Source organism: Agrobacterium sp. 5Ca50, from assembly GCF_055381905.1.
Map to the genome: position 1 here is coordinate 168,340 of NZ_AP026438.1, position 115,343 is coordinate 283,682.

The window sequence follows — 115,343 nt, forward strand, 5'->3', positions numbered from 1 at the left end:
AGAGCTCGTAGATCATACGGGCGTTGACAGTTGCCTGTTCCATCTGCACCTGCAGGCGAGCCAGACGGCGGGCTGGGTCGTACGCCATCAGCAGCGCGGTGACGAAGGAGAAAAATGCACCGGGTGCAACGCCGCCGTAAATCGACCGGAAGGCGGCATAGGCCAACACGCTCGAAATCGCGAGACCGGCAAATGTTTCGGTCAGAGGTGCAGTCCGTTCGGTCAACCGGGCAATGCGGTTTGCGCGCCCTTCGGCCGATTTGATGACCTCGTTGACCTTCTCTTCTAGCTGCTTTTCCATCGTGAAGGCTTTGACGATGGCCATGCCCTGAATGGTTTCCTGCGTGGCACCCAGAACGCGGCTGTTGAGCACGATGGCGTCACGCGTGGCACTGCGCAGGCGTTTGGAAATGTAACGAAGACCAATCAGCAGCGGTGGTGCAACCACCAGAATGACCAGCGAAAGCAGGGCATCCTTGGACACCATGACGCCGATCAGCGCGATTAGCGTCAGCAGGTCACGGGCAATCGAGGTGACCGTCAGGTTGAGAACATCACGCACGCCGCTGACATTCTGGGTGATCTGTGCGGCAAGATGCGCCGAACGGGCTTCGTTGAAAAAACCGACCGAAAGCGTCATCAGATGCGAATAGATACGCTTCTGATACCCGGCGACAATGTTGTTGCCGATCTTTGACAGCAGCACTGACTGGCCATAGGTCGCAAAACCGCGCAGCACGAAAGCGGCGAAAATGCTGGAGCATATGATGATGACGAGGTCGGCACGCTTGTTGGCGAAGGCTTCGTTGATCACCGATTCCATGATCCAGGCCGTAAAAGCCGTCGTTGCTGCCACCACTAGCAGGCAGGAAATGGCAAGAATGTAATTGCGCAAATGCGCACGGCCATTTTCAGCAATAATACGTTTCAGGATTCCCGAAACCTTTTCGGAATCCATCGGCTTTTTTGTGCGTACGGTAGAGTTCAAACGCTGATCTGCCCTGTTAGTGTGCGGCCTCCCGCTTTTGAGGCGGTTCTATAACCAGTCGAGGCGCTTTTGGCCATAGACAAGTTAATGCGCAGTCACACCACCCAGCGCCGTCCTTCAAGCGTAAGGCCATAGTTTTCAGGCGAACGAGCAAAGGTTGCAAGCCCTGCGAGTGCCGCCTGCGAATGCGTCACCACATAGGTAGGGATGGTCGAGAGCAGGGCGTTGTGTGGAGCCTTGTCTTCAAAGGCTGCGCGGAACTCTCCCTGTTTAAGGGCCGGGATGATTTTCTGGGAAATACCACCAGCCAGATAAACGCCACCGCGCGCCATGAAGATCAGCGCAAGGTCACCTGCCAGGCGGCCGAGATAGGTGCTGAACAGGGTCAATGTTTCGGCAGCCTGTGTGTCGTCACCAGCCAGGCCATGCGAGGTGATGTCAGCCGGGTCCTTGAAGGCGGGCTTGACGCCATCAGCAGCGCAAACCGCGTTATAGAGGTAAACCAGCCCGCGGCCGCACAGGATCTGCTCGCCAGAAATGCGTCCCTCGATGGGCTCGAGATGTGGGAAAACCTGGAAATCGCGCTCGCTTCTTGGGCCAATGTCGACATGGCCGCCTTCACCGGGAACCGGGAACCACATGTTGCGGGCATGGACGAGGCCGGCAACGCCGAGCCCGGTGCCAGGGCCAAGCACAACACGCGAGGCGATCATGTCCTTGTTGTCAGGGCCGATAAGGTCGCGGTTTTCATTATCGAGCGCCGAAATCGCCAGCGCCTGCGCTTCAAAGTCATTGATGACAATGATGTCTTCAAGGCCAAGCTTTTCCAGCATCTGCTGAGGGCGCACCACCCAGTCGCAATTGGTCAGTGGAATTTCATCGCTTTCGATAGGACCAGCGACAGCCAGAATGGCCGAACGCGGCTGCACTGAGGTCTTGTCGAGGATCGATGTCTGGATTGCGTCATCAATGGTGGCGAAGTCGGCGGTCTTGACGCTGACGAACTGCCGAGGTTCTGCAAAGGCATCCAGGAGGATGGAAAAACGGGCATTGGTGCCGCCAATATCACCGATCAGAATAGGAAACGGGAGATGATCTTTTTCGATATTTTTTGACATGGATGCTCTCACCGTGGAATTTGAAACAGGGCGTGACCGGAAACGAATTTAATTAAAGCTGGAAATCGACCAGTTTTTCCGCAGTCGCCCGATTGAGCGCCATGGGAATGTCGTAGACGGTTGCAAGTCGCGTCAACGCTTTTACATCGACATCATGAGGCATTGATGTCAGTGGATCGACAAAGAAAATCAGCATATGCACTTCACCTTGCGCAATCATCGCGCCGATCTGTTGGTCGCCGCCAAGGGGACCGCTCTTCAGACGCGTGACGTTGAGGTCAGGGCAGGCATCCTGCACGCGGCCGCCGGTGGTACCGGTGGCGACAATGCGCCATTTGGCCAGAGACGCGCTGTGCTGGCGGGCAAAATCCGCCATGTCGTCCTTTTTCTGATCGTGGGCAATCAGGGCGATGCACTGTTCGGATGCCATGCCATCAACTTTCATGTCATGAATTCAATCGATTTGATTTCTTCTATAACAGCTTGTTGCCATTTGAAAAGCCGGGTTTGCCCGATCCGTTGAATTCAATTCACCGGACGGGCAAGTGGTATCGGGACACCGGCAGGCGCACTGCCGCCGACGGCATCTTGCGAAATAATCGCCTCGATCTGCGAAGAAGGCTGTGATGGCGCAGAATAGGCGCTTGGCAGTGCAGAGTTAAACGACGCAATGGATGGAGCCGCCAAGACCGAAGAACAGGCCTTTGGCAAATCCGACAGCATCATTGGACGCGGTTTGACCGGTTTTGCATTCGGGTCTTTTTTCGGCGGAGCCCATGGTTCTTTGGTGAACCACCAGGCGAGTGACTTGTCGCAACCGTCTCCGGCTGGAACAGCCGCCTGCGGTTTGCAACCGACAGCACCGGCCGGGCACTTGATACGAATATGGAAATGTTCGTCATGACCGTAAATCGGTCTGATCTTGCCCATGTCGGAGCGGTCACCCGACCATGTTTCACAAAGCTTCTTTTTGATGGCCGGGTTCACGAAAACCCGGTCCACCTGCGGATAGCTGGCAGCCTGCATCACAAGACGTGCGTGGGTAGAGGTCCAGCGATGCGGATTGACGGTCAGGAACTTGTTCTTGTCCAGCATCGAGGTGAACGGCAGGTTGTCACGCTCCTGCGGTGTCATCACGCGGTTTGGCATCGGTGTAAACCAGATGTCGGCATCAAGGCCGATCTGGTGCGATGCGTGACCAGACAACATCGGGCCACCCCGTGGCTGCGAAATATCGCCAACCAGCAATCCCGGCCAGCCGATTTTCTGCGCATCCTGTGAAAACTGCTCCAGCAGTGCAATCAACTGCGGCTGACCCCAGTTGCGATTGCGCGACGGACGCATGGCCTGCCAGCCCGGCCCATCCTTGGGCAGGGCAACGGCACCCGACTGGCAACCCTTGGCATAAGATCCATAAGGCGACGAGGCGTTGGCATTGGGCAGGAGCGCTGCACCAAACAATTCCTTGGCAGGTTTGTCATCTAAAGCGTAGGCAGTGCCGCCCATGCCAATGTTGGATGAGAGGACCGCCAGCGCGACAACGCCGGTACGCCAGATGCCATCAAGTGTCGTTTTCATTCTCGTCTGCCGCATGTGAAAGTGATTTGCCCACAAGTCTAACTGAAAAGCGCATCAAGCTGAAACATCATTTTGGTGAAACAATGGTTCTGACGCCTCTGGAGACCGATCCGGATAATAAGGTTGTGAGCCACCCGCCTCTATATTTTGCCGCACTTTCGCTTATGCTTCTGGCACGCGATGACAAAACGGAGATGGACTGCATGCTATTTAACAGGCTGAAACCCTGCCTCATCACCTTGAGCGCATTATCGGTGTTGTCGACACCTTTTTCAGCCTCGGCGCAGGACGCCGACAAGTGGCGCAGCGGTATTTCCGCGATCGGCGAACTCAAATATCCCGAGGGGTTCGAACGTTTTGCTTATGTCAATCCCGAGGCGCCCAAAGGTGGCGCGTTGCGTTTGTCGGCTAATGGCACGTTCGATACGCTTAATCTGTTGCTTGACAAAGGTGAGGCTGCCAACGGTTTGGGCCTCGTTTACGATACGCTGATGGTAAGCTCCGAAGAGGAGTTGTCAGCCTCTTACGGGCTGCTGGCGGAGGCTGTGAGCTTCCCCGATGATATCTCGAAAGCAGTTTTTCGTCTGCGAAAAGAAGCAAAATGGGCGGATGGCCAGCCTGTAACGCCAGAAGATGTCGTTTTCAGTTTTGAGAAAACCAAGGAACTCAGCACCAGTAAGGCGAACTATTACACCCACGTCAGCAAGGCGGAAGTCACAGGCGAACGCGAAGTAACCTTCACCTTCGATGAGGCAAACAACAAGGAATTACCGCAGATTGTCGGGCAATTGGCAATCGTGCCCAAACATTGGTGGGAGGGCACCGGCCCGGATGGCAAGCCACGCGACATTTCTCGCGTTACGCTGGAGCCGGTTATGGGGTCCGGTCCATACAAGGTCGCATCCGTTTCGTCAGGGTCTACGTTGACCTATGAATTGCGCGACGATTATTGGGGCAAGGACCTCAACGTCAATGTCGGGCAAAACAACTTCAAGACCATCAGCTACAGTTTCTTTACCGACCAGGATGTGGAATTTCAGGCCTTCAAATCCGGCACGATTGATTTCCGCCAGGAGCAGTCCTCCAGCCGTTGGGTCAAGCAGTATGATTTTCCCGCCGTCAAGGATGGGCGGATAACAAAGGAAGAATTGCCGAATGTCTATCGCGCTGCCGGCATCATGCAGGCTTTTGTACCGAACCAGCGACGGGAAAAATTCCAAGATCCAAATATGCGAAAGGCACTCAATTACGCCTTCGATTTCGAGGATTTGAACAAGACACTGGCCTTCGGTCAGTTCCAGCGCATCAACAGTTTCTTCATGGGAAGCGAACTGGCGTCCTCTGGCTTGCCGACAGGCAGGGAGTTGGAAATTCTGACGGAGTTGAAAGATCAGCTTCCTCCTGAGGTTTTCACCACGGAATATCAAAACCCTGTTGCTGGTGATCCCGGCAAACAGCGAACCAATCTTCTTGAGGCGAAGAAGCTGATGGAACTGGCCGGTTATGAATTGCGCGGCAACAAGATGGTCAATGCGCAAACCGGCAAACAGCTTGATATCGAACTGCTGATCGATTCAGTTGGCATGGAGCGTACGGTCACGCCGTTCATCCAAAATCTGAAAAGGATCGGCGTCAACGCAACGCTGCGTACGGTAGATGCATCGCAATACGCCAACCGCGTGCGCAGCTTCGATTTTGACATGATTGTTAAACTCTGGGGAACCTCGGCCAGCCCAGGCAATGAGCAGGCTGATTACTGGGGATCGGCAGCAGCAGAACGCCCGGGGTCGGGGAACGTGGGCGGCATTAAGAACCCTGCCGTGGATGCCTTGGTACGAAAGGTCATTTTTGCTCCAAACCGTGATGAACAGGTGGCCGCTGCCCGTGCGCTGGACCGTGTTCTGCTGTCAAACGCCTATGTGGTGCCGCAGTTTTATCGCGGCTTCAGTTCCATTGCCTATTGGAACACGCTGGTTCACCCGAAAGAGTTGCCTGAATATGGGCTTGGTTTCCCCAATGCCTGGTGGTCCGCCAGCGCCGGAAAATGATGCGGGTCTTGCTTTATAAGCCAAGCCTTGATTCACATAGCAAATTACGAATCATACAGTGTGCGGGATCTGCCGCACTCCGGAAAGGAAACGGTTTGACGCAGCCGATGACAGCCGAACCCAACTCCCTGAAGCGGAGCACCTGATGGGAGCTTATATTCTGCGGCGTCTGGCCCTGATGATACCGACGATTGTCGGCATCATGGGCATTTCCTTCCTCGTCATCCAGTTTGCCCCGGGCGGGCCGGTGGAGCAGGTTATTGCCCAGCTTTCCGGTTCGGGTGACAGTGCTGCGGACAGGCTTTCCGGTGGTGGCAACATGCTCGGGCAGGCTGGCGCGTTTGATGAGGGTGGCGCCACCTATCGAGGTGCTCAGGGTCTCGACCCAGAGCTGATCGCCAAGCTGGAAAAGCAGTTCGGTTTCGACAAGCCGCCTTTGACCCGCTTTCTTGATATGATGTGGAATTATATCCGCTTCGATTTCGGCGAAAGTTTCTTCAAGGGCCGTTCGGTGGTGGATCTCATCATCGAAAAAATGCCCGTCTCCATCTCGCTCGGCATCTGGATAATGATCATTTCCTATATGATCTCCATTCCGCTCGGCATCAAAAAGGCGGTATCGGATGGTTCGACCTTTGACGTCTGGACGTCGGGCATCATCATCATCGGTTACGCTGTTCCAAGCTTTCTGTTTGGTATTCTGCTGATTGTGTTGTTTGCCGGTGGCTCGTTCTTTGACTGGTTTCCGCTGCGCGGCTTGGTCTCGGATAATTTTGATTCCCTTCCATGGTGGGAAAAGATCATCGACTATTTCTGGCACCTGGCGCTGCCATTGATCGCGCTGTCGCTGTCGGCCTTTGCGACAACGACCTTGTTGACGAAGAATTCCTTCATTGACGAGATCAAGAAGCAATATGTCGTCACGGCAAGGGCCAAGGGATTGTCCGAACGCAAGGTCCTGTACGGCCATGTGTTCCGGAACGCCATGCTGATCGTGATTGCCGGTTTTCCTGGCGCATTCATTTCAGCCTTCTTCACCGGATCTCTATTGATCGAGAATATCTTCTCGCTGGATGGTCTTGGCCGTCTCGGTTATCTCGCGGTCATCGAGCGCGATTATCCGATCGTCTTTGGAACGCTGTTCATCTTTTCGCTGATGGGGCTTGTTGTCGGGCTGGTGTCCGACGTCCTCTATACATGGATTGATCCGCGGATCGATTTCGAACGGAGGGACGTGTAATGACCGACCTCACCTCGGGCATCGAAACTACAGCTGCAAAGCCGGACAAACCTTGGTTCTCTCCCACCACCAAACGCCGTTGGCAGAATTTTAAAGCCAACAGACGCGGATACTGGTCGTTCTGGTTGTTCCTGTTTCTGTTTATCGGCAGCCTCTTTGCCGAATTCATCGCCAACGATAAACCGATCCTCGCCTCCTACAAAGGCGAACTGCTGGTACCTGTTCTGGTGGATTATCCTGAAGAGAAGTTCGGCGGTTTTCTTGCACAGACGGATTACAAGTCATCCTTCATCCGTGAGGAAATTGAGAACAATGGCTGGATCATCTGGCCACCGATCCGCTATTCCTATCAGACCGTGAATTCCAACATTCCAAGTTCCGCACCCACGGCGCCTTTCTGGATGCTGGACAGTGCGGAGCGTTGCAGCGCCTATCCTCTGGGCGACAAGGATCCGGACTGCACGCTTGGCAACATGAACTGGCTGGGCACCGATAATCAGGCACGCGACGTGACCTCACGTATGATTTACGGCTTCCGTATCTCGGTGTTGTTTGGTCTTGCTCTGACCATTGCCTCGGCTATCGTCGGTGTGACGGCTGGTGCCGTGCAGGGTTATTTTGGTGGCTGGACTGACCTTTTGATGCAACGTTTCATCGAAATCTGGTCGTCCATGCCGGTGCTTTATATCCTGCTGATCATCGCATCGATCTTGCCGCCCGGCTTCTTTATTCTGCTCGGTATCCTGCTGTTGTTTTCATGGGTTGGGTTTGTCGGCATTGTGCGTGCCGAATTCCTGCGCGCTAGAAACTTTGAGTATGTCAATGCCGCGCGCGCACTGGGTGTCGGCAACTGGACAATCATGTTCCGCCACCTGTTGCCCAATGCCATGGTGGCCACACTGACCTTCCTGCCGTTCATCCTGTCGGGATCCATTACCACGCTGACATCGCTGGATTTCCTTGGTTTCGGCATGCCGCCGGGCTCGCCTTCACTGGGGGAAATGATCTCTCAGGGTAAAAACAATCTGCAGGCACCGTGGCTTGGACTGACGGCATTCTTCACCATGTCCATCATGCTTTCACTGCTGATCTTTGTCGGCGAGGCCGTGCGCGATGCCTATGATCCGCGCAAGACATTCCGGTGAGCGCGATGTCGAACAAAGTGGCCGATACAATGACCAAACCCATTCTTTCCGTCCGTAACCTGTCGGTAGCCTTTCATCAGGGCGGCAGCCAAAGCATTGCTGTCGACGGCGTGTCCTTCGATATCATGCCGGGCGAAGTGGTGGCGCTCGTCGGGGAATCCGGGTCCGGAAAATCAGTGACAGCAAACTCGATTTTGAAATTGCTGCCTTATCCGGCCGCCAGCCATCCCTCCGGTGAAATCCTGTTTGAAGACAAGGATATGCTGAAGCTGCCGGAGCGCGAATTGCGTGCCGTGCGCGGCAACGACATCACCATGATTTTCCAGGAGCCGATGACCTCGCTTAATCCACTGCACACGATTGAGCGGCAGATTGGCGAAATTCTGGAACTGCATCAGGCCATGACAGGCACGCAGGCGCGTGCACGCATCCTGGAACTGTTGTTGCAGGTGGGTATTCGTGATCCCGAGAAACGCCTGAAAGCCTACCCGCACGAATTGTCCGGCGGCCAACGTCAGCGTGTAATGATCGCCATGGCGCTAGCCAACCGGCCAAAGTTGCTGATTGCCGACGAACCGACGACAGCGCTCGATGTGACGGTGCAGGCACAAATTCTGGAACTGTTGCGTAATCTGAAAGAACAGCACAGCATGTCCATGCTGTTCATTACACACGACCTTGGCATTGTTCGCAAATTCGCCGACCGTGTCTGCGTGATGACAAAGGGCAAGATCGTTGAAACAGGTCCTGTCGAGCAAGTGTTCAACACACCGCAACATGCCTATACCCGCCATCTCCTGGCCGCCGAACCGAAGGGTGAGCCGCCCCATTCGGATGACAGCAAACCGGTGGTGATGCAGGGCGATGACATCAAGGTCTGGTTCCCGATCAAGGCTGGCCTGATGCGAAGGGTCGTTGATCACGTCAAGGCCGTCGATGGTATCGATCTGACGCTACGGGCAGGGCAGACACTCGGTGTTGTCGGTGAATCCGGCTCTGGCAAGACCACGCTCGGCCTGGCGCTGGCGCGCTTGATAAGGTCACAAGGGCGGATCAGTTTTCTCGGAAACCAGATCGACGGTTATTCCTTCGAAGATATGAAACCGCTCAGAAACCGCTTGCAGGTGGTGTTTCAGGATCCCTATGGATCGCTGAGCCCGCGCATGTCGGTGGGTGAGATCGTCGCTGAAGGCCTGAAAGTGCATGAAAAGGCACTGTCGTCGGAAGAGCGTGACCGGCGCGTGGCATCGGTGCTGGAAGAGGTGGGTCTTGATCCGGCAACCCGCTGGCGTTACCCGCACGAATTTTCCGGCGGGCAGCGGCAGCGTATCGCCATTGCACGCGCTATGGTGTTAAAGCCTCGGTTTGTCATGCTGGATGAACCGACGTCAGCGCTTGATATGAGCGTGCAGGCGCAGGTGGTGGACTTGCTGCGTGATCTGCAGGCCAAACATGATCTTGCTTATCTGTTCATCAGCCATGACCTGAAAGTGGTCAAGGCACTGGCCAATGAGGTCATCGTCATGCGGCAGGGCAAGGTGGTGGAAAAAGGTCCATCCACCCAGATATTCAACGCCCCGCAGCAGGATTATACCAAGGCGCTGATGGCAGCGGCCTTTAATATCGAGGCCGTGGAAACACCAGCCGTCAATCAATAATTGGAAAGTCCCGGCACGGTGCGGGCTTTGTCCCGTGCCGGTTGTTATTCCCGCGTTAGGGCGTGATTTTGCCATTGCTTTCAGTTCGTGGCCGCCGCATCTTCCTCTCATCAGGGGAAGATGATGCGGGTAATGGGACTGGTGGAATGACAGCAGATGTAATCGTATTGGGTGCCGGTATCGTCGGCGTTTCCACGGCGCTGCAACTGGCACGCAAGGGCAAGAGTGTCGTCCTTGTTGACCGGCGTGAACCGGGTGAAGAAACCTCATTTGGCAATGCCGGGCTTATCCAGCGTGAAGGTGTTGTGCCATACGGTTTTCCGCAGGACCCGGGAAAAATCCTTCGTTACGCATTAAACAATAGTATCGACGCGCATTACCACTTGTCCGCCTTGCCATCGGTGGTCTCGTTCTTGGCCAAATACTGGTGGAACTCCAATGCATCGCGTCACCAGGCGATCGCGCGTGCCTATGCGCCGCTGATCGAACATTCGATTTCCGAACATCAGATATTGATTGAAGCGGCTGACGCAGGGCACCTGATCGCCAAGAATGGCTGGATGGAGGCGTATCGAACACCTGAAAAGCGCGATGCCGAATATGCAGAGGCTGATCGCATTTCCGTGCAATATGGCGTGCGTTATACCCGGTTGAGCAAGGGGGAACTGGAACAGGCGGAACCGCATCTCAGCCACGATTTTGTCGGCGCGTTGAAATGGGAAGACCCGTGGTCGGTTCTCGATCCACGCGGCCTGACCATGGCTTATCTGGCTCTGTTCCAAAGCCTTGGCGGCAAGTTCATAAAAGGAGATGCAACAACCCTTGCGCAAACCGCAACCGGCTGGAAAGTGCGCACGCTGGATGGAGCGGTGGAGGCTGCCGAAGTGGTTTTGGCACTTGGACCATGGGCTGATGAGGTCACACGTAAGTTAGGTTATCGCTTCACGCTTGGCGTAAAACGCGGTTATCACATGCATTATAATTTGCGTAACGGCGCCAAGCTCAACAACTGGCTTCTGGACGGTGAACGCGGATATTTCCTCGGTCCTATGAGTAAGGGCATTCGCATGACAACAGGCGCAGAGTTTGCCCGTCGCGATGCGCCGAAAACGCCTGTTCAGCTTGACCGCGCCGAAAAGGTTGCCCGGACGATCCTGCCGCTTGGTGACAGGCTGGATGCCGAACCCTGGATGGGTGCGCGACCCTGCACCACAGACATGATGCCGATTATCGGTCAAGCGCCGCGCCATAAAAGCCTGTGGTTTGCGTTTGGACATGCTCACCACGGATTGACGCTTGGGCCAATTTCCGGTCGTATTCTGGCCGAGATGATGAATGGCGAAACGACAGTCATTCCCGCCGGTGCCTACCGCCCGGAACGTTTCAACCCGTGAAGATCGGGCGGATCAATATCTGACCAATCAATTGATTTTTCAATCAAATGATTGGTCGATTTCGTTAAGCTTGTACTTGATTACCTGAAAAAAGATCGTTTAGAAAATGCTCTTGCATTCAGCAAGAAAACAAGACAGAAGCACTCAAGTAATGCAACCGTCTTGGGTTTTACTAACCTTAAGCGTGTGGTGGTGGGGACCGGCCCGATAAATGTCAGGCAACCACATGACAGCGTCGTTCAGCCTTATGGCTGTTATCCAGCGACACTCAGAGTGATTGATCTTTGCATCGCGCTCGCCGGGAAGCATTTTGTTCTCCGGCCCGATGCATGAGTAGACAAGGATGAGAGGACAAATTTATGAATGAAGCTTTTGTTCCTGTCGGAAGGCAGGCAGCTTTTGAACGCGGCAGCTTCACTGGCAGCGCCAAGGAATATTTCGGCATCTGGATCGTCAACATTCTCCTGACGATCGTGACAATTGGCATTTATTCCGCCTGGGCAAAGGTGCGCCGCAAACGTTACTTCAATGGTAACACCGTTCTTCACGGCCGCGCTTTTGGCTACCACGCCACCGGCGGACAGATTTTCAAAGGCCGTCTGATTGCCTTTGGTTTCATCATTGTCATGAACGTTCTGGCGTATCTTATCCCGCCTGCCGCTCTGATTTCACCGATCGTTATCTTTATTTTCCTGCCGTGGCTGATCATGCGCAGCATTCGTTTTAACGCACGCGTCACCAGCTATCGTAATGTTCGTTTTGACTTTGTGGGCACCGCAGGTGGCGCATTTGTATCGATCCTGCTTGGCAGCATGGTTGCGTTCCTGTCTTTTGGCATTCTGGCACCGTTCAGCAGCCGTTGGGCCACCAATTATATTTTCGGCAACCTGCGTTATGGCGACCGTCCGTTCACAGCTGATCCGAAGATCGGCAAGCTTTACAAGGCATGGATCATTCCTGCGGTCATGGTCGTCGTCGGTGGTAGTGTATTTGGCGTGCTCGTAACAATGTTATTTATGGCCGTTTACTCTGGTACCGATGCGCCTCCCGCCGCCGGAATTCTGGGTGCGATTTATTTCGCAATGTTCGGTGCTTTCATCATCTATGGCTTCGCGGGTATCATATACCGCGTTGGCGTGCGCAATGTTGTCGTGTCGTCCATGTTGCTGGACGGAAAACACCAGCTGCAAAGTGACCTTGGCCGCGGCCGTTATTTGTGGATCGTTATTTCAAACCTCGTCGTCAGTGTGTTGAGCCTTGGTCTGATGCGCCCTTGGGCGGCGGTGCGCGAAGCACGTTACAGTGTCGAACACACGGCAATTCGTTTTGACGGCGATGTAGGCGAAGTTCTATCGTCCATTGAAGCAACGGGCGCTGCGGTCAGCGCCGAATATATGGACATGGAAGGCTTTGAGTTTGGTTTCTGATATCAGGAACATGGTTTCGGGCGAGTGGCATGCCGCTCGCTCGAACATTTCAAACCCCGCACAACTCAAACTCAGTGGCCACATGCTGCTGGTTTATGGTGCCAACGACAACAGGGTGTATGTGCAGGCTGATATCGAACTGGTCGAGGTCAGCCAGCGTGTTGGCTCAATTCCCAGGGAAATCACCTTTCCCGACGGCTCGCTGTTTGAAACGCCTGATAATGACGCCGTCGACACATTACTGCGCCATCACCGTAAAAAGGGTGTCGGCGTTGTCCATTGGCTGGAACAGTTCCGCCCGCGCCTGATCGGTATTACGGCCGCTGCGATTTTCCTTGCCTATGCCACCTATCGGCTGGCACTGCCCGCGATGGTGGAGCTTGCCGTTGCCGTCACGCCACCAATTGTTCCAAGCCTGATGTCCGCCAGCACCATGCAGACGCTTGACCGGACGGCTTTTTCGCCGAGCGAACTGACCGACGAAAAACAAAATGAGATCCGGCAGGATTTTGCCAAGATCGCAGCGCATGCCGAGGGGTCGCCTGAGGATTACAAGCTGAACTTCCGCAAGGGCGGGGTCATTGGCCCCAATGCCTTTGCGCTGCCCGATGGTACACTTGTCGTTACCGATGAGCTGGTTTCATTGGCTGGCGACGATCTACAGATGATCACCGGTGTGCTGGCCCACGAAATTGGCCATGTCGAATATGAGCACAGTCTGCGCCAGCTTTACCGCGCAGCCGGTTTGGCCGGTCTGGTCATGCTGGTGGCGGGTGACGTTGGTTCTGCCATGGAAGATATTCTGACGCAGGGCGGTGGTCTTCTGGCCCTGTCGCATTCACGTGATGCAGAAGCCGAAGCCGACAGGCGCTCGGTGGAATTGATGCGGGCTGCTGGCCTCGATGCCACGGCGATTGAACGGTTCTTTGCGCTGATGGAAAAAGAGTTCGGTGATCACGACAAGACGAGCATGCTCTCAACCCATCCCGGTACACCGGAACGGCGTGAGGCAATCATCAATTACGATAAGGAATTACAGAACCGCTGAATGCCTTGAGGCGCGGTGCGTCAAGGCTTCCTGTCAGTTCGACGGGCCTTCGTTGAAGCCGACTTCGTCCACCAGTTCCGAAGCTTCTTTTCTGTGCGCGGCAATCTCGGTCAGGGACAGTGGGTCCGGCTTTATCGGGCCAAAACCTTTGACGACGTCGGAAGGCTGCGCACCCGGCAGAACCGGATATTCAAACACTTCCTTTGCGTAGATTTCCTGCGCCTCACCAGAGGCCAGGAACTCCATCAGCTTCAGCGCATTGTCGCGGTTCGGAGCATATTTGGTCATGGCCACGCCCGAGATATTGACGTGTGTGCCGCGATCGGCAGCATTCGGGAAGATGACCCGTACAGCACCGGCCCATTCTTTTTCTTCCGGCTCCTTGTCATTGGTCAGCATCAGGCCAACGTAATAGGTATTGCCAAGCGCGATATCGCACTCGCCGGAAAAGATCGATTTCGCCTGGGTGCGATCAGTACCGTCAGGCTTGCGGGCCAGATTGTTTTTCAGACCGGTCAGCCATTCGCGGGTATAGTCAACACCGTGATGGGCAATCATCGAGGCAAACAGCGCAATATTATACGAGTGCTGACCATCACGAATGCAGATGCGGCCTTTCCACTTGGGGTCTGACAGTTCCTCGTAGGTGATGTCCTTTTGTGTCACGCGGTCCCTGGAAGCGTAAACGACACGGCCACGTGTCGTCAGGCCGAACCACTCGCCCTCCGGGTCGCGCAGATTGGCAGGAATGTCCTTTTCAATGACGGGATCATTCAGCACAGGCTGCGTAACGCCGCCCTCCTTGGCCTCGACCAAACGTGCAATATCAACCGTCAGCAGAATATCGGCAGGCGAATTGACGCCCTCGGCCTGAATGCGTTCGACAAGCCCTTTGTCTAGAAACAGCACATTGGTTTCGATGCCGGTCTCTTTGGTAAAGGCGTCCAGCAGCGGCTGAATGAGTTCCGGTTGGCGGTAGGAGTAAACATTGACTTCACCGTCGGCGAAAGCTGTGGAAACACCGGAGCAAAATAAGCATCCTGTTAACGCAGCCCAAAAAACGCGAGGTTTCACGCTTGCCATTGGCCTAGCCTCCATTACATTGCCATTGTTGAGTTGTTTGTTCATGATTCAAGGGAATGGTCAACACGGCTATTTCAGCAATTCTGAAATTTAATGGAATTTTTTCCAATCTTGGAATTGTTCTAAACTGAAATACAGACTATATAACTCCACAAAGAGAGTTAGGAGACCAGCATGCGCTTGACTAAACAGACCAATTACGCCGTTCGCATGTTGATGTATTGCGCAGCGAATGACGGCAATCTCAGCCGTATCCCGGAAATCGCCAAGGCTTATGGCGTATCCGAATTGTTCCTGTTCAAAATCCTCCAGCCGCTGAACAAGGCAGGTCTGGTCGAGACTGTTCGTGGTCGTAACGGTGGTGTGCGCCTTGGCAAACCAGCTGACAAGATCAGCCTTTTTGACGTTGTCCGCGTCACCGAAGACAGCTTTGCCATGGCAGAGTGCTTTGAAGATGGTGCCGTCGAGTGTCCACTTGTTGACAGCTGCGGGCTCAACTCGGCGCTGCGGAAGGCTCTGAATGCCTTCTTTGACGTGCTGGCAGAATATTCGATTGATGATCTGGTCAAGGCCCGTCCACAGATTGGCTTCCTGCTCGGTCTTGATGACATGCCAGCCAGGCGCCCTGCGGCAAAGACAACGGCCTCTGCGCCTGTCGCGCCTGCAGCCTGATAATTCGTAGACAGTGATTTTCAGAAACCCGCACTTTGTGCGGGTTTTTTATTGGCGAAAAGCAAAACCTGCTTCGCATCTTCCGGCATAGTCGTTAGGTTGATATCAGAATATCCGCCTGTCTTGCATCGCAACATACCGATTGTATTCCTGCCGTGATTACCAAACCAGAGATCCTCACCCTGCTGCTGACGGTTGTCGTTGGTACTGCCGGGGCCGCACTTGCAGCAATTGCAGGTATTCCTGCACCATTTCTTTCCGGCCCCGCACTTGCCGTTACGATGTGCGGACTTTTCGGCCTCAAACTTGATATTCCCAAACGCGTCCGTGATGCCTGCTTCGTGCTTGTTGGCATTTCCATGGGCACCAGCGTAACGCCTGAAATATTCCACGCCGCAAAATCCTGGCCTTTGAGTTTCGTCGCGGTCGTCGTTACCGTTGTCCTGCTACTGTATTGCGGATACTGGCTGCTGCATTACGTGTTCCGTTATGACCGTACCACCGCCATGCTTGCCGCATCGCCCGGCCATCTCAGCTACATTATCAGCCTGAGTGCTGAAACGCGCAGCGACCTTGCCAGCATCAGCATCATTCAAAGTGTACGCGTCCTTGCTTTGACGCTGTCCGTTCCACTGATCGTTGAATATTTCGATCTCGTCAGCACCGATATTTCCGCACCGGCCGCCGCCATGAACCCGGTTGTGCTTGTCGTGACATTTGCCTGCGCACTGCTGCTCGGCATGCTGTTTATCCGCTGGCGTTTTCCTGCTGCTCTGCTTTTGGGTGGCATGGTCGTTTCCGTTGCTACCCATATTACGGGCTTTACCACGGGTGCTGTGCCCCCATGGGCCATCCAGCCGACCTATATTCTGATCGGCTGTCTGATCGGTCTACGATTTTACAATGTTTCGATTGGCGAACTGAAACGGGCCTTTATCGCCGGTGGCGTTTTGACCATCGTAGTGGTGGGCATTGCCGGCGCCATCGCACTCACCATTTCAAACCTCACTGGCGTGCCCCTGAATGCCGTGATGATTGCCTTTGCGCCGGGTGGACTGGAGACCATGGCCGCCATGGCCATCATGATGCATGCCGATGCCACCTATGTTGGCTCGCACCATATTTTGCGTCTGCTGTTTTTGTCATTCCTGATGCCGGCTGTTCTCAAAAGAACAAGCAGACCGGAAGGCAGGGATGCTGGCAAATAACTGGCCGCGACGTCGCATCCGGTTGGCCGGTTGGTCGCAAACGAAAATCCCCGGCGCTGGACCGGGGATCAAACTGTCAGACTATCGGCGTTAGCGAACCAGTCGCACAGAGCCCACTGTGCCGCTGGAACCGGCAGAGCTGTAGGGCTCCAACTGCCAGTTGGCGGAGTTGATGATCATCGAATTGACCACCATGGATATCTTGTTGGACTGATTGGTGGTCGAGTTATAGACCACGTCACGGTTCGGCAGATGGATGATGCCCTCCAGCTGCTCACCCTTGGAGCCGTTGAAGATATATTGCTGCTTGTTGTTGCTGTTGGAGGCATTGCTGGTGTTTTCAAACATCAGAATACCCTTGTAGGTGCCGCTTGTTGGTGCGGTTGCCGTAAAGGTCAGGCCACCATTGGCGCGAATTTCGCTGTTAACGTCAGGGAAGTAGAAGGTCACGCCTTCTGCTACAACGGTCGCGCCGCTGTTGATGATCATACGCCCCTTGATGATATGCAGGCCCGGCTCGAATGTAATTTTCGGGCTGCCGTTAAATGTCGTTGCACAGTGAACGCCTGGCTTCATCACCTGCGTCTGACCGTCGCGCGTGCCGCTTGTTGTGCAAATGGAGGAAACGGTTGGCTCGCTCAACTTGCCGGCATAGGGATTGTCAGCTGCGGCGCAACCCACTTCAAGATTGGTCAGCGTGCCGCCATTCTTGATGTAATTTGTGCCCTTCACGCAGAAGCGCATCGTGTTGATGATGGAGCCGCTATTCATGATGAAGGCGGGATTGCTGGTGGAGTGGACATCGACACCACATTTGGTGGCTTTGACATTGGCTCCGGAATTGATGAGTACAGCCTGGCTCTGCTTACCCATGACGTAAATGCACGGGCCGCCCGTGTCTGCCTTGTCGGCAATCGCGGTGGACGAGACTGAAATGTTCAGTTCATTCAGTCCAGCAAGACCCAGGAAGGATGGTTTGAATTTATCTGCGAATGTGCCGGTTACGCTGCCATCGGGATTGTTGCTGACCGTCAGCACCGCTGCGGAACTCATTTCAACGGGTTGGCCGTCTTTCGTTTCTTCCGGCAGAAACGCGCCCATGAAGTTTTCCACTTCCTGGCGCTGGCTTTTCGCGTCAGATTTCAGAACGGCAGCCAGAACGGCCGCATCCATTTTTTCCTGCAATTCCTGCTTTTTTGCAAAAGCATGCGACATATCAACGGCACCACCTGCTGCAACCAGTAGAACAGGTAACATCACGGCGGCCATAACACCAAAATTTCCGGAGCGGTCTGAAGTCAAGCCACGTAAAATCTGTTTTGTTTTAAATATTTTTGTTTCAAGTCGGGACATCATGTTCAACCGTCGTTTCATATCGAGACAAATCATTCGCTTATAAAATTGTTGTATTTTCAACGCTTTAATATTTTGAAAAGAGTGTAGGCCAACAAACGGTAAACGCGATGCTTGCATTTTTAGCAATTAATGCGTGCCGTAAAATGATTGCTGCAATGACCTTTTTTGGGTTTGCGATCATTTATGAACGTGTTAGGCGAAATTGAAATTTTTTCCTTCCTCCCATTCAGGTGCGTTATGAGAAAAGCAATCGTCGTCATGGGCGTCAGCGGCTGCGGCAAATCCACGGTCGGTGAAGCAATCGCTGCAAAGCTTGGCATTGAGTTTCAGGAAGGCGATCGCCTTCATCCTCAGTCGAATGTTGAGAAAATGGCAGCAGGCATTCCGCTAAACGACGACGATCGTTGGCCGTGGCTGGATTTGATTGGAGAGGAGCTGCGCAAAGGCATTGCCAAAGGCGGCATCGTCATTTCGTGCTCGTCGCTGAAAAAGACCTACCGCGAGCGCCTGCGCAACGCCTGCGACGGTGATCTGGCATTTGTGTTTCTGAATGGATCGCTTGAGCTGCTGACCGAGCGCATGGGCGCGCGCACCGGCCACTTCATGCCACTGTCATTGCTCACCAGCCAGTTGGCAACCTTGGAAGACCCGACCGGTGAACCGGGTGTGGTGACCGTCGATATCAGCCATAGCCCTGAGGTGATTGTTGAAAATGCCCTTGAAGGGCTGAAGCAGGCTTGAAGCCTTGCGACCCGGCCATTGTCCGGTGCGGCTTTCAATTCCCTGACATGAGAAAAGCGCGCCCTTGCAAACAGGACGCGCTTTTTATGGGCTAATTTACAGGCCCAAACGGTCGCGCAGGCCGTACCACCATGCGCCAAGGACCGTCAGTGGCACGCGGAATGTCTTGCCTCCGGGGAATGGCAGGTTTGGCAGGGATGACCACACGTCGAAACGTTCGGCGTGACCGGCCACTGCTTCACCGAGAATCTTGCCGAGAAGATGGGTTGTCGTCACCCCATGGCCACTGTCACCATGCGAGAAGTAGACATTCTCGGCCAGTTTGCCCATATGCGGAATACGCGTCAAAGTCAGCGCAAAATTACCACTCCACGCATACTCGATTTTTGTTTTTTCCAGCTGCGGGAAGGTCTTCAACATATTGGGGCGGATAACGCCGGTCAGATCTGCAGGGTCTGACCCGCCATAGCCGATACCACCGCCATAAAGCAGCCTGTTGTCGGAGGTGCGGCGGTAATAATCGAGAATGTAATTGGCGTCTTCGACACAGTAATTGGCAGGCAAAAGCTGCTCGATCAGATCCGCATCCAGCGGTTCCGTCGCCATGACCTGGCTCGACACCGGCATCATCCTGTCGCCAATTTGCGGCAGTAATTTACCGAGATACGCGTTGCCGCAAACCAGCACATATTTTGCAGTGACCTTGCCGGTTGCCGTCCGCACAATTGGATTTGCACCGAATTCAACCGCAGTAACGCGTGAGTTTTCGTAAATACGTCCGCCGAGACTTTCGACCGCTGCGGCTTCGCCCAGCACCAGGTTAAGCGGATGAATATGTCCACCGAGTTTATCGATCATGCCGCCGGCATAACGATCGGTCTTGACGTATTTCGACACGTCAGCCTTTGAAACCATCTCAAGACCGGTATGCCCGTGTTTTTCCCAATGCGCCTTGTGCGCCTCCATTTCGCGGATTTGTTTATCGGTAAAGGCGGCGAAGAACCCGCCATGAACCAGATCGCAGCCGATTGAATATTTCGCCACACGGCTGCGGATAATCTCTCCGCCTTCCAGCGACATGGCTGCCAGTTTTAGCGCCTTGTCTTTTCCGTAACGCCCCGCAATGGTTTGCAGGTCGCGGCTGTAGCCGTTGACGATCTGGCCACCATTGCGACCGGATGCGCCAAAGCCAATTCGCTCGGCCTCAAGCACGACAACGGAGTAACCGCGTTCACTCAATTCAAGGGCAGCCGACGTTCCGGTAAAGCCGGCACCGATCACGCAGATATCAGCTTCAACATCGCCTTGAAGGGCAGGGCGGACATGTTTGTCATTGGCGGAAGCCGCATACCACGAAGATGTGTGGCCGGGGTTTGTGCTCGCAGAAGAAACCATGCTCATGTCACACCGTCCTGATATATGCGTCATATTCGACGTCGGTTACGCGGAGCGAAAACTCGGAAAGCTCCTGTTGTTTGCAGGCGGAATATAGCGTGCGATATCTTTGTCCAAAGGTCGCGTAGGCAAAGCTGGATCGTGCAAAGCGCTGCAACGCATAGTCCCAGTTCGTCGGCAATGGTTCGTGGTTGATTGCGTGGCTGTCGCCAGCAATAGCGCCGCCGGGCTGGCGCTTTTCCTTCATGCCGGTCAACGCTGCATTGAGGATCATTGCCAGCACCAGATAGGGGTTGGTGTCAGCCCCAGCGACACGGTGCTCGATACGCGTGGCAGGTCGGCTGGCAGTAATTACCCGCACGGCAGCAGAGCGGTTGTCGAATCCCCATGAGGCATAGGTTGGTGCGTGTTCGCTGGGGCGCAGGCGGCGGTAGGAGTTGGCGTGTGGTGCAAACACAGCCATGCTTTCTCCCATGTTTTCCAGCAGTCCGCCAACCGAATGCATCAGTGCATCGGATGGACCATCAGGCCCGATGAAGATGTTGTTGCCGTTTTGATCCAGCACGGAAAAATGCACATGCATGCCGTTGCCAGCCTGTGTGCCATAGGGTTTGGCCATGAAGGTGGCATCAAGGTCATGCTTGCGCGCAACGCCCTTGACGATACGCTTCAGAAACACCGCAAAATCGGCGGCCCGTAGGGCATCCGGGACATGGTTGAGGTTGATCTCATATTGGCCGGGGCCATTTTCACGCAATGTCGTATCGGCCGCCACTTTCTGTTCGCGACATGCCGTTGCCACTTCGTGGAAGACGTTTTCGAAATCCTGTAATTCCGAAATCGAAAGCACCTGGGTCTGGCCGGTATGCCAGCGGCCTTCGCGGCTTTTCGGTGGACGCACAGGGTCAAGGGCAGAGCGCACAGGATCGATCAGGTAAAACTCAAGTTCCGTTGCGACAACAGGTGTTAGACCCAGCTTTTTGTAGCGGTCCAGCACCTGCGCCAGCACGTGGCGTGGATCGGCGAAAAAGCCATTTCCATCGGCATTTTTCATCGCCAGCAGAACCTGCGCGGTCGGACGCCCAAGCCATGTCACGCGCGAAAGCGATTCCGGGACGGCGTAACAAATCCCGTCGGGATCACCCGTTCCTTCAGCAAGCCCGGCGGCGTTTACGTCCCGGCCCCAGATATCAAGGGCATAAACGGAGCGCGGCACGGCCATGCCTTTTTCCAGAATATCCAGCGCGCGTTCGCGCGGAATCCATTTTCCACGCGGAACACCGTTCACGTCGATGACAAAGGCTTCCAGAATTTCAATGTCGGGATTTTCGTTAAAAAAGGTCTTTGCGTATTCAATATTATCCATTCAGGCACCAAAGGTCTGTTTCCGTTCATGCGACATGTTCGCCTGTCGCTAACGAAAAACATCTCTTTGCTGGTAGATCAGAAAACGCGCCACCATAACCCGCAAACACCCCATTATCGGCCGGTCCGGTTAGGACCAACCTTTCTTGATTGAGAGCATGTTACGTGCACTGCGTGCAGAAGGCCAGCCATAAAGCGCATTACGAGAGGGAGAGATCACGCTCTCCGCAATCACAGCTCCAAAAAACAACGCCCGCAGCAATTGATATGCTACGGGCGCGGAAAGTCAGTGATGTCGTTTGGTTTACTTCATTGTCGGCATAACGAACTCGGCGCCAGACTTGATGCCTGATGGCCAGCGTGCGGTGATGGTCTTGGTTTTGGTCCAGAACTTGATGGAGTCTGTACCGTGCTGGTTGAGGTCACCGAAGCTTGAAGCCTTCCAGCCGCCGAAGGAGTGGTAAGCCAGCGGAACCGGGATTGGTACGTTGACGCCAATCATGCCAATGTTGATACGCGATGCAAAGTCGCGAGCCGCATCACCATCGCGGGTGAAGATCGCAACGCCATTGCCATATTCGTGTTTCATCGGCAGATCGATGGCTTCTTCGTAGTTCTTGGCGCGGACAACCGACAGAACTGGTCCGAAAATTTCCTGCTTGTAGATATCCATGTCGGTCGTGACGTTGTCGAACAGGCAGCCGCCGACGAAATAACCGTCTTCATAACCCTGAAGCTTGAAGTTACGGCCGTCAACCAAGAGGTTTGCGCCCTGCTCAACGCCGCTGTCGATGAGACCCTTGACGCGTGCCTGCGCTTCCTTGGTGACCAGCGGGCCCATGTCGGCCTTGTCATCGGTGTAAGGACCGATCTTAAGGGCTTCGATTTGCGGGATCAGCTTTTCGACGAGACGGTTCGCGGTCTCTTCACCAACCGGAACGGCAACGGACACCGCCATGCAACGTTCGCCAGCAGAGCCGTAACCTGCACCCATCAGCGCGTTGACGGCCTGATCGAGATCGGCGTCCGGCATGATGATCATATGGTTCTTCGCACCACCGAAGCACTGGGCACGCTTGCCGTTCATGGCAGCCGTACCATACACGTAACGGGCAATCGGCGTGGAGCCGACGAAGGATACTGCACCAATATCCGGGTCGGTCAGAATGGCATCGACGGCGCCCTTGTCGCCATTGACGACATTGAGGATGCCTGCCGGCAGACCAGCTTCGATCATCAGTTCTGCAAGGCGGATTGGCAGGGATGGATCGCGCTCGGATGGCTTGAGGATGAAGGCGTTACCGCAAGCAATGGCCGGTGCAAACATCCACATCGGGATCATGCCCGGGAAGTTGAACGGTGTGATACCGGCACCAACGCCAACAGGCTGGCGAATGGAATACATGTCAATGGCAGGGCCGGCACCTTCTGTGAACTCACCCTTGGACAGATGCGGAATGCCGCATACGAATTCGCAGACCTCAAGACCGCGGATAATGTCGCCCTTGGAATCATCTACCGTCTTGCCGTGTTCGCTGGAAAGCAGAACGGCAAGTTCGTCCAGGTGGGTGTTGAGAAGCTCAACGAACTTGAAGAATACGCGGGCACGGCGCTGCGGGTTGGTCGCGGCCCACTTTGGTTGTGCCTGCTTGGCGTTCTCAACAGCCGCACGGATTTCAGCTTCGCTGGCCAGTGCCACGGTTGCCTGAACTTCACCGGTTGCCGGGTTGAAAACATCAGATGTGCGCCCACTGGTGCCAGCAACATGTTTGCCGCCAATGAAATGACCGATTTCCTTCATGATGATCCTCCAAATTGAATTGGCGGCAGCATTACGCTTTGAATTGCACAAATCAATGGACTCGAATAATCATCTGTTGTGCAAATTTCGACATAAGGGCTGACAGATGAATTGGGATGATGTGCGCTGTTTCCTGAGTGTGGCCCGTTCCGGGCAGTTTCTGGCCGCTGCAAAACGGCTGGGTGTCAACCACGCAACGCTGAGCCGTAGGGTATCTGCGTTGGAAACTTCGCTCGGTAGCCAGCTGTTCCTGCGCAGCACCAATGGCTGCGAACTGACGGAGCAGGGTGCCCGCTTTCTGGTTTCTGCCGAACGCATGGAAGTGGAAATGATGAACGCCCAGGCAGATCTTGGCCGGGTGGATGCAGCGGTGGCCGGCACGGTGCGTATCGGTGCGCCTGACGGTTTCGGTGTTGCCTTCCTTGCTCCAAGGCTTGGGCCCCTGATCGCCCGTTATCCAGCCCTTCGGGTACAGCTTGTACCGGTTCCACGCTCGTTTTCGCTGTCACAACGTGAGGCGGACATTGCCATCACCATTGAACGACCGGAGCAGGGACGACTGGTGTCCGCCAAGCTGACGGATTATTCACTCGGCCTTTATGCCTCGCGCAGCTATCTGGAGACGAAAGGCACGCCTCCGCAGCTGGAGGCGCTCAAAGACCATACCCGCATTGGTTACGTGGAAGATCTGATCTTCGCGCCATCGCTCAATTATACTGGCGAGATCATGCGCGACTGGGATGCGGCCTTTGAAATCTCCAGTGCCATTGGCCAGACGGAAGCGGTACGCTCGGGTGCCGGCATTGGCATTCTGCACGATTATATAGCGCGGCAATATCCGGAACTTGTCCGACTGTTTCCGCAGCACAGCATTTTGCGATCCTACTGGACAACCTATCATGAATCGGCACGTGAACTCGTGCGTGTGCGCACTGTTGTGCAGTTTTTGCAGGAACTGATTGCCCAGGAGAAAAGAAACTTCACCTGATCCAGACATTTCGCCAGTAAATCAGTGTCCGTTAGCATTCAACGGGCCGGAAAATAAAAAATATTACTTTTGTTGCGAATGGCAATCATCACTGCCTTGACACAACCGACAGGGAAAGAGACTTGTAGGGCAGAAAAACACCATTCCTGCATGAAAAGACCCTGATATGACCGCATTTTTCCAACGTTTGTCTCCATCCAGCCTTGGCGTATGCGTAATGTTGCTGGGAATGCTGATGTTTGCGCTGAATGACGCAATGGGGAAATGGCTGGTTTCCACCTATTCTCTCGGTCAGGTCATCCTTATCCGCAGCGTCGCTGCAATCGTCATACTCTTGCCTATTCTCTGGAAAGTCGGCGTCAGCGGTCTGGTGAACATCGAGCGGCGCGGCCTGCAGTTTGCGCGTGTCTGTTTCTCGACGATCGAAATTTTCTGTTTTTATTACGCCGTCATTTCGCTGCCTCTGGCTGACGTGATGACCTATTGGCTGGCAGCTCCGATCTATGTTGCGGCACTGTCCCCATTCATTCTTGGGGAGAAGGTCGGCTGGCGCCGTTGGACCGCCATCGCAATCGGTTTTGTCGGCGTCATCATTGCCCTCAAGCCAAGCTCGGCAAGCCTGACGCCGGCTGCATTTTTGTCGATTATTGGTAGTGCAGCCTTCGCCTTCATGATGATTTCCGGACGACAGCTGCGAAACACCGCCGATACCACTTTGGCATTTTGGCAGATCGTCGGAGCGTTGCTTGCTGGTGCCGTAGCACTGCTGGTGTCTTCGGATGGGTGGGTGCCGCTTGAATCCACCTTCGATATGTCGTTGTTGTGTCTGCTTGGTATTGTCGCCATGGGCGCGCATGTGCTCGTCAACCGCGCTCTTAAACTGGCCGATGCCGCAGCCGTTGCACCGCTGCAATACACGTTGTTGCTCTGGGCGGTGTTCTTTGGTTGGCTTTTCTTCAACGACATTCCACAAATGTCGATTGTGATTGGTGCAGCACTGATCGTGGTATCGGGCCTCTACATCTTCTTCCGCGAAAATGCGCTGAAGCGCAAAAAGGCAATTGCCGAATTTCCAAACGACCTCGTGTGAGGATACTTGGCAGCCACACCCGTAAAACGGGAAATGCCGGACAAGTTTTGACGGGAAATAGATCGGAAAACGGTTTGTTTCCCGTTTTTGATGATACGCCGCCCGCTCGGGGGACTTGACGAAATCCCAAACTTGGCAGAGTACATAGAGGCTCGTATCACAAATTTATGATCGGGCAAGAGGAACAATGGTGCCGGGCCCCTCTGGCGAGAGTTTTACGGCGCTCTCGCGATGTCGGTACCGCCTGCAAAGCAGCCGGCGGATTTTATCCCATGAAGACAACAACCACGCTTACTGCGCGTGCCATTTGTGGCATGGCGTTTTTTGCTGCGCACGCCAGCATCTCAATTCACGGAGAGATTTGAACATGAGCCTCTCCACCACTCAAAAATCGACCCTTTCCTACTTCAAGTGGGCCTTCATCGTCACTGTTGTTGGCCTTATTCTTGGCGGCTATCTCGGTTGGGAGATGACAGGCACCGTCAGCGGCACTGCAACGATCTTTTTCATCTGCGCAGTTCTGGCTGTTCTTGAAATCTCGCTTTCCTTTGACAACGCCATCGTCAATGCCAACAAGCTCAAGGACATGACGCCGGAATGGCAGCATCGCTTCCTGACCTGGGGGATTCTGATCGCCGTTTTCGGCATGCGTATCGTCTTCCCGCTGCTCATCGTGGTTATCGCTGCCAATGTCGGTCCATGGACTGCCATGGTCATGGCTGCGACTGAACCGGATCGTTATGCGCAGATCATGCAGGACGCACATCTGCCAATCGCGGCATTTGGCGGCACCTTCTTGATGATGGTCGGTCTGAGCTTCTTCTTCGATCACGAAAAAGATGTGCATTGGGTGCGTTGGCTTGAAGAGAAGATTTCCACCTACTCTTCCATCAAGGGTATCGAAATCGCCTTCGTTCTGGTCATCATGCTGGTGTTTTCGCGTATCATTGCAGACAGCAGTGATCCGAAACTCGGTCCTGAAGCAGCAAATGTCTTCTTCAGTTCGGCAATCTGGGGTCTGTTGACCTTCTTGCTGGTGGAAGTTCTCGGCGGCGTGCTCGACCGTAGCCAGCAGATGATGCAGGGTGCGGCAAAGGGCGGTTTCGGCGCGTTCCTTTACCTTGAAGTCCTGGATGCCAGCTTCTCCTTCGACGGCGTCATCGGCGCCTTCGCACTGACCTCGAACCTCTTCATCATTGCCATCGGCCTCGGCATTGGCGCCATGTATGTGCGCTCCATGACGATCATGCTGGTTGAGAAGGGTACGCTGGCGGAATACCGTTACCTTGAGCATGGCGCATTCTATGCCATCCTCATCCTTTCGGTGATCATGTACATGCAGAGCCTGTTCCACATTCCGGAAGTCATCACCGGTCTTGGTGGCGCGGCCCTGATCGGTATCGCGCTGTGGTCTTCAATTCGCTACAATCGAAATGAACGTGCCCATGAGGCAGCGGAAGAAAAACAGGCTGCGGAAGTCTGATTTTTCAAAAGCAACGGACTGATATGAAAATCCCGCCGCACTCCGGCGGGATTTTTTTAGGCAAATGCTTTCGCACTGCACAAATTTTGCCCGATGCCATTTCGGTGTCGGTTTGGCGTAAATCAGCACAATATGCTGAAAATACTGCACTTTTCACTTTGAAACAAAACTGGCACGGTTTCTGCTTTGTAAGAAACAAGTCCAGAGGGGACGGAAAAACGCCCGCTAAAAGGGTGAAATAGACCGCCGTCGATACTTGCTGTCAGCAAGAACATCCGCGGCGGTTTTGCTTTTGCGTGTTGTGTTTATCATCACAATCAAGGAAAACGGATGCGCAGAGCCATGACCCCTGAGAGTTGGAGGGATATTTGCCGGTCGAATTTTCCGCTTCCGAGGCCTTGGGCCTGTGGCACAGGGTAACCCTGAAACAGGTAGAAACCGACGCCCGTGATTTGAGCCTAAGACAGATGGCCGTTCTCCTGCATGTCTATCTTGTTCCTCCGCCACACACCGTCAGAGGTTTGGCGACAGTGCTTGGTGTCACCAAACCGGTGATTACCCGCGCCTTGGATACGATGGGCGACATGGGGCTGATCGACCGCGTGCGCGACGAAAAAGACCGGCGCAACGTCGTCATCAAAAGGACTGTAACCGGTGCTCTTTTCCTTGAAAATTTTGGCGATATGATTATCGAGCAGGCAAGACTGCAAACAACGCCGGAAAAACGCCCATGATACTGGATCGTCGCCTACATGCATTTCGCCCGGACCTCGCCGATACAAGGCTGGAGGGGCAGGTTGAAGCAACCCGTTTTGTGACGGGTGAACCGGCGCGCATCGCGGTGCCAGTCTGTGCCTTGCGCCCATCGCCTGATCTTGCCAAGGGTATAGACACCGAACTTCTGCTCGGTGAAACCGTGCGGGTTTTTGAACGCGCAAATGGCTGGGCATGGGTGCAGGCCGATACGGATGGTTACACCGGTTATCTGCCGGAAACGGCGCTGGGGCAGCTTGAGGCTGCAACGCACCGCATCACTGCACCCAGAACCTTTCTCTATCCTGAGGCAGAACTGCGCAAGCCACCGGTAACAGCTCTGTCCATGGGCAGCACGCTGCGTTTTGTCGGTGAGGCAGAAACCCGCGGGACACGGTATCTTCTGACTGAAAAAGGTGAGGGGGTCATTGCGGCGCACTGTCTGCCGATCGGTGAAATTGTGTCTGATGATTATGTGTCCGTTGCCGTCAGATTTATCGAGACGCCATATCTTTGGGGCGGTCGCTCCGGCTTCGGCATCGATTGTTCTGGCCTTGTCCAATTGTCCCTGTCGATGACCGGCAAGGCCTCGCTGCGCGATACCGACATGCAGGTCAAATCACTGGGCTTTGAGATCGAGCGCGACGAACTCACTCGTGGTGATCTGGTGTTCTGGAAGGGACATGTCGGCATCATGGAAGATGCTGAAACGCTGCTGCACGCCAACGGCCACAGCATGACAGTGGCCCGCGAGAATTTCGATGAAGCCGTCAAGCGCATTGGCTGGCTTTACGAATTTCCGACCTCCTACAAGCGGCTGTAAAAGGCGGCTTATACCGTTCACGAAATCGTTGTTGCAGGCGGCCTGTTTATGGTCGCTGCCTATCCTATATTGCGGATGTAGACGTAGCAGTAAGAGGTGGTGGCCGTGGCTGGGATATCGATGAAAGTTTGGGCGATACTGCCGCTTGTGGCGACCATTGGATTTTCATCGAGCAGCGCCAGCGCGCAGACGATCTATCAGGACGGCTTCGAGTTAAGTGCGCCGGATGCCTACCGCGATCTGCCGGGTGTAAAAGATCCCGCCACCGCAAAACCAAAGGTACGTTATACCTGCCGCAGCGAATTGCAGACCGGCTCATTCGACAAGCGGCGCTATCGCAGCATTTTCGAAGAGGACCTTCCGGTAAGTGGTTATCGCTGCGAGGGCGGCGGGCTGACCTATTGGGGATCGCAAAATCCGACCTCAAAAGACTGGTACCCCGGCATCAATCCGTCCGACGCCTACAATTGATATGATTTATTGATGCCATTTATCTTTACTGGTGGCTTGTTTCCGGCCCATGGACTTTAGTATGTCTGTTTCTGTGTAGTGACTGTGATGGCAGTTTTGCTTTCACGGTGCAGAGGGAAACCGGCCCCCCGGCCGGAAGAGGGAAGCCGCAGACATGACAATGACGGACATCGCCACCCGCGTTCATAACCACGCCTGGAAGCTCGATCCGATCATTCGCAGCCTGATCGATACGGACTTCTATAAACTTCTGATGTTGCAGATGATCTGGAAACTCTATCCGGAAGTCGATGCGACATTCTCCCTGATCAATCGCACCAAGACCGTGCGCCTTGCCGACGAAATCGATGAGGCGGAACTGCGTGATCAGTTGGATCACGCTCGCACGCTTCGTCTGACCAAGAAGGAAACAATCTGGCTGGCCGGTAACTCCTTCTACGGACGCTCGCAGATTTTTGAGCCGGAATTCCTGTCCTGGCTGTCCAGCTACCAATTACCGGAATACGAACTCTCCAAGCGTGACGGCCAGTATGAGCTGAATTTCCATGGCCGCTGGATGGACACCACGTTGTGGGAAATTCCGGCACTGGCCATTATCAACGAACTGCGGTCGCGCAGCGCCATGAAATCGCTCGGCTATTTCACGCTGGACGTTCTTTATGCCCGTGCCAAGGCCAAGATGTGGTCGAAGGTCGAACGTCTGCGCGAATTGCCGGGCCTGCGCATCTCCGACTTCGGCACCCGCCGCCGTCACAGTTTCCTGTGGCAACGCTGGTGCGTGGACGCGTTGAAGGAAGGTATTGGTCCAGCCTTTACCGGCACCAGCAACGTTCTGCTGGCGATGGATTCCGATCTGGAAGCGGTTGGTACCAACGCGCATGAACTGCCGATGGTGGTCGCAGCGCTTGCCAATAATGACGAGGAACTGGCCGCTGCACCCTATCAGGTGATGAAGGACTGGAACCGCCTTTATGGTGGCAACCTGCTGATTGTTCTTCCAGACGCCTTTGGTACCGCGGCATTCCTGAAGAATGCGCCTGAATGGGTTGCTGACTGGACTGGCTTCCGTCCGGACAGCGCACCACCCATTGAGGGTGGCGAACGGATCATTGCTTGGTGGGAAAAGATGAACCGTGATCCGAAAAAGAAGCTGCTGATCTTTTCCGATGGTCTTGATGTCGATGCAATTATCGACACCTACAAACATTTTGAAGGCCGTGCCCGTATGAGCTTTGGTTGGGGTACCAACCTGACCAACGACTTTGCCGGTTGTGCTCCGAAGGAAATTGCCGGGCTGAAGCCGATCTCCATCGTCTGCAAGGTCAGCGATGCTAACGGCAGACCGGCGGTCAAGCTTTCCGACAATCCCCAAAAGGCAACCGGAGAAGCGTCTGAAGTGCAGCGCTACCTGAAGTTTTTCGGTCAGGAAGACCGTAAAAATCAGGAAGTGGTTGTTTAAACCAGCCACCTGCCATCTGCTCCATTGACCCGCAAGACGTGACGCCTGCTCTTGGCAGGCATCTTTGCTGTGCCCATATCCATTCATGTAACAACAAAAGTGACGTTATGCGAATGGAGTGAGGACATGAATGAGAAAGTGGAAACCCCGTTCAAGGGAAAGGCAGTAAGTTCCTATAATGAAGGGCCACCACGGCAGGTCCCCGGCTACAGTGATTTGCACAGGATGATATCGCTGTTACTGGCGGAAGTAACGCCGCAGGATGGCCGTGTGCTGGTTCTGGGGGCAGGCGGTGGACAGGAAATCAAGGCTCTGGCCGATGTCCATGCCGGCTGGTCCTTTGACGGTGTGGATCCATCGGCCGACATGTTGCAGCTGGCAAACACGGTGATCGCAGCTCATGACAACAGGGTCCGCCTGTTCGAAGGCTACATCGAAGATGCGCCACTAGCGCCTTATGATGCAGCCACGGCTATACTGACCTTCCACTTTATCGCCGAGCAGCAACGTCTCGAAACACTCGTGCAAATACGCAAACGCCTGAAAACCGGCGCGCCGTTCATAGCGGTGCATTTGAGCTTTCTGCAAAGCGAACCTGAGCGCTCGAAATGGATCGCGCGTCACGTCGCCTATGGTTTGGCAAACGGCACCGACCCGGCAAAGGTTGAAAGCGCACGACAGGCCATTGGCACCCGGCTTTCAATCCTGTCGCCGGAAGAAGATGTCACCATGATGCAGGAGGCAGGGTTTTCAAACGTATCGCTGTTTTATGCGGGGCTCAGCATCAAGGGTTGGGTGGCCTACGCTGCTTAGCCTACAGTGGTTCAAGCCTGCCAATGGGGTGACTGTGCCGCACACAAAAATCTTCCAATTTAATCAGCCAACTTATGCAGTTCGTCTTCATTTGTCTGGCTGAGATAACAGGAAAATGGCAGTCCGGTGCTCACTCACACTGTTGCGGGTCCGCGGTGTTATGTCAGCCTTCGATGACGGCAATTGCATCCATTTCGAACAGAATGGCCGGGTTGAAGAATGCCGTTACCTGCACAAGTGTGCTAGTTGGTGGTGCCTTCAGCTGAATAAAGCGGTCCCGCACCTCTCTGAGGGTGCCGAGGTTATTCATATCTGTCAGATACATGCCCAGCTTAACGACATTGTCGAAGGTGGTACCAGCGTCAGCAAGGGCAATTTCAATGTTCTCAAACACCTTTTCGGCCTGACGTTTGAAGTCACCTTCACCGATCAGTGCACCAGTCACATCCATGGGAACCTGGCCGGAAATGAAAATTGTCTTGGCGCTGGCCGGGACAATCGCAGTGTGCGAGTAACTCGCGGTCGGCGGTAAGGTTTTTGGAGTACGAAAATCAATGAAAGAGGACATGTAAGGGTTTCCAAGTAATAGCGAAGATCGTCGTACGTGTCGGCCGATGTCCTTATGAAACCTTAGGCTCTTTGTTCAGGACTGTCTTGATGTCGGCAAAGATTGAAGCCCATTCGTCATCGGAAATATCCATCAGGCCAAACCAGCGTAATGCGAAAGCCCCTTCGGTGGCAAGAAATGCCAGCCGTGCGGCGCGCCCTTCAAGCGTCGTCACATCAAGACCTTCCGTGCGGCTCTCATACCATTTTTTGGTCGAGGCCAGATATTCGGGCGACAGCATCAGCGCCGCCATCAATCCGGCGGCCTTGTAGTTTGCCGGCTCGTCAGCCTGCCGTGTCGCCTCCACATGCGCCCAGACCTTGGCCTGCGGGTCGGGAGCCTCGCCGGCAATTTCCTGGAACTTCTGGTCGTAGGTCACGAACCAGCGCGACACCATCGCGTCGATAATCGCATCCTTGCTGGCAAAGCTGTACTGGATACCGCCCTTCGTTACGCCAAGTGACTTTGCCAGCGCATCAATTGTCAGGGCGGCGGCTCCTCGTGAGCGCACAATGTCTTCGGCGGCATTCAGAATGATCTCCCGATCGATGGTTTTCTTTCGTCCCATGCCTTGCCTCTTTTTAATTCCATACGTATGTATTTAAATAATTCACAGCTATCGTTCAACTCGCTCTTAGCGACCATGGAGTTTTTATGCAGGCCAAAGCACGATGGGGTATTCTCGCGATTGTATCGAGTGCCTTGTTCATGATCGTGATCGATATGACGGTGTTGTACACGGCATTGCCGCGTCTTACACATGATCTCATGGCATCGTCCTCGGAAAAATTGTGGATCGTAAATGTCTATGCGCTGACCGTCGCCGGATTATTACCGGCATCCGGCGCGCTTGGTGACAAATTCGGTGCACGTCTGTTGTTCCTGATCGGTTTGATTGTTTTTGGCGCCGCATCACTGTTCGCCGCCTTTTCACCGAACCCTGCGGTGTTGATTGCCGGACGGGCGCTGCTTGCCGTTGGCGCAGCGATGATGATGCCAGCCACGCTGTCGATTATCCGCCAGACATTCACGGAGCCCGGTGAACGGGCCTTCGCGATTGGCGTCTGGGCGGCCGTTGCGTCTGGCGGTGCGGCCTTCGGACCGGTCATCGGCGGCGTGTTGCTGGAGCACTTCTGGTGGGGTTCAGTTTTCCTGATCAACCTGCCCATCGTCGCGGTCGCCTTTGTCGCAACCATCCTGTTTGTTGGCCCCGGCTTGCGAAATCCGCAGCGATCATTCGATATCATTTCGGCCGTACAGATCATGATTGGTCTTGTAGCTTCGACCTATGCCGTCAAGGAATTGGCAAAACAGGACATTTCCCTATTGTCATTTTCGGCCTCAGCACTGCTGGGTCTGGTGTTTCTGGTGTTGTTTGCCCGTCGCCAACGTCACATCGCATCGCCGTTGATTGATTTCAGCCTGTTTGCCAACCGCAATTTCCTGGCTGGCGTGATTGCTGCTGCCGTCGCCTCGGCTGCTCTTTTGGGCTTTCAGTTGGCTGTGACCCAACGTTTCCAGCTTGTGCTCGACATGTCGCCTCTGGTGGCAGGTCTGATGGTGCTGCCCATTCCGCTTGGTGCATTTATCGCCGGCCCGTTGGCGGGCATATTGGTGGCAAAAGTCGGTGAACGGGCCGTCGTGTGGGTGTCAATGGCAATCGCGGCAGCCAGCCTCGCGCTTTATTACAGTGTCATCAGCGATGGCCTCGCCTTGCAGGTTGCTGCCCTGTTTCTGATGGGCATAGGTCTCGGTGCGACAATGACTGCCGCCTCCACCGCAATTATGCTCAACGCACCGGATCATCATGGTGGCATGGCAGCGTCAATCGAGGAAGTCTCGTTTGAACTTGGCGGTGCGATCGGTATCGCCACGCTTGGAAGTGTCCTTGCTGCGGTCTACAGCACCTCGTTTGAAGCACCTGTCGGTATCAACGACGGTGCGGCTTCGGCCCGCGATGGTCTTGATGCAGCATTGCTTCTGGCTGAACGGCTTGGCGGCAATCTTGCCATCGCCGTCCGCAGCGCCGCAGAAACGGCCTTCGGCAATGCATTTGCGGCCGTGTTGATCACTGCCGTGGTGTTGCTTGGCTTGACCAGCATCGTGGTGCGAATGCTGGCACAGCACAAACACGCCGACTGAACGCGACAGTCACACTTGCCACGCTGGCTCAAAAGAAAACAACGGTGTTTGCGCACCGTTGTTTTGCCGTTTGTGCAGGTCTGTTTTGAGCCGTTAGTTTTTGCTGATCAGCCGTAGGTTCTGGCAATGTAGTGATAAAGCGCACGGATGGCCTGCGCTTCGCCACCAACCGACGAGTGCGGACGTTCATTCGGCGACCAGCCGTAAATGTCGAAGTGGGCCCATTTCTTGGTTTTCGACACAAAGCGCTTGAGGAACAAGGCGGCTGTGATCGAGCCTGCCATGCCGCCAGCCGGCGCATTGGTAATGTCGGCAGCGCGGGAGCGGATATCCTTGTCATATCCCATGTAAAGTGGCATGCGCCACATCGGGTCGTCCATGTCCATGCCCGCTTCGGCGATGTCATGAGCGAGATCTTCATCATCGGTGTAATAGGGCGCTATGTCAGGTCCGAGCGCCACGCGGGCAGCACCGGTCAGTGTTGCCATGTCAATCATCAGGTCCGGCTCGTCCTCATCGGCGTAGGCCAATGCGTCGGCCAGAATAAGCCGACCCTCGGCGTCGGTATTGTCGATCTGTACCGTCAGACCCTTGCGGCTCTGGTAGATATCGCCCGGGCGGAAAGCATTGGCGGAAATCGAGTTCTCGACGACAGGAACGATGACGCGCAAGTTCACCTTGAGTTTGGCTTCCATGATCATCAATGCAAGGCCAAGCACATTTGCCGCGCCACCCATGTCTTTTTTCATCAACGCCATCGAAGAGGCAGGTTTAATGTCGAGACCACCGGTATCGAAGCACACGCCTTTGCCAACTAGGGTAATCGCAGGATTGCCTTTTTTGCCCCAGCGCATTTCCAGAAGACGCGGCTCGCCTTCGCTAGCACGACCCACCGCATGAATCAGCGGGAAGTTTTCACTCAACAGCTTGTCGCCGGTCACGGCGGTAACTTCCGCCTTGTAGTGGGCAGCAAGTGCACGGAAAGCCACTTCAAGCTGGTCCGGCCCCATATCGTTTGCTGGCATGTTGATGAGGTCGCGTGCCAGGAAGACGCCAGCCAGTGTCCGCTTGATGCCAGTTGCGTCGGCATCCTGCGGAATGAGCATCTTGGCCGACGAAGATTTGACGGTGCGATAGCGGTCGAACTTGTAGCTGCCAAGACCGAAACCCAGTGCGAAACGGTTCACCGTCAATGGTGCGGTTTCAATGTGCCAGTCACCCTCTGGCAGTTCGCGGGCCAGTTTGCCGGTCAGGAAAGGAAGTTCGGACGGATTGCTGCCAAGTCCGAAAAGCGCCCCACCCAGCGAACCATCGGCCGAAGGGATGAGCAAAATGGCGCCGCTTTCCGCTTTGAAACCGGCCTTGCGCGCCCAATCGAGCGCTATGGGGTCGATGGCACCTTGCTCGATATGAGCTGGCGTTACCGCAAAAACCGGCAGGGTGTTGCCCGCTTTGGCACTGAACGGTGTTGCTCTTTCGATGAACTGATACGGGGCCATGATCTGCTTTCGTAAACTTGGAGAATCAGTAAATTAACACTCTGTTAGGGTTAACAGATTATTGCTGGAGCGAAGATTGCGCCGCTTATAGGTGCAAAAGCCGTTCAACGCACGCAGGGGCAATGCCATGACTGCTGTTCACTCTGTATCTGCAGCGCGAAAAGCCATAATCAACGGCGGTGCCGTGCTGGCTTTGGCGCTAGCATTAACCGCATGCGCCTCTACCAACAAGCATGACAGGCTGACAACAGGCTCTATCCCGACGACGGCGCCCGCGCAATCATACGATAATCTCAACCAGTCTCAACTGCGGCAGGCCGAAGAAGCAGCTGGCAAAGCCTATGAACGCAATCCCAAGGATGCGCGCACGGGCATGAGCTATGCCAATCTTCTTATGATGACTGGCAAAAGCACACAGGCTCTGGCCGTGATGCAGCAGATCGCCATTGCCAACCCGGCAGATCGCAATGTGCTGGCAGCCTATGGCAAGGCGCAGGCCGGTGCTGGTCAGCTGGAGCAGGCTCTATCGACAATCGCCCGCGCGCAGACACCGGATAGACCGGACTGGCGCCTGTATTCCGCTGAAGGTGCCGTACTGGATCAACTCGGCCGCTCGCCAGAAGCGCGCACCAAATACCGCATGGCATTGGACTTGCAGCCCAACGAACCCAGTATTCTGTCCAACCTCGGAATGTCCTACGTCCTGTCGAGTGATCCAAGAACGGCCGAAACCTATCTGCGATCAGCCTCGCAGCAACCGGGTGCTGACAGCCGTATCCGCCAGAACCTGGCGCTGGTCGTCGGGCTCCAAGGACGTTTCGCCGAGGCCGATAACATCGCCCGGCAGGAATTGACCCAGCAGCAGGCAGAAGCAAATCTTGCTTACCTGCGCGGCATGTTGTCTCAACAAAGTTCATGGAAGCAGCTTGCCGACAAGGAAAAAACCGCAACCAATTAAGGTTGTTGTGTGTTCCAGGCCGTGGACGATTTCTCTGGAAAGTGAAATCACAGCAATAACTTGCTGAATTCTGCTCATGATTGTTTTCGGGTAATATTCTCCCGCCTTTAGCGGCATTTATACAGCCAAAAGTCGTAAGGACTTTTTAAGCAATAGGCCGTTGCGTGTTTAAAAATATTCGCTTACGTTCCTCCTGCAACGTTTCAGTGAGGGAGGAGACTCATGCGTACGCGTGCTATTGTGGCTGCATTTGCGGCTAGTGTTTTGTTGCCTGCAGGTATGGCTGGTGCAACGGATCTTGAAGTAACACACTGGTGGACATCGGGCGGGGAGGCTGCCGCGGTTGCCGAACTGGCAAAGGCGTTCGATGCGACCGGTAACAAATGGGTGGATGGTGCGATTGCCGGTTCCGGCAGTACCGCTCGACCGATCATGATCAGCCGGATCACCGGTGGCGACCCGATGGCTGCAACCCAATTCAACCACGGCAGACAGGCAGAAGAGCTTGTTCAGTCCGGATTGATGCGTGACCTGTCCGACGTTGCTGAAAAAGGCAATTGGAAAGAGGTTATCAAACCCGCAAGCCTGCTCGACAGCTGCACTATCGACGGGAAAATTTACTGCGCACCCGTCAATATTCACTCATGGCAATGGCTGTGGCTTTCCAACGCTGCCTTCAAGCAGGCCGGTGTTGAGGTTCCCAAGAACTGGACTGAATTTGTCGCTGCGGCACCTGCATTGAAGACGGCCGGTATTCAGCCGCTTGCGTTGGGTGGCCAGGCCTGGCAGGCCAACGGTCTGTTCGACACACTGGTCCTGTCACTGGGTGGCAAGGAACTGTATGAAAAGGTCTATAAGGACAAGGATGCGGAAGCCGCTGCCGGACCTGATATGGCCAAAATCTTTGCTGCTGCCGTAGAGGCACGCGACATGTCGCGCGGCACAAATGTGCAGGACTGGAACCAGGCAACCAACATGGTCATCACAGGCAAGGCCGGTGGCCAGGTCATGGGTGACTGGGCGCAGGGTGAATTCCAGTTGGCTGGCCAGACGGCCGGAACAGATTATTCCTGCCTGCCGGGTCTTGGCGTCAGCGACTACATCACCACAGGTGGCGACGCTTTCTACTTCCCGCTGTTGAAGGATGAGGCAAAAACCAAGGCACAGGACGTTCTGGCCGAAACGATTGTCGATCCAAAGACACAGGTTGCTTTCAACCTGAAAAAGGGTTCGTTGCCAATCCGTGGTGACGTGGACCTCGGCGTCGCAAATGATTGCATGAAGAAGGGCCTGGAAATTCTGGCCAAGGATCATGCTCTCACCAGCACCGACCAGCTTGTGTCCGCCGATACGCAAAAGCAGAAAGAAGACTTGATGGCGGAGTTTTTCGCCAGCACGTCGATGACTGCCGAAGATGCGCAGAAGCGGTTTGCAAGTATCATCAGCTCGGCTGATTGATCTGACTGGCGGTCTGTTGAACTTCGTATAGAGCTGCAGGCCGCTGCTTTACTCCTACCGGTAATGTGAGTGCTTTTCTGACATTGCCGGTGACCACGCGGGTGCGGGCGGCCATTGGGCCACCCGCCTTGCAATCAACGGCAACGTTTGATGAGGAGTGATCCATGGCGGGTCAAACGCGTTCAAAGCGCCCCAATCAGCTATTCCGCAATCTTAATTCGAAGATTGCGTCCATACCCATGATCCTCACTGCGGTTGTCATCTTCCTCGGCGGTACGATCTGGACGATTGTTTATTCTTTCACCAACTCCAAGCTTTTGCCGCGCGCCACCTTTGTCGGCATCGAGCAATATGAACGGCTGTGGGCTGCACCCCGCTGGATTATCTCGATTCAGAATTTGGCGATTTACGGCATTCTATCGCTGATTTTCAGTCTGGTTATCGGCTTTCTGCTTGCAGCGCTGATGGATCAGAAAATCCGTTTCGAAAATACATTCCGTACGATCTTTCTTTATCCTTTTGCACTTTCATTCATCGTCACTGGTCTTGTTTGGCAGTGGATTCTCAATCCGGAATTTGGTGTGCAATCCGTCGTCCGCTCGTTTGGTTGGACCAGCTTTACTTTCGACCCGCTCTATAATCCTGACATCGTGATCTATGGCATCCTGATTGCCGGTCTATGGCAGGGAACGGGCCTTGTCATGTGCCTGATGCTGGCTGGTCTGCGCGGTATCGATGAAGATATCTGGAAGGCGGCACGCGTCGACGGCATTCCCATGTGGCGCACATATATTTTTGTGGTGATCCCGATGATGCGCGCAGTCTTCATCACCACGCTCGTCATTATCGCCAGCGGCATCGTCAAGGTTTACGACCTGGTGGTTGCGCAAACCAGCGGCGGCCCCGGCATCGCATCCGAAGTCCCGGCGAAATATGTCTACGACTACATGTTCCAAGCGCAAAATCTTGGCCAGGGATTTGCGGCATCGTCGATGATGCTGCTGACCGTCGCCATCATCATCATCCCATGGGCCTATCTTGAATTCGGAGGGCGCAAACGTGGCTAATATCAGCACCTTGAATACAGTCGCTGCTGGCGTTGATCCGGTTGCCCGGCAATTGTCGGGACCGCGTGGCAAGAAGCCGCGAAAAACCCTCTCACGCCGCAATATCGTGTTGTACGGCACGCTGTTTGTCGCAGCACTCTATTACCTGCTGCCGCTTTACGTGATGCTTGTGACATCGCTGAAGGGCATGCCGGAAATCCGTCTGGGCAATATCTTCGCACCACCCATGGAAATTACCTTTGAGCCGTGGGCCAAGGCATGGGCAAGTGCCTGCACCGGTCTCAACTGTGACGGGCTTTCGCGAGGTTTCTGGAACTCCGTGCGCATCATGGTTCCGTCAACACTCGTGTCGATCTTTATTGCATCGGTCAGCGGATACGCCATGGCCAACTGGAAGTTCAAGGGATCGGAACTGTTCTTTTCCATCCTGATCATCGGTGCCTTCATCCCCTATCAGGTGATGATCTATCCCATCGTCATCGTGTTGCGCGAAGTCGGTATCTACGGCACGCTGACTGGCCTGATCGTGGTGCACACCATCTTCGGCATGCCGATCCTGACACTGCTTTTCCGCAATTACTTCTCGTCGCTGCCGGAGGAATTGTTCAAGGCCGCCCGCATCGACGGTGCAGGCTTCTGGCAGATTTATTTCCGCATCATGCTGCCCATGTCGCTGCCCATCTTTGTGGTGGCAATGATCCTTCAGGTGACAGGCATCTGGAACGACTTCCTGTTCGGTGTCGTGTTCACGCGACCTGAATATTACCCGATGACGGTTCAGCTCAACAACATCGTCAACTCGGTGCAGGGCGTGAAGGAATACAACGTCAACATGGCAGCAACCCTGCTCACCGGCGCCGTTCCGCTAATCGTTTATTTCATTTCAGGCAGGCTTTTTGTGCGGGGCATTGCCGCAGGCGCAGTCAAAGGGTGAATTTCATGACCTATAGTGTTTCCATCCAAGAGCTTTCTCTGTCCTTCGGTGCTGTAACCGTGCTGGAAAATCTCAACCTCGATATTCACGAGGGCGAATTTCTGGTGCTGCTTGGTTCCTCCGGTTGCGGCAAGTCGACCCTTTTGAATTGCATTGCGGGTTTGCTGGAACCGACCGACGGGCAGATTTTCATCAAGGAGCGCAATGTCACCTGGGAGGAACCAAAGGATCGTGGCATCGGCATGGTGTTCCAGTCCTATGCGCTTTACCCGCAGATGACGGTTGAAAAGAATCTGTCCTTTGGTCTGCAAGTGGCAAAGGTACCGCAGGCAGAAATCGACCGGCGTGTGGCGCGGGCCGCTGAAATTCTGCAGATACAGCCGCTACTTAAACGCAAGCCATCGGCCCTGTCAGGCGGTCAGCGCCAGCGTGTGGCGATCGGTCGTGCATTGGTGCGCGATGTTGATGTGTTCCTGTTCGACGAACCCCTGTCCAATCTCGATGCCAAGCTGCGCTCAGAATTGCGTGTCGAGATCAAACGCCTGCACCAGTCGCTCAAGAACACCATGATCTACGTGACACACGACCAGATCGAGGCACTGACGCTGGCAGATCGTATCGCCATCATGAAAAGCGGTGTTATCCAGCAGCTTGATGATCCAATTGCCATCTATAACCGACCCAAAAACCTGTTCGTGGCCGGTTTCATCGGTTCGCCGTCCATGAACTTCCTGCGTGGCGAGTTGGTGGAAAAAGATGGAGGCACGGCCTTCGTCACCAACGGCGTGAGCTTTAGTCTTGCCGGTTACCAGACATCGGAACCACTCGCCGCTGGCCGCCCGGTCATTCTGGGTATTCGCCCTGAACATATTCGTGTTGATGAGCAGATATCCGGCGGCGAAGTTCACGAAGCAATTGTCGACATCGAGGAGCCGATGGGTGCCGACAATCTGCTCTGGTTGAAACTTGCCGACCATACGTTGTCGGTGCGGATCGGTGGTCACCGCCGTTATTCACCGGGCAGCAAGGTGCGACTCGGTGTGGATATGTCGATGGCATCGCTGTTCGACGCGGCCACTGAAAACCGCATCTGATCCCTTTCCCGACACCCGAAAATATTGATGACATTGAGGAGACTTGGAAATGACAACACTTGGCTTTCAGCTTTACAGCGCCCGCAATTTTCCGCCGCTTTCCGAAACGCTGAAAAAGCTGTCCAAGGCCGGTTATCGTGAAGTCGAAGGATATGGTGGCATTTACGCCAGCATGGATGACGCAGCACTCACACAATTCCGCGCTGAGTTGGATGCCAACGGGCTGACCATGCCAACCGGCCATTTCGGCATCGACATGCTCGAAAAGGAAACCGACCGGGCGCTCGCCGTTGCCCGCATTCTGGGTATTGAAGCCGTTTATTGCCCCTATCTGCTGCCAGACCAGCGCCCCACTGATGCGGCTGGCTGGTTTGCCTTTGGGCAGCGTTTGCAGGCAGCCGGCAAACCATTCCGTGATGCTGGCCTGACCTTCGGCTGGCACAATCATGATTTCGAGTTTCACACGCTGGCGGATGGTTCGACACCGCAGGAACAGATTCTCGCCGGTGGCCCTGAACTGAGCTGGGAGGCCGATATCGCCTGGATTATCAGGGGTGGGGCTGACCCATTTGCGTGGATTGAAAGCTACGGCAAACGCATCACGGCTGTCCACGTCAAGGATATCGCGCCGTCAGGACAGAACGCTAATGAGGACGGCTGGGCAGACCTCGGCCACGGCACTGTGGAATGGCAAAAGCTCATTGCGGCGCTGAAGAACACCTCGGTCAAACATTTCGTGCTGGAGCACGACAATCCGTCCGATATCGACCGCCTGATGGAACGGTCGATTGCATCTTTCAATGCCTACTGATTTTCATACTGGAGCATCATCATGGCCAAAGAGCTTGGCGTCGGCATCATTGGATGCGGTAATATCTCGACCACCTATTTTTCTCTCGCTCCGCTGTTCAAGGGGCTGAAAATTCTTGCCTGCGCGGATTTGAACCGCAACGCAGCCGAACTGAAAGCCGAAGAATACGGTGTGAAGGCACAGTCCATTCCCGAACTGCTTGCCAACAATGAGATTGACGTCATCGTCAATCTCACCATTCCCGCCGCGCATTTCTCGGTCTCCAAGGCCATTCTTGAAGCGGGCAAACACGTCTATTCCGAAAAGCCGCTGGTTTTGACGCTTGAGGAAGGCGAAGAACTTCGAAAAGTTGCCGCTGAGAAAAAACTGTCTGTTGGCTGCGCGCCGGATACATTCCTGGGCGGTTCACATCAGCTTGCCCGCAAATATATCGATGAAGGTCGTGTCGGGCGCATCACCTCAGGCACATGCCATGTCATGAGCCCCGGCATGGAAATGTGGCACCCCAATCCCGGCTTTTTCTTTGTGGCCGGAGGCGGGCCGATCCTTGATCTTGGCCCTTATTACATCGCCAACCTCATCAACCTGCTTGGTCCGGTAAAACGCGTTGCGGCCCTGACATCGATGGCGAACAAAACCCGCACGATTACCAGCCAGCCGCTGGCCGGACAGACGATACCGGTGGAAACACCCACCAACATTCATGCGCTGTTGGAATTCGTCAGCGGTGCGACCATCACGCTGTCGGCCAGTTGGGATGTCTGGTCACACCGTCACGCCAATATGGAGCTTTATGGCACCGAAGGTTCGCTCTACGTGCCGGACCCCAACTTCTTCGGCGGAGTGGTGGAAGCCAGCGGCCAGAACAAGGATATCGAGCCGCTTGAAGATTGGGAGCATCCATTCGGTAAAGCCAATCAGGAAAGTCCGCAGGGGCCACGTGCCAATTATCGCACCGCAGGTCTTGCCGATTTGGCAATGGCGCTGATCGAGGGGCGGGACGCACGCTGCTCGCTGGAGCGTGCGCTGCACGGCATCGATGTCATGACCTCTATCCTGAAGTCGGGAGAGGAAGGTCGTTTCATTGACATGACAACGACATGCACGCAACCGGCTGCTCTTGGTATCGAGGAAGCGCAAAAGCTGTTGCGTTAAATTCGCGGGGAGGAAGACATGATCCGCAATCCTGTTTTGTCGGGGTTTAACCCCGACCCATCCATATGCCGTGTCGGTGAGGATTATTATATCGCGACATCCACTTTCGAGTGGTATCCGGGCGTGCAAATCCACCACTCACGCGATCTGGTCAACTGGACCCTGGTACGCAGACCGCTGGAACGCGCCAGCCAGCTCGACATGCGCGGTAACCCGGACAGTTGCGGCATCTGGGCGCCGTGCCTATCCTATGCGGATGGCCGCTTCTGGCTGGTCTACACCGATGTCAAACGTTACGACGGCAACTTCAAGGATGCCCATAACTACATCGTCACCTCTGACACCATTGAGGGCGAATGGTCTGACCCGGTTTACGTCAACTCCTCCGGTTTTGACCCGACGCTGTTTCATGACGATGACGGGCGCAAATGGTTCCTCAACATGCAGTGGAACCACCGCACCGAAAGTTACGGTGGCGCACCGAAACATCCGGCCTTTGATGGCATCCTGTTGCAGGAATGGGATGCTGCAAGTGGCAAGTTGATCGGCCCGGTCAAAAACATCTTTCCCGGCAGCCCGCTCGGGCTTGTGGAAGGGCCGCACATCTTTAAGCGCAATGGCTGGCATTACCTGACCACGGCAGAAGGTGGCACAGGCTACGACCATGCTGTCACCATGGCGCGGTCCCGTTCGCTGGATGGTCCCTATGAGATGCACCCGAATGTCCATCTGATCACCTCAAAAGACAATCCGGAGGCGGTGCTGCAAAGGGCAGGGCACGGGCAATATGTCGAAACGCCAGATGGCGAGGCCTATCACACGCATCTCTGCGGCAGACCTGTACCGCCGAAACGGCGCTGTACACTTGGCCGTGAAACGGCAATCCAAAAATGTGTATGGCGCGATGACTGGCTCTTTCTGGCGCAGGGCGGTGTCGTACCCGCTGTCGAGGTGGCGTCTCCCACGTCAGCCACCCGCAAGCGGGAAGAGGCCAATATTCACTACAGCTTTGAAACACCGCAATTGCCACAGGATTTCCAGTGGCTGCGGTCGCCCTATCCTGAGCGGCTCTTCAGCCTGACTGAGCGTGCTGGGCATTTGCGATTGTTCGGGCGCGAAAGCATTGGCTCCTGGTTTGACCAATCGCTGGTGGCTAGGCGCCAGCAACATCACTCCTTCCGGGCTGAAACGGTGGTGGAGTTCTCACCCGATACCTACCAGCAGGTGGCGGGTCTCACCCATTATTATAATCGCCACAAGTTTCACGCGCTTGCTGTCACGCTCCATGAAAAGCTTGGACGGGTCGTCACCATCCTGTCATGCCCGGGCGACTTTCCACACGGTCGCTTGAGTTTTCCGATTGGCGGCGGTGTCACTGTTCCCGAGGGGCCAATTCATCTGGCGATGGAAGTGGAAGGCAACGATCTGCTGTTCTTTTGGCGCAGCCATTCGGCTCCTGCCTGGCAGCCGGTTGGGCCTGTTCTTGATGCCGGTGTCGTCTCGGATGAGGGCGGGCGCGGTGAACACGGCTCGTTCACCGGTGCTTTTGTCGGCATGTTCGCTTTCGATACATCTGGTCGCGGGCAGCCGGCCGATTTTGAAAGCTTTACCTACAGCATCACCGGTAGGGAATGACATGGACGGGTAGTCTGCGAAACAGGCTACCCGTTCGTTACATTGTCAGGCCGGAACGGCGGCTTTCAGTTCTGCCAGCATCGCACGCAGGTCCACCAGCAAAGCGGTCTGCACAGGCAGGCCTTTGTCCTTGTTGCGGTCGCGGGCTTCATAACGACGCTGCGATGGCAGGCGCGCGCCCTGATCGGTAATCGAGCTGAACAGTTTTTCAGCCCGTCCCATGCTTTCCGTCATGCTCGCGCCGAGGAAGGACTGCGGATCAAGCGCAATCAGCAATTCGCCGTGGCACGGGGTTACGCCCGCACCATCGTCAAATTCCATCGATTCCGAACTCATCATGTCGTTGATCAACGGACCGGCCAACAGCTCGACCATCGCCGAAAGTGCAGAGCCCTTGTGACCACCGAAAGTCAACATGGCTCCGTTGAGGGCAGCTTCCGCGTCCGTGGTTGGATTGCCTTCTGCGTCGATGGCCCAGCCAAGCGGGATCGGTTTTCCGGCCCGGCGGTGCAATTCGATTTCACCACGCGCTGACGCGCTGGTCGCGAAGTCGAAAATGAACGGATGTTTGCCAGCCCGTGGCCAACCGAAGGCAAATGGATTGGTGCCGAAGGACGGTTTGGTGCCGCCAGCCGGCGCCACCCAGCAGTGGCTGGGGGTAACGGCAAAGGACACCAGACCCGCGTCAGCCAGCGCTTCAACCTCTGGCCAAAGTGCGGAGAAGTGGAAGCAGTTGTTGATCGCCATGGCGGCAACGCCCTGCTTTTTGGTTTTCTCGATGAAATGCGGCAGGCCGGCATGGAAGCCCATCAATGAATACCCGTAATGGGAATTGACTCGCACGATACCGGGCGTTTCCGTATCCACTGTTGGCTCGGCATTCGGATCAACTTTGCCGATCTGAAGGGTTTTGACACAGCCCATCAGGCGATAGAGGCCATGAGAGTGGCACTCGTCCTGCTGCGCTTTCAGGACAGAAGCAGCAATCGTTTCTGCATGACCTTTCGAAAAGCCTGCAAGGGTGAGCAACTCCAGGCTCAGGGCACGGGCTTCCTCAAAAGAAATATACTCGATCGCTTGGGTCATCTGTCACTCCTGCAGACTAAAATTTGGTAGGTTTTTCGCGCCCGTACACTACCGCTTCGCCACACAAATGGAAGCGAAGCGGCAACACATTCCCTGTTGATTTGCGTTTACGCAAACGGTTCTGTTGGACCCTTGGCCGGCTGTGTAAACCAGTGGGCACCATCCTCCGCCATGTAGATATGATCCTCAAGCCGAATGCCGAACTTGCCGGGGAAAACGATCATCGGTTCATTGGAGAAACACATGCCGGTTGCCAGTTTGGTCTGGTTGCCTCTGACGATGTAGGGCTCTTCATGAATTTCAAGCCCAAGTCCATGACCTGCTCGGTGCGGTAGACCCGGAAGCTGATAATCTGGTCCAAGTCCATGGCGGGCCATCACCGCGCGGGCTGCGTCATCAAGGCTTGCACAGGAAGCGCCAAGCTTCGCCGCATCGAAAACAGCCTGCTGTGCCTCACGCTCGATTGCCCAGCCCGCGGCAAATTCCTTGGTTGGCTCATCGATCATGTATGTGCGTGTCAGATCGGAGTGATAGCCGTCAATGCGCGTGCCGGTATCAACAAGAATGACATCGCCAGCTGCAAGCGTCTGGTCGCCATCGGCACCATGCGGCAGCGAGGTGGCCAAGCCGAAGGAGACAATGCAGAAGGTAGACGACGAGCCGGCCAGTTCGCGGTGCCGCTCATCGATGAACCGAATGACTTCCGAGGCCCGAATGCCCGGTTTCATGATCGCATGGGCCTGCCGGTGAATGTCCAGCGTCAGATCCATCGCATATTTGATGATGGCAATTTCAGCGGCCGATTTGCACAGACGCAGATTGCGGATCAGCCGTCCGCCATCGGCAAGCCGCTCGGCACCAACAGCCTTGGCCAGTGCGTGATAGATGAACAGCGGCAGAGCATCGTCCAGTGCCAGTTTTTCTGATGGCTTCAGCTGTGCAGCAACAAGTTTTGACGGTGATTGGTCTTCTTCCCATGTCAGGATTTCGCCGGGCAGATGAGGCAGTGTCTCAACACGGCTCTTTTCAAAGCCCGGTACGATGTAGAAAAGCCCGTCCCGCGTCACCAATGCGCCGAGCAGTCTTTCACTCTGGTGCCAATGCAAACCGGTGAAATATAGCAGGCTATCGGAAGCGCCGAGCAAAGTAGCGGAAATGCCGTGCGCACCCATGGTTTCACGAAGTTCTTTCAATCTCGACAGGCGTTCGTCATCTTGAATGAAGGCGGGTGGGTTTTTCTGAAACATTACATTCCATTCCGGCAGAATTTTTAGGTGGGTAGTTAGATGCAGCGGAGACTAGACGGTTGTGCGCATTTTGTCGACAGTAAACGGATATCTTTGCTTCAGACGCGGGGGCGGTCAATTTCAATAACAAGCTATGGAACAGGACAGTTTCGGGAAAGCGAATAGGTGTAGCTAACAATGATAACTTTGGGCGTATTGCATCTGGATGCATTGCGTTTGCTGGAACTGTGAGCGACTGCGGAGAAAAAAATGTCCTCGACACAACCTATCATCTTGTCGATTTGTGTCCCCACATATAACCGGCAGTTTCTGCTTGAGCGCAACGTCACATTCCATTTGGATTCGTTTCGCAGACTGGGAATTCCGTTTGAAATCGTCATCGTTGACGACTGCTCGACGGATAATACACCTGCTTATATCGCCTCGATTTCCGACAGTCCTGAAATCAACGCTTTCCGGCGTGTGAAGAATTCTGGCTTTGTCAGCAACTATTCGTTCGCCATGCAGCGCGCCCGCGGCCGTTATGCCGTGTTCCTCGGTGACGACGATCTGTTGATCCCGGAAAAGGTTGTCGAATATGTGCGCCTGATGGAGCAGGATCCGGCGCTCGGTGTCATTCAGGCACCGTGGATGCTGGTTGATGGGCGTAACAACGCCAACACCGACATTGGCCCATTCTACCGCCTGCCTGGCCCGATCCGCCACAGCAAGGGCAACTTTCTGTCGATGCTGGACATGATCCTCAACTATCATGTCTTCCCGGAATTCATGATCATTCGTCGCAGTGTGCTGGCAAAGGCGATTTCCAGCCCGACGCCATTTATCTTCTGGGCATTCCTCTACACCACCCGCGCGCTCGAAGGCGGCGACATCATGTTCGTGCCAGAGCCATTTGCGCGCGTAACGGCTGTCTCCGATGATCCGCGCCAGCAACAGGGCAACAAGGAATGCATGTTCCTGTGGGATACCTATCGCGGTGGCATCGAATATCTGGTGTCACGCGCTGCACAGGTCAATCCGTTCAGCCCGGATGAAAAGGTATCGCTGAATGCCCGTATTCTGAAATTCATGATGATGCGTCAGGCCGTTGCGCTGCGCCTTCATGTCGAGGCAGGAAACTGGCCGGAAGCCTACATCATGTACCACCGCATGGCGGCGCATGAGCAGATGCCTTTGTCGCCAGACGCATTTGGCCAGATCTGCAAACTGGCCGGCGTTGTTACGGCGGCGCGTGAAGCAACAGAGTTTTCGAATGAACCGATCATTCTTGATCCAATGATCGAAACCACGACGCTGAACCTGCTGCCGCAGGATATTCGCGCACGGATGACCTACCCGGTTGAAGGTGCGGCGAAGTCGCAGGAGCCACGCGCCTATCTGCGCTTTAACCCGGCATTCCCGGAAAATCCCGGCCCAAAGGACGGTATTTTCGATATCCGAGAATACATCGCCCAATTCGGCTGATCGTTTCGATCTTTCAGATATTAAAACCTGCGCGGAAAAGCTCCGCGCAGGTTTTTTTATGCCAGCAGTCTGGAGAGTATCCAGAGAAAACGAAAAGACCCGGAAATCGCTATGATTTCCGGGTCGTAGAAAGGTTTAGAGGTGAGGGCGCCGCTGTTTCATGTCCAAAAAGACGTTGTCAGGGCACTTTCAAACGGTTGATAAACCGGGGCTTAACCGCGTTAAGCCAATTGACCGGTTTTGCGCGTCACAAAACGTGCCTCACGCAGGCTGCGTTTCAGGAACTCCGTATTGATATCCGGATTATCCGACGCATTCTGGAACGATATATGGTTGATATCGATCGCCGCAAACTCATCAGCAAGATGCAGTTGCGCGTAAATTGTCACACCGAGCGGTTTAAGCTCAAGATCAAGAACGACTGTAGGAACGCCGTCCCACTCGAGTTTGTATTCCCCGCCCGCGCCGAAATTGACTGTGCCTGGATGGAAATACAGTTCAGCCGCAGAAGCAACCAGATCGGCAAGGCTCCCGTAGCATTCGAAACGCAGCAGAGAGATCAAGTCCGCTGGATCGAGGAGCCGTAGTTCCGAAGCGACCGGGCTAAGGGCTTCAGCAACAATTTGTTCTCGTTGTTCCGTGTAGGGGCATTTTTTCATTCGTATTACTAGACCCGCTTTTTCGCTGACCGTTGTGCAAAGACCCGATGAACGAGTTCTGCAACAGCCTTGTAAAAGGCTGGTGGAATCACACTATCTACCGAGACTTGCGCAAACATGGAGCGAGCGAGTGGTGGGTCTTCAAAAACGGGAATTCCGTTTTTTTCTGCAATTTCACGTATTTTCAACGCGATAAGGTCTTGTCCCTTTGCCACAACAACCGGAGCGTCGTTTTCATCGCGTACATAACGCAGGGCGACGGCATAGTGGGTCGGGTTTGCAATGACGAGGGTGGCGCGCGGCACATTGTTGATCATGCGGCGGCGAGCGCGGTCGCGCGCAATCGACCGCTGGCGTGACTTGACGATCGGGTCACCCTGGGTCTGTTTGTGTTCGTCCTTCACTTCCTGTTTGGTCATACGCAATTGCGAGAACCAGTGATGGCGCGTCCAGAAAAGGTCGACGGCAGCCAAAAGCGCGGTGCAGATCAAAATGACGATCATCATTTTTTTGACGATCGTGACAAGTCGCACAAAAATCGTTTGCGGGTCCGAGAACATCGCATCGATCAATTTATAGTACTCGCCCCGCAACGCGAAGAACATGATGATCGAGACAATCATGATCTTGAAGATCGATTTGCCGAACTCGACGAAACCGGGAACGCTGAATATCCGCTTGAAACCCTTCATTGGTGAAATGCGGGAGGCCTGTGGGCGCACACGCTCAAGCACAAAAGACGGCATATTCTGGAAGACGGACGAGGAAATACCAAAGATGATGAACATCAACATCGCTGGCAGCAGCATATATGCGATGGCCAGGCCCAAATGGGTAAACAGCGAAAACGCATCCGGCCGGTTCAGCAATTGCCATTGCTCCGGCTGGTCGAACAGATCCTTCAGGGTTTCGCTAATATGGGCCGTGCTGGTCGGCATGAAAAAGACGAGATACAGATAAAAAGCGAGAGCAGACGCAAAGAGCGGAATTTCACGCGAGACAGGCAAATTGCCTTTCTCGGCCGCATCACGAAGTTTTTTCTCCGTGGGGCTTTCTGTTTTACTTTCTTTATCCTGATCGTCTGACAAGACGTCGGTCCCCGACATAAAACAAACCCGCCGGAATGGCGGGATAGTCAGGTCAGGCTAGACTGTGGTGCGTTGCGGGGCAATAGCGCAAGCCTGCCCCGCCAGGGTTTTCAACCGCTGCTTTGGCAATTACGCCGCTGCAGCATTCGCATCTGCTTCCTTCAGCAAGATCTGACCGGAGCTTGCCAAACGAATTGCTTCCTGCGCAACAGCACGGCGAGCAATAGCGACTTCGCGTGTGTTGAGCGTTGCAACCGGAACGGCCAGGTCGGATTCGATCATGCGGCGCTGGCGCGGGCTGATCGCCGAAAGGACACATTCCTTGATTTCGTTGGTCGCACCACGTAGAGCCATGGTGAGAACATCGCCAGAGACATCGTTGAGCAGAAGGACGCGGCTGCGCTGTGGCATGACCAGCATGTCTTCGAACAGGAAGATCTTCGGCTTGACCTTGTTTGCGGATTCCTTGTTGAGGGTTTCCAGCGAACTCAGCAGCGTATCGACCTGTGGTTTTTCCAGTTCGTTCATGAGGTCTGCAACCTTCGCAGAACCACTTGCGTTTCTTTCCGCTTCGATCTCGGCAATCAGGGCCATAACGCGCTTCTCGATGATCTGCGCGGCGGCTGGGCTGACGTCCTTCATGTTGACCGTACGGTTCATGATGTCGGCGCGCTGCTCATCCGGGATGGTCAGCAACACCTTGGCACCGAAAGCGGATGGCAGCATGGAAAGAATGTATGCGATGGTCTGTGGGTGTTCCTTGGCAAGGAACTTGCCGATGAACTCGGGGCTGGCGTCCTGAAGCTGATCCCAGATCGATGCTTCATAAGCCTGGAAGGCAGTTCTACGTCCAAGCAGACCGTCAACCTCTTCTGGTGTCAGGCCTTCTTCGAGAATGCTTTCAATCGCTTTGGCGTTATCCATCAGGCCTGTGCCTTCAGTGAACAAATCCTCGAATTCGTTCACGATGGCAGCAAGCTCATCCGGTGGGATAACCCGTAGGGTCTGCGCAGATGCAATAATAAGCTGCAGTTCGGCCTGCGTAAAAAATTTAAGTAATTTGCCCGCCACACCTTTTCCCATGGCGAGCAGCACGGCGGCAGCTTTATCTGCCTGAGACAACGGTTTCCCTTCAATGGGGTTACCGAAATCTTCAAAGTCCATCATGGTCTTTCCTCTCTGCCCCAAAACCGGGATCAGGCTTTCTTGATGCTCATCACTTCAATGAGTTTAACACCAAAACGTGAGTCGTCATTCTCAAGAACAGTAATTTCACCGCGTGCAATGCGTCTGCCATTTACCATTATTTCAACTGGTTCGCCGATTTTGCGATCCAGAGCAATTGTTGCGCCTTCTTCCAGGCCCATAAGACCGGAAACCAGCATGCGGCTTGTGCCGAGAACGATCTGAACATCGATTGGAATATCCATGATCAGGTCGAGATTGTCGGAAAGGCCGCTGCCGATCTGCATTGGTGCGCCAGCAGCTGGTGGCGCCGAAAAATCGTCCATGCCGAAATCGTTGGAAGCACCACCGAAGCTCATAGCGTCGACGGCATCTGTCGCGGGCGTGTCGGCAAAATCACCGAAATCGCCAAAGCCACCGTCTGCATCCGTTTTCAGGACACCGCGCAGGTCGCCAATCGCCTGATCCAGATCGGCAGGTTCGCCGATGGAAAGCGCGTCATCTTCAGTCAAAGGTGTTTTCTTCGTAGCCATGCCGTAATTATTCCTTTTGAAACTTGCGTCAAACTGCCTTCGCTCAATTTGAGCACGACAAGATTTAACCCATCAGATGTCTCAATATCTCATCATCTGTGCTGACGTTGTTTTTCACGCGAACCATGTAGCGGTCTCCCGCCTTTCCAAACTCGCAATTGTAGATGTCGCTGCCATTGGCGCTGACCTCGACGGTGATATCGTCGCGGCTGATATCCCGGAACGGAACCACATCACCTTCTGTCAGGCGGGCAAGGTTGCGCAGGGTCATCTTCTGAAGGCGAATACGTGCCTCGAGTGTAACCTGCGAACGTTTGACCTGTTCCTTGATCAGAGCAACCCATTCCTCGTGCTTCTTGATGGCATTAGCCGATGCCTTTGGCGCAACGATCTGCGTCTTGAGCATGACACGTTGCGGGATCACCAGCGCAAATTCCGAGGAAACCTTACCAAGATCCACCTTCAAACGAATCAGTACACCGTACTGACCGGTGATTTGTTCATCGAAACCGCTTTTGCCCTTCGAATTGTAGGGCGGGTCAATCGCGGCTTCAAAACCGCCCGGTGCGTTGACGCCCGAACGAAGAACGCCGGCCATGCGGCCAATGACGAGAGCTGCAAGATCAAGCTCGATCTGTGACAGCGAGCGCACTTCCGGTTCGGAAATCGTCTCTGGCAGCGCGCCAAGCATACGTTCCATCAAAGTCATGATGAATGCATTGCCACAGGCCAGAATGAAGTTCGGAGACCAGTTGCGCAATGAGCAATCGGCCACCGCGAATTCAGGACCGATGCCGCGAACGAGATCGGTCATCAGGCCGGATTGGCAGCCGATATAATCGACCTCAATGGGGATGCCGGTTTCGCTGTGGAACATGTCCGGCAGAAACTCGCTGTAGAGATGCCCAACATCGGCGCCGATCTTGAGGATCGTCTTTTGGTCGCCAAGCCCACCTGTGAGCTTGGCAAGAAGTGCGTGGTCCATTGCGGGAGCTGTGTCTGGTGTCGTCATGATTTATCAAGCCGCCTTGTTTTCGCCGCCAGGGTTCATCATTTCCTGCTCTACGGCGTCGATCGACGGGCGCTCGTAGTTGGAAATGGTCTTGCGGCCATATTCGAGAGCAACCTGCGGCACGGAACCGTTCATGTAAGCAATCAGGGTCTGCTTGACGATGATGTAGAGACGGTGCTGCTTGGTACGAACGATCTTGACCTGCGCTGCAAGCGGGTTGGCAATCGAGTAGGACAGGATAATCCCGAGCATGGTGCCCACGAGCGCCGCACCGATAAGACCACCGAGAACCGCAGGTGATTCGTTGATCTTGCCCATCGCCTTGATAACGCCGAGAACCGCAGCAACGATACCGATAGCTGGGAATGAATCGCCCATCGCCGTGATCGAGTGATAAGGCTTCAGTTTGTCGTGAAGAATGGTGTCGATTTCTTCATCCATCAGCGCCTCGATCTCGTGTGAGCGGGCATTGCCGATGATGATGAGGCGGACGTAATCACAGATGAATGCAGTCAGTTCCTTGTTCTTCAGAACAGAAGGCGCCGTCTGGAAAATGCTCGATTCAGCCGGGTTGTCGATGTGCGCTTCGATTTCGTTTCTGGACTTCGTGCGCAGGTCGCGCATCAGAGAGTAGAGAACGCCGAGAACATCGAGGTAATCGCGCTCTTTTGGAACGGAATGTTTGAAGGCTTCGCCCAGTGCCTTGCCTGAATCTTTTACCACTTTCATGGGGTTAGCCATGATGAAGCCACCGAGACCTGCACCCCCGATGATGACAAGCTCAAACGGCTGAACGAGAACGTCCAAGTGGCCGCCCATAGCCATGTAGCCGCCAATAACGCAGCCGAAGGTGATGATTAACCCGATAATGATATTCATTGAACACTCGCACCTGACCGTTGTCTCGTGGCCGAGTTGTAGAAAATGTGGCTTGCGTGAACCTGTAGGATAGCCGCGGAAAATACATTCAGAACAAACAGTTTCGCGCAAGCAATGACAGTCATCATCCTGTCGAGGCACATCCGTGCGCAACAGGATTCGGCAACGGCGGACATAGCGTGACAACGACCTATACCAGTTATCGGCTTATCAGCCAGGATATCGGCAAGTCTCTTGATCGTATATCGAAGCAACCGGATGTTGCGCGGGAGACGGAATATTACCTTTCCAAGATCGGCTCGATCAAATCCATCGACGCCTTCATGGAAGATTCAAGGCTTTATAATTACGCGTTGAAAGCGCACGGCCTTGAAGACATGGCTTACGCAAAAGCCTTTATTCGCAAGGTGTTGACGGAAGGTGTCACCAAGGATGACGCCTTTGCCAACAAGCTGTCGGATACCCGTTACAAGGAACTGGCAACCTCTTTGAACTTTGCCGCTTACGGTGAAGCTGCGACGTCTTTCGACCGCGCGCAAAAGGATGTTGTTGCTCAATACACCCGTCAGACGCTTGAGCAGGAAGCCGGTTCCGACAATACCGGTGTGCGTCTGGCGCTGTATTTCGAACGCATGGCGCCATCCATCACGTCCGGCATGGGCATTATTGCCGACGACGCGATGTCGCAGGTTTTCCGCACCACATTCCAACTTCCGGCAGAGTTTGCCGGCACCGACATCGACAAGCAGGCAGCGCTGGTCGAAAAGGCCATCAAGATGGAGGATCTGCAGGATCCGGTCAAAGTCGGCAAGCTGCTCGAGCGTTTCACGATCATGTGGGAGATGGAAAACCCCTCACAGGTCAATACCTCAACGACCATTCTTGGTTCGTCCGCCGGTTTTGGAATTTCTTCCGACCTTCTTCTTTCAATCAACACCCTGAAACTCGGAGGCAAATGATATGCAGTCCGGACTGTATGTGGCCCTGTCGTCACAGATGGCGCTTGAGCGTCGTATCACCACCATCGCTGACAACATGGCGAACATCAACACCGCTGGCTACCGTGCGACGGAAGTCAAGTTTGACGAGGTGCTGAGCAAGACCCGCAACGACATGAATGCAAAAGTTGCCTTCGTGTCGCAAGGTAACGATTACCTTTCCACACGCAGTGGTTCCCTCGACAGAACCGGCAACCCGCTTGATGTCGCCGTAAAGGGCGATGCTTGGCTATCAATCGACACGCCGAATGGACAGGTTCTGACCCGTGACGGTCGTCTGACCATCCGTGAAGATGGTATTCTGGTGTCAACGAATGGATACCCTGTATTGGATGCCGGCGGTGGCCAGATCGAACTCAACCGCGCTGGTGGTGAGATCAAGATCGGCGCTGACGGTGCGATTGTTCAGGATGATCGCCAGATTGCTCTGATGGGCCTCTATACCGCTGATATCTCGCAAGGTTATCTGCGCCATGACAACAGTGGTATCACCACCGTGGCCGCGCCGCAGCCGGTTGTGAACCGCAGTGATGCCGGCGTCATGCAGGGTTACACCGAGCAATCGAACGTCAACGGTATCTCTGAAATGATGCAGCTCATTCAGGTCAACCGGGCCTTCGACAGCATCTCCTCCGTAATGCGCGAAACCGAATCCACATTCGGTGAAGCAATCAAGACACTCGGCGGTAGCCGTTAAGGATCAAGGCCATGATGGCTGACGCAGGTTCCCCTTCCAAACCGTCGACCTCCAAGCTGGCACAACTTGCCAGCCTGGTTGAACGTTATGCCGACCCAGATGTTGCCGTTGCACATGGTGGGCGGGTGACGGCTATTGCGGCTGGCCATTACACGGTGTCCGGGTTGTCCCGGCACGTGCGTTTGGGGGAATTTGTCGCCCATCGCAGCGAAACCGGCATTCATCTCGGTGAGGTCGTTCGCGTTGAATCCGATCTGATCTTTGTGTGCCCCATTGAACCGGGTGAACCGATCGGCATTGACGACACGGTCATCTACAAGGGGGCATTCCGCGTCGCGCCCGAGAACAGCTGGTGTGGCCGCACGATCAATGCTCTGGGCGACCCGATCGATGGATTGGGTCCATTGTCATCAGGCACGGATCGGCGTTCCATTTCCAACACCGCCCCGCCGTCGATGACCCGTAGCCGTGTGGAAAAAGCCTTCAAGACCGGTGTGCGCGCCATCGATATTTTCTCACCGCTGTGTCTTGGTCAGCGCCTTGGCATTTTCGCGGGCTCCGGTGTCGGTAAATCCACCCTGCTGTCGATGCTGGCGAAAGCCGATGCCTTCGACAAGGTTGTGATTGCGCTTGTTGGCGAGCGCGGACGCGAAGTGCGCGAATTCATTGAAGATACGCTTGGCGAAAACATGGCCAAGTCGATCGCCGTTGTTGCGACCAGTGACGAAAGCCCGATGTTGCGCAAGATGGCGCCGCTGTCTGCGGTGACGATTGCCGAACATTTCCGCGATCAGGGCGACAACGTGCTGTTGATCATCGACAGCGTGACCCGTTTTGCCCATGCCATCCGTGAAGTCGCAGTTGCGTCGGGTGAATTGCCGGTGGCACGTGGTTATCCCGCATCTGTTTTCACCGAACTTCCGAAATTGCTGGAGCGGGCAGGGCCGGGCGTCGAAGGCACCGGGACCATCACCGCAATCATTTCCATTCTGGTCGATGGTGACAACCATAACGACCCGATTGCCGACTCGACCCGTGGTATTCTTGACGGACATATCGTGCTGGAGCGCAGTCTGGCCGAAGAAGGCCGTTACCCGCCAATCAACCCGCTGGCCTCGATTTCGCGTCTTGCCAAAAAAGCATGGACACCGGACCAGGAAACGCTGGTTTCACGCCTCAAAGCACTGGTGCACCGCTTCGAGGAAACCCGCGATTTGAGATTGATCGGTGGCTATCGACCCGGCACAGACCCTGATCTCGATATGGCGATCAAGCAGGTCCCGATCATTTACGATGTCTTGAAACAGACGCCGTCAGAACCGCCAGCCGCAGATGCCTATGCCGACCTTGCGATTGCCTTGCGCAATGCAATTACCGGCAATGCGCCGCAGCAGGCAAATAATCAAAGACCAAGAGGATAACCATGCTCGACAAGCAACAAGAAGAACGTATCGAGATGGACAAGAAGGCAAAGGCATCGATCACCAGCACCGATCGCATTCTTGCGACCTGTGGTGTGACGCTTGCTGCGGCGGCTGGGTTTTTCCCATGGTACGTTTTTTTCAATGAAGACAAGTTTGGCGTCACGACGCCGAACTTCGACATGACCCGTGACCTTCCTCACACCGGCCCGAAGGAAGTGTTTAGTGTTTCGCCACTGGCCATGGTCAACCGCAACAAGGATGACCGTCCGGATATTCCACCGTTGCCGTTTGATCCACTGACCACCGCGACAGTATCGGATTCCGGTAAGGAACGGCAGAATAACATCGCGGCACGTGAGGAACAACCATTCCCTGGTCACGGCGCCAACTACCGCCTGCTGCATGTGGCCAATGGTCGTGCGCTGATCGAAGACAGTGCTGGCATGTATATGGTCAAGGTTGGTTCTGTCCTGCCCGATAATACCAAGCTGGCAAAGATCGAGCAGCGCGACGGCCGCTGGGTCATCGTGACCTCGAATGGCGAGATCTACGAGAACGAAAGTCACTGATCACAATTCTGGAGACCTATAATCTCCAACGGATACAGGCGCGGCTGACCAGCTGCGCCTGTTGCGTTTTGGCAACCCCAATCGCAAAGGCGTGAGATTTGCCATAACCGCTGTCGCAACGGATTTCCCGTAAGTCTGACGCAAGATTAGCAGCATAGGTTTTGACCATAAAATATGGAGAAATCTATGGAACCGATTCAACTGTTCGAACTGGCATCCCGTCAAGCGGAATGGCTCAGCATTCGTCAGGAGGTCGTGGCGACCAACATCGCCAATGCCAACACTCCTAAATACCAAGGCAAGGACGTCAGTCCTTTCGAAGCAGTCATGCAGTCGACCGGAACCACGATGGGAATGGCCAAGACGCATGCTGCGCACTTCGGCTCAAGTACGCTGAGCGACAATATCGAGGTTCGCAATTCCAAGGTGAACAACGAAATCGGCGTTCAAGAGTCCGGGAACACGATCGCTCTTGCGGAAGAAATGACGAAAACCGGTGAAATCAAGCGCCAGTACGAACTCAACGCCAATCTGGTGAAGACGTTCCATCGCATGATGCTGATGACTGTGAAGAGGTAAAGAACATGGATCCTTTAAGCGCTGCCAGCAAGATCGCAGGAAGCGGTCTGGAAGTTCAGTCCACCCGCCTGCGTATCGTTTCGGAAAACATCGCCAACGCGCGTTCGACCGGCGACACTCCGGGTGCTGACCCTTATCGCCGCAAGACGGTGACATTCGGGACCGAGCTGGACCGCGCTTCGGGCGTTGAACGCGTTACCGTGAAGAAGCTCGGCGAGGATCGTGGCAAGTACATCGAGGAATACGATCCCGGCAGCCCTGCGGCAGACGCCAACGGCATCGTCAAAATGCCGAACGTCAACATCCTCATCGAAATGGCCGATATGCGCGAAGCAAACCGCAGCTATGACGCCAACCTGCAAATGATCAAACAAACGCGTGAACTCGTCAGCGCGACGATTGACCTTCTGAAAGCTTCACAATGATCGATAAAATTAATCAATTAAGCTCTCTTTCGCTGACGCGTGATCTCGACGGTATTTCTTCCGTTTCGACCGATCTGACCGGTGCAACGCGTGAAAAGACCCCTGGCGAACAGACCAGCATGAGCTTTGCCAGCGTGCTGGGCAACATGTCTGTCGACGCCATGAACAACCTCAAGAAGGCCGAAGTGGCCTCTTTTGAAGGTATTCAGGGCAAAGCCAACACACGTGAAGTCGTCGATGCGGTTTTGAGTGCCGAGCAGTCCCTCCAGACTGCCATTGCGCTGCGTGACAAGATTGTCAGCGCATATCTCGAAGTATCGAAGATGCAGATTTAGCACCATTAAGGACACGTAGACATGAGAGCACTTGCTATCGCCGCGACCGGTATGGATGCGCAGCAGACAAACCTTGAAGTTATCGCGAACAACATCGCCAACATCAACACGACCGGTTACAAGCGCGCCCGCGCCGAGTTTACCGATCTTCTCTACCAGACAGAGCGTGCGCAGGGTGTGGCCAACCGCGCCAACCAGGCTATCGTGCCTGAAGGCGCCAACATTGGTCTCGGTGTACAGACCTCTGCGGTACGTAACATTCACACACAGGGCAACTTCATCGAAACCGGTAACGATCTCGATGTGGCTCTGGTTGGTCGCGGCTGGTTTCAGATTGAAGCTGCTGACGGTTCGACACTGTATTCACGCGCCGGCGCCTTCAACAAGAACGCTGACGGCCAGCTCGTTACCATTGATGGTTACAACGTTATCCCGAACATCATCATTCCGATCGATGCAACGGAAACCGTGATCAGCCGTACCGGTCAGGTGACAGTTCGCCTGGGTAACGCCACCGAATTCACCGAAGTTGGCCAGCTACAGATTGCGAACTTCGTCAATGAAGCCGGCTTGAAGCCGCTCGGCGACAACCTGTTTGCTCAGACACCGGCATCCGGTGATGCGATCGTCGGCGTGCCGGAAGATCCAGGCTACGGCTACATCAAGCAGAACTACCTCGAAGGTTCCAACGTCGATCCGGTCAAGGAAATCACTGACCTGATCACGGCTCAGCGTGCCTACGAAATGAACTCCAAGGTTATCACCACCGCAGACGAAATGGCCTCGGTGGTCAGTAAGAACCTGAAGTAAAAACGGGAAAGGATGGGCGAACATGAGGTTTAGCCGGAAAAATAGCAGATTTAATAACGGACTTGTCCGGTTATGCATCGCGTCCGTCTTGTCCGTGGTCGCCACATCCTCCGTTGCTCAGGCACCAGTTGCGCTGGTTCCGACGCGCATCATCTATCCCGGTGAGGTGATTTCTGCCGATGCCTTGAAAGAGGTTGAGGTCACCAACCCCAATATTTCGAACGGTTATGCCAGTGAAGTCGGCCAGATCGAAGGCCTAATCTCCAAGCAGACACTGCTTCCAGGCCGCACCATTCCGGTTGCCGCCTTGCGTATCCCCTATGCTGTGACCCGCGGTGCAAGCGTCCGTCTGACCTTTACGATCGGACATATGACGATCTCTGCAGCGGGTACTCCCATGCAGGACGGTGGCGTGGGCGACGTGGTGCGTGTGCGTAACATTGATTCCGGCGTGATCGTCAACGGCACGGTCATGCGGGACGGCTCTATTCAGGTGATGGCGAAATGAAAGCCTTGCAGTCGATTGCGATACTCTTTCTGGCTTTGATGACGCAGGTGCTTGCCACCGTGCCGGCCCATGCCAATACATCGCGCATCAAGGATATCGCGTCCTTGCAGTCGGGCCGTGACAACCAGCTGATTGGTTACGGTCTTGTGGTTGGCCTTCAGGGAACGGGTGACAGCCTGCGTTCCTCGCCGTTCACCGAACAGTCGATGCGCGCCATGTTGCAGAACCTCGGCATCACCACACAAGGCGGCCAGGCAAATGCCAAGAACATTGCTGCCGTCATGGTCACTGCCAACCTGCCACCATTTGCCAGCCCCGGCAGCCGCGTTGATGTCACGGTCAGCTCGCTGGGTGATTCCACGTCGCTCCGCGGCGGTACGCTGATCATGACCTCGCTTTCCGGTGCCGATGGCCAGATTTACGCGGTGGCGCAGGGTGCTGTGATCGTCAACGGCTTTTCCGCGCAAGGTGACGCGGCAACGCTGACTCAGGGTGTAACCACCGCTGCTCGGGTACCCAATGGCGCAATCATCGAGCGCGAACTGCCATCCAAGTTCAAGGATGGCGTCAATCTCGTTCTGCAGCTGCGCAATCCTGACTTCTCGACCGCCGTGCGCGTGGCCGATGTCGTCAACGCTTTTGCCCGCACTCGTTACGGCGGCACGGTGGCAGAACCGCGCGATTCTCAGGAAATCATCGTGCAGAAGCCGCGTGAGGCTGATCTCACACGGCTGATGGCCGAAATTGAGAACCTGCTGGTCGAAACCGATACGCCTGCAAAGGTCGTGATCAACGAGCGCACCGGCACCATCGTCATCGGCGCGGATGTTCGCATCTCGCCAGTGGCGGTCAGCTACGGCACGCTGACGGTTCAGGTCACCGAAACACCGCAGATCATTCAGCCAGCGCCGTTTTCACGAGGTGAAACTGCTGTCCAGCCCCAGACCGACATCATGGCGATGCAGGAAGGTGGACAGGTGGCCATCATCGAAGGTCCAGATTTGCGCACGCTGGTGTCCGGTCTCAACAATATCGGGCTGAAAGCCGACGGTATCATTGCCATCCTGCAAGGTATCAAATCGGCTGGTGCTCTCCAGGCGGAGCTTGTTCTGCAATGACGATGTTATCTGAAACGCCAAAACGCTCCCTGTTCGAGACCCTTGGTCGCTTTGCCGCCGTCGCCGGTCTGATCCTGCTCGTTCCGGTCGCAAATGCCGAAAGCCAGCAGGCCATCCTGACGGAAATGAGCACGCAGGAAGAAATTCAGAAATTTTGCACGAACATTGCCGATGCAGCCCGTGACCAGCGTTACCTGTTGCAGAAGCAGGAACTGGAAAAGCTGCAGGCGGAAGTCAATGAACGCATCGCCACCCTCGAAAACCGCAAGACGGAATACGAGGACTGGCTGGCGCGCCGTAACCACTTCCTGGCCCAGGCAAAGGCCAATCTGGTCGATATCTACAAAACGATGAAGGCGGATGCCGCTGCTCCTCAGCTTGCCGAAATGCATGTCGAAATCGCGGCCGCCATCATCATGCAATTGCCGGCACGTCAGTCCGGCCTGATTTTAAGTGAAATGGATGCGCAGAAAGCCGCGATTGTCGCGGGGATCATGTCAAGCGCAACCGATCCGAACACCTCGAAGGATCCGTCATGACAATGCGTATTCCGGCCCTGATCTTGCCACTGATTTTGCTCGCGAGCTGCCAGAACAGCCAGACGCTGAAGGAAATTGGCAATGCGCCGGCCATGAGCCCGATTGGCACCGGCCTGCAATTTAGCCAAACGCCGCAGATGGGCATGTATCCCAAGCAGCCGAAGCATATGGCCAGCGGTTACTCCCTGTGGAGCGATTCCCAGGGTGCGTTGTTCAAGGACCTGCGCGCGCTGAACATCGGTGACATTCTCACGGTAAATATCCAGATCAACGACAAGGCTGATTTCGATAACGAAACCGAGCGTAACCGCACCAATGCCAGCGGTCTGAACTGGAAGGCACAGGCAGAAATCCTTGGATGGACGCCGAACGCGGACTCCAGCATCAAATACGGTTCCGATACCGACACTCAGAGCAAGGGCAAGACCAAGCGCTCTGAAAAGCTGACACTGCTCGTCGCTGCCGTGGTTACTGGTATTCTCGAAAACGGTAACCTCATCATCAGCGGTTCGCAAGAAGTCCGCGTGAACCATGAAATCCGTATCCTCAACGTCGCGGGTATCGTGCGGCCGCAGGATGTGGATGCAGACAACATGATCTCGTATGAGCGCATCGCCGAAGCACGTATCTCGTATGGTGGCCGTGGCCGTCTGACGGAAGTGCAGCAGCCACCGGTCGGTCAGCAGATCGTCGATCTGTTCTCGCCAATCTGATGCAGTCCTAAACCGGCATGGCCTTTGGGCGGTGCCGGTTATTGCTCAAAGCAAATAGAAAGTCCGGAGTAAGACAAGGTCATGGATAACGCACAGACCGGCGAGGAAAAACCCAAGAAGTCGCCTCTTGTCATGACGATAGCAAGCGTTGCAATCCTGACGCTGGTTGGCGCCGGTGGGGGCTGGTTCCTGGGTGGCTTCATCGCGCCGAAAATCGGCAAGGTCGTGGAAGAACATGCTGCGGCGGCGGCTCATGAAGGCGGCAAAGAAGAGACCGGACTTCCAAAGATCGATCCCAAGGTAAACGGTATTCTGCAGCTTGATCCGGTCACGGCAAATCTTGCCTATCCTTCGACCAACTGGATCCGGCTTGAAGTCGCGTTGATGTTCAACGGCGAACCGGATGTGAAAATGGCTGAAGATATCCATCAGGATCTGATGGCCTATCTGCGTACCGTTTCACTCCAGCAGCTCGAAGGGCCACGTGGCTTTCAATATCTACGGGATGACGTACAGGAACGTGTTGACCTGCGTTCGGAAGGGCGAGTATCGAAGGTTATGTTCCGAACCTTTGTGATCGAATGATTCGATTTTTTTTGACCATTGCTGTCCTCTTGGTTTTGCCGGGCCTTGCTAACGCCCAGCAATTGCCGACTGATTTGCTGAACACGCAGATTGACGGTTCTGTCGCAGCATGGATCATCAGAACATTCGGCCTGTTGACGGTTCTGTCCGTCGCACCGGGCATCCTGATCATGGTCACGAGCTTTCCGCGCTTCGTGATCGCGTTCTCCATCCTGCGCTCTGGCATGGGATTGGCAACAACACCTTCCAACATGATCCTTGTCAGCATGGCGATGTTCATGACGTTCTACGTCATGTCGCCGACCTTTGATCGTGCATGGACAGAAGGCGTGCAACCCTTGCTGCAAAACCAGCTGACTGAACAGGAAGCTGTGGGGAAGATTGCCGAACCCTTCCGCACTTTCATGACAGCCAATACCCGCGACAAGGATTTGAAACTGTTCGTGGATATCGCCCGTGAGCGCGGGCAGGAAGTCATGGCCGAAAACCTGATCGATTACCGCGTTCTGGTGCCAGCCTTCATGCTTTCGGAAATCAGACGCGGTTTTGAAATCGGCTTTCTGATTATCGTGCCGTTTCTGGTGATCGATATTATCGTGGCGACGATTACCATGGCCATGGGTATGATGATGTTGCCGCCGACATCGATCTCCCTGCCATTCAAGATATTATTTTTCGTTCTGATTGATGGCTGGAACCTGCTTGTCGGCAGTCTGATACGATCGTTTTCTTGAAAACGTTCCAGAAAAAGCTGTAACAATCTGGTCTGAGTGGAAACACATCTGGATTGATGCTGCCAAGCGGCGTCGAACAGCATATTTTGATGAAGTCATTACCCGGACAACCAGCAAACGGCGAGTTTGATTGCGATGCAGCCCAAAGACCTTGAAGAGCCAGCCGATACAGCAAAGGTGAGAGGTTCAGGCACGCAGACGGTTTACAGCACGTTGCGCAATGAAATTCTCTCCATGGCCCTACCACCGGGCAGCCCGCTGGATGAGGTTCGTCTGTCCGAACGTTTCGGCATGTCACGTACACCGGTGCGCGAAGCCTTGTTGCGCCTGGCGGCTGATGGTCTGGTGACCACGCTTCCCAACCGCAACACCATTGTGTCTACGATTGATTTCGCATCCCTGCCGACTTACTTCGATGCGCTGACCTTGATGTATCGCGTCACCACCCGGCAGGCGGCAAAACATCCCAATGCTGAAGGCATGAAGACCATTCTGGATTACCAGAAACAGTTTGCCGAAGCCGTGCACGCCAGGAATGCATACGCGATGATCGAGGCAAACCGTGAATTCCACGTGGCAATTGCAGCGCTCGGCGGCAATGCCTATTATACCGCGTTTTTTGCCAGGCTGCTGGATGAAGGCCGCCGGATCCTGCGGCTTTATTATTCGACTTTTGATGACCGCTTGCCGCGCCAATATGTTGATGAGCACGAAGAAATGATTGCAGCTATTGCCGCCGGTGATGTTGAAAAGGCCGATGAACTGGCGATTGCCCATGCCGCACAGATTGTCCGGCAGATACAGGAATACGTCGCCCGTGATATGAATAACGCGGTCGAAATTCAGGGTATCTGATCTTCCACGAGGGGGAGAGATTGCCTCCTGTATCAATTGGCCGTGAGCTCTTGCATCTTTTGGGTTGTGTTGCGTTTTATGCGGCAACTGATTTCTGTTTTACGCATTGTCAGACTGAATAATTTTTAATTCACTTGATAGGGGGCAACCCTGATGCCGACATCACCGAAGCCGCGCACCCTTTCAGGTGCTATTGTCGAAAAAATACGCCAAGGAATTCTGGCAGGGCAATATCCCGCCGGAAGCCAGTTACGCCAGGATGCACTTGCCGAAGCCTATGGCGTAAGCCGCATTCCGGTGCGTGAGGCGCTTTTTCAGCTCGAAGCAGAAGGATTGGTTCGTATTGTGCCACAAAAGGGCGCGGTGGTGTCGGAACTGTCCGTCGCGGAAATCAATGATGTTTTTGAACTGCGGGCGTTGCTGGAACCTAGGCTGTTGCTGAGTTCGGCGCCACAATTGGATCAACAGGATTTCATCACTCTCGATAAGATCCACGAAGCTTTCATGACGGCAACTGCCAATGGTGACGTACAACAATATGGCCAGTTGAATGCTCAACTGCATATGGCACTTTACCGTCGCTCCAATTTGCCCAAAAGCCGACAAATCGTCACCTCACTGCTGCAAACAAGTGAGCGCTATACCACCTTGCAGCTCTCAAATCCTGGAGCGATGAGCCGCGCCATGCGTGAGCACCGGGACATGATAAACCTTTGCCGCAGCAGGGAATTTGACAAGGCGGCACATTTCTTGCGCGGGCATATCGAGACTGTGCGCGAAGATCTGCTGACGGTGATTGATAGATATGAGACGGCAGCAGCACCTGCGCAATAGCTTTTGTAAAGCTCGAAATGACGTGACGTTCTAACATTGTTTTGAGGGGAAAAACCCACCCAACCACTTTGCTCGGCAGATAGAAGGTATGATTTTCGGCTTGTTCGTGGCACTAACACACGGATGAGGAGAACCAGATGATCGTCGGAATCATAGCAAGCATTGTGTTGGCAGGTTTTGCCTTCGTATTCCCGCAGAGAATGAAACTTGTCCTGACCGCCTTGGTAATCGTCTGGGTGGCAAGTGCGGCAATGATTTATTGGGAAACTGTGAAAGCCAGCGAGCGCCTGACGAGGATTGTCGCGACGGCGGCAATCGATCCCACCTGTACCGATCCGAAATTACCTCTGCGGATCACGTTCAAGAACGACAATTCTTCCGCCATCCTGAAACTAGGTTATACACTTGAAGGCTTCGAGCCGGCATTCCGTGCCTCAGTCGCCTATGATGGTTATCAGAGCAGCAATGTCAGAATAGCGGCCGGTGAAAGTTACAGTGCATGCCGTGCATTCCGTATGCGCGGCAGCGAAAGCGCATCACCAGCAAGTCTCAACTGGGTTGTGACGGTAAACTCCGCCGAGTTTGAATGATATCATGTTTTCAAGAGGTTACCGCGCTGGATAAGCCATGAAAAAAGCCGCGCTTTTGGCGCGGCTTTCTTTTTGTGAGCATTGCTCCGTTTATTAACGGAAGAGCTGAAGAATGTTTTCCGAGTTGCTGTTTGCAATCGACAGCGACTGGATGCCGAGCTGCTGCTGTGTCTGCAGAGCCTTCAGGCGAGTGGATTCTTCGTTCATGTCAGCGTCAACCAAACGACCGATACCGCTTTCGATGGACTCGTTGAGCTTGGCAACGAATTCTTCCTGCAGGTCGATACGCATGGAGATCGAACCGAGGTCAGCAGCAGCGCTTGTCATCTGCTTCAGAGCGGTTTCAACCATTGTGAGTGCGTCGGACAGATAGTCGGTAGATGTGTTGGTAACGTCCAGCGTGAAGACAGATGCAGTGCCTGCACCCACTGTGCCAATGTTACCAAGAATACCGGTCGAAGTGACAATGCCACCAACTGTGTTGGTGCCGAACAGAACGTTTGCAGTGCCAGATGTGCTGGAGTCCAGAACGTATTCGGTGTGCTTGACGGTAACGTTGTTGTTGCTGTCACGGACGAAGCCGGAAACAACAGACTGCGTGCCGGAGCCGATAACCCAGTTTTCGCCGCTGAAGGAAGCAGCTTCTGCAATCGACTTCAGCTGGTCCTGCAGCTGGTCAATCTCTTCCTGCACCTTCTTGGTGTCGACAGAGTTTTCCTGCGCGGTAACGAGCTTCTTCTTAATTTCCTTAACAACGTCGATGGCGGATTCCATCGCGGTGTAAGCGGTGTCAACCTTGGCGGCGCCCAGACCGAGTGCGTCGGAAACGGCGTCCAGAGCCATGTTGTCAGAACGCATGGTGGTCGCGATCGACCAGTAAGCAGCGTTGTCGGATGCTTCACCAACGCGCAGGCCGGACGAAACGCGGCCCTGGGTTGTTTCCATGTTGGAATTGATGTTGCGAAGGGTCTGTAGCGCAGACATGGCTGCGATGTTTGTCAAAATGCTGGTCATTGGAAGTTGCCCCTTGAATTGGCTGATTTAAGGAAGGGACATTCCGGTATCACCGGTGAACGACAGACAGCGTCATGCTTGCTAACATATTAATAATTATGGTTAACTTGTCGTTTCGTTGACGCTAGAAAACACCAATATGGTTAAAGAAAACCTAACTGCGCGAAAATTTGTTTAAAACGAAAAAAAGCCGCCCCTTTCGGAGCGGCCTTCTTTCAAGAGTTGCAGTACGATCAGCCTTCGTACGCCGCTCTTTTTTTCTATTAACGGAACAGCGACAGAATGTTCTGCGAGTCCGAGTTTGCAATCGACAGCGACTGGATAGCCAGCTGCTGCTGTGTCTGCAGAGCCTTCAGGCGAGTGGACTCTTCGTTCATGTCAGCGTCAACCAGACGGCCGATACCGCTTTCGAGCGAGTCGCTCAGCTTGGAGATGAAGTCTTCCTGGAGATCGATACGCATGGAGATCGAACCGAGTTCAGCACCGGCGCTTGTCATTGCAGTCAGAGCAGTTTCAACAGCGCTCAGAGCCTGATCAAGGTAGCCAGTCGAGGTGTTGGTAACGTCCAGTTCGATAACCGAGATGCCGAGCGAACCGCTGGTTGCGCCGAGAATACCTGCTGTCGTGACCAGAGCGCCGGCAGTGTTGGTGCCGAACAGAACGTTGGCGTCGGTGCCGCTGTCCTTCATCACGTAGTCGGTCTTCTTGACAGTTACGTTGCCGCTGCTGTCACGAACGAAGCCGGAAACAACCGATTCAGTGCGTGCGCCAGCGATCAGGTTCTTTCCGGAGAAGGAAGCAGATTCTGCAATCGACTTCAGCTGATCCTGCAGCTGATCGATTTCTTCCTGAACCTTCTTGCCGTCAACGGAACCTTCCTGGGCCGTAACGATCTTCTTCTTGATTTCCTTAACGACTTCGATAGCGGATTCCATACCGGAGTAAGCGGTATCAACCTTGGCGGCGCCAAGACCGATAGCATCCTCAACGGCAGAAAGAGCACCGTTGTCAGAACGCATGGTTGTTGCGATCGACCAGTAAGCGGCGTTGTCGGAAGCCTGTGAGACGCGCTGACCCGTAGAAATGTTGTTCTGCGTGTTCTCGAGGTTGCTGTTGATAGAGCGCAGAGTCTGCAGAGCGGACATTGCGGAAACGTTAGTCAGAATGCTTGCCATAGTAGAATTGTCCCTTTGATACGAAATACTAGTTGGGGGACATACCGGACTTAAATATTCACCGGTTCACAGCAGTTATACATCATGCTACTCGGTCTTTCTATTTACTCAGAAGAACCAAACCTGCTGTGTGTGGAAGTAATTTGGCAGTCAAAACTTGCTGAGTTATTAAAATTTGAGCTAAATGCCGGTCACTCAATCTTTATGGTTATCAAAGGGTAAACAGTTAATCACACCCGCCACAGGCAAGCTTCATGGTTGAAACTGGAAGGAATCGCCCGTCTATTTACGAAGCATCGCTTCATCGGAGTCCTGAACGTGAATATCAATTCAAGTTTTCTCACTGCAAACCAAGAGTACCAGAAAGGCAACTACATCGGTGCCTTGCATGTTCTGAACGGATTGCTGGACACAAGACAGGACACCAGAACTTACGCGCTGCTGGGACGGACATTCCTGAAGCTTGATATGAAGGAAGAGGCTGCCTCTGCTTTCGCGCTTGCTGGCAATGCTGGCGGTACCGACGCCGAAAGGCATCTGCACAATGCCATGATGCTGCATTACGAATGCGGCAACGAGGATGAAGCGCTCGTTATCGCCAAGAAATTCCTTCACAAGGCTCACAAGGATGCCGACGTGGCGTTTGTCATGGCGTCCATCTTTATCAAGCGCGGCCAAAAGGACATTCTGGGCGCTTTGAGAAAGCCTCTGATCGAAAGCGCAAAACCAAATCATCTTGCCGTTGCGCTGCATCTGCTGGCCGACGCGCCTCACGATGAAGATAACTTCAAAACCATCCGCCGCACGCTGAAACTCTTCCCGGACAATCAGGGTGTGCGCCTGCTGCATCTCATTCACTCGCGCGAATTCTGCGAATTCGAATCCATGCGCAAGCATCAGCCAATTCTGGACGCCGAAGTTGCCGGTGGTAACCTCGATATCATCCGTGCGGGCAGCCCGTTCTATAGCCTTATGTGGTGTGGCGATGAAAAGCTGAACCAGATTGCCGCCATGGCAACCCGCGCTTACGAGCCGGGTACACCAGAGCGCCGTCGTGCGCGGCCACACGACTGGTCGAATGAAAAGATCCGCGTTGGTTACCTGTCCTACGACCTGTGGGATGCACACGCGACAATGAAGCTGTTGGGCAATGTTCTCGAGCGTCACGACCGTGACCGTTTTGAAATCACCCTGTTCTGCTACACACCGGAAGAACACCTCAGCTTCAACAAATTCGATCGCAGCCTGTGGGGCAATGTGGTTCGTATCGTTGATATGACGGATGAAGAAGCCGCAAACACCATTCGCGCCCACAACATTGATATCCTCGTTGACCTCAAGGGCCACACCAAGGGTAACCGTACCCAGATCATGAATCACGAGACTGCCCCGGTTCATGTGTCCTGGCTCGGCTTTCCTGGTACATCGATCAATCTGGATATCGACTACATCATCGGTGACAGGTTTGTGCTTCCGGAATATTCCAAGCCTTACTTCTACGAAAAATTCTGCCGTCTGCCCGAAACCTATCAGCCGAACGATCCAGTTCATCGCCCTGCGCCGCGTGGCGCAACGCGCAAGGACTTCGGTCTGCCGGAAGATGCCTTCATTTTCGCGTCGTTCAACGCTAACCGCAAGATCACCGCAGAATATATCGAAATCTGGGGTACGATCCTAGAGCGCTGCAAAAACAGCCTGCTCTGGATCATGGTGGACAATGAACGTGCACGCACCAACATCCTCAAGGAAATGGACAGCCGTGGCATCAGTGCCAAGCGCGTGCTGTTCTCTCCAAAGGTAAGCTACGAAGAGCACCTTGACCGTCTGAACCTCGCGGATGTCGGTCTAGATACATTCCCGGTTAACGGTCACACCACAACATCGGAACAGTTGTGGGCGGGCCTGCCGGTTCTGACACGTGTCGGCACCAACTTTGCCTCGCGCGTCAGTGAAAGCCTGCTGCATGCAATTGGCCTTCCGGAACTGGTTGCGCAGGACGATGCCGAATATCTGGAAAAGGCAATTGCTCTCTACGAAAACCGCGAGAAGGCTGCTGAGTACAAACAGCGCCTCACGGACAACCGTTTTGTAGCACCGTTGTTCGATGCCGAGCGTTTCTGCCAGCATCTGGAACGCGCTTACGAAATGATGGTCGAAGAAGCCAAGGCAGGTCGTGCACCTGAGCACTTTGACGTACCGGCATTCCCGGCACGCGAAGGCAACTTCGCGCCGCCAGCGAAGATCTGACAGGATCAGAGACAGAAAACAAAAACTGCCGGGTTTTCCCGGCAGTTTTTTTATGTCCAGAGATCAGAAAAAATCGCCATAAAAAAGGGCCTGTGAAAATCACAGGCCCCTGGTTTTAAGTATCATGCGTCCGGCGTCGCCTCAAAGGGATTACCGGATGCGAAATGCGGAACGACGACGGTATCATAAGCCTTGAGAGCGGCACCGATTGCCTGATGCATGTCGAGGTAACGATAGGTGCCAAGACGTCCACCGAAATGGATGTTCTTTTCAGCTGCTGCACGCTGTTTGTAGCGCAGGAACAGTTCCTTATCGCCTCGGGTGTCGATTGGGTAATAAGGCTCGTCCTGACGCTGCGCAAAACGAGAATATTCCCGCACGATCACGGTTTTTTCATTCTGGTATTGCCGCTCCGGATTGAAGTGGCGAAACTCCAGGATACGGGTATAGGGCACGGCTTCGTCTGCATAGTTCATGACGGCGGTGCCCTGAAAATCACCGGTGGCAAGCGTTTCCTGTTCGAAGTCGATTGTCCGCCAACCCAGTTCACCTTCGCTGTAATCGAAGTAGCGGTCGATCGGTCCGGTATAGATGATGGGGACGCCAGCCGGCAGCGAACTCTTCACTTCAAAAAAGTCGGTGTTCAGCAAAAGCTGGATGCGCGGATTATCAAGCATTCGTTCGAAAATCGCGGTGTAACCGTCTGTCGGCAAACCTTCGTAGGGGTCGTTGAAATAACGGTTGTCGAAGTTGTAGCGGACCGGCAGGCGAGTGATGATGCTGGCCGGAAGATCCCTCGGGTTGGTCTGCCATTGCTTGGCTGTATAACCCTTGATGAAGGCGTCATAAAGCGGACGGCCAATCAGTGAGATCGCTTTTTCTTCCAGATTTTCAGGAACGCGGTCGCCCAGTTCGGCAGCTTGCGAACTGACCAGCGCCCGTGCTTCCGCCGGCGACATGCGCTTGCCGAAAAACTGGCAGATCGTGCCGAGGTTGATCGGCATCGCATAGACCTGATCCTGATAGCTGGAATAGACCCGGTGGCGGTAATCGGTGAAAGAGGTGAAACGGTTGAGGTAGTTCCACACGGTTGCATTCGGCGTATGGAAAAGATGCGCCCCGTATCTATGCACTTCGATACCGGTTTCCTGATCGAACTCGCTATAAGCATTGCCGCCTATGTGGCTTCGACGGTCGATAATCAGAACATTTTTGCCAAGCTCGTTGCTCACCCTCTCGGCAATTGTTGCGCCGTAAAATCCGGCACCGACAATAATGAGATCGACATTCTGAAAATCATGCATGGTTTCTGCTTGTCCGTATCAAAAGGTCATTCGGCGGCGTTGAAGGTAGCCGAAAAAATCGCGTTTAGCTGCTCTACACGTGGCATGCCGAGCTTTTCTCAGGCTTGCGAGCCGCAGCCCATATCTCGAATGAAAAAGCCCCACCCACCTTTAGTCGGGTGGGCGGGGCTTAAAGTTCTAAGTTCCAGAGCTTTTGTCAGGCTTTGAAGCCGTACTGAATGGCGTGATAGGCGGACACAACAGCTGCAATCTGTCCGGCATCCAGCGCATCGATCTGCGATGTGGTGATCGCTTTGAGCTGGTCGGTCGACAGGCTGGAAATATCGCCGGTCGACAGGCCAGCCAGCGCAGCCGTGCTGATGGCGGCAATATCGGCAGTCGAGAAGGTGGCAATATCCGCAGTCTTCAGCGCGGCAATCTGCGCAGCGCTCAATCCAGCCACCTGTTCCGGCGTCAATGCCTCAACCTGTGTGGTGTTCAATGTGCCGATCTGTGCCGTCGTCAGGCCGATAATCGCCTTGGGGCTGATGGCCATGATCTGCTCGGTCGAGAACTGGGCAATGTTCGCCGTACCCAGAGCCGCGACCTGAATGGCATTCAACGCCGCAATCTGGCCGGTCTTCAATGCGCTAATCTGGGCAGAGGTAACCGATGTCAGTTGCAGGTAGCTCAATGCCGCCATCTGCGTCGTGGTCAAAGCCGCGACATGTTCGTTCGACAGCGTTGCTATTGTCGCTGACGACAGGCCGGAGATCGCCGACGCACTGATCGCTGCAATGTCACCTGTTGAAAGCACTGCTAGATCTTCGCTGGACAGAGCGGCAACTTGCGATGCTGTCAGTGCAGAAATCTGCGCCGACGACAGCACATCGATCTGGGCGGTGGACAGTGCAACAATCTGCGCTGGTGTCAGGCCGGAAATGGCACTGGTGCTTAGCGAGGCAACCTGCTCATTGGAGAGCGAGGCAATCGTTGCTGTCGAAAGACCGGCAATTGCGCTTGCACTGATCGCTGCCATATCGGCTGTCGAAAAGGTTGCCAGTTTTTCTTTCGAAATGGCGCCCATCTGCGAGGCGGTCAGCGAAGCGATCTGCGACGAGGACAGGGCAGAGACCTGATCGGATGACAAGGCGGAAATATTGGAAGATGTCAGTCCGGCGATGGCATTCGGATTGATCGCTGCAATATCCGCCGTCGAGAAGGCTGCCAGATGTTCGCTTGTCAGCGCCTTGACCTGCGTCGAGGTCAGCGCGTTGATCTGCGCTGAGGACAGGGCGTCGATTTGCTCACTGCTGAGAATGGAGACCTGCGCAGAGCTGAGCGCCGCAATCTGTGCGGTTGTCAGCGCCGCGATTTGGTCGTGTTTCAGTGTCGCCGTATTGGCGGTTGAAATTCCCGGCAGTGCGGCCGCACTGATCGCTGCAATATCTCCTGTCGAGAAGGTTGCCAGTGCCTCGCTTGATAGGGCGCCAAGCTGCGTTGAGCCCATGGCCGCGACCTGCGTCGGGGTCAGTGCTTCTGCCTGCGCGGTGGTCAGCGCCGCAATCTGCGCTGTGGTCAAGCCCGGAATGGCGCCGGTGCCCAGAGCCACAATCTGATCGGTCGACAGTGTCGCGATATTCGCCGTCGACAGTGCCTTGATCTGCGTTGAACTTAAGGCGCCAAGCTGCGCGGAGGACAATGTGCCGATCTGGCTGCTGGTCAACGCGGCAATCTGTGCTGAGCTCATGGCTGAGATCTGCGCAGATGTCAGTGCCGCAATCTGTTCGCTTGAGAGAACCGCGACATTGGCGGTCGACAGGCCGGGAAGGGCTGTTGTGCTGATCGAGGCAATATCGGCAGTCGAGAACGTGGCGATATCATCCGTAGACAGTGAGTTGATTTGTGCCGAACTCAAGACCGCCACAACGGTTGAGGTCAGCGCCTCGGCCTGTGCGGTAGACAAAGATGCAATCTGGGTTGTGGTCAGACCCGGAATGGCCGCCGCATTCAAGGCGCCAATCTGCCCCGTCGTCAACACGGAGATGCCTTCGGTTGAAAGCGCCTTGATCTGGGTCGAGGTAAGTGCACCGATCTGCGCCGAAGACAGGGTTGCCAGCTGGCCGGTGGTCAGAGCGCCGACCTGTGTCGAGGTCATCGCCGCGACCTGTGCGGTGATCAGCGCCGCAATCTGGTCGTTGGACAATGACGCAAGATTTGCCGTGGAAAGTCCTGGAATTGCAGAGGCGTTGATGGCGGCAATGTCATCAGTCGAAAATACCGCCAGCTTCTCCTTCGACAATGCACCCAGTTGTGTCGAGGCAAGGGCTGCCACCTGCGCAGAGCTTAGCGCTTCGGCCTGAACGATCGAAAGGGCAGCAATCTGTGCCGTTGTCAGGCCTGGTATCGCCTTGGTGTTCAAAGCGGCTATCTGGTCAGCCGACAGAGCGCTGATGCTCTCGTTGGTCAGAACCTTCACTTGCGCCGATCCGAGCGCGTTGACTTGTGCGGTCGACAGGGCAGAGACCTGACTTGCAGACAATGCGGTGATCTGTGCAGAGCTGAGCGCACCAACCTGTGCACTTGTCAGAGCCGACAACTGGTCTCCACTCAGCTTCGCGATATGGGAGGTCGAAAGACCGGCAATGGCGCTGGCATTGATGGCGGCAATATCTTCTGTGGAGAAGGTTGCCAGCTTTTCCGTGCTAAGCGCTGCGAGCTGCGCGGAACCCAGCGCTGCGATCTGTGAAGACACCAGAGCCTCAGCCTGTTCGCTCGACAGGGCGGTAATCTGACCGGTCGTGAGGCCCGGAATTGCCTTGGCGTTCAACGCTGCAATCTGGTCCGGGCTCAGCGCCGCAATGCTATCCGTCGACAGTGCCTTGATCTGCGTGGAGTTCAACGCGTTGATTTGTGCCGTGGTCAGGGCCGAAAGCTGGCCGGTCGACAAGGCAGAAATTTGTGTCGAACCCAGTGCGGCGATCTGTGCGCTGGTCAACGCCGAGACATGTTCGTCGCTCAACGATGCGATGTTGGATGTCGGAATGCCTGCAATGGCACCGGTGTTGATGGCTGCAATGTCCTCGGTCGAGAATGTTGCCAGCTTTTCTTTCGACAACACTGCCAGCTGTGTCGAGCTCAAGGCTGCGACCTGCGCAGATGTCAGTGCTTCTGCCTGATTGGTCGACAGGGCGGCAATATGCGCCGTTGTCAGGCCGGCAATCGCCTTGGTGTTCAGTGCCTCGATTTGCTGGGTTGTCAGGGCGACAATCCGGTCATTTGGCAAAACAGCAACCTGCGCTGAGGTCAGCGCCGATATCTGGCTGGTCGACAGTGAATTGAACTGCCCGGTGGTCAGAGCGGTAATCTGGTTGGTTTTCAGTGCTGCAATCTGCGCGGTGGTCAAAACTGCGACCTGATCGGCACTCAGCGCTGCGATATTGGCAGTCGACAGGCCAGCCAATGCCGACGAGCTAATAGCAGCAATATCTGCCGTCGAGAATGTTGCGAGATCCTCAGGCGTCAGTATCGAAATCTGTGTCGAGCTAAGAGCTGCCACCTGAAGTGCCGTCAACGCTTCGACCTGGACGGTCGACAGCGTATCAATCTGTGCGGTTGACAGGCCAGCGACCGTCTTGGTGTTAAGCGCCGCAACCTGATCTGTCGACAGGGCCGCAATCATGCTGTTCGACCAGTTTGCGATCTGGGTCGAGCTTAATGCGTTGATCTGGGTGGTGGCGAGAGCAGCAATCTGCTCCGAAGACAGTGCGGTAATCTGTGCAGAATTAAGTGCGGCAATCTGTGTGGTCTTGAGTGCTGCGATCTGCTCAGAGCTGAGTGCAGCCATATTGGCCGACGACAGTCCGGCAAGGCCGGATGCGCTGATGGCGGCAATGTCAGCCGTCGAGAAGGTCGCCAGATCTTCACTGGAAAGTGCGGCAATCTGTGTCGATGTCATGGCGCCAACAAGCGCCGATGTCAGGGCCTCAGCCTGGGCTGTGGACAGTGACGCAACCTGCTGCGAGCTCAAACCGGAGATGGCTTTGGTGTTGAGTGCGGCAATCTGGTCTGTCGACAGAACCGTGATTTTTTCGGTTGCCAATGCGGCCAATTGTGCGGAGCCGAGCGCGTTGATCTGTGCGGTGCCCAGCGCAAAAAGCTGCGTGGAGGACAGCGCGGTCATTTGCGCGGAGCTCAAGCCCGGAAGCGCCTTGGTGCTCAAGGCTGCAATCTGGTCCGTCGACAGCGTGGTGACGGCCTCTGTCGAGAGCGCCTTGACCTGTGTCGAGGAGAAGGCCGCGACCTGTGAAGACGATAGGGCTGCGAGCTGGCCCGTGGTCAGCGCGGCCATCTGTTTTGTATTGAGGGCTGCAACCTGACTGGTCTTGAGGGCGGCGATCTGTTCCGAGCTGAGTGCGGTAAGACTGTCGGTGGAAATACCTGACACGGCTGAGGTGGTGAGCGCGGCGATTTCGGCCGGGGTAAAAGTCGCGAGATATTCGCCCGGCAGGACGGCAACCTGCGCGGAGGTCAGGCTTGCCACCTGCGACGACGTCAGCGCTTCCGCCTGAATGGCCGACAACGCTGCAATCTGTGTCGATGTCAGTCCTGCAATGGCTTTTACATTCAACGCGGCAACCTGTTCGGCAGTCAGTGCCGCCACACTTTCCGTCGACAAGGCTTTACTCTGTGTCGATGTCAACGCGGCAATTTGCGTCGTCGAAAATGCTTCGACCTGATCTGATGTCAGCGCGGTGATCTGTCCGGAGGTCAGCGCTGCAATCTGCGTTGCCTTGAGTGCGCTCAGATGTTCCTGCCGCAAGCTGGCAACCGCAGAGGTCGACAGGCCAGCAATTGCGGCTGTGCTGAGGGCCGCAATTTCGGCTGTTGTAAAGGTGGCCAGATATTCGCCGGTCAGGGCGCCAGCCTGCGCAGCCGTCAGGGCGGCAATCTGCGTCGAGTTCAACGCCGCAGCCTGAGCCGTCGACAGTGTCTGGATTTGAGCGGTCGACAGGCCGACAATAGCCTTGGCAGACAGAGCAAGGATCTGATCGGCATCCAGTGCTGCTATGCTTTCCGTTGTCAGTGCGCGCACCTGTGCGGAACTCAATGCTGCAATCTGCGCGGTCGACAGCGCATCGATCTGATGTGATGTCAGGGCTGCGATCTGCAATGTTTTCAGGGCAGCAATCTGTGTAGTCTTCAAGGCTTCGGTATGAGCCGTGCTCAACGACGCCAAGGCTTCGGTCGAAAGACCCGAGATGGCAGATGTACTGAGAGCTGCAATTTCAGCCGTTGTGAATTTCGACAGATATTCGCCCGTCAGCGCAACTGTCTGCGTGCTGGTCAGTGCGGCAATCTGCGCCGAATTCAAGGCTTCAACCTGGGCAGTCGACAGTGCCTTGATCTGCAAAGACGTCAGGCCAGGAATTGCCTTTGTTGCGAGTGCAGCGACCTGATCGGTCGACAAAGCTGAGAGGGTCTCGGTGGTAATTGCCTTGACCTGTGCGGCGGTCAGCGCGGCCACCTGGGCAGAGGTCAATGCATGAAGCTGTGCGGAGCTTAGAGCTGCAACCTGCGCGGTTGTCAGTGCCGCGACCTGCAGCGTTGTCATGGCAGCCGTCTGGGCTGTCGATAGCGCATGCAACTGGTCAGTCGTAAAGCCCGGTGTTGCCTTGTTGCTGAGCGCGGCCAGCTGGTCGGTCGAAAGAGCCGCCACACTTTCCGTCGACAGCGCGCGGACCTGCGTGGAGGTCAGAGCGGCAATCTGTGTCGAGGATAGGGCTGACATCTGGCTTGAGGTCAGTGCGCCAATCTGTGCGGCGCTCAGCGCCGTCACTTGTGTCTTTTTCAGTGCCGCCAGCTGGGCGGTTGTCAGGGCCGCAATATTTGCTGTGGAAAGACCGAGAATGGCAGCGGTGCTGATTGCCGCAATATCGGCCGTCGAGAAGGTGGCCAGATCTTCCTTGGACAGCGCGGCGATCTGCGCGGAGCTGAGCCCTGCGACCTGCGCCGAGGTCAGCGCCTCTGCCTGCGTTGTCGAAAACGCAGCAATCTGGTCGGTCGTCAGGCCTGCAATGGTCTTGACGTTTAGCGCCGCAACCTGCTCGGCGGAAAGAGCCTTCACATTGTCGGTGGAGAGAACCTTGATTTGTGCAGAACTGAATGCGGCGACCTGTGTGGTCGAAAGGGCTGAAAGCTGGACTGAACTTAAGGCGGCGATCTGCGTGGTCTTGAGCGCCGCAATTTGGTTGGTCTTGAGGGCAGCAACCTGCTCGGAGCTCAAAGCGGCAATATTGGCGGTTGAAAGGCTGGCAAGCGCCGATGTGCTGAGAGCGGCAATTTCCGCCGGTGTAAATGTGGCAATATCTTCACTCGACAGGCTGGCAACCTGGAGCGCCGTCAAGGCGGCAATCTGTGTGGAGGTCAGGGCGCTGATCTGGATCGAATCTAGCCCGACGATCTGTTGGGTGTTAAGTGCCGCGACCTGTGCAGTAACGAGACTTTCGATCTTGTCTGACGACAGGATAGCCAACTGGTCCAGCGTCAATCCAACAATGGCAGAGGGAGAAATCGCCTTGACCTGGGTTGTCGAAAAGGCTGCCAGGTCCTCGGTCTCCAGCGCAGCGATCTGCGTGGAGGAAAGAGCCTTGATCTGTGTCGTCGACAGGGCGGCAATATCGTCTGTTTTTAGCGCCGCAATATCGGCAGTCGAGAGCAACTTGATCTGGCTGACGGTCAGTGAAGAAATATTCGAAATCATAAACGAAGCCTTTTGATGTATCTCACCGCTTGACGTGCTGCTTTGCAGGCCTTCGAAAGGAAAACGTCAGAATAGTAACTGCCATTTTCGTGAGTTTCGGGCTGGCAATATCATCTGCCGCCTGTTCAGCCTGAAAATGCATGCGATTTGATACCTGCACACTGCCGCGATTTATGCTGAAACATGCTTGCCTGAGGCTGATCTGAGGCGATTGATAAAACCCACGGTTTTATTATTCACAGGGGCTGATAGACGGCGGCATGGGACACTGGCCGGTTGCCGCATTGCGACAACCGCAGAAGGTGTTTGAAAAGGAGGACATCCGTCGTTATTTCGTCTGTAGCCACAAACGGCAATCATGGGCAACCGGGCTGTAGTTGTCGCGTGTTGCCAGTTTTTCGAGGTAGCGATTCCTGAGGCTTTCGTCGTCCTCGAATTCCACATGCTGAGCCACGATTTCGCTGCCAATCTCATAATAGAGATCGAGATTTGTTAGGTCCGGAACCGGTGTCTCACCGCGCTCGCCTGCAACCTGCATCTGCCAGTACAATTCCTCAAGCCGTGCGGCCAGTGCAGGCATGTCGCGCAGTGTGCTTGTTTCGCGCTGTTCCTGCAGTGATGTTTGGACTGCTGCCAGGCTTTGGGGATCCTGCGCAAAGGCAATGGCGCGCGCCACGTAGTCGTCGGGAGATGCGCATGCCAGTTCTGGAATGCCCGCTGCGCTGATAATGCTTGTGCAGAAACGCGAGGCAAAGGTTTTACCCGGCATGGTCAAGACCGGGAGGCCCATGGTGATGGCGTCGGCGGCGGTGGAATGTGCGCCGTAAGGGAACGTATCCAGAAAAAGGTCGGCAAGACCTATCCGGGCAAGATGATCAGGATTGGCAGCTTTCGGTGCATAGATCAGACGCTGCGGGTCCACACCCTGCTGCTCTGCCAATTGGCGCAGGCGCTGATTGACGGGCTCGTCTCCGGCCAGCAACCACAATACGCTTCCCGGTGTGGCTTTGAGAATGGCCATCCATCTGCCGAAGCAGTTTTCGGTGATTTTCTGCATGCCGTTGAATGACGCGTAGACAAAGGCATCCTGCGGCAGGCCGGTGGACGCGCGGTCCGGACGCTGTGCGATAACGCGCTTGCGGTCTACTGGCTGATTGCAGGCAATGCGCAGAACCTTCTCGGTGTAATAGATTTCACTCGATGGAGGCACGGTGTGTTCATCACCGATGATGTAGTTGTGGAACGGGCTGCCCATCGTGCCGGGATAACCGCAGAAATTGACAATGACCGGTGCCGGACGATATGCAAAAATCTTCGTTCTGGCGTTTTTGGTGTAGCCGTTCACATCGATGAGAATATCGATATCGTCATTGTAGATGATCCGCGCTGCGTCAACATCGGCAATGGCTGTGATGTCGCGCCAGTTGTCGGTTGCTGCCTTGATACGGTTTTGGGTGGCATCAAGCGGACGGTCGTCGCCGGAATAGTAGGCGAAGATTTCGACACTGTCCTTGTTGTGAAGTTCCAGCACTTCACACAGCGCAAAACCGACGGCATGTTCCCGCAAATCCGACGATACGTAACCGATGCGCAAACGCTGCCCGGTACCGGTTTTCTGCTTTACCTGTTTGCGAACAAAACCACTGGTATCGGGGCGTCCGACAAGCGACTTGTGATACCGGTAGGCCTTGGCCAGCTGGAATAGTGGGTCATCGGAATAACAACCCAGTGTCAGCGGAGACATGGAATCAATCAGCCGGTCGACAGGTACATGTTCCGATGGCGTCAGGATCGGCCATTTGCACTGGCGCTGACGCAGCGACGACCAATGTTGACCGGCCTCGGTCCTTTCAGGCTTCAATTCCATTGCCTGCCACAGGGTGGTTTCTGCATCTTCCAGCAGGCCAGCCCCTTCCATCACGCGGCCAATATGTTGCAGGCACATCAGGCGATGATTGATCCTTTCAGGGGTGATGTCGTTGGTGGCTTCGGTAAAGGTTCGCCACTGTTCAATCGCCTGACGGGCAAGACCGGAATCTTCCAGTGCACGGCCCAGATTGATGTGGGCTGCGCCGAATTGCGGATTGAAATTGACGCTGGCGCGCAATGACTGCACGGCACCGGCAATATCGCCCATCTGGCTCTGTGTGACCGAATAGTTGAAGTAGGCAAGATGAAGCAGCGGGTTTGTGTCGTTAAAGGCAACCCATGTCTTGTAGAAATCACCGGCAGCCCCGTGATGACCGGCGGCATTCAACGCTTCGGTAATCTGGAACAGTTCGAGCAGTGAAAGCTGCCCGTGGCGTGCCTTGTGCAAAGCGCCTGTGAGAGCTGCTGCGCCATCGGATGCAAGAGCTGGATCGTTGGACATGAGTACTCCACAACAGGCAAGCAGACTGAAAGTGCTTGAATTTGGTAACAGGTCGTCAGCGTTCCCTAATTTGTCTAGCTTGCGTTGGACTGGACAGGCTGCCGGAAGACGCGGCAGGGAAGGGCATGCCGTTTACACGAGCTCAGGCCAACGTTAAAAAAACGCATGACCAATATCCGGCCTTATACAGCATTGGACCGGCAGGCGTGCCTGCGTCTGTTCGACGGCAATGTGCCGAAGTTTTTCGACCCTTCCGAGCGGAGGACTTTTGCAACTTTCCTGCAGGATCCTTCATTGAGGACTGCTTTTCTGGTAATCGAAAACGACGGCGTGATCATCGCCTGCGGTGGCCATGTAATGGAAGATGAAGGCCAAACCGCTGGCCTCTGCTGGGGCATGGTCGATCAATCAATGCATGGCCAAGGACTTGGCCGGTTGCTGACGGACGCACGTTTGCAGGCCATCCGCAAACAGCCATCTGTCCAGCGCGTTCGCCTCGATACCAGCCAGCACACTCACGCTTTTTATTCGCGGTTTGGTTTTTCCGTTGAAAAGGTCGAGAAGGACGATTACGGCCCCGGTCTCGACCGTCATGATATGGTGCTTTTATTGTGAAAACTGGTTCGGCCTGGGTTTTACGTTCGCGCGAGGCAGGGTCAGAGCGAGCACCGTGCCGAGCAAGGCAAAGCCACCGGTCAATGCAGCAACGGCAGACCAGCCGCCATGCTGCCAGAACCAGCCGGCGACCGAACCGGTAACACTGGCGCCGAGATAATAAAACAGCAGGTAAAGTGATGCCGCATGTCCCTTATGGCGACCTGCGACCGGACCAACCGCACCGCTCGCCACCGAATGGCCGATAAAATAGCCGGTTGCGACAAGCGCAATGCCTGCTGATATGATGACGAGCGACGTTGAAACGGTCAGCAACACTCCGACCAGCATGATCGCGAAACCGGCAAGCAACAATGGTTTGCGGCCGAACTTATCCGCAAGGCCACCGGCCACCGAGGATGAGACTATCCCGAGCGCGAAGGCAAGAAAGATCAGGCTGACCTGCGACTGGCTGAGTGCATAGGGCGTGCCGGAAAGACGAAAGGTCGTGTAGTTGAACAAGGCGCTGAAGATACTGGTGAGCGTGAAGCCAAGTGCGTAGACCCTAAGCAACCGTCCATTACGCAAGTGCATGCCCCAGGCCTCGATATGAAAGCGTGGATTAAAGCCTGGCTGCCGCACGAAGTTTCGTGATGGCGGTAACAACTTCAGAAAGGCAATCGCAGCGGCAAGACACAAAGCCCCGAGAACAATCATGGCGATGTGCCAGGAGGCATAATCGGTCACCAGACCCATTCCGACACGGCCCATCATTGCCCCAAAGGCGGTACCGCCAATGTAAAGGCCCATCGCCTTGCCAAGATGGGCAGGATCAATTTCTTCTGCCAACCATGCCATGGCAACGGCAGGTACGCCACCCAACACCACACCTTCCAACGCGCGCGCCACAAGTAGCCAGTGCCAGCTGGGAACCAGTCCGGCCACGATGTTAAGCAATGCGGCCAGCGACATGGAAACGAACATCAGGCCGCGTCGTCCGAGCGCCTGCGAAAAGGCACCAGCCAGCACGATTGAAACTGCGAGCAGCCCGGTGGTCAAAGACAGGGCCAGCGAGCTTTCAGCCGGACTGACACCGAATGATCGCGCAAATTCTGGCAACAATGGCTGCACACAGTAGATCAGCGAAAAACTCGCAAAGCCAAGAAAAAACAGCGCGTATCCGGCGTTGCGATAGTCTCGCGTCCCGCGTCGGATGCATGCGGGTGGACTTTCCTGAATTTCAACCGGTGGATTTCTTGGAGATAGGTCGGTTCCAACATCCAGTTGGAGTGCAGAAGCTTGAGACATGACATGCAACTTTCTTTGTTGCAGTCATTGTCCGACTTTACCCGTCATGTGTCCAATATATGGAAATGGCGTTTGTGATATGTTATGTAAATACCATGGAGCTTCGTCACATCCGCTATTTTCTCGCCATCGCCGAGGAAGGAAACTTTACCCGCGCTGCTGCCAAGTTGGGCATAGGGCAGCCACCGCTCAGTATCCAGATCAGGGATTTGGAAGCTGAAGTCGGCACTCAGTTGTTCCATCGTCTGTCGCACGGTGCCGAACTGACCGAGGCGGGCCAGGCTTTTTGGGACGCGGTGCATACAATGCCGGCGCAGGCAAACACCGCTATTCGTGCAGCGCAGCGGGCATCCCGAGGGGAAACCGGACGGTTGCGGCTTGGATTTACCGGCACGGCGGCGCTCAGCCCCATCGTTTCGGCAACCATTCGTGCCTTTCATCGCAACTATCCCGAGGTGGAGTTGACGCTTGAGGAAGCCAATTCTGTGGCCCTGACCGTAGGCCTGATAGAAGGCAGGCTCGATGCCGCCATTTTGCGACCCAACAGTGCAGATCCGCCAGAGATTCGCGAATATTTGCTGAAACGTGAGCCGCTGGTCGCAGTTCTGCCTGTCGCGCATCCGGCGGTTACGGCAGGTTCCGATGTTGAACTGGCATCACTGTCCACAATACCGCTGATTGTTACACCACGCGAAATCGGCGTCAGCCTGCATGAAGCAGCCATCGCCGCCTGCCGTAGCGCCGGGTTTGAACCGCTGCTCGGACAGTTTGCGCCGCAGATTGCGTCTATCCTGTCTCTGGTTTCCGCTGAGTTGGGTTTTTCGCTTGTCCCGGCTTCCATGGCTCAGTTCAATGTCGTGGGCGTGGCATTCCTGACGCTGCGCAACGAACAGCCAACCGTCGATCTTGCGGTCGCGCATCTCAAGACACGGCCATCGCAATCGGCCCTGAATTTCACAAGGGTGGCGCGTAGCCTCAAATCGGGAGACGGAGAAGGTCTGTCATAGAGCCTTCAGAAAACCAATCTATCCTGCCGGCAGCTTGATTGGAGCGAGAGCGATCTATCGCTTGGCATGCATTCAAGGGAAGTTTTTGAAGAGCATATGGCGGACAGGGTGGGATTCGAACCCACGGTACGCTTTCACGCACACACGCGTTCCAGGCGTGCGCCTTAAACCACTCGGCCACCTGTCCTTCATGAGAGACTGCATGTTTTGGAAACCTGCAAATCAACTGGAACGGCGCGATATATACCGATGAATCTCAAAGGATCAACCGCAATTTGACACTTTTTTTTATCGCGGTGCAAAAGCCTGTGTATAGCGCGATTGCAAATCGCCTTTTCGCCCTTTAATTCTAAGGCTCTGACGAGATGATTTTCCCTGTGCAGCCTGTGAGGATATACGGCATTGAAATCTTTGGCGAGAATCCTGAGTTTCGTGCTCCTGTGTGTGGCCATTGTTGCGGGGACCTTTGATTCTATCCGCTCCGTCGCCACTTCTTCGGTTGATATGACCAGCACAATTGCTGCCTGGAAGGATATTTATCCGTCATCGCTGACCATGGCAGAAGGCACGGTGACGCACTATATTCATCCCGACGCCTGGGGATGGCTGGTAGCCTGGTTGAACAGTCTTCCTGCCTTCGCGCTGTTTCTTGCTTTGGCATTGCTGTTTTGGATGGTCGGTTATCGCAAACCGCAAATCCGCAGCCGCTTTGGCTGACAGCCCCGCTCCACGCTGCATGTGAAACCTCAAGCAAACGGATCGTCTGATCCGCTGGAGAAGAGATATGTTCACGTTCGATAGCTATGCATCGAAAACAACAATGCCGACAATTGATTCGGCAATGCCGGGCCGCGATACGGCTATGCCGGTGCCGGAAACCCATTTCGTCAACGGTCATGCGCTGAAAGAACCATACCCCGAGGGGACGCAGGTTATATATCTTGGCATGGGCTGCTTCTGGGGCGCTGAGCGTCTTTTCTGGAAAGTGCCCGGTGTCTGGGTAACGGCTGTTGGTTACTCCGGCGGTTTGACGCCAAACCCGACCTATCAGGAAACAACCACAGGCCGCACCGGTCATGCCGAAGTAGTGAAGGTCGTTTACGACCCGTCCGTCGTTCCGCTTTCCGCCCTGTTGAAGCTGTTTTTTGAAGAACATGATCCAACACAGGGCATGCGCCAGGGTAATGATATCGGCACGACCTATCGTTCGGTGATCTACGCCACAACGCAGGAACAACTGGATGAAGCGTTGCAAGCGCGCGACGTTTTCCAGCAGGCTTTGACGGATGCGGGAAAACCGGCGCCTATCACAACAGAGATAGAGCCACTAGAAACGTTTTATTACGCCGAGGACTATCATCAGCAATATCTTGCTAAAAATCCCGGTGGATATTGCGGGCTTCGCGGCACTGGCGTCAGCTGCAATATCGGCTAGTTTTTGATCAAAATGCCCGGCGGAAAGCTCAAAAAACAGACGTTTACGAGTTTTTCCACCGGGTAAAAAAACCGGATGAATTTTTCGTGCAGGCATGCAAGGATAAAAACAAGCACAGCCTCCAAAAAGGGCTGGCGGTTCCGCAGACATGCCTGTTAAGGGCTTGCGGGAGGACCTGATAAGATCAATTGCAACAACAGGGCTGCACGAATGAAAAAATCCATTTTGACTCTCTTCGCCATGGCTGCGATGTCTGCATCTGCATTGGCAGCAGATATCAAGCCGGCGCTGGTTTATGGTACCGGCGGTAAATTCGACAAATCCTTCAACGAAGCTGCCGCTGCCGGCGCTGAGAAGTTCAAGGCCGACACCGGCATCGAATTCCGCGATTTCGAGCCAACCAGCGACACGCAGGGTGAGCAGGCCATTCGCAACTTTGCAAGCAAGGGCTTCAACCCTGTTGTTGCCGTTTCCTTTGCATGGACATCGGCCATGGAAAAGGTTGCTGCAGAATATCCTGACACGAAGTTCGTGATCGTTGACTCCGTTGTCGAGCTGCCGAACGTCCGCTCGGTTGTCTACAAGGAAGAAGAAGGTTCTTACCTCGTTGGCCTGCTGGCCGGCATGGCCTCCAAGACCGGCAAGGTCGGCTTCATCGGTGGTATGGACATTCCGCTGATCCGCAAGTTCGGTTGCGGTTATGTGCAGGGTGCAAAGGCTGCCAACGACAAGATCGAAGTCTTCCAGAACATGACCGGTACCACCGGTGCTGCATGGAACGATCCAGTTCGTGGTGGTGAATTGACCAAGAACCAGATCGACCAGGGCGCGGACGTCATCTACGCGGCAGCCGGTGCAACCGGTCTCGGCGTTCTCCAGACCGCTGCTGACAATGGCAAGTTCTCGATCGGTGTGGATTCCAACCAGAACCACCTGCATCCGGGTTCCGTGCTGACCTCAATGGTCAAGCGCGTCGATCTGGCCGTCTACAATGCTTACAAGGACACCCAGGACGACAAGTTCACCGGTGGTGTTCAGGCACTCGGCGTTGCTCAAGACGGCGTCAGCTATGCGCTCGACAACGACAACAAGGCGCTCATCACGCCTGAAATGGTTGCGGCCGTTGACAAGGCAAAGGCTGACATCATTGCCGGTACCGTAAAGGTCCACGACTATATGTCGGATAACTCCTGCCCGAAATGATATGATATTTGAGGGGCGTATGGCTTTGTGCCATACGCCCTTTCCATATCCAGATTTGGAGATTTTCCGATTTGAGCACGCAGCTTGCAATCGAACTTGTTGGCATCGATAAAAAATTCGGCGCCGTTCACGCCAATAAAAACATCAATCTTGCGGTTGCCAAAGGATCCATCCACGGCATCATTGGTGAGAATGGTGCTGGCAAATCCACACTCATGTCGATCCTCTATGGATTTTATCAGGCCGATTCCGGTGAGATAAAAATGAATGGAGCGCCGGTGTCCATCAAGGACAGCCAGGCTGCGATCAGTGCTGGAATTGGCATGGTGCACCAGCACTTCATGCTGGTTGAAAATTTCACCGTGCTCGAGAACGTTATTCTGGGAGCGGAAAGCGGAGCCCTGCTGAAGCAAGGCGTTAACGCAGCCCGCACGGAACTGAAACGTCTTGAGGCGGATTACGGTCTTGAAGTCGACCCCGATGCAGTAATCGAAGAACTGCCGGTGGGCCTTCAACAGCGTGTTGAAATCCTCAAAGCCATGTACCGTGGCGCTGAAATCCTCATTCTCGATGAGCCGACCGGCGTGCTGACTCCGGCCGAGGCCGACCATCTCTTCAAGATTCTCGGCGTGCTGCGCGATCAGGGCAAAACCGTAATTCTCATCACCCATAAGCTGCGCGAAATCATGGCCATTACCGACACGGTATCCGTGATGCGTCGGGGCGAAATGGTCGCGACCCGCAAAACCGCTGAAACCTCGGTCGAGGAATTGGCTGAACTGATGGTTGGCCGCCGCGTTCTGCTGCGTGTAGAAAAAGGCGAGGCATCTCCTGCTCAAACACTGATGTCGGTCCGCAACCTGACGGTCAAGGACAGCCGCGGCGTCGATATGGTCAAGAACGTATCCTTCGACGTTCGTGCTGGCGAAATTGTCGGCATTGCCGGCGTTGCTGGCAACGGCCAATCGGAATTGCTAGAAGCAATCGCCGGCATTCGCAAACCGCATTCGGGAGAAATCCTGTTTGATGGAAAGACGATCGACAAGGCCGATCCGGCCCTGCTACGCGATCTTGGCCTTGCCCATATTCCCGAAGACCGCCACCACATGGGTCTGGTGTTGAAGTTCGAGGAATATGAAAACTCCATCCTCGGTTACCACCGCGATGAGCGGTACGGCAAAGGTCCTTTCCTCAATCCCGAAGCCATGCGCAAGGATGCCGAGGAGAAGATCGAGAAATACGATATTCGCCCGCCGAATGCCCATTTGAAAACCGCGAATTTTTCCGGTGGCAACCAGCAGAAAATCGTCGTTGCGCGCGAAATCGAGCGCGACCCGAAGATGTTGATTATCGGCCAGCCGACCCGCGGTGTTGATATTGGTGCGATCGAATTCATTCATCGTCGCATCATTGAAATGCGGGATGCCGGTAAGGCCATCCTTCTCGTTTCCGTGGAACTGGATGAAATACGCTCTCTCTCTGACCGGATCATCGTGATGTTCGATGGTCAGATCGTGGGAGAAAAAACGGCTGATGCCGAAGAACAGACACTTGGCCTGATGATGGCCGGCATCGCCGCATGAGGGCCTTATGAGCACTGCTTCCGTACCACTTCCGAATTGGATTTCTTACGGCCTCATGCCGTTGTTGAACATCATGACGGCTTTTCTGATCTCGGGCCTTGTTGTCTGGTCGATAGGTGAAGATCCGTTCGCCGCCCTTAATCTGCTGGTGCAGGGCGCACTGGGCCGTGGTGATGCTATCGGTTTTACGCTGTTTTACACCACCAGCTTCATCTTCACCGGTCTTGCCGTGGCCGTTGCCTTTCATGCCGGTCTTTTCAATATCGGTGCTGAAGGTCAGGCCTATGTTGGCGGTCTGGGTGCGGCCATCGTTGCCATGTCTCTCGACCACTATGTGCCGTGGTATGTAACGATGCCATTCGCCGTTATCGGCGCGGCCGTGTTTGGTGCGGCCTGGGCGTTCATTCCGGCCTGGCTACAGGCCAAGCGCGGTAGCCACGTGGTTATCACCACCATCATGTTCAATTTCATCGGTGCGGCCTTGATGGTCTACCTGCTGGTGAATGTGTTTATTGTTCCGGGCAAGATGGCGCCGGAAACCCGCACATTTCTGGCCGGTGGCCAGCTGCCCAAGCTGGATTGGCTGATGGCGATTTTTGGCATGAAGCTTGGCCCGGCACCGTTCAACGTGTCGTTCCTGATTGCGCTGGTCATGTGTTTCCTTGTCTGGGTGCTGATCTGGCGCACCAAACTTGGCTATGAAATGCGCACGCTCGGTATCAGCCCTTCGGCAGCAGTCTATGCCGGCATCCCCTATGCACGTACGGTGATCATCGCCATGCTGATTTCCGGTGGACTGGCCGGCATGATGGCGCTGAACCCGGTCATGGGCGCCTCGGGACGTTTGCAGGTTGAGTTCGTGGGTGGGGCGGGCTTTGTCGGCATCGCCGTTTCCCTGATGGGGCGCAGCCATCCACTTGGCATTCTATTTGCCGCGCTGCTGTTTGGCATTCTCTACCAGGGCGGTGCCGACCTGTCGTTTGAAATGCCGAATATCACCCGCGAAATGATCGTTGTGATCCAGGGTCTGGTGATCCTTTTTGCCGGTGCACTTGAATATATGTACCGCCCCGCGCTGGTGCGCATCTACCAGCAATTTACGAAAGGGTGAGAAACCATGGATTTTTTCGATATCGTCGTCAGCATTCTTGGTTCGACCGTTCGTTTGACAATTCCGCTGCTGTTTACAGCGCTTGCCGGTCTGTTTTCTGAACGGGCAGGGGTGTTTGACATCGGCCTTGAAGGCAAGATGCTGGCTGCGGCCTTTGCATCGGCCTGTGTGGCCTATGTCACGGCCAACCCGTGGCTTGGTTTGTTTGCCGGTATCGCCGTTTCGATCTTGTTCTCGCTGACCCACGGTTTTGCCGTGATTACCAATCGTGGCAACCAGATCGTGTCCGGCGTCGCGCTGAACTTCATTGCAGCGGGTCTAACGGTGGTGTTGGGGCAGGCATGGTTCGGCCAGGGCGGTCGTACACCGCAGTTGGCTGGTGGTGGCCGTTTCACACCCATTACCTTGCCGGGCGTTGATCTGGTCAGGGACATTCCATTTATCGGGCCGCTCTATGCCAATGTTATTTCCGGCCACAATATCCTGACGTATCTCGCTTTCCTCGCCGTACCACTGTCGTGGTGGGTGCTTTACCGCACACGGTTTGGCCTGCGCCTTCGCGCAGTGGGTGAAAATCCCGGCGCCGTCGATACCGCAGGTATTTCCGTTACATGGATGCGCTACCGTGCTGTCATCGTTGCCGGCTTCCTGTGCGGCTTTTCGGGCGCCTACCTGGCAATTGCGCAGTCGGCTGCGTTCATTGCCAATATGTCCGCGGGTAAGGGTTACATCGCGCTTGCCGCCCTGATCTTTGCCAAATGGAAGCCTGTTCCTGTCATGTTTGCATGTCTGCTGTTCGGTTTCCTCGATGCGGTTGCCAACTTCATGCAGGGCAAATCCGTGCCGCTGATCGGTGAAGTACCAGTACAGATATTCCAGGCACTGCCTTATATTCTGACCTGCGTCCTGCTGGCCGGGTTTATTGGTGTCGCAAAACCGCCGAAGGCCGGTGGTGTTGCCTATTCGAAGGAACGCTGAACATGTCTCACGATCTTTTTGAAGCCGCGCGCGATGCCATGTCATTTGCCCATGCCCCCTATTCGAAATTCCCTGTCGGCGCGGCTATCCGCGCCGAGGATGGGCAGATCTACAAGGGCGCTAACATCGAGAACCTGTCCTTCCCGCAGGGCTGGTGTGCCGAGCCTAGCGCCATCAGCGCCATGATCATGGGCGGAGCCAAACAGATCAAGGAAATCGCCGTGATTGCCGAAAAGCTGGCGCTTTGCCCGCCCTGTGGTGGCTGCCGTCAGAAAATTGCGGAATTCGCCAACGCAGATACCAAAGTCTATCTTTGCGATGAGACCGGCGTTCAGAAGGTCATGTCGATGGATGAACTGCTGCCTTTCAGCTTCAAGACCGAGCTGCCTTGATGTCACAAGCTATTTTCGATCTGCTGGTAGATCGTTTGCAAGGCATGATGCCGCGCGTCGCCATCGTGCTGGGCTCCGGCCTTGGTTCGCTTGTTGAAGAATTGACCGATGCGGTTCGGATCCCGTTTTCAGAACTGCCGGATTTTCCGGCAAGCGGCGTTTCCGGTCATGCCGGTGAGCTTGTTGCCGGTTACCTCGGTGGCGAACCGGTCATCATGCTGTCTGGCCGTGTGCATTATTATGAAAAAGGCGACGCCGCTGCCATGCGCGTTCCGATCGAGGCGCTGGCCGGTCTTGGCGTGCAATCGCTGATCCTGACCAATTCGGCTGGGTCGCTGCGTGAAGATATGCCGCCCGGCTCGGTGATGCAGATCGTCGACCACATCAACTATTCTGGCATGAACCCGCTGATTGGCGAGGAAAGTGATCGCCGTTTCGTGGGCATGACCACCGCCTATGATGCGGAAATGGCCGTTGCGATGCGCAATGCTGCCATTCGCGCTGGTGTGCCAATGTTGAGCGGCGTCTACATGTGGTTTTCCGGTCCAAGCTTTGAAACACCCGCCGAAATCCGGATGGCGCGCATTCTCGGTGCAGATGCCGTTGGCATGTCCACCGTGCCGGAAGTCATTCTTGCCAGATTTTTTGGCATGCGCGTTGCCGCTGCATCGGTTATTACCAATTATGGTGCAGGCATGACAGGGGCTGAACTCAGCCACGAAGAAACCAAGGACATGGCACCGATCGGTGGAAAGCGCCTTGCTGCTATCGTGCGCGAAATGATTTCAGGAGGAGAATAACATGGAACTCCAGAGCTCTCGCGAAGCTGCGGCTCTCGCATTGTCACTGCTTGACCTCACCAACCTGAATGATGACTGCACGCCTGAACAGATTGCCGCACTGATCAATCGTGCGCAGACGTCCTATGGCAACACGGCTGCGATTTGCATCTGGCCACGGTATGTTGCACAGGCGCGGGCCGCCTTCGGCTCAAACCACAGCCTGAAAATCGCGACAGTTGTTAATTTTCCGTCGGGTGATCTCGACGTTGCAACAGTGGTCAGGGAAACCGAACGTGCAGTTGCCGATGGCGCCGATGAGATCGACCTGGTGATCCCTTACAAAAAACTGCTGGCCGGCGATGAGGCGGCCGTTTCGGAAATGGTCGCTGCAGTGCGCAAAGTCTGCCCGGCACCTGTTCTGCTGAAGGCCATTCTGGAAAGCGGGGAAATCAAGGATCGCGTTCTTATTCGCCGCGCGTCTGAAATTTCCATCGCCGAAGGTGCCGACTTCATCAAGACTTCCACCGGCAAGGTATCCACCAATGCCACGCTAGAGGCGGCAGACATCATGTTGCAGGCTATCCGCGACAGCAGACAGAAGGTCGGTTTCAAGCCATCGGGTGGCATTTCCAGCGTCGACGATGCAACGCTCTATCTGCGACTGGCTGAAACGATCATGCAGCCAAATTGGGCCATGCCATCCACCTTCCGTTTTGGTGCCTCCAGCCTGCTGGATGACATCTTGAACGTGCTGGGTGGCGGCACATCGGCCAAAGTTTCCAACGGATACTGATCTTGCTGCCACAAGAAATCATCCGCCGTAAACGTGATGGGGAAATTCTGGACGCTGCAGACATAGCAGCGTTCATCGATGGCTTGGCCAAAGAGCGAATTTCTGAAGGCCAGGCGGCCGCATTTGCCATGGCTGTCTATTTCAACGGCATGACACGTGATGAAACCGTCGCCCTGACACTGGCCATGCGCGATAGCGGTGAAGTGTTGGACTGGAGCGATATCGGCCTGCCGATTGCCGATAAACACTCGACTGGTGGTGTCGGTGACAATGTCTCCTTGATGTTGGCTCCCATTGTTGCGGCCTGTGGTGTCGCCGTGCCGATGATTTCCGGGCGTGGTCTTGGCCATACCGGTGGTACGCTGGACAAGCTGGAATCGATACCGGGCTATAATATCGCCCCTGACGCTGCGCTGTTTCGTGATGTGTTGCGACAGGCAGGCTGCGCCATCATTGGCCAAACGGCCAATCTCGCGCCGGCAGACCGGCGGCTTTACGCTATCAGGGACATTACCGCGACCGTTGAATCTGTGCCACTGATTACGGCTTCTATCCTTTCCAAAAAACTGGCTGCTGGTCTGCAATCTCTCGTTCTTGATGTGAAGATCGGGAATGGCGCGTTCATGCAAAACAAGCAGGATGCGGAAACACTGGCTCGTTCCCTCGTCGAGGTTGCCAATGGCGCCGGCGTCAACACATCCGCCTTGATCACCGACATGAACCAGCCGTTGGCCGATGCGGCCGGCAATACGCTGGAAATCATCAACTGCCTCGATTTTCTGGCGGGAAAAAAAGCGGGCACCCGACTTGAGCGGGTAGTGATGGCCTTTGCTGCGGAAATGCTGTTGCAGGCCGGTGTGGCCTCCGGTGTTGCCGACGCCCATGATCAGGCCATGCACGCCCTGTCGTCAGGTCGGGCCTTGGAACATTTTGCGCGGATGGTCACTTTGCTTGGCGGGCCAGCTGATTTTGTCGAACGCTCTGGCGAATATCTTGTCGCAGCGCCTGTCGTTCATCCGGTTCTGGCGAAAGACAGCGGTTGGCTCGCCGCCTGTGAAACCCGTGATATCGGCATGGCCGTGGTCGAACTCGGTGGTGGCCGTGTCGCGGCGGCAGACGCGATCGACCATCGTGTTGGACTGTCCGCTATAAAGCCGCTGGGAAGCTGCGTTGAAGCCGGCGATGAGATTGCGCTGGTTCATGCCGCTGACCAAGATCAGGCACGCCATATGGCGCAGAAACTGGCCAGTCTTTATACGATCAGTGATGAAAAGCCGGAACCAACGACCGAAATCGTGGCACGCATTACCTGACCAGCTTCAGGGTGCCGTTTTCAACCTTGAAAGATGACAGCTTGCGAAGGAATGTCATGCCGATAAGCGTGGTGCTGAGCGCCTCGTTTTTCATGACATAGGCTTCGACGTCGCGCACACGAATATTACCGAGCTCCACCCGGTCCAGCTTGATATAGGCGGCCTTTGTCCGGCCGTTGGCCGTAGATACCGGATATTTGAAATCGAGGCTGTTGACGCCGTAACCCAAGCGCCGTGCTGTTGCTTCGTTGATGACGATTGCCGATGCGCCGGTGTCGATCAGCCCGTCGACCGCCTTGCCATTCAATTTGAGTGTCGCATTGAAATGGCCGCGCGCGTCCTGTTTCAGCACCACCGAACCCGGTGTAATGGCAACCTCGCGAACGGGGGCCGACACGGTCGGTGTTTCCTGCGGCTTTTCAGTCAGCATCTTGACGATTGCCGGGACCTGCGTTGCGCTGGCCGAAAGACTGATCAGTAAAAAGACGCTGCGCATAAACATAGGGACAATCTCGTTTTAACCGGACAAGCTTTCGCAAGGTATCGTCGGGTAAATATAGTCCGTTATGTTTTGCGAGATACAAATAAAACGGCCATTTGTCCTGACTTATAAGCACAAATGGCCGTTCTGGTTAAGAGATGATGAAAGCTCTATTATTTCGTGCCGTACATACGGTCGCCTGCGTCACCAAGACCGGGCACGATATAGCCCTGTTCATTGAGGTGGCGATCAATCGCGGCCGTGTAGATCGGAACATCCGGATGTGCTTCCTGGAAGTTCTTGATGCCTTCAGGGGCGGCCAGCAGGCAAAGGAAACGAATGTTCTTTGCACCACGTTCCTTCAGCTTTTCAACAGCTGCAATCGAGGAGTTGCCGGTGGCAAGCATCGGGTCAACAACGATGACCAGGCGGGCATCGAGGCTTTCCGGAGCCTTGAAGTAATATTCAACCGCTTCCAACGTGTCGTGGTCGCGGTAAACGCCAATATGCGAGACGCGGGCCGAAGGCACCAGCTCCAGCATGCCTTCCAGAAGGCCGTTGCCAGCGCGCAGAATGGACGCAAAAACCAGCTTCTTGCCTTCCAGAACCGGTGCTTCAATCGTTTCCATCGGCGTGTCGATGGTTTCCATCGTCATTTCGAGATCGCGTGTGACCTCATAGCAAAGCAGCGTTGAGATTTCCCTCAACAGGCGACGAAAGCCTGCCGTCGAGGTTTCTTTTTTGCGCATGATGGTGAGTTTATGCTGCACCAGCGGATGCTTGATGACTGTGACGCCGTTCATGGAGAAATGACCTTCCCTCTGTTTGTTATCTTGCTCTTCTATGTCACCGACCCTTGCTTTCGCAAGGGTTTCAGAAGGTTTTACCCTGTCATATGGCCTTTTACGCCGCACTCTCGTCCAGACGGGCAAGCAGTGCTGCGCGGGTGGCCTCGTCAACGAAGGCCGCCTCAAGCGATGTGCGGGTCAGTTGATCGATTTCCGGCTTTGAAAATCCGAATACACCAGCGGCAAGATCATATTCGCGCTGCAGCGAGGTATGGAAAAATGGCGGGTCATCCGAACTGATGCAGACACGCACACCGGCTTCTTTCAGGCGGCGCAGCGGATGGCTTTCAAAATCCGGATAGACGTTCAAAGCAATGTTGGAGCCAGGGCAAACCTCAAGCACCGTGCCGGTTTCCACCAGTCGTTCAACCAGTACCGCATCCTCGATGGAGCGGACACCGTGACCGATGCGCGATGGCTTGACCAGATCCAGTGCATCGCTGACGCTGAATGCGCCACAGACTTCACCGGCATGGATCGTGAGGCCAAGTCCGGCATCACGGGCGATGTCGAAGGCGCGGGCATAATCGGCGACGCGGCCCATGCGTTCTTCACCAGCCATGTTAAAGCCGGTGATCAACGGATGTCTGACGCGTGCGGCATATTCCGCAGCGGCAACAACTTTGTCCGGTCCGAAATGACGCTCACCTGTCACGATGATGCGCGCTTCGATGCCCGTCTTTTCCTTGGCCGCTTCAATACCAGCGACCACGCCTGCAAGATAAGCGTCAGCACCCAGACCGATACGGTCACCATGATCCGGCGAGATGATAAGCTCACTATAGATCGTGTCGACGGCCGCCAGTTCTGTAAGATAGGTCTCGGTCAGAAGGGCATAATCTTCCTCAGTGCGGAATACCGCGGCCACCGCATCGTAACAGCGAATGAACTCTGCAAAATCTGACCAGACATAAGCGCCGTCCCGCAGGAAGGGACTGCTGTCGATACCGTATTTTTCGGCCTGTTTTGCAACAAGGGCAGGCGGGGCTGCACCTTCAAGGTGGCAATGAATTTCTGCTTTTAATAATTTCGTCGTCACATAAAGCTCCTGCCGTATTTTCCCGGCTCTATTCCCAGATGTGCAGCAACGCTTTCGCCAATGTCGGCAAAGGTGCTGCGAATTCCTATGCTGCGTGAACGGATGCCCGGACCAAACACCATGATCGGCACTCGCTCGCGTGTGTGGTCGGTTCCGCGCCATGTCGGATCACAGCCGTGATCGGCGGTGATGACAGCAATATCACCGGGGCGCATCTTGCGATGTATTTCTGGTAACTGGAGATCGAAAGCTTCCAGAGCTGCCGCATATCCGGCAACATCCCGCCGGTGGCCGTACAGCATGTCAAAATCAACGAAGTTGGTAAAAACCAGATCACCGTCTTCGGCTTCATCGATTGTCTTGAGTGTGGCTTGCATCAACGCCTCGTTGCCATTGGCCTTGATGACGCGGCTGACGCCCTGATGGGCATAGATGTCGCCGATCTTGCCAATGGCATGTACGTTGCGACCTGCCGCAACCAGCCGGTCAAGCAGGGTTGGCTCTGGTGGTAGAACGGAAAAATCTCGCCGGTTGCCGGTCCGCTGGAAGGTCGCTGCGGTTTCGCCCACAAAGGGTCGTGCAATGACGCGCCCGATATTGAGCGGATCCAGCAAAACGCGGACGGCCTTGCAAAGCTCGATCAGGCGCTCGAGGCCGAAATATCGCTCATGTGCTGCGATCTGAAAAACCGAGTCCGACGAAGTGTAGCAGATTGGCTTGCCGGTCTTGATATGTTCGGCACCCAGTTTGGCAATCACATCCGTACCGGAGGCATGGCAGTTGCCGAGAATGCCGGGAATGTTGCCGTCGCGACAGATCGCGTCGACCAGTTCCGGAGAAAATGCATCACCTTCGCTAGGGAAATACCCCCAGTCGAATGAAACCGGTGTGCCGGCGATTTCCCAGTGACCGGACGGGGTATCCTTACCATTGGAGACTTCACTAGCGCTGCCATAAAGGCCAAAAATTCGCGAGGGAATGCGCATTCCTAAAGGAAACTCACCGGTCGCCTGGCGGGATATGTGCACGAGGCCAAGCGATGACATGTTGGGCAAATCGAGCGGACCGGAACGCAAACCGGGTCGGTCAGCGGCACCGGCCGCACAAAATTCGGCAATATGACCCAGAGTGTTTGAGCCATCATCGCCGTATCGTATCGCATCGACAGCTCCGCCAACGCCGAAGGAATCGAGAACGAGTAGAAATGCGCGTGCCATCAACCACCTGAATTATGCACCGGCGTGTCAGCCAGCACGTGTCCTAAACAATGCCTGCAAGCGAGAAGTTGAGGCCTCTGCAACTGCGTTTAAAAAATAATCCCTCATATAAACACGAGAAACCCAACTGCGAAGCAATTTTCGTAAATTGCAACATAGCGTGGGTATCAGGATTTATCTGCCCATATTTTTGTTGGGCTTTTGCAGGCTTTGATCATTCAAAACTTGCCATTGGCCCATCTTCGTCCTAGCTCATGCACATGACATCGAAGGTTTTTCTCTCGCAGTTGAAATTGGCGGATTTCAGAAATTACGCTCATGCTGCCCTGGATATGGACGACCGCCATGTGGTGCTCACTGGCAATAATGGATCCGGCAAGACCAACTTGCTGGAGGCCGTGTCGTTCCTGTCGCCGGGAAGGGGAATAAGACGTGCGACCCTACCGGAAGTCACCAGAGTGGGTGCCGAAGACAATGGCTTTTCAATTTTTGCCCATGCTGAAGGCATGGAAGGCGACGTTGCCATTGGCACCGGCATTGAAAATACCGGAGATACAGTTACCCGCCGCCTGCGCCTGAACGGCACCAGCGTCAAATCCGTAGATGAACTGACCGATCACCTGCGTGTTCTGTGGCTGACGCCTGCTATGGACGGCCTGTTCAGCGGCCCATCGGCAGACCGTCGTCGGTTTCTCGATAGGCTGGTGTTGTCTATTGATCCATCACATGGCCGCCGGGCAGGCGACTTTGAAAAAGCCATGCGCAGCCGCAACCGCTTGCTGTCCGATGGACGGTTTGACCCGGTGTGGCTGGATGGTATCGAAACGCAGATGGCGGCTCTCGGCATTGCCATGGCATCGGCGCGTCAGGAAATTCTCGGCCTTCTCACCGCACTGATTGCCGACCGGGCAGAGAGTGCCGCTTTCCCGACGGCAAGCTTGCAACTGTCCGGTTTCATGGATGACGATCCACTGCGCCCAGCCGTCGAGCAGGAAGACATGTACCTCGCCATGTTGCGCGGCAGCCGGCACAGAGATTCTGCCGCCGGGCGCACGTTGGATGGCCCGCACCGTGTCGATCTGTTCGTGCGCCACCGTGAAAAGGATATGGACGCAGGACGGTGTTCAACCGGTGAGCAGAAGGCTCTTTTGGTGGGGCTGGTGCTGGCACATGCACAATTGACTGCAAATATGACCGGGTATGCGCCTGTCCTACTGCTGGATGAAATCGCCGCTCATCTCGATGAGGGTCGACGCGCCACGCTGTTTGATCTCATCCATGTGCTTGGTGGTCAGAGTTTCATGACCGGGACCGATGCTTCGATGTTTGAAGCGCTGGGTTCCCGTGCCCAGTTCTTCAATGTTTCCAATGGACGGATCTCATCCTAATATCGGGCAGGTTATGCGGGGATAAGCGTGATGGACGTGCTGACTGACGAAGAGATCGAACGCTACAAACGGCACATATTGCTGCCGGAGATTGGTGGTGTCGGCCAGCAGCGGCTCAAGCGCGCCAAAGTGCTGGTAATCGGTGCTGGCGGTCTGGGCGCGCCGATCTTGCTTTATCTCGCCGCGGCCGGTGCCGGAACACTGGGCCTGATTGACGATGACACGGTGTCGCTTTCCAATCTCCAACGGCAGGTCATCTATGACAGCGGTACTATCGGAGAAATGAAAACCGCGAGCGCCGTTGATGCGATAAAACGTTTGAACCCGCATGTCCGCACGGTGGTGTTTGAAGAACGTTTTTCGCGCGAATGGGCGCAGTTGCATCTGTCGCGCTTTGACTTGGTCGTTGATGGGTCGGATAATTTCGATACGCGCTATGCCGCAGCCGACAGTGCTGAACAGGCAAAAATTCCCCTGGTCACTGGCGCTGTCGGACGGTTCGATGGCTCTGTCACGGTGCTGAAGCCCTATGAGACCGGCCCCGATGGTGTCGCCTATCCAGGCTACCGCGACCTGTTTCCCGAACCGCCGCCATCAGGACTTGTTCCATCTTGTGCAGAAACCGGCATTGTCGGCGCCCTGACAGGGGTCATCGGTACCATCATGTCCATGGAAGCTATCAAGCTCATAACGCAAACCGGAGAGCCGCTTGTCGGGCGGTTGTTATTATACGATGCCTTGTCAGCGCGTTTTGAAACCGTGCGCTACAAGAGACGACGCAAAAAAGAGGCGTGATGTGATTGATATCAGCAAGGTCGATGACGGTTTTGGCCGTTGGGATGAACTGTTGAAACTGATCTGCGAAGCATTTGCCTATATGGATGGCGTCATCGACCCACCGTCGTCCGCCCATGCCTTGACGCTTGAAAACCTGCGTCAGAAGGCCAATGACGAAGTCTGTTTTGTCGCCTGTGATGAGAACGGAACACTGCTGGGCTGTATTTTCTGCAAGGCGGAACCTGCAACCCTCTACATCGGCAAGTTGGCTGTTAGCCCGTTGGCGCAGGGCAAGGGCATCGGCGCTGCCTTGTGTGCGGTGGCAGAACAAACGGCACAACAACTTGGCCTGAAAGCGCTACGGCTGCAAACGCGTATCGAACTGGTCGGCAATCATGGGACATTCGGCCGCTGGGGTTTTGTAAAGACTGCAGAGCGTTCGCATGCAGGTTATCAGCGCATAACCTACATCGAAATGCAAAAACCGCTTTTCTGAAGAGTCTTCAGTTTTTGCCCGGAAGAACCCGGTTCGGTGGGCGGTGGCCATCAAAATAGGTGCGGATGTTGATGATGACCTTGTCACCCATATCCATGCGACCTTCGATTGTGGCAGATCCCATATGCGGCAACAGCACGACCTTGCCCTCACGTGCCAGCTTGATCAGTTTGGGATTAACCGCTGGCTCATTTTCATAAACATCAAGCCCGGCGCCGGCGATCTTGCCATCGCGCAGGCACTGGATCATCGCTGCTTCATCAATGATGTCGCCGCGCGCGGTATTGACGATGTAGCTGGTCGGCTGCATCAGCGCCAAACGCCGGGCAGAGATCAGATGGTAGGTTGCAGGCGTTGACGGGCAGTTGATCGAAACAATATCGACACGCGCCAGCATCTGGTCGAGGCTGTCCCAATAGGTTGCCTCAAGCTCTGCTTCCGTGGCGGGGTTTACCCGGTGGCGGTTGTGATAATGGATGGAAAGACCAAACGCTTTGGCGCGGCGCGCAACGGCTGTGCCGATGCGTCCCATGCCGACAATGCCGATACGTTTTCCGGAAATGCGACGACCGAGCATCCAGGTTGGCGACCAGCCGCCCCATTCATCGGCATTGTTGGCGAGAACCCGCGTGCCCTCGACCAGCCGGCGCGGCACGGCCAGCACCAGCGCCATGGTCATGTCGGCACTGTCTTCGGTCAGCACATTGGGTGTGTTAGTGACGGTGATGCCCTTTTGCGCGGCAGCGTCGACATCAATGTGGTCGATGCCGTTTGAAAAGCTGGCGATCAGTTTCAGTTGTGGACCGGCTTTTTCGATCATCGCAGCAGTGATGCGGTCGGTCACGGTCGGCACCAGAACATCGGCCGTTTGCATGGCGGCAACCAGCTCTGATTCGCTGCGCTGGGCGTCATCTATGTTCAATTCTGCATCGAAGAGTTCCCGCATACGCGTTTCAACCATGTCCGGCAGCTTCCGGGTGAGGTAAACGGAGGGTCTCTTCTTGTTGCTCATGATGTGTCCGATGCCTTGTTCAGAGGTCGTTAACCAGAAAGAGCGATAATTTCTTTCATTCACGCGTTTCTACCAGACCGTTCGAGGAAGACAACAGAACTCGTCAGGACAAGTCCGACCGAGTTGCGGTTTCGATGGCCTTAATCGCCGATCTGGAGATGAGCGTATTTTAGAGATCAAAAACCGGGTTTCCTTTGATGGCAAGGGCTTCGGTTAAGAAAACGGAGGCATGCATGCGTAGATCTGCATTTGTTTTTTGCATGGCTTTATCTTTGGCGCTTGTCGGCGGTCTGGGGCAGATTGCCCACGCGCAAGGTGCAGCCAAGGGAGCCAGCGGTTTGCCGCTTCCCCGTTTTGTCAGCCTGAAATCGAAGCGCGTTAACATGCGAATCGGCCCAAGCACCGATTATGCGGTGTCATGGATGTACCTAAAGGCAGGTATGCCGGTTGAAATCGTGCAGGAATACGAAAACTGGCGCCGTATCCGCGATGCGGATGGTACCGAAGGCTGGGTGAACCAGGCTCTTTTGTCGGGAGAGCGCACAGCCGTTGCCGCTCCATGGATGCGCGGCAAGGGTGAAAGCATTTACGTGAACATGCGCCGTGAGCCGCAGTCATCTGCGTCTGTCATCGCCAAGCTCGAGCCCGGCGTGATGATCCGGATCGGTGAGTGCAATGGCGACTGGTGTCGCGCCGAAGCCGGCCAGGCAAATGGTTGGGTGCCCCAGGGGGAAATCTGGGGCGCTTACCCGGGTGAGGCCTTTAAATAAGACCGGCTTTGCTGCCTGCTGTTTTCAGCGAGCTCATTGGCCTTGGGCCGATTTGCTGGATAACAGCAGCGGCTGCAAGGCAGCCCAGCTTGCCGCAATCTTCCAGCGAACGTTCCGTGGTGTAACCAAACAGGAAGCCTGATGCGAACAGGTCGCCAGCGCCTGTGGTGTCCACGACATCGTGAACGGCATAGGCATCAACCTTGACGCGCTCTGTACCCCGTACGATCACGGCACCTTCTTCGCTCATCGTCACGGCCGCGATCTTGCAATCTGCCGCGATCTTGGAAAGTGCCAGCTCGAAGTCGTCGGTTTCGTACAGCGAAAGCGCTTCCTGCTTGTTGGCGAAAACAATATCCACCGTGCCGGAGCGCATCAGGTCGAGAAACTCTTCCCGATAACGGCCAACGCAGAAACTGTCGGACAGCGTCATCGAAACTTCGCGACCGTTTTCATGGGCAATACGCGCGCATTCACGGATTGCATCCTTGGCGCGTGGCGGGTCCCACAGATAACCTTCGAAATAGGTCACCTTGGATTCGGCAACGACCTCGGCCTCGACATCCTCAGGACCCAGCTCAACGCAGGCGCCGAGATAGGTGTTCATCGAACGCTCGCCGTCTTCGGTCACGAAGATCATGGAACGGGCGGTTGGCGGGAAGGTGCCTTCCGGCTTGGTTTCGAAATAGACGCCCTGCGCACGAATATCGTGCTGGAAAATTTCACCGAGCTGATCTTCCGCGACCTTGCCGAAATAGGCGGCCTTGCCACCAAAATTGGCGACGCCGGCTGCCGTATTGCCGGCACTGCCACCGGAGGCTTCCAGAGCCGGGCCCATCAGCGAATACAGAAGTTCGGCACGTTCGGCATCGATGAGGTTCATCGCACCTTTGGTAATGCCGTTTTCATTGAGAAATTTGTCGTCGCAACGTGAAATAATATCAACGATAGCGTTGCCGACGGTCAGAACGTCATATTTTGCCATATATCCAGTCCGGAGAGAGTTCATCCGGGATTCCGTCATACCGATTTCTGCCCGCATGGAAAGGAAAAACCGCGCAGCGCGGGTCGTTTGAGGGATTTAAAACCTTACCCTTTCGTCATGGTAGTGTCATCTGGTGTGGCTATATGGGGATCAGCCAATTCATAGTTCTCAGTTTTAGAGAACGGTGTAAGGAAAACATGATTGTTCTCCGGCTTTTCGGCGAAGCCGCACCACGGATGTACTGGTGCAGGCATTTGCTGTCATGATGAAGCGGGGATTGATCCCCGCTTTTTTCATTTCCGCGCGTGAGTGACTGTTTAGCTAATTGCCGAGCAAGAATTGTCCCCCCATGGGATTTGCGTTACAGCTGGATTCTCCCGCCTCATATTCGCGAAAGCTCCCTCCCAATGTCCGCGATTGCACTGAATGTTGCCCCTGTTTTTATTCTCATCCTGACCGGATGGCTGATTGTAAAAGTAGGTTTGTTCAAGGTCGATGTCGGTGATGTCCTGGGGGATTTCGTTTTCAAGATTGCCGTACCGACCCTGATTATCCGTACGCTGGTGGAGGCTGATTTCCACGGAGCTTCCCCGTTCAAGCTTTGGATTGCCTATTTCAGCGGTGTCGCCGTGACCTGGGCTGTTGGCCATATCATGGCGAAATATGTTTTCAAACAGGATCTGCGCATTGCCGTGATTGCCGGTATCTCGTCATCCTTTGCCAACAATATCTTCATCGGTTTGCCGCTGGTCGGTCGTTCGGTTGGTGACGAGGGTCTTGTTGCTCTGTCCATTCTTCTTGCCATCCATCTGCCGGTCATGATGATTGCCGGCACCATTCTGATGGAAAATGCTACCCATAAAGCCATCGGTGGTGAAAAGCGGTCCACCGGCGCAATCCTCAAGCAGATTGGCCGAAATCTCATTTCAAATCCGCTGATCATTGGTCTGATCATCGGCATGTCAGTGCATGCCATTGATGTGCCGGTACCTGTGGTTTTGAAATCGGTAATTGACCAGATTGCCAGCATGGCCGGACCGGCAGCACTTATTTCTCTTGGCATGGCACTCAACAAATACAGCATTCGCGGCAATGTACGCATCGCTGCCACCATGACCACATTCAAGCTTTTCCTGTTACCGGGCTGTGTGTGGATTGCCGGGCATCTGTTGGGCCTCAGCCCGCAATGGACAGCTGCACTGGTACTGACGGCATCTGTGCCGACCGGCATCAATGCATGGCTGCTCGCCAACCGCTTTGGCACCGGCCATAGCCTCGCAGCATCCACCATCAGCATATCAACGCTGCTGGGTGTTCTCTCGGTTTCGCTGTGGGCATGGCTGCTGGGCTGACAACAGACCGAAGTTGCAATTACCCATTAAAAAAGCCACCGGCACTGGCGTGACGGTGGCTTTTTTTGATCGACAGAAGAAAAAATCAGTTGGTGGCTGGTGCAGCCGCCGGATCCGGCAGCGGAGCAGGGTTCGCCGACAACGTACGAAGATACGCGATCAGATCGGCACGTTCCGTTTCCTTTTTCACGCCTGCAAAGCCCATGGCTGTGCCGCTGATGTATTTCTTTGGACCTTCCAGGAAGTGATTGAGGTGGTCATAATCCCAATGGACTGAGCCGCCCTGAGCAAAATCCTTGAGTGCAGCCGAATAGCTGAAACCTTCATGTGCGGCGATTGGACGATTAACGAGATCGAAGAGATTGGGTCCAACCTTGTTGGCACCGCCACTCTCCGAGGTGTGACAGCTCTGACACTTCTTGAACACCACTTCGCCCTTTGCGGCATCGGCGCTCGCAAGAAGGGTCGCGATTGGCGTTGCAACTGCTGCTTCGCTTTCACCACCGGCACTGGCACTTTCTTCTGCAACGATCGCGAAGCCTTCCTTTTCAGGAGCAGCAGAATGGAAGATCCCTTCCGACGCTATCGAAACAGACATCAGGACGAATACGGTGCCCAAAAGAGCCCCCACGCCCATGTTTACATATGAATTCATCTACAATCGCTCCCTCACAGCCGTTTGATAACAAAACGGGCCATCTTGAAATTGCATGAAAGCTATGGCTTTTGCATAGCTTGCGCAACTTGAATATGCTCCCCACTCCGTGACGTTTTGACACTTTTCGGGCGGGATTTGAAGGGTCTCGAAATGAAGAATACGGATTTAGGCAAAGCTTTGGTGCTTATCCCGGCACGGCTTGCATCCACCAGACTGCCTGGAAAACCTTTGGCGGATATCTGTGGCAAGCCGATGATCGTTCAGGTGGCTCTTCGCGCCCGTGAAGCGGGGTTGGGGCGCATTGTCGTAGCCGTTGATGATCATCAAGTTTACGACGCTGTGGCCGCTGCCGGATTTGAGGTGATGATGACGCGTGACGATCATCAGTCCGGTTCGGACCGTATTTTTGAAGCTCTTGAAAAGGTTGACCCGAATCGCGAGGCTGAATTCGTGGTCAATGTGCAGGGAGACCTGCCAACCATCGAGCCAGAAACCATCCTGGCCGCGATGCGTCCGCTGGAAAATCCGCAGGTGGATATCGCCACCCTTACGGTGGAAATTGTCAGCGAGGAAGAAAAGGTCAATCCACATGTGGTGAAGGTTGTTGGCAGTCCGCTGTCGGACACCCGCCTTCGGGCTTTGTATTTTACCCGCGCCACTGCACCTTACGGGCCCGGGCCGCTCTACCACCATATCGGTCTTTATGCCTATCGCCGCGCCGCACTTGAGCGCTTCGTGTCACTTCCGCCTTCTGTTCTCGAGCGCCGCGAATCACTCGAGCAGTTGCGTGCGCTGGAGGACGGTATGCGCATTGACGCTGAAATCGTGAAATCTGTTCCGCTTGGCGTCGACACGCCAGCGGATCTGGAAAAAGCCAGACGTATTCTGGCTGCAAAATCTCTTTGATCGGACTGTCCATGACAATGAAAACCAACCGCATAGCATTTCAGGGTGATTTCGGCGCAAATTCGGATATGGCCTGCCGGGACATGTTCCCGGACATGGAGCCACTGCCATGCCCGACATTTGAAGACGCCTTTATGGCCGTGGAAAGCGGTGAGGCCGATCTCGGCATGATCCCGATCGAGAACACCATTGCCGGTCGCGTTGCCGATATTCACCACCTGCTGCCGGAGTCCCGCCTCAACATCATCGGCGAATATTTCATGCCGATCCGCTTTCAGCTGATGGTGCTGCCGGGCGTCAAGCGTGATGAAATCCTGACCGTACACAGCCACATTCATGCGCTGGGACAATGCCGCAAGATTATCCGCAACAATGGCTGGAAACCGGTTGTCGCGGGCGATACGGCGGGTGCCGCCAAGCTGGTCTCCGAGAAGGGCGACAGAACCATGGCCGCCTTGGCGCCACGACTGGCCTCCAAGCTTTATGGTCTCGATATCATTGCGGAAAATGTCGAAGATACGGAAAACAATGTCACCCGTTTCGTCATTCTCTCGCGTGATGAAAAATGGGAAGAGCGCAAGGACGACAACGAGGTGATCGTGACCACCTTTGTCTTCAATGTACGCAACATTCCGGCCGCCCTTTACAAGGCAATGGGTGGTTTTGCGACCAACGGCATCAATATGACGAAGCTCGAAAGCTACCAGATTGGTGGCAAGTTCGTGGCCACGCAGTTTTATGCCGATATTGAAGGGCATCCGGATGATGCCCCGGTTCGTCATGCACTCGAGGAACTGCGTTTCTTCTCAGAAAAAGTTCGCATTCTCGGCGTTTACAAAGGCCATCCGATGCGTGGCCGTTTGCAAAACGGTCAGGTCTGATCCTCACGCGGATCCCATTCCAGCCAGTCGCGCATCAACCGGTGCGCGATGGCACCCTTCGGCGGCGGTGAGCGACCGTCCGCGCCAGTCATAGCCAGAAGTGCTGCCACTTCATCACGGGTGAACCAGCGGCAATCCTCAAGCTCTGCCTCATCGCGGGTAATGTCGAATGAGGTTGCTTCAGCAAAACAGCCAATCATCAGCGTATGCGGCATCGGCCATGGCTGCGATGCGTGATAACGCACGCGACCAACCGCAATGCCGGATTCCTCATGCGTCTCGCGACGAACGGCATTTTCGATGGTTTCACCAGGTTCCACGAAACCGGCCAGGCAGGAATACATGCCCGGCGCAAAATGCGGGCCACGGCCAAGCAGGCAAAGATCGCGCTCCAGATCGATTGTCAGCATGATAACCACAGGATCGGTGCGTGGGAAAATCATGTGGCCGCAGCTGCTGCAAACTCGCTTGTAACCGCCGATTTTCAAATCCATGCGCGACGCGCAACGACCGCAAAAACGGTTGTCATCATTCCAGCGCAACAGACTGACAGCCTGCGCTGTTTCGCCCAACAGGTCCTCGTCCAGCAGTTGATCGCGGTACAGCGCACGGGCATCCACGGGTTTGAAGTGGCTTGCCAGTTCTTCTTCCGTTGTCTGCACCGGTACGGCAATTCTCGGTTCGCCATTCTGCTTGTAGCCTAGCAGGATTGCGTTGTCGAAATCGGGCTTCAGTTCAGCCAGCTCATAGGCGGCAAACAGTGGATCGAGAACCTGATCGTCATGTTTGAGAACGAGTTTTCCAGTGGTGAAGGCGAGAATATGCGTACCTTCAATGGCGAGCGCTGTTGAGACGCAATCATCGTCGCGTTTCTCGGCCTGGCGGTCGAGGGCGTTTTGTGAAAATGCAGTGAGATTACTTGCTTCGGGATGCGGGGCGTCAGTATCGAAAATAGTCGCTTTGTTCATTAAAGAGCACCGGTCAATCTTTTGATGAGATCGCGTTTTTCAGCATGGTCATAGGGTTGCGCCGTACCGTGACCCCAGATTGGCCCCGGCCAGCACGTGTCGCCCTCATTGCGGGCGATGATGTGAACATGGAGTTGGCTGACGATATTGCCAAGTGCACCTATGTTTATCTTTTTGGCTTTGGTGACAGTCTTGAGCGCTTCGGCGACCATGTTGGTTTCGAAGGTCAGCATGGCCTGGTCGAGCGGCGTCAGCTCAAAAACTTCGCTCAGACCGTTGCGCTGCGGCACCAAAACCAGCCATGGCCACCTTTTGTCGTTCTGCAAGCGCAGCTGACAAAGGCCAAGCGTCGTGATCAGTTCGCTGTCGCGCGCGATCCGTTCATCCAGTTTGAATGTGGACAAGTGGTTCCTCCATAGGATGTTTTCATTGTGATAGCAGTTTTTTGAATGCTTGGCTTGCATTTGCTTTCGATATTGCCGATATGTGCGTTCGGGAGGTTGGTGGTGGACGAGCCACTCGCCAACCGGGTCAGGTCCGGAAGGAAGCAGCCCTAACGAGCCAGGCACGGGTCGCCGTGCCAGCCTCCCACCCTTTTTTCCTGTGCCTCAGCTTTTGCCGGGCAGCTATGCCCGTAAAACAGGCCAAAACGCAAAGCTGGCGAGGGCAATGAGCGATAGCGAACAAAAAGCAGGAACCGATTCGCAGCCAACGGCTGGCTATCGCGTTCTTGCACGAAAATATCGCCCCAAGGATTTTTCTGACCTGATGGTCGGCCAGGAGCCGATGGTTCGCACGCTGACCAATGCGTTCGAAACCGGCCGCATTGCGCAGGCTTACATGCTGACCGGCGTTCGTGGGGTTGGCAAAACGACAACGGCCCGCATTCTGGCACGCGCGCTGAATTACAAAACACCGGAAATTGACCGCCCGACAATCGACTTGCGCCTACCCGGCGAACATTGTCAGGCGATCATGGAAGGCCGCCATGTTGACGTGATTGAAATGGATGCCGCCTCTCATACCGGTATCGACGACATCAGAGAAATCATTGAGCAGGTGCGTTACCGCCCGGTCTCGGCGCGCTACAAAGTTTACATCATCGACGAAGTTCACATGCTGTCCACGCAGGCCTTTAATGGCCTGTTGAAGACGCTTGAAGAGCCGCCTGAGCATGTAAAATTCATTTTTGCGACGACGGAAATTCGCAAGGTACCGATCACCGTTCTGTCGCGCTGTCAGCGTTTCGACCTGCGCCGAATCAGTGCAGCAGATCTCGTCGGCCTGTTCACGACCATCGCCGGCAAGGAAGGCATCGAAGCCGAAGCGGAGGCATTGTCAATGATTGCGCGCGCGGCCGAAGGCTCGGCGCGTGATGGTTTGTCTTTGCTGGATCAGGCAATTGCCCACGGCGGTGGCCGTGTTGAGGCGGACGCTGTCCGTGGCATGCTGGGTCTTGCCGACCGCGCCCGTATCGTCGATCTTTTCAGCCACGTCATGAAAGGCGATGTCGCTGCTGCTCTGTCGGAATTTGGCAGCCAGTATGAAGCAGGTGCAAACCCAGTTGTCGTGTTGAATGATCTTGCCGATTTCACTCATCTCGTCACGCGACTGAAATACATTCCCGATGCCGCCGACGATCCGTCGCTGTCGGAAATCGAACGTGTCCGCGGCAGCGAATTTGCGCAGGGCGTTGCCGTGTCTGCCTTGTCGCGCATCTGGCAGATGCTGCTCAAGGGCATTCCGGAAACGGAAAACTCGTCGCGGCCTGCCGGTGCGGCAGAAATGGTTTTGATCCGCCTGACCCACGCTGCGCATCTTCCATCACCGGAGGATGCTGCGCGCCGTCTGCAGGATATCGCTGCTGGCGAAAGCAATGGATCGCCAATGCCATCCGGCGGCGGCAATGGTGGTGGCGCACGTGCGTCCTATTCATCCGTCCAGGCGGTCGCCTCGGCCCAATCGATGGCGGCACCTCAGCGGCAGGTATCACCCGCACCAACCGCAATGCTGCGTGCAGTGCCGGATAGCCGCCCGCAGGATATGCAGGTCGTAGCACCCCGCACGGAAGAACGTCCGGAACCAAGCGTTCCCGTCAATTCCATTCAGGATATTGCTGATCTCTGCGGCAAGAACCGCGATCCGGTGATGAAAGCCAAGGTGCGCAACTTCGTGCACGGCGTACGACTGGAGCCGGGCAAGCTCGATATCCGTCTGGGTGAGGGCGCGCCGGGAACCTTGCCAGGTGAACTGGGTGTAAAGCTCAAGGAATGGACTGGCATTCATTGGATTGTCAGCCTCAGCAAGGAGCAGGGGCAACCGACGCTGGTTGAAGCCGAAGGCAATGCGCGCACGGCTCGTATGCTCGACGCACGCCAGGATCCGGACATCATGGCGATCCTTTCACAATATCCCGGTGCAAAAATCACCGACGTGCGCATTCGCGCCCCATTGCCTGACGATAACGAGAATATTCCACCGCCAGCGGTCGTTGAATCCAGTGAAGGTGATATTCTGCCGGGCGACGACATCGAATTCTGAAAGTAAGCAATTCAAGGAGTTACGACATGCGTGACATCATGGGTATGATGGGCAAGGTCAAGGAAATGCAGGCCAAGATGGAAAAGGTGCAGGAAGAAATTGCCGCCCTTGAAATCGAAGGCAAATCCGGTGGCGGTCTGGTGACCGTTATTCTGAACGGCAAAGGCGAAATGCGTGGTGTGAAGGTTGATCCTTCGCTGTTCAAGGAAGACGAAGTTGAAATCCTTGAAGACCTGATTGTTGCAGCCCACAAGGATGCAAAACAGAAGGGTGAAGCCCAGGCGCAGGAAAAGATGGCTGGCCTCACCGCCGGTCTTCCACTGCCGCCCGGCATGAAGTTCCCGTTCTAAGCGCTCATTGATCCGACATGTTTGAAGCGGTTTTGCAAAAGCCGCTTCAACTTTCCAGCATGGCGCGGAAACGGGATGCAAGCGGCGTGTCGCGATAGGCAATCCGTTCCTGTTCGCTCAGCCGACTGGGCCGAAAACGTTGAAGCACAATGGGGATGGGCAGTTTCGTGCCCTGGTAGGGCGTGAATTCCACCGCTTCACCAGCCTGCAGAAATCCACCTTTTAGCACGCGACAATAAAACCCCGGCTGGCCTGCTGCCTTGAAGCGTGGTGCAAAGTCCGGATCACCGATGCGGGCAGACAAGGTGGCGCAGGGAATACGCGCTGCGGTCACTTCCAACTCGACCTCTTGCATCGTCAACCGGTCGCCGACATGTAGTTTTGCGCTGTCGATGCCATCGATGACGAGGTTTTCGCCAAAAAATCCCGGTTCAACGGTCAGACCAAGGTCACGAGACCAGTAATCGAGATCGGCCGAGCCCATGGCATAAATGGCCTGATCCGGTCCGCCGTGATGTTTGCGGTTGCAGACAGCATCACCGACAAGGCCTTCGCGGTCGACCATGACGGCACCGTTCACCGGGTGTTTGAATATACCGGTCTTGCTGGTTTTGCCCGGCAGGATCTGTGCATCGGCTAGGCAAATGGCCTGAATTTTCATGGGATGCTTTCGCTCCTGATTCCCGTTGTCTCTTTTATGCAGTAGAGAATGCTTATGGCAAAACGAGTCACTGGTCCTGAAATTGAAAAACTGATCCAGCTTCTGGCAAAAGTGCCGGGACTAGGTCCGCGTTCCGCTCGTCGCGCAGCGCTTCATCTTATCAAGAAAAAAGAGCAACTGCTCGGCCCGCTTGGTCATGCCATGGGTGAGGCCTATGACAAGGTAAAGATCTGCTCCTGCTGCGGCAATGTCGATACGATTGATCCATGCACCGTGTGCTCAGACGATCGCCGCGACCATTCAGTCATCATCGTGGTCGAAGACGTGTCTGATCTATGGGCGCTAGAGCGTGCAAGTGCTATGAACACTGCCTATCACGTTCTAGGCGGTACACTTTCGCCTCTGGACGGAGTTGGTCCGGAAGACCTGAACATTATCGGTCTCATCGACCGCGCCAATGATGAAAAAGTTCGTGAGATCATCATTGCCGTCAACGCCACCGTCGAGGGGCAGGCAACTGCGCATTATATCACCGATAGACTGGCGGGTTTGCCCGTCAAGATTACGCGCCTTGCGCATGGCGTGCCGGTGGGTGGAGAGCTGGACTATCTGGATGAGGGTACGCTGACTGCAGCCCTCAGGGCGCGCACGACGATCTGAAATCCGGTCCCGGCGGGTAAAAATCCTGCGTTCAGGCACATATATGCCGTAAATTTCCGAGAAGCATCGGAGCTGATTTATTGGGAGAGAAAATGAAAACCAGATGGCTTTCCATGCTTGCCGCCACCGTTTTTCCATTGGTTCTGTCATCGGCTGCCAATGCACAGACGGCAAAACCGCCAGCTGCTGCTGCGGCCCGTTATGACGCGGAGTTTAATGCCTGGCTGAAAAAGGAAGTCTGGCCGCAAGCCCGCAAGGCTGGGGTCTCCCAAAAGACGCTTGAACGCACATTGAACGGCATCTCCATCAACAGGCAGCTGCCGGATCTGGTCATCCCCGGACAAAAACCGCCGAAGGAACAAAGCCAGAGCCAGGCCGAATTTTCATCCCCGGGAGCTTATTTCTCGGAAAAACGCCTGCAGGCCTTGGCATCAACCGGCCGTGGGCTAGCCTCAACCCATGCCTCGACGCTGCGCCGTATCGAGCAGACCTATGGGGTGCCTGCTTCAGTTCTCGTTGCCGTCTGGGGCAGGGAGTCCGGATTTGGCCGTGCCAAGCTGCCACATTCCGTCATCGATGTGCTGGCGACGAAGGCTTACATGTCGACCCGCAAGGACATGTTCCGCAATGAATTGATTGCCGCCTTGCATATCGTCGATAGCGGTGATGTCGCTGCCGACCGTATGATGGGGTCCTGGGCCGGAGCCCTTGGGCAGCCGCAATTCATGCCGTCCAGCTACCTTGAATATGCGGTCGATTTTGACGGAGACGGCCGTCGCGATATCTGGAACTCGGTACCCGACAGCCTGGCATCAATTGCCAATTACCTTGCCAAAAAGGGCTGGCAACGAAACCGCGATTGGGGTTTTGAAGTCTCCATCCCCGCCAACGTCAGTTGTGCGCAGGAAGGTCCGGATCTGGCCAAACCCGTCAAGCAATGGGCATCGATGGGCATCACCCGCATCAGCGGCAAAGGCTTCCCGTCGAGCGATCTGGATGCTGCTGGCATGATGTTGGTACCCGCGGGCCGCCACGGCCCAGAGTTTCTGGTGACACCGAATTTTTATGTCATCAAGGAGTATAACAACTCCGACCTCTACGCTCTGTTCATTGGTAATCTTGCAGACCGCATCGCTTATAATGCCGGTCCGTTCCGCGGTGAATGGGGGGCGGTTGGTTCGATGCTGCGCTCAGATGTGCTGGCCATGCAGAAGGCACTGGTTGCCAAGGGTTACGACGTTGGCAAGGCGGATGGACTGGCGGGTTTCAAAACCCGTCGCTCTCTCGGTGACTGGCAATCGAAATCCAATATCGCGCCGACCTGTTTTCCGGACGAAACCCTGAAAACCAAGCTGCGCTGACCCATCAAGCCGACCATCAATGATGGTCGGTGTGGGCCTTGTGAAAGATGTCATCGGTTGGCGGAATGGTCTGGCGTTCGATCATGCGATGAACGCGAGGACGTTTGTCGCCACGATGCAGCGTCAACAGCTTGTCCCAGGCCTCCGCATCCGCCTGGGTGCGGCGGTGGTTATGCCGCACATATTCCACCCATGTCGGAACATGGTAGCTTTCCGTCCAGATGTCAGGGTTTTCCAGATCGCGCATCAGGTTCCAGTTACGTGCCCCGTCACGAATGCGGATACGCCGGCGCTCGGTCATCAGCGCCATGAACTCCGGAAGGTCCGAATCGTCGATTTCATAGTCGATGAGAATGGCGATGGGACCGCTCTGTGGTTTGATGTCGAGGCGCAGAGGCGGTTCGACAAACCTGTTCAGCGGATCGAGATTCAGCGAAGCGAAGGCTGGCATCTGCAGGAAATAGCCGACAAGCACGCCAAACAGCATCAGAAGACAGGAAAGCTGAAGGGCAAAGGAAACACCGTGGATTTCCGACAGCGCACCCCAGACCCAGCTGCCCAGTGCAATACCGCCAAAGGTCAGGGTCTGATAAAGCGATAGTGCACGTCCAACCACCCAGCGCGGCGTCGAAAGCTGCACGATGGTGTTGAACAATGATAACGCCAGCACCCAGCAGGCACCAGCTATGGTAAGCGCAAGGCTCGTGAGTATGGCGTTGGTGCTGATGGCCGTCATGCCGGAACTAAAGGCAAAACCGAGGAAGGCAACACGCACGATCCATTCGCTGGAAAGTGCCTCGCGCAACCGCGCACTGATCAGCGCACCGCCAATGGCGCCGAGACCGAAAGCGCCCAGCATCACGCCGTAAGTCAAGGCGCCGCCCTGTACCAGGTCACGCGCCACAACGGGCATGAGGGCCAGGATGGCACTGGCTGACAGGCCAAATAGAAAACCGCGTACCAGCACCTTGCCAATGTTGGGTGACATCGCCACATAACGCATACCGGAAGAGATAGCGGCACCCAGATGTTCTCGCGGCAATTGTGAGGTCGGTGCCGGCAACTTCCACTGCATCAGCGCGTAGATCAGCGCGAAATAGCTGAGTGAATTGACAAGAAAAGCTGCTGCAGCACCTGCTGCGGCAACGATGGCACCACCGATTGCCGGTCCCACACTGCGGGTAATGTTGAAACCCACACTGTTGAGCGTCACGGCGGCCGGCAAATCTTCACGCGGCACCATTTCGCCAACCGATGCCTGCCAGGACGGGTTGTTGAGGGCAGTACCGCAGCCGATCATGAAGGTGAAAAACAGCAGCAGCCACGGTGACAGCCAGCCGAGCCAGGCGAACACCGTCAACATGACCGAAGCAACAAGCATCAGGAACTGCGCGGAGATCATGATGCGGCGCCGGTCGAAACTGTCGGCAAGCGCGCCTGATATCAGCGAGAACAGCATGATCGGCAGCGAGGTCGAGGCCTGAACCAGCGCGATCATGTTCTCCGAACTGGACAGGGACGTCATCATCCAGGCCGCGCCGACAGCCTGAATAAGGCCGCCGAAATTGGATGCAAGGCTGGCTATCCAGATGGTGCGATAGGTCTGGTGTCTAAGGGGAGCAAGAGGCGATTTCCGGTCCGGCACGGCCTGTCCAGTAATTTTGATGTGAGTTGTTTTGCGTGAGTATAAACACACAAATGAAGGATGCCACCGTTTGAAGTGTGGAAGCGGTTAAATTGTGACAAATGGCAATATCCACTGCCTTTCTGCCGCCGTCCTTGCAATTGGGGGGATGACGGGTTATATACGGTTCAAATTCTTGATCACTTGATGAAGAGTGGAGCCGCAAGGCTCCGCTCTTTTTCGTTAAGTGGTCCCAGTTGAGAAAACGGACCGGAAAGACGCATATGTCGGAATACACTACCGAGCCACGGCTTATTGTTGAAACAGGAGTTGATCGTCGGATTGCCGACATTGTCGAACCTGTTCTGACTGGCATGGGTTTCGTTCTTGTCAGAGTGCGACTTTCCAGCCAAAATGGCTCAACGCTCCAGATTATGGCTGAGCGTCAGGATGGAACGATGAACGTTGAGGACTGCGAAGCAGTTTCAATGGCGGTTTCTCCGGTTCTGGATGTAGAAGACCCGGTTGAAAAGGCGTATCATCTGGAAGTATCCTCACCGGGTATCGACAGGCCGTTGGTGCGCAAGTCCGACTTCTCGCGCTGGCAGGGTCATCTGGTAAAGATCGAAACATCGATCCTGGTTGATAACCGCAAGCGGTTCCGCGGCAAGATTGCCGAAATCGGTGCGGACGATTTTACGTTAGAGCGTGATCAGATTGCCTACGGCGAAGAGCCGACGGTTGTTATTCCGTTCAATGCTCTTTCTGACGCAAAGCTGGTGCTGACCGATGATCTCATTCGTGACGCATTGAAGGCTGACAAGCAGGCGAAAGCGGCTGCAGCCAACCAGAACGAAGAAAACGACGAAGAATAATTCCAACGTAATGCCCTTCAAAGAGGGGGCAGCTAACGCAATCATGCGACTTACGGAGATGAACAAATGGCAGTGAGTGCAAACCGGCTTGAGCTTTTGCAGATCGCCGATGCTGTGGCACGCGAAAAGGTTATCGACCGCGAAATCGTGCTTGCCGCGATGGCGGACGC

General features: G+C 55.0%; 108 protein-coding genes, 1 tRNA gene and 1 other RNA gene (2 of these 110 only partly in view). 72 read left to right on the plus strand and 38 right to left on the minus strand.

What is annotated here, in order from left to right; genetic code table 11:
* The 4 genes from ACZ5FM_RS00850 to mepA form a co-directional block, all read right to left on the minus strand.
* Positions 1-958, minus strand: partial view of an ABC transporter ATP-binding protein gene (locus ACZ5FM_RS00850; RefSeq protein ID WP_409515567.1) — the 5' portion only. The gene continues 815 nt to the left of window position 1, outside the view; the window shows 958 of its 1,773 coding nt (coding positions 1-958); its start codon is at positions 956-958; its stop codon lies beyond the left edge, outside the window.
* A gap of 125 nt (positions 959-1,083) precedes the next feature.
* Positions 1,084-2,106: a glucokinase gene (locus tag ACZ5FM_RS00855; protein ID WP_250983482.1), complete on the minus strand. Its 1,023-nt coding sequence runs from the start codon at positions 2,104-2,106 to the stop codon at positions 1,084-1,086.
* A gap of 52 nt (positions 2,107-2,158) precedes the next feature.
* Entirely contained in the window at positions 2,159-2,536 is a 378-nt protein-coding gene (locus ACZ5FM_RS00860) for a methylglyoxal synthase (RefSeq protein WP_192486880.1), read from the minus strand.
* Positions 2,537-2,631: 95 nt separating this feature from the next.
* The gene (gene mepA / locus ACZ5FM_RS00865) at positions 2,632-3,684 is read right to left on the minus strand and encodes a penicillin-insensitive murein endopeptidase (RefSeq protein WP_464039458.1); all 1,053 of its coding nucleotides are present in this window, start codon (positions 3,682-3,684) and stop codon (positions 2,632-2,634) included.
* 203 nt (positions 3,685-3,887) lie between these two features.
* Between mepA and ACZ5FM_RS00870 the strand changes: the two genes are divergently transcribed.
* The 7 genes from ACZ5FM_RS00870 to ACZ5FM_RS00900 all read left to right on the plus strand — a co-directional run bounded on the left by ACZ5FM_RS00870 (position 3,888) and on the right by ACZ5FM_RS00900 (position 13,644).
* Complete coding sequence (locus ACZ5FM_RS00870) at positions 3,888-5,732, plus strand: extracellular solute-binding protein (protein WP_464040505.1); 1,845 nt, start codon at positions 3,888-3,890, stop codon at positions 5,730-5,732.
* Positions 5,733-5,877: 145 nt separating this feature from the next.
* Positions 5,878-6,972 carry a microcin C ABC transporter permease YejB gene (locus tag ACZ5FM_RS00875; protein WP_250983483.1) on the plus strand — a complete coding sequence of 365 codons (1,095 nt, stop codon included), beginning with the start codon at positions 5,878-5,880 and terminating at the stop codon, positions 6,970-6,972.
* Positions 6,972-8,117, plus strand: coding sequence for an ABC transporter permease (locus ACZ5FM_RS00880; RefSeq protein ID WP_464039459.1), 1,146 nt, complete (start codon positions 6,972-6,974; stop codon positions 8,115-8,117). Before ACZ5FM_RS00875 ends, ACZ5FM_RS00880 begins: the two co-directional genes overlap by 1 nt.
* Before the next feature lie 29 nt (positions 8,118-8,146).
* Complete coding sequence (locus tag ACZ5FM_RS00885) at positions 8,147-9,775, plus strand: ABC transporter ATP-binding protein (protein WP_192487824.1); 1,629 nt, start codon at positions 8,147-8,149, stop codon at positions 9,773-9,775.
* A 146-nt stretch (positions 9,776-9,921) separates the two neighbouring features.
* A complete protein-coding gene (locus tag ACZ5FM_RS00890; protein WP_464039460.1) occupies positions 9,922-11,169 on the plus strand; it encodes an NAD(P)/FAD-dependent oxidoreductase in 1,248 nt (415 codons plus the stop codon).
* Positions 11,170-11,528: 359 nt separating this feature from the next.
* Positions 11,529-12,596: a YjgN family protein gene (locus ACZ5FM_RS00895; protein WP_275640500.1), complete on the plus strand. Its 1,068-nt coding sequence runs from the start codon at positions 11,529-11,531 to the stop codon at positions 12,594-12,596.
* A complete protein-coding gene (locus ACZ5FM_RS00900) occupies positions 12,586-13,644 on the plus strand; it encodes a M48 family metallopeptidase (protein ID WP_464040506.1) in 1,059 nt (352 codons plus the stop codon). The genes ACZ5FM_RS00895 and ACZ5FM_RS00900 overlap by 11 nt, the downstream gene beginning before the upstream one ends.
* Positions 13,645-13,677: 33 nt before the next feature.
* Here the strand turns inward: ACZ5FM_RS00900 and ACZ5FM_RS00905 are convergent, their stop codons facing one another.
* Entirely contained in the window at positions 13,678-14,742 is a 1,065-nt protein-coding gene (locus tag ACZ5FM_RS00905; RefSeq protein WP_405049444.1) for a Fe(3+) ABC transporter substrate-binding protein, read from the minus strand.
* 159 nt (positions 14,743-14,901) lie between these two features.
* Between ACZ5FM_RS00905 and rirA the strand changes: the two genes are divergently transcribed.
* The gene (rirA, locus tag ACZ5FM_RS00910; RefSeq protein WP_250983489.1) at positions 14,902-15,399 is read left to right on the plus strand and encodes an iron-responsive transcriptional regulator RirA; all 498 of its coding nucleotides are present in this window, start codon (positions 14,902-14,904) and stop codon (positions 15,397-15,399) included.
* Positions 15,400-15,554: 155 nt separating this feature from the next.
* A complete protein-coding gene (locus ACZ5FM_RS00915) occupies positions 15,555-16,607 on the plus strand; it encodes an AbrB family transcriptional regulator (RefSeq protein ID WP_464039461.1) in 1,053 nt (350 codons plus the stop codon).
* Positions 16,608-16,697: 90 nt separating this feature from the next.
* On the opposite strand, the gene ACZ5FM_RS00920 is transcribed toward ACZ5FM_RS00915, so the two are convergent.
* On the minus strand, positions 16,698-17,996 hold the full coding sequence (locus ACZ5FM_RS00920; protein WP_464039462.1) for a TadE/TadG family type IV pilus assembly protein: 1,299 nt from the start codon (positions 17,994-17,996) through the stop codon (positions 16,698-16,700).
* Positions 17,997-18,200: 204 nt separating this feature from the next.
* On the opposite strand from ACZ5FM_RS00920, the gene ACZ5FM_RS00925 reads away from it, so the two are divergent.
* Positions 18,201-18,704, plus strand: a complete 504-nt coding sequence (locus ACZ5FM_RS00925) for a gluconokinase (RefSeq protein WP_259147666.1) — start codon at positions 18,201-18,203, stop codon at positions 18,702-18,704.
* 96 nt (positions 18,705-18,800) lie between these two features.
* Here the strand turns inward: ACZ5FM_RS00925 and ACZ5FM_RS00930 are convergent, their stop codons facing one another.
* From ACZ5FM_RS00930 to ACZ5FM_RS00940, 3 genes are all read right to left on the minus strand, one after another.
* The gene (locus ACZ5FM_RS00930; protein ID WP_464040507.1) at positions 18,801-20,099 is read right to left on the minus strand and encodes an NAD(P)/FAD-dependent oxidoreductase; all 1,299 of its coding nucleotides are present in this window, start codon (positions 20,097-20,099) and stop codon (positions 18,801-18,803) included.
* Between the two features lie 7 nt (positions 20,100-20,106).
* Positions 20,107-21,465 carry a glutamine synthetase family protein gene (locus ACZ5FM_RS00935; RefSeq protein ID WP_192486891.1) on the minus strand — a complete coding sequence of 453 codons (1,359 nt, stop codon included), beginning with the start codon at positions 21,463-21,465 and terminating at the stop codon, positions 20,107-20,109.
* 303 nt (positions 21,466-21,768) lie between these two features.
* Entirely contained in the window at positions 21,769-23,265 is a 1,497-nt protein-coding gene (locus ACZ5FM_RS00940) for a CoA-acylating methylmalonate-semialdehyde dehydrogenase (RefSeq protein ID WP_275640505.1), read from the minus strand.
* A 106-nt stretch (positions 23,266-23,371) separates the two neighbouring features.
* Between ACZ5FM_RS00940 and ACZ5FM_RS00945 the strand changes: the two genes are divergently transcribed.
* The 8 genes from ACZ5FM_RS00945 (at position 23,372) to ACZ5FM_RS00980 (ending at position 31,145) form a co-directional block, all read left to right on the plus strand.
* A complete protein-coding gene (locus ACZ5FM_RS00945; RefSeq protein ID WP_250983495.1) occupies positions 23,372-24,253 on the plus strand; it encodes a LysR family transcriptional regulator in 882 nt (293 codons plus the stop codon).
* 166 nt (positions 24,254-24,419) lie between these two features.
* The gene (locus tag ACZ5FM_RS00950; RefSeq protein WP_250983496.1) at positions 24,420-25,343 is read left to right on the plus strand and encodes a DMT family transporter; all 924 of its coding nucleotides are present in this window, start codon (positions 24,420-24,422) and stop codon (positions 25,341-25,343) included.
* A 367-nt stretch (positions 25,344-25,710) separates the two neighbouring features.
* Complete coding sequence (locus ACZ5FM_RS00955) at positions 25,711-26,826, plus strand: DUF475 domain-containing protein (RefSeq protein ID WP_259147662.1); 1,116 nt, start codon at positions 25,711-25,713, stop codon at positions 26,824-26,826.
* 368 nt (positions 26,827-27,194) lie between these two features.
* Positions 27,195-27,560, plus strand: a complete 366-nt coding sequence (locus tag ACZ5FM_RS00960) for a MarR family winged helix-turn-helix transcriptional regulator (RefSeq protein ID WP_250983498.1) — start codon at positions 27,195-27,197, stop codon at positions 27,558-27,560.
* Positions 27,557-28,402 carry a C40 family peptidase gene (locus ACZ5FM_RS00965; RefSeq protein ID WP_250983499.1) on the plus strand — a complete coding sequence of 282 codons (846 nt, stop codon included), beginning with the start codon at positions 27,557-27,559 and terminating at the stop codon, positions 28,400-28,402. Before ACZ5FM_RS00960 ends, ACZ5FM_RS00965 begins: the two co-directional genes overlap by 4 nt.
* Positions 28,403-28,507: 105 nt before the next feature.
* Positions 28,508-28,873 carry a hypothetical protein gene (locus ACZ5FM_RS00970; RefSeq protein WP_250983500.1) on the plus strand — a complete coding sequence of 122 codons (366 nt, stop codon included), beginning with the start codon at positions 28,508-28,510 and terminating at the stop codon, positions 28,871-28,873.
* Positions 28,874-29,027: 154 nt separating this feature from the next.
* Positions 29,028-30,332 (plus strand): nicotinate phosphoribosyltransferase, encoded by a 1,305-nt coding sequence (pncB, locus tag ACZ5FM_RS00975; protein ID WP_250983501.1) that lies wholly within the window; start codon positions 29,028-29,030, stop codon positions 30,330-30,332.
* 126 nt (positions 30,333-30,458) lie between these two features.
* Positions 30,459-31,145, plus strand: a complete 687-nt coding sequence (locus ACZ5FM_RS00980; RefSeq protein ID WP_464039463.1) for a class I SAM-dependent methyltransferase — start codon at positions 30,459-30,461, stop codon at positions 31,143-31,145.
* Positions 31,146-31,308: 163 nt separating this feature from the next.
* Here ACZ5FM_RS00980 and ACZ5FM_RS00985 read toward each other — a convergent pair whose 3' ends face one another.
* Entirely contained in the window at positions 31,309-31,713 is a 405-nt protein-coding gene (locus tag ACZ5FM_RS00985; RefSeq protein WP_275640510.1) for a RidA family protein, read from the minus strand.
* A gap of 52 nt (positions 31,714-31,765) precedes the next feature.
* Entirely contained in the window at positions 31,766-32,320 is a 555-nt protein-coding gene (locus ACZ5FM_RS00990; protein WP_275640511.1) for a TetR/AcrR family transcriptional regulator, read from the minus strand.
* 86 nt (positions 32,321-32,406) lie between these two features.
* On the opposite strand from ACZ5FM_RS00990, the gene ACZ5FM_RS00995 reads away from it, so the two are divergent.
* On the plus strand, positions 32,407-33,894 hold the full coding sequence (locus ACZ5FM_RS00995; protein WP_464039464.1) for an MFS transporter: 1,488 nt from the start codon (positions 32,407-32,409) through the stop codon (positions 33,892-33,894).
* Between the two features lie 107 nt (positions 33,895-34,001).
* On the opposite strand, the gene ACZ5FM_RS01000 is transcribed toward ACZ5FM_RS00995, so the two are convergent.
* Complete coding sequence (locus tag ACZ5FM_RS01000) at positions 34,002-35,393, minus strand: leucyl aminopeptidase family protein (RefSeq protein ID WP_464039465.1); 1,392 nt, start codon at positions 35,391-35,393, stop codon at positions 34,002-34,004.
* Positions 35,394-35,520: 127 nt separating this feature from the next.
* On the opposite strand from ACZ5FM_RS01000, the gene ACZ5FM_RS01005 reads away from it, so the two are divergent.
* The 8 genes from ACZ5FM_RS01005 (at position 35,521) to ACZ5FM_RS01040 (ending at position 44,505) form a co-directional block, all read left to right on the plus strand.
* Positions 35,521-36,351: a tetratricopeptide repeat protein gene (locus ACZ5FM_RS01005; protein ID WP_259147649.1), complete on the plus strand. Its 831-nt coding sequence runs from the start codon at positions 35,521-35,523 to the stop codon at positions 36,349-36,351.
* 222 nt (positions 36,352-36,573) lie between these two features.
* Positions 36,574-37,809 carry an ABC transporter substrate-binding protein gene (locus tag ACZ5FM_RS01010; RefSeq protein ID WP_192486906.1) on the plus strand — a complete coding sequence of 412 codons (1,236 nt, stop codon included), beginning with the start codon at positions 36,574-36,576 and terminating at the stop codon, positions 37,807-37,809.
* A 164-nt stretch (positions 37,810-37,973) separates the two neighbouring features.
* The gene (locus tag ACZ5FM_RS01015; protein ID WP_192486907.1) at positions 37,974-38,876 is read left to right on the plus strand and encodes a carbohydrate ABC transporter permease; all 903 of its coding nucleotides are present in this window, start codon (positions 37,974-37,976) and stop codon (positions 38,874-38,876) included.
* Complete coding sequence (locus tag ACZ5FM_RS01020; protein ID WP_192486908.1) at positions 38,869-39,810, plus strand: carbohydrate ABC transporter permease; 942 nt, start codon at positions 38,869-38,871, stop codon at positions 39,808-39,810. Before ACZ5FM_RS01015 ends, ACZ5FM_RS01020 begins: the two co-directional genes overlap by 8 nt.
* 5 nt (positions 39,811-39,815) lie before the next feature.
* Positions 39,816-40,904 (plus strand): ABC transporter ATP-binding protein, encoded by a 1,089-nt coding sequence (locus ACZ5FM_RS01025; protein WP_464039466.1) that lies wholly within the window; start codon positions 39,816-39,818, stop codon positions 40,902-40,904.
* A 49-nt stretch (positions 40,905-40,953) separates the two neighbouring features.
* Positions 40,954-41,715, plus strand: a complete 762-nt coding sequence (locus ACZ5FM_RS01030) for a sugar phosphate isomerase/epimerase family protein (protein ID WP_464039467.1) — start codon at positions 40,954-40,956, stop codon at positions 41,713-41,715.
* 21 nt (positions 41,716-41,736) lie between these two features.
* Complete coding sequence (locus tag ACZ5FM_RS01035; protein ID WP_250983510.1) at positions 41,737-42,870, plus strand: Gfo/Idh/MocA family protein; 1,134 nt, start codon at positions 41,737-41,739, stop codon at positions 42,868-42,870.
* Positions 42,871-42,888: 18 nt separating this feature from the next.
* The gene (locus tag ACZ5FM_RS01040; protein WP_464039468.1) at positions 42,889-44,505 is read left to right on the plus strand and encodes a glycoside hydrolase family 43 protein; all 1,617 of its coding nucleotides are present in this window, start codon (positions 42,889-42,891) and stop codon (positions 44,503-44,505) included.
* A 45-nt stretch (positions 44,506-44,550) separates the two neighbouring features.
* On the opposite strand, the gene ACZ5FM_RS01045 is transcribed toward ACZ5FM_RS01040, so the two are convergent.
* Both ACZ5FM_RS01045 and ACZ5FM_RS01050 read right to left on the minus strand, forming a co-directional pair.
* A complete protein-coding gene (locus tag ACZ5FM_RS01045) occupies positions 44,551-45,591 on the minus strand; it encodes an Ldh family oxidoreductase (RefSeq protein WP_464039469.1) in 1,041 nt (346 codons plus the stop codon).
* Between the two features lie 107 nt (positions 45,592-45,698).
* Complete coding sequence (locus tag ACZ5FM_RS01050) at positions 45,699-46,838, minus strand: M24 family metallopeptidase (protein WP_464039470.1); 1,140 nt, start codon at positions 46,836-46,838, stop codon at positions 45,699-45,701.
* 249 nt (positions 46,839-47,087) lie between these two features.
* Here ACZ5FM_RS01050 and ACZ5FM_RS01055 point away from each other — a divergent pair, with 249 nt between their 5' ends.
* A complete protein-coding gene (locus ACZ5FM_RS01055; RefSeq protein ID WP_464039471.1) occupies positions 47,088-48,302 on the plus strand; it encodes a glycosyltransferase family 2 protein in 1,215 nt (404 codons plus the stop codon).
* A gap of 221 nt (positions 48,303-48,523) precedes the next feature.
* On the opposite strand, the gene ACZ5FM_RS01060 is transcribed toward ACZ5FM_RS01055, so the two are convergent.
* From ACZ5FM_RS01060 to motA, 6 genes are all read right to left on the minus strand, one after another.
* Complete coding sequence (locus ACZ5FM_RS01060; protein WP_192486916.1) at positions 48,524-48,961, minus strand: hypothetical protein; 438 nt, start codon at positions 48,959-48,961, stop codon at positions 48,524-48,526.
* Positions 48,962-48,969: 8 nt separating this feature from the next.
* Complete coding sequence (flhB, locus tag ACZ5FM_RS01065; RefSeq protein WP_405049433.1) at positions 48,970-50,067, minus strand: flagellar biosynthesis protein FlhB; 1,098 nt, start codon at positions 50,065-50,067, stop codon at positions 48,970-48,972.
* A 111-nt stretch (positions 50,068-50,178) separates the two neighbouring features.
* Entirely contained in the window at positions 50,179-51,216 is a 1,038-nt protein-coding gene (gene fliG / locus ACZ5FM_RS01070) for a flagellar motor switch protein FliG (protein WP_192486918.1), read from the minus strand.
* Between the two features lie 29 nt (positions 51,217-51,245).
* Positions 51,246-51,767 carry a flagellar motor switch protein FliN gene (fliN, locus tag ACZ5FM_RS01075; RefSeq protein WP_464039472.1) on the minus strand — a complete coding sequence of 174 codons (522 nt, stop codon included), beginning with the start codon at positions 51,765-51,767 and terminating at the stop codon, positions 51,246-51,248.
* A gap of 64 nt (positions 51,768-51,831) precedes the next feature.
* A complete protein-coding gene (locus tag ACZ5FM_RS01080; RefSeq protein WP_464039473.1) occupies positions 51,832-52,779 on the minus strand; it encodes a FliM/FliN family flagellar motor switch protein in 948 nt (315 codons plus the stop codon).
* A 6-nt stretch (positions 52,780-52,785) separates the two neighbouring features.
* Positions 52,786-53,658, minus strand: coding sequence for a flagellar motor stator protein MotA (gene motA / locus ACZ5FM_RS01085; RefSeq protein WP_192486921.1), 873 nt, complete (start codon positions 53,656-53,658; stop codon positions 52,786-52,788).
* Positions 53,659-53,837: 179 nt separating this feature from the next.
* Here motA and ACZ5FM_RS01090 point away from each other — a divergent pair, with 179 nt between their 5' ends.
* From ACZ5FM_RS01090 to ACZ5FM_RS01170, 17 genes are all read left to right on the plus strand, one after another.
* The gene (locus ACZ5FM_RS01090; protein ID WP_192486922.1) at positions 53,838-54,617 is read left to right on the plus strand and encodes a DUF1217 domain-containing protein; all 780 of its coding nucleotides are present in this window, start codon (positions 53,838-53,840) and stop codon (positions 54,615-54,617) included.
* A 1-nt stretch (position 54,618) separates the two neighbouring features.
* Positions 54,619-55,353 carry a flagellar basal-body rod protein FlgF gene (flgF, locus tag ACZ5FM_RS01095; protein WP_259147632.1) on the plus strand — a complete coding sequence of 245 codons (735 nt, stop codon included), beginning with the start codon at positions 54,619-54,621 and terminating at the stop codon, positions 55,351-55,353.
* A 14-nt stretch (positions 55,354-55,367) separates the two neighbouring features.
* Positions 55,368-56,774, plus strand: coding sequence for a flagellar protein export ATPase FliI (fliI, locus tag ACZ5FM_RS01100; protein WP_250983705.1), 1,407 nt, complete (start codon positions 55,368-55,370; stop codon positions 56,772-56,774).
* 2 nt (positions 56,775-56,776) lie between these two features.
* Positions 56,777-57,346, plus strand: a complete 570-nt coding sequence (locus ACZ5FM_RS01105) for a hypothetical protein (RefSeq protein WP_464039474.1) — start codon at positions 56,777-56,779, stop codon at positions 57,344-57,346.
* 186 nt (positions 57,347-57,532) lie between these two features.
* Positions 57,533-57,925, plus strand: coding sequence for a flagellar basal body rod protein FlgB (gene flgB / locus ACZ5FM_RS01110; RefSeq protein WP_250983518.1), 393 nt, complete (start codon positions 57,533-57,535; stop codon positions 57,923-57,925).
* A gap of 5 nt (positions 57,926-57,930) precedes the next feature.
* The gene (gene flgC, locus ACZ5FM_RS01115) at positions 57,931-58,350 is read left to right on the plus strand and encodes a flagellar basal body rod protein FlgC (RefSeq protein ID WP_192486925.1); all 420 of its coding nucleotides are present in this window, start codon (positions 57,931-57,933) and stop codon (positions 58,348-58,350) included.
* Positions 58,347-58,685: a flagellar hook-basal body complex protein FliE gene (locus ACZ5FM_RS01120; protein WP_192486926.1), complete on the plus strand. Its 339-nt coding sequence runs from the start codon at positions 58,347-58,349 to the stop codon at positions 58,683-58,685. Before flgC ends, ACZ5FM_RS01120 begins: the two co-directional genes overlap by 4 nt.
* Positions 58,686-58,706: 21 nt before the next feature.
* Positions 58,707-59,495 (plus strand): flagellar basal-body rod protein FlgG, encoded by a 789-nt coding sequence (gene flgG / locus ACZ5FM_RS01125; RefSeq protein WP_192486927.1) that lies wholly within the window; start codon positions 58,707-58,709, stop codon positions 59,493-59,495.
* Positions 59,496-59,517: 22 nt separating this feature from the next.
* Positions 59,518-60,003, plus strand: a complete 486-nt coding sequence (gene flgA, locus ACZ5FM_RS01130; RefSeq protein ID WP_192486928.1) for a flagellar basal body P-ring formation chaperone FlgA — start codon at positions 59,518-59,520, stop codon at positions 60,001-60,003.
* Positions 60,004-60,041: 38 nt separating this feature from the next.
* Positions 60,042-61,121, plus strand: a complete 1,080-nt coding sequence (locus ACZ5FM_RS01135) for a flagellar basal body P-ring protein FlgI (RefSeq protein ID WP_246787675.1) — start codon at positions 60,042-60,044, stop codon at positions 61,119-61,121.
* A 2-nt stretch (positions 61,122-61,123) separates the two neighbouring features.
* Positions 61,124-61,660 (plus strand): MotE family protein, encoded by a 537-nt coding sequence (locus ACZ5FM_RS01140; protein WP_250983707.1) that lies wholly within the window; start codon positions 61,124-61,126, stop codon positions 61,658-61,660.
* Positions 61,657-62,373 (plus strand): flagellar basal body L-ring protein FlgH, encoded by a 717-nt coding sequence (gene flgH / locus ACZ5FM_RS01145; protein WP_192486931.1) that lies wholly within the window; start codon positions 61,657-61,659, stop codon positions 62,371-62,373. The genes ACZ5FM_RS01140 and flgH overlap by 4 nt, the downstream gene beginning before the upstream one ends.
* An 81-nt stretch (positions 62,374-62,454) precedes the next feature.
* Positions 62,455-62,958, plus strand: coding sequence for a flagellar basal body-associated FliL family protein (locus tag ACZ5FM_RS01150; RefSeq protein ID WP_259147625.1), 504 nt, complete (start codon positions 62,455-62,457; stop codon positions 62,956-62,958).
* Positions 62,955-63,692 carry a flagellar type III secretion system pore protein FliP gene (gene fliP / locus ACZ5FM_RS01155; RefSeq protein ID WP_464039476.1) on the plus strand — a complete coding sequence of 246 codons (738 nt, stop codon included), beginning with the start codon at positions 62,955-62,957 and terminating at the stop codon, positions 63,690-63,692. Before ACZ5FM_RS01150 ends, fliP begins: the two co-directional genes overlap by 4 nt.
* Before the next feature lie 135 nt (positions 63,693-63,827).
* Positions 63,828-64,547: a GntR family transcriptional regulator gene (locus tag ACZ5FM_RS01160; RefSeq protein ID WP_464039477.1), complete on the plus strand. Its 720-nt coding sequence runs from the start codon at positions 63,828-63,830 to the stop codon at positions 64,545-64,547.
* A 153-nt stretch (positions 64,548-64,700) separates the two neighbouring features.
* On the plus strand, positions 64,701-65,381 hold the full coding sequence (locus tag ACZ5FM_RS01165) for a GntR family transcriptional regulator (protein WP_464039478.1): 681 nt from the start codon (positions 64,701-64,703) through the stop codon (positions 65,379-65,381).
* A gap of 137 nt (positions 65,382-65,518) precedes the next feature.
* The gene (locus ACZ5FM_RS01170) at positions 65,519-65,971 is read left to right on the plus strand and encodes a hypothetical protein (RefSeq protein WP_250983523.1); all 453 of its coding nucleotides are present in this window, start codon (positions 65,519-65,521) and stop codon (positions 65,969-65,971) included.
* Between the two features lie 93 nt (positions 65,972-66,064).
* On the opposite strand, the gene ACZ5FM_RS01175 is transcribed toward ACZ5FM_RS01170, so the two are convergent.
* A complete protein-coding gene (locus ACZ5FM_RS01175; RefSeq protein ID WP_250983524.1) occupies positions 66,065-66,985 on the minus strand; it encodes a flagellin N-terminal helical domain-containing protein in 921 nt (306 codons plus the stop codon).
* A gap of 263 nt (positions 66,986-67,248) precedes the next feature.
* A complete protein-coding gene (locus ACZ5FM_RS01180; protein WP_192486938.1) occupies positions 67,249-68,160 on the minus strand; it encodes a flagellin N-terminal helical domain-containing protein in 912 nt (303 codons plus the stop codon).
* A 318-nt stretch (positions 68,161-68,478) separates the two neighbouring features.
* Here ACZ5FM_RS01180 and ACZ5FM_RS01185 point away from each other — a divergent pair, with 318 nt between their 5' ends.
* On the plus strand, positions 68,479-70,407 hold the full coding sequence (locus ACZ5FM_RS01185; RefSeq protein ID WP_464039479.1) for an O-linked N-acetylglucosamine transferase, SPINDLY family protein: 1,929 nt from the start codon (positions 68,479-68,481) through the stop codon (positions 70,405-70,407).
* Positions 70,408-70,529: 122 nt separating this feature from the next.
* Here ACZ5FM_RS01185 and glf read toward each other — a convergent pair whose 3' ends face one another.
* The 3 genes from glf to ACZ5FM_RS01200 all read right to left on the minus strand — a co-directional run bounded on the left by glf (position 70,530) and on the right by ACZ5FM_RS01200 (position 80,824).
* Positions 70,530-71,711: a UDP-galactopyranose mutase gene (gene glf / locus ACZ5FM_RS01190; protein ID WP_464039480.1), complete on the minus strand. Its 1,182-nt coding sequence runs from the start codon at positions 71,709-71,711 to the stop codon at positions 70,530-70,532.
* A 196-nt stretch (positions 71,712-71,907) separates the two neighbouring features.
* Entirely contained in the window at positions 71,908-78,453 is a 6,546-nt protein-coding gene (locus ACZ5FM_RS01195) for a beta strand repeat-containing protein (RefSeq protein WP_464039481.1), read from the minus strand.
* 328 nt (positions 78,454-78,781) lie between these two features.
* A complete protein-coding gene (locus ACZ5FM_RS01200; RefSeq protein WP_250983528.1) occupies positions 78,782-80,824 on the minus strand; it encodes an O-linked N-acetylglucosamine transferase, SPINDLY family protein in 2,043 nt (680 codons plus the stop codon).
* Positions 80,825-80,989: 165 nt separating this feature from the next.
* Here ACZ5FM_RS01200 and ACZ5FM_RS01205 point away from each other — a divergent pair, with 165 nt between their 5' ends.
* Positions 80,990-81,439 (plus strand): GNAT family N-acetyltransferase, encoded by a 450-nt coding sequence (locus ACZ5FM_RS01205; protein WP_464039482.1) that lies wholly within the window; start codon positions 80,990-80,992, stop codon positions 81,437-81,439.
* Here the strand turns inward: ACZ5FM_RS01205 and ACZ5FM_RS01210 are convergent.
* Positions 81,431-82,726, minus strand: a complete 1,296-nt coding sequence (locus ACZ5FM_RS01210) for an MFS transporter (RefSeq protein ID WP_464039483.1) — start codon at positions 82,724-82,726, stop codon at positions 81,431-81,433. The two genes, ACZ5FM_RS01205 and ACZ5FM_RS01210, sit on opposite strands and share 9 nt — an antisense overlap.
* Before the next feature lie 95 nt (positions 82,727-82,821).
* On the opposite strand from ACZ5FM_RS01210, the gene ACZ5FM_RS01215 reads away from it, so the two are divergent.
* Positions 82,822-83,733, plus strand: coding sequence for a LysR substrate-binding domain-containing protein (locus ACZ5FM_RS01215; RefSeq protein WP_464039484.1), 912 nt, complete (start codon positions 82,822-82,824; stop codon positions 83,731-83,733).
* Between the two features lie 97 nt (positions 83,734-83,830).
* Here ACZ5FM_RS01215 and ACZ5FM_RS01220 read toward each other — a convergent pair.
* Positions 83,831-83,920 (minus strand) — tRNA-Ser (locus tag ACZ5FM_RS01220).
* A 215-nt stretch (positions 83,921-84,135) separates the two neighbouring features.
* Between ACZ5FM_RS01220 and ACZ5FM_RS01225 the strand changes: the two genes are divergently transcribed.
* The 10 genes from ACZ5FM_RS01225 (at position 84,136) to deoA (ending at position 93,323) form a co-directional block, all read left to right on the plus strand.
* Entirely contained in the window at positions 84,136-84,450 is a 315-nt protein-coding gene (locus ACZ5FM_RS01225) for a hypothetical protein (protein ID WP_192486946.1), read from the plus strand.
* Positions 84,451-84,517: 67 nt separating this feature from the next.
* Positions 84,518-85,168 (plus strand): peptide-methionine (S)-S-oxide reductase MsrA, encoded by a 651-nt coding sequence (msrA, locus tag ACZ5FM_RS01230; RefSeq protein ID WP_312951228.1) that lies wholly within the window; start codon positions 84,518-84,520, stop codon positions 85,166-85,168.
* A 210-nt stretch (positions 85,169-85,378) separates the two neighbouring features.
* Positions 85,379-86,371 (plus strand): BMP family lipoprotein, encoded by a 993-nt coding sequence (locus tag ACZ5FM_RS01235; protein WP_192486948.1) that lies wholly within the window; start codon positions 85,379-85,381, stop codon positions 86,369-86,371.
* Between the two features lie 71 nt (positions 86,372-86,442).
* A complete protein-coding gene (locus ACZ5FM_RS01240; protein ID WP_259147602.1) occupies positions 86,443-87,954 on the plus strand; it encodes an ABC transporter ATP-binding protein in 1,512 nt (503 codons plus the stop codon).
* A 7-nt stretch (positions 87,955-87,961) separates the two neighbouring features.
* Positions 87,962-89,065, plus strand: coding sequence for an ABC transporter permease (locus tag ACZ5FM_RS01245; RefSeq protein ID WP_259147600.1), 1,104 nt, complete (start codon positions 87,962-87,964; stop codon positions 89,063-89,065).
* A 6-nt stretch (positions 89,066-89,071) separates the two neighbouring features.
* On the plus strand, positions 89,072-90,043 hold the full coding sequence (locus tag ACZ5FM_RS01250; RefSeq protein WP_192486951.1) for an ABC transporter permease: 972 nt from the start codon (positions 89,072-89,074) through the stop codon (positions 90,041-90,043).
* A 2-nt stretch (positions 90,044-90,045) separates the two neighbouring features.
* Positions 90,046-90,435, plus strand: coding sequence for a cytidine deaminase (locus ACZ5FM_RS01255; protein ID WP_250983536.1), 390 nt, complete (start codon positions 90,046-90,048; stop codon positions 90,433-90,435).
* Complete coding sequence (locus ACZ5FM_RS01260) at positions 90,435-91,235, plus strand: purine-nucleoside phosphorylase (protein ID WP_192486953.1); 801 nt, start codon at positions 90,435-90,437, stop codon at positions 91,233-91,235. The genes ACZ5FM_RS01255 and ACZ5FM_RS01260 overlap by 1 nt, the downstream gene beginning before the upstream one ends.
* A gap of 1 nt (position 91,236) precedes the next feature.
* Positions 91,237-92,010 (plus strand): deoxyribose-phosphate aldolase, encoded by a 774-nt coding sequence (gene deoC / locus ACZ5FM_RS01265; RefSeq protein ID WP_464039485.1) that lies wholly within the window; start codon positions 91,237-91,239, stop codon positions 92,008-92,010.
* Entirely contained in the window at positions 92,007-93,323 is a 1,317-nt protein-coding gene (gene deoA / locus ACZ5FM_RS01270) for a thymidine phosphorylase (protein ID WP_464040508.1), read from the plus strand. Before deoC ends, deoA begins: the two co-directional genes overlap by 4 nt.
* On the opposite strand, the gene ACZ5FM_RS01275 is transcribed toward deoA, so the two are convergent.
* From ACZ5FM_RS01275 to ACZ5FM_RS01290, 4 genes are all read right to left on the minus strand, one after another.
* Positions 93,316-93,825 (minus strand): TIGR02281 family clan AA aspartic protease, encoded by a 510-nt coding sequence (locus ACZ5FM_RS01275; protein WP_250983538.1) that lies wholly within the window; start codon positions 93,823-93,825, stop codon positions 93,316-93,318. The genes deoA and ACZ5FM_RS01275 overlap by 8 nt on opposite strands.
* Before the next feature lie 152 nt (positions 93,826-93,977).
* A complete protein-coding gene (upp, locus tag ACZ5FM_RS01280; protein WP_192486956.1) occupies positions 93,978-94,607 on the minus strand; it encodes a uracil phosphoribosyltransferase in 630 nt (209 codons plus the stop codon).
* A 100-nt stretch (positions 94,608-94,707) separates the two neighbouring features.
* On the minus strand, positions 94,708-95,691 hold the full coding sequence (locus ACZ5FM_RS01285) for an adenosine deaminase (protein WP_464039486.1): 984 nt from the start codon (positions 95,689-95,691) through the stop codon (positions 94,708-94,710).
* A complete protein-coding gene (locus ACZ5FM_RS01290; RefSeq protein WP_464039487.1) occupies positions 95,688-96,908 on the minus strand; it encodes a phosphopentomutase in 1,221 nt (406 codons plus the stop codon). Before ACZ5FM_RS01290 ends, ACZ5FM_RS01285 begins: the two co-directional genes overlap by 4 nt.
* A 260-nt stretch (positions 96,909-97,168) precedes the next feature.
* On the opposite strand from ACZ5FM_RS01290, the gene recF reads away from it, so the two are divergent.
* The 3 genes from recF to ACZ5FM_RS01305 are packed head-to-tail and all read left to right on the plus strand — an operon-like array spanning position 97,169 to position 99,569.
* Entirely contained in the window at positions 97,169-98,296 is a 1,128-nt protein-coding gene (gene recF, locus ACZ5FM_RS01295; protein ID WP_464039488.1) for a DNA replication/repair protein RecF, read from the plus strand.
* 30 nt (positions 98,297-98,326) lie between these two features.
* Positions 98,327-99,091 (plus strand): molybdopterin-synthase adenylyltransferase MoeB, encoded by a 765-nt coding sequence (locus ACZ5FM_RS01300; protein ID WP_464039489.1) that lies wholly within the window; start codon positions 98,327-98,329, stop codon positions 99,089-99,091.
* 4 nt (positions 99,092-99,095) lie between these two features.
* On the plus strand, positions 99,096-99,569 hold the full coding sequence (locus tag ACZ5FM_RS01305) for a GNAT family N-acetyltransferase (protein WP_250983709.1): 474 nt from the start codon (positions 99,096-99,098) through the stop codon (positions 99,567-99,569).
* Positions 99,570-99,576: 7 nt separating this feature from the next.
* On the opposite strand, the gene ACZ5FM_RS01310 is transcribed toward ACZ5FM_RS01305, so the two are convergent.
* The gene (locus ACZ5FM_RS01310; RefSeq protein WP_192486961.1) at positions 99,577-100,581 is read right to left on the minus strand and encodes a 2-hydroxyacid dehydrogenase; all 1,005 of its coding nucleotides are present in this window, start codon (positions 100,579-100,581) and stop codon (positions 99,577-99,579) included.
* Between the two features lie 233 nt (positions 100,582-100,814).
* On the opposite strand from ACZ5FM_RS01310, the gene ACZ5FM_RS01315 reads away from it, so the two are divergent.
* Positions 100,815-101,351, plus strand: a complete 537-nt coding sequence (locus ACZ5FM_RS01315; RefSeq protein WP_259147573.1) for an SH3 domain-containing protein — start codon at positions 100,815-100,817, stop codon at positions 101,349-101,351.
* Here ACZ5FM_RS01315 and ACZ5FM_RS01320 read toward each other — a convergent pair.
* On the minus strand, positions 101,344-102,336 hold the full coding sequence (locus ACZ5FM_RS01320; RefSeq protein ID WP_250983544.1) for an adenosine kinase: 993 nt from the start codon (positions 102,334-102,336) through the stop codon (positions 101,344-101,346). The genes ACZ5FM_RS01315 and ACZ5FM_RS01320 overlap by 8 nt on opposite strands.
* A gap of 407 nt (positions 102,337-102,743) precedes the next feature.
* Here ACZ5FM_RS01320 and ACZ5FM_RS01325 point away from each other — a divergent pair, with 407 nt between their 5' ends.
* A complete protein-coding gene (locus ACZ5FM_RS01325) occupies positions 102,744-103,688 on the plus strand; it encodes an AEC family transporter (RefSeq protein ID WP_464039490.1) in 945 nt (314 codons plus the stop codon).
* A gap of 85 nt (positions 103,689-103,773) precedes the next feature.
* On the opposite strand, the gene ACZ5FM_RS01330 is transcribed toward ACZ5FM_RS01325, so the two are convergent.
* Positions 103,774-104,343 carry a c-type cytochrome gene (locus ACZ5FM_RS01330; RefSeq protein ID WP_192486965.1) on the minus strand — a complete coding sequence of 190 codons (570 nt, stop codon included), beginning with the start codon at positions 104,341-104,343 and terminating at the stop codon, positions 103,774-103,776.
* Positions 104,344-104,496: 153 nt separating this feature from the next.
* Between ACZ5FM_RS01330 and ACZ5FM_RS01335 the strand changes: the two genes are divergently transcribed.
* Together ACZ5FM_RS01335 and ACZ5FM_RS01340 are read left to right on the plus strand one after the other, a co-directional pair.
* On the plus strand, positions 104,497-105,252 hold the full coding sequence (locus tag ACZ5FM_RS01335) for a 3-deoxy-manno-octulosonate cytidylyltransferase (RefSeq protein ID WP_259147565.1): 756 nt from the start codon (positions 104,497-104,499) through the stop codon (positions 105,250-105,252).
* Positions 105,253-105,263: 11 nt separating this feature from the next.
* The gene (locus ACZ5FM_RS01340) at positions 105,264-106,133 is read left to right on the plus strand and encodes a prephenate dehydratase (RefSeq protein ID WP_250983546.1); all 870 of its coding nucleotides are present in this window, start codon (positions 105,264-105,266) and stop codon (positions 106,131-106,133) included.
* Here the strand turns inward: ACZ5FM_RS01340 and nudC are convergent.
* Together nudC and ACZ5FM_RS01350 are read right to left on the minus strand one after the other, a co-directional pair.
* Positions 106,124-107,101: an NAD(+) diphosphatase gene (gene nudC, locus ACZ5FM_RS01345; protein ID WP_250983547.1), complete on the minus strand. Its 978-nt coding sequence runs from the start codon at positions 107,099-107,101 to the stop codon at positions 106,124-106,126. The two genes, ACZ5FM_RS01340 and nudC, sit on opposite strands and share 10 nt — an antisense overlap.
* A complete protein-coding gene (locus ACZ5FM_RS01350) occupies positions 107,101-107,565 on the minus strand; it encodes an HIT domain-containing protein (RefSeq protein ID WP_250983548.1) in 465 nt (154 codons plus the stop codon). The genes nudC and ACZ5FM_RS01350 overlap by 1 nt, the downstream gene beginning before the upstream one ends.
* 31 nt (positions 107,566-107,596) lie before the next feature.
* On the opposite strand from ACZ5FM_RS01350, the gene ffs reads away from it, so the two are divergent.
* From ffs to ACZ5FM_RS01365, 3 genes are all read left to right on the plus strand, one after another.
* An RNA gene (gene ffs / locus ACZ5FM_RS01355) (signal recognition particle sRNA small type) lies at positions 107,597-107,693 on the plus strand.
* 77 nt (positions 107,694-107,770) lie between these two features.
* Positions 107,771-109,642 (plus strand): DNA polymerase III subunit gamma/tau, encoded by a 1,872-nt coding sequence (locus tag ACZ5FM_RS01360; protein ID WP_464039492.1) that lies wholly within the window; start codon positions 107,771-107,773, stop codon positions 109,640-109,642.
* Positions 109,643-109,668: 26 nt separating this feature from the next.
* Complete coding sequence (locus tag ACZ5FM_RS01365) at positions 109,669-109,992, plus strand: YbaB/EbfC family nucleoid-associated protein (RefSeq protein ID WP_192486971.1); 324 nt, start codon at positions 109,669-109,671, stop codon at positions 109,990-109,992.
* A gap of 46 nt (positions 109,993-110,038) precedes the next feature.
* Here the strand turns inward: ACZ5FM_RS01365 and ACZ5FM_RS01370 are convergent, their stop codons facing one another.
* Positions 110,039-110,653, minus strand: a complete 615-nt coding sequence (locus tag ACZ5FM_RS01370; protein WP_250983550.1) for an MOSC domain-containing protein — start codon at positions 110,651-110,653, stop codon at positions 110,039-110,041.
* Between the two features lie 54 nt (positions 110,654-110,707).
* On the opposite strand from ACZ5FM_RS01370, the gene recR reads away from it, so the two are divergent.
* Complete coding sequence (gene recR / locus ACZ5FM_RS01375) at positions 110,708-111,313, plus strand: recombination mediator RecR (RefSeq protein ID WP_192486973.1); 606 nt, start codon at positions 110,708-110,710, stop codon at positions 111,311-111,313.
* A 113-nt stretch (positions 111,314-111,426) separates the two neighbouring features.
* The gene (locus ACZ5FM_RS01380; RefSeq protein WP_464040407.1) at positions 111,427-112,674 is read left to right on the plus strand and encodes a lytic murein transglycosylase; all 1,248 of its coding nucleotides are present in this window, start codon (positions 111,427-111,429) and stop codon (positions 112,672-112,674) included.
* Between the two features lie 16 nt (positions 112,675-112,690).
* Here ACZ5FM_RS01380 and ACZ5FM_RS01385 read toward each other — a convergent pair whose 3' ends face one another.
* Positions 112,691-114,319, minus strand: a complete 1,629-nt coding sequence (locus ACZ5FM_RS01385; protein WP_259147549.1) for an MFS transporter — start codon at positions 114,317-114,319, stop codon at positions 112,691-112,693.
* A gap of 263 nt (positions 114,320-114,582) precedes the next feature.
* On the opposite strand from ACZ5FM_RS01385, the gene rimP reads away from it, so the two are divergent.
* Positions 114,583-115,173: a ribosome maturation factor RimP gene (rimP, locus tag ACZ5FM_RS01390; protein ID WP_259147548.1), complete on the plus strand. Its 591-nt coding sequence runs from the start codon at positions 114,583-114,585 to the stop codon at positions 115,171-115,173.
* A 66-nt stretch (positions 115,174-115,239) separates the two neighbouring features.
* A protein-coding gene (gene nusA, locus ACZ5FM_RS01395; protein ID WP_192486976.1) for a transcription termination factor NusA crosses the window boundary here: on the plus strand, positions 115,240-115,343 show its 5' end (the start). It continues 1,501 nt past the right edge of the window; only the first 104 of its 1,605 coding nucleotides appear in the window; its start codon is at positions 115,240-115,242; its stop codon lies off the right edge, out of view.

Bases quoted from the DNA above. Each gene is read 5' to 3' on its own strand.
- ACZ5FM_RS00855 (WP_250983482.1), bottom strand. From the start codon at position 2,106: ATGTCAAAAAATATCGAAAAAGATCATCTCCCGTTTCCTATTCTGATC.
- ACZ5FM_RS00860 (WP_192486880.1), bottom strand. From the start codon at position 2,536: ATGGCATCCGAACAGTGCATCGCCCTGATTGCCCACGATCAGAAAAAG.
- mepA (WP_464039458.1), bottom strand. From the start codon at position 3,684: ATGAAAACGACACTTGATGGCATCTGGCGTACCGGCGTTGTCGCGCTG.
- ACZ5FM_RS00870 (WP_464040505.1), top strand. From the start codon at position 3,888: ATGCTATTTAACAGGCTGAAACCCTGCCTCATCACCTTGAGCGCATTA.
- ACZ5FM_RS00875 (WP_250983483.1), top strand. From the start codon at position 5,878: ATGGGAGCTTATATTCTGCGGCGTCTGGCCCTGATGATACCGACGATT.
- ACZ5FM_RS00880 (WP_464039459.1), top strand. From the start codon at position 6,972: ATGACCGACCTCACCTCGGGCATCGAAACTACAGCTGCAAAGCCGGAC.
- ACZ5FM_RS00885 (WP_192487824.1), top strand. From the start codon at position 8,147: ATGACCAAACCCATTCTTTCCGTCCGTAACCTGTCGGTAGCCTTTCAT.
- ACZ5FM_RS00890 (WP_464039460.1), top strand. From the start codon at position 9,922: ATGACAGCAGATGTAATCGTATTGGGTGCCGGTATCGTCGGCGTTTCC.
- ACZ5FM_RS00895 (WP_275640500.1), top strand. From the start codon at position 11,529: ATGAATGAAGCTTTTGTTCCTGTCGGAAGGCAGGCAGCTTTTGAACGC.
- ACZ5FM_RS00905 (WP_405049444.1), bottom strand. From the start codon at position 14,742: ATGGAGGCTAGGCCAATGGCAAGCGTGAAACCTCGCGTTTTTTGGGCT.
- rirA (WP_250983489.1), top strand. From the start codon at position 14,902: ATGCGCTTGACTAAACAGACCAATTACGCCGTTCGCATGTTGATGTAT.
- ACZ5FM_RS00920 (WP_464039462.1), bottom strand. From the start codon at position 17,996: ATGATTTGTCTCGATATGAAACGACGGTTGAACATGATGTCCCGACTT.
- ACZ5FM_RS00925 (WP_259147666.1), top strand. From the start codon at position 18,201: ATGAGAAAAGCAATCGTCGTCATGGGCGTCAGCGGCTGCGGCAAATCC.
- ACZ5FM_RS00930 (WP_464040507.1), bottom strand. From the start codon at position 20,099: ATGGTTTCTTCTGCGAGCACAAACCCCGGCCACACATCTTCGTGGTAT.
- ACZ5FM_RS00935 (WP_192486891.1), bottom strand. From the start codon at position 21,465: ATGGATAATATTGAATACGCAAAGACCTTTTTTAACGAAAATCCCGAC.
- ACZ5FM_RS00940 (WP_275640505.1), bottom strand. From the start codon at position 23,265: ATGAAGGAAATCGGTCATTTCATTGGCGGCAAACATGTTGCTGGCACC.
- ACZ5FM_RS00945 (WP_250983495.1), top strand. From the start codon at position 23,372: ATGAATTGGGATGATGTGCGCTGTTTCCTGAGTGTGGCCCGTTCCGGG.
- ACZ5FM_RS00950 (WP_250983496.1), top strand. From the start codon at position 24,420: ATGACCGCATTTTTCCAACGTTTGTCTCCATCCAGCCTTGGCGTATGC.
- ACZ5FM_RS00955 (WP_259147662.1), top strand. From the start codon at position 25,711: ATGAGCCTCTCCACCACTCAAAAATCGACCCTTTCCTACTTCAAGTGG.
- ACZ5FM_RS00965 (WP_250983499.1), top strand. From the start codon at position 27,557: ATGATACTGGATCGTCGCCTACATGCATTTCGCCCGGACCTCGCCGAT.
- pncB (WP_250983501.1), top strand. From the start codon at position 29,028: ATGACAATGACGGACATCGCCACCCGCGTTCATAACCACGCCTGGAAG.
- ACZ5FM_RS00980 (WP_464039463.1), top strand. From the start codon at position 30,459: ATGAATGAGAAAGTGGAAACCCCGTTCAAGGGAAAGGCAGTAAGTTCC.
- ACZ5FM_RS00985 (WP_275640510.1), bottom strand. From the start codon at position 31,713: ATGTCCTCTTTCATTGATTTTCGTACTCCAAAAACCTTACCGCCGACC.
- ACZ5FM_RS00990 (WP_275640511.1), bottom strand. From the start codon at position 32,320: ATGGGACGAAAGAAAACCATCGATCGGGAGATCATTCTGAATGCCGCC.
- ACZ5FM_RS00995 (WP_464039464.1), top strand. From the start codon at position 32,407: ATGCAGGCCAAAGCACGATGGGGTATTCTCGCGATTGTATCGAGTGCC.
- ACZ5FM_RS01000 (WP_464039465.1), bottom strand. From the start codon at position 35,393: ATGGCCCCGTATCAGTTCATCGAAAGAGCAACACCGTTCAGTGCCAAA.
- ACZ5FM_RS01005 (WP_259147649.1), top strand. From the start codon at position 35,521: ATGACTGCTGTTCACTCTGTATCTGCAGCGCGAAAAGCCATAATCAAC.
- ACZ5FM_RS01010 (WP_192486906.1), top strand. From the start codon at position 36,574: ATGCGTACGCGTGCTATTGTGGCTGCATTTGCGGCTAGTGTTTTGTTG.
- ACZ5FM_RS01015 (WP_192486907.1), top strand. From the start codon at position 37,974: ATGGCGGGTCAAACGCGTTCAAAGCGCCCCAATCAGCTATTCCGCAAT.
- ACZ5FM_RS01025 (WP_464039466.1), top strand. From the start codon at position 39,816: ATGACCTATAGTGTTTCCATCCAAGAGCTTTCTCTGTCCTTCGGTGCT.
- ACZ5FM_RS01030 (WP_464039467.1), top strand. From the start codon at position 40,954: ATGACAACACTTGGCTTTCAGCTTTACAGCGCCCGCAATTTTCCGCCG.
- ACZ5FM_RS01035 (WP_250983510.1), top strand. From the start codon at position 41,737: ATGGCCAAAGAGCTTGGCGTCGGCATCATTGGATGCGGTAATATCTCG.
- ACZ5FM_RS01040 (WP_464039468.1), top strand. From the start codon at position 42,889: ATGATCCGCAATCCTGTTTTGTCGGGGTTTAACCCCGACCCATCCATA.
- ACZ5FM_RS01045 (WP_464039469.1), bottom strand. From the start codon at position 45,591: ATGACCCAAGCGATCGAGTATATTTCTTTTGAGGAAGCCCGTGCCCTG.
- ACZ5FM_RS01050 (WP_464039470.1), bottom strand. From the start codon at position 46,838: ATGTTTCAGAAAAACCCACCCGCCTTCATTCAAGATGACGAACGCCTG.
- ACZ5FM_RS01055 (WP_464039471.1), top strand. From the start codon at position 47,088: ATGTCCTCGACACAACCTATCATCTTGTCGATTTGTGTCCCCACATAT.
- ACZ5FM_RS01060 (WP_192486916.1), bottom strand. From the start codon at position 48,961: ATGAAAAAATGCCCCTACACGGAACAACGAGAACAAATTGTTGCTGAA.
- flhB (WP_405049433.1), bottom strand. From the start codon at position 50,067: ATGTCGGGGACCGACGTCTTGTCAGACGATCAGGATAAAGAAAGTAAA.
- fliG (WP_192486918.1), bottom strand. From the start codon at position 51,216: ATGATGGACTTTGAAGATTTCGGTAACCCCATTGAAGGGAAACCGTTG.
- fliN (WP_464039472.1), bottom strand. From the start codon at position 51,767: ATGGCTACGAAGAAAACACCTTTGACTGAAGATGACGCGCTTTCCATC.
- ACZ5FM_RS01080 (WP_464039473.1), bottom strand. From the start codon at position 52,779: ATGACGACACCAGACACAGCTCCCGCAATGGACCACGCACTTCTTGCC.
- motA (WP_192486921.1), bottom strand. From the start codon at position 53,658: ATGAATATCATTATCGGGTTAATCATCACCTTCGGCTGCGTTATTGGC.
- flgF (WP_259147632.1), top strand. From the start codon at position 54,619: ATGCAGTCCGGACTGTATGTGGCCCTGTCGTCACAGATGGCGCTTGAG.
- fliI (WP_250983705.1), top strand. From the start codon at position 55,368: ATGGCTGACGCAGGTTCCCCTTCCAAACCGTCGACCTCCAAGCTGGCA.
- ACZ5FM_RS01105 (WP_464039474.1), top strand. From the start codon at position 56,777: ATGCTCGACAAGCAACAAGAAGAACGTATCGAGATGGACAAGAAGGCA.
- flgB (WP_250983518.1), top strand. From the start codon at position 57,533: ATGGAACCGATTCAACTGTTCGAACTGGCATCCCGTCAAGCGGAATGG.
- flgC (WP_192486925.1), top strand. From the start codon at position 57,931: ATGGATCCTTTAAGCGCTGCCAGCAAGATCGCAGGAAGCGGTCTGGAA.
- ACZ5FM_RS01120 (WP_192486926.1), top strand. From the start codon at position 58,347: ATGATCGATAAAATTAATCAATTAAGCTCTCTTTCGCTGACGCGTGAT.
- flgG (WP_192486927.1), top strand. From the start codon at position 58,707: ATGAGAGCACTTGCTATCGCCGCGACCGGTATGGATGCGCAGCAGACA.
- flgA (WP_192486928.1), top strand. From the start codon at position 59,518: ATGAGGTTTAGCCGGAAAAATAGCAGATTTAATAACGGACTTGTCCGG.
- ACZ5FM_RS01135 (WP_246787675.1), top strand. From the start codon at position 60,042: ATGACGCAGGTGCTTGCCACCGTGCCGGCCCATGCCAATACATCGCGC.
- ACZ5FM_RS01140 (WP_250983707.1), top strand. From the start codon at position 61,124: ATGTTATCTGAAACGCCAAAACGCTCCCTGTTCGAGACCCTTGGTCGC.
- flgH (WP_192486931.1), top strand. From the start codon at position 61,657: ATGACAATGCGTATTCCGGCCCTGATCTTGCCACTGATTTTGCTCGCG.
- ACZ5FM_RS01150 (WP_259147625.1), top strand. From the start codon at position 62,455: ATGGATAACGCACAGACCGGCGAGGAAAAACCCAAGAAGTCGCCTCTT.
- fliP (WP_464039476.1), top strand. From the start codon at position 62,955: ATGATTCGATTTTTTTTGACCATTGCTGTCCTCTTGGTTTTGCCGGGC.
- ACZ5FM_RS01160 (WP_464039477.1), top strand. From the start codon at position 63,828: ATGCAGCCCAAAGACCTTGAAGAGCCAGCCGATACAGCAAAGGTGAGA.
- ACZ5FM_RS01165 (WP_464039478.1), top strand. From the start codon at position 64,701: ATGCCGACATCACCGAAGCCGCGCACCCTTTCAGGTGCTATTGTCGAA.
- ACZ5FM_RS01170 (WP_250983523.1), top strand. From the start codon at position 65,519: ATGATCGTCGGAATCATAGCAAGCATTGTGTTGGCAGGTTTTGCCTTC.
- ACZ5FM_RS01175 (WP_250983524.1), bottom strand. From the start codon at position 66,985: ATGACCAGCATTTTGACAAACATCGCAGCCATGTCTGCGCTACAGACC.
- ACZ5FM_RS01180 (WP_192486938.1), bottom strand. From the start codon at position 68,160: ATGGCAAGCATTCTGACTAACGTTTCCGCAATGTCCGCTCTGCAGACT.
- glf (WP_464039480.1), bottom strand. From the start codon at position 71,711: ATGCATGATTTTCAGAATGTCGATCTCATTATTGTCGGTGCCGGATTT.
- ACZ5FM_RS01195 (WP_464039481.1), bottom strand. From the start codon at position 78,453: ATGATTTCGAATATTTCTTCACTGACCGTCAGCCAGATCAAGTTGCTC.
- ACZ5FM_RS01200 (WP_250983528.1), bottom strand. From the start codon at position 80,824: ATGTCCAACGATCCAGCTCTTGCATCCGATGGCGCAGCAGCTCTCACA.
- ACZ5FM_RS01205 (WP_464039482.1), top strand. From the start codon at position 80,990: ATGACCAATATCCGGCCTTATACAGCATTGGACCGGCAGGCGTGCCTG.
- ACZ5FM_RS01210 (WP_464039483.1), bottom strand. From the start codon at position 82,726: ATGTCTCAAGCTTCTGCACTCCAACTGGATGTTGGAACCGACCTATCT.
- ACZ5FM_RS01215 (WP_464039484.1), top strand. From the start codon at position 82,822: ATGGAGCTTCGTCACATCCGCTATTTTCTCGCCATCGCCGAGGAAGGA.
- msrA (WP_312951228.1), top strand. From the start codon at position 84,518: ATGTTCACGTTCGATAGCTATGCATCGAAAACAACAATGCCGACAATT.
- ACZ5FM_RS01235 (WP_192486948.1), top strand. From the start codon at position 85,379: ATGAAAAAATCCATTTTGACTCTCTTCGCCATGGCTGCGATGTCTGCA.
- ACZ5FM_RS01245 (WP_259147600.1), top strand. From the start codon at position 87,962: ATGAGCACTGCTTCCGTACCACTTCCGAATTGGATTTCTTACGGCCTC.
- ACZ5FM_RS01250 (WP_192486951.1), top strand. From the start codon at position 89,072: ATGGATTTTTTCGATATCGTCGTCAGCATTCTTGGTTCGACCGTTCGT.
- ACZ5FM_RS01255 (WP_250983536.1), top strand. From the start codon at position 90,046: ATGTCTCACGATCTTTTTGAAGCCGCGCGCGATGCCATGTCATTTGCC.
- ACZ5FM_RS01260 (WP_192486953.1), top strand. From the start codon at position 90,435: ATGTCACAAGCTATTTTCGATCTGCTGGTAGATCGTTTGCAAGGCATG.
- deoC (WP_464039485.1), top strand. From the start codon at position 91,237: ATGGAACTCCAGAGCTCTCGCGAAGCTGCGGCTCTCGCATTGTCACTG.
- ACZ5FM_RS01275 (WP_250983538.1), bottom strand. From the start codon at position 93,825: ATGTTTATGCGCAGCGTCTTTTTACTGATCAGTCTTTCGGCCAGCGCA.
- upp (WP_192486956.1), bottom strand. From the start codon at position 94,607: ATGAACGGCGTCACAGTCATCAAGCATCCGCTGGTGCAGCATAAACTC.
- ACZ5FM_RS01290 (WP_464039487.1), bottom strand. From the start codon at position 96,908: ATGGCACGCGCATTTCTACTCGTTCTCGATTCCTTCGGCGTTGGCGGA.
- recF (WP_464039488.1), top strand. From the start codon at position 97,169: ATGACATCGAAGGTTTTTCTCTCGCAGTTGAAATTGGCGGATTTCAGA.
- ACZ5FM_RS01300 (WP_464039489.1), top strand. From the start codon at position 98,327: ATGGACGTGCTGACTGACGAAGAGATCGAACGCTACAAACGGCACATA.
- ACZ5FM_RS01310 (WP_192486961.1), bottom strand. From the start codon at position 100,581: ATGAGCAACAAGAAGAGACCCTCCGTTTACCTCACCCGGAAGCTGCCG.
- ACZ5FM_RS01315 (WP_259147573.1), top strand. From the start codon at position 100,815: ATGCGTAGATCTGCATTTGTTTTTTGCATGGCTTTATCTTTGGCGCTT.
- ACZ5FM_RS01320 (WP_250983544.1), bottom strand. From the start codon at position 102,336: ATGGCAAAATATGACGTTCTGACCGTCGGCAACGCTATCGTTGATATT.
- ACZ5FM_RS01325 (WP_464039490.1), top strand. From the start codon at position 102,744: ATGTCCGCGATTGCACTGAATGTTGCCCCTGTTTTTATTCTCATCCTG.
- ACZ5FM_RS01330 (WP_192486965.1), bottom strand. From the start codon at position 104,343: ATGAATTCATATGTAAACATGGGCGTGGGGGCTCTTTTGGGCACCGTA.
- ACZ5FM_RS01335 (WP_259147565.1), top strand. From the start codon at position 104,497: ATGAAGAATACGGATTTAGGCAAAGCTTTGGTGCTTATCCCGGCACGG.
- ACZ5FM_RS01340 (WP_250983546.1), top strand. From the start codon at position 105,264: ATGACAATGAAAACCAACCGCATAGCATTTCAGGGTGATTTCGGCGCA.
- nudC (WP_250983547.1), bottom strand. From the start codon at position 107,101: ATGAACAAAGCGACTATTTTCGATACTGACGCCCCGCATCCCGAAGCA.
- ACZ5FM_RS01350 (WP_250983548.1), bottom strand. From the start codon at position 107,565: ATGCAAGCCAAGCATTCAAAAAACTGCTATCACAATGAAAACATCCTA.
- ACZ5FM_RS01360 (WP_464039492.1), top strand. From the start codon at position 107,771: ATGAGCGATAGCGAACAAAAAGCAGGAACCGATTCGCAGCCAACGGCT.
- ACZ5FM_RS01365 (WP_192486971.1), top strand. From the start codon at position 109,669: ATGCGTGACATCATGGGTATGATGGGCAAGGTCAAGGAAATGCAGGCC.
- ACZ5FM_RS01370 (WP_250983550.1), bottom strand. From the start codon at position 110,653: ATGAAAATTCAGGCCATTTGCCTAGCCGATGCACAGATCCTGCCGGGC.
- recR (WP_192486973.1), top strand. From the start codon at position 110,708: ATGGCAAAACGAGTCACTGGTCCTGAAATTGAAAAACTGATCCAGCTT.
- ACZ5FM_RS01380 (WP_464040407.1), top strand. From the start codon at position 111,427: ATGCTTGCCGCCACCGTTTTTCCATTGGTTCTGTCATCGGCTGCCAAT.
- rimP (WP_259147548.1), top strand. From the start codon at position 114,583: ATGTCGGAATACACTACCGAGCCACGGCTTATTGTTGAAACAGGAGTT.